We start from the raw sequence: 115,343 nt of genomic DNA on the forward strand, positions 1-115,343 counted from the left end.
AGTGGAGTAGATTTTACCCAAATTCCTGGTTTTGATGCCCTCACAGTACAAACCCTGCTCTCGGAAGTCGGATTAGATGCTGCTCGTTTTCCCACCGTTAAACACTTTTGTTCCTGGTTAGGGTTGTGTCCAGGTTCGAGGATTACCGGCGGTAAAGTCAAAAGTTCTCATACCCGTCAAGTAGTTAATCGGGCTGCCAATGCCTTCCGTTTAGCTGCTCAATCTTTATCTCGCTCTCAATCAGCTTTGGGGGCTTTTTATCGTCGGCTGCGCGCTCGATTGGGCGCCCCTGGGGCCAATACCGCTGCTGCCCACAAGCTAGCCCGCATCTTCTATCACCTTTGGAGTACAAAAACCGCTTATGCTGATGCAGGTGCTGACTATTACGAACAGAAATACCGACAACGGATCGTCTCTAAGCTTACGAAAACTGCGGAGTCTTTTGGGTTTGAGCTAGTTGCTAAAACTCCGCAGTTAGATTGAGTTTCTTAGGAGGACTTTAGCTTTGAGACAGGGAATTCATTCCCTGTCGGACTATTGAACTACTCGATTGTCCGACTACGGGACTAAACCTATGACTTTTATGAACATAATTAATGAATTTAATGAATTGACCTTAAAAGAAACCTGTTGAATAATTGTAATCAACAGTTGTCCCCTACAAATTATATGATAAATCAACGACTCCTCAAGAAAATACTTTATTTCTTAATGACCTCTTTGACCGTATTTGTGGTCACAGTCACTCATGCAGCAGCCCAACAACTACCGTTTTACTGGGATAATATTAACGTCACAATCGACGTTCAGACAAACGGAGATATGTTAGTCACCGAAACCCAAAAATATGTGTTTACAGCCGACTACAACACTGAACGATATCGCTATATTCCTTTAGATAAGGTCGATGAAATTAAAGATGTGACCGTCGCCGAAAATAATCAAATAATTCCGAGTAGCACGGGGATTGAAAACAATGAACTTTGGATTCGTTGGCAACATGAATTAAAACCGCCAGACTCACATACTTTTGTCATCAAATATCGCGTGGTAGGCGGATTGCAGGTAGATGGTGAGAAGACTCTAGTTTATTGGAAAGCCATTGCGGTAGGTCGCAAAGCGCCGATTAATACGGGAAAAGTTAGGGTGCAATTACCAGATGCTTTGTCAGGGAAAGTTCTCTCCTTTACGAATTTTGGTGCAGCAGCAGTTCCTCGTCAAGTAAATCCGAAAACATTTGAATTTGTTGCAAGTCAGCCTATTCCACCGGAACAAGAATTAGAAGTGCAGATTGCATTTCCCCAGGCGATTTTGAATATACCTCAACCTGGTTGGCAACAAACTGGCAACCAATCTCAATTTTTTTATATGACTTGGTACCTGTTTTTCCCCATTATAGCAATTGCCATATTCATTGCACAACGACGCTGCCCTGAGTGCAAAACATTCAAGCTCCAACGGACTCATCAAGTTTTGATTCCTGCAACTACTAGCAGTTTAGGAAAGCGGCAAGTTACCCACCACTGTCGAAACTGCTCTTACCATCGCGAGTACGAAGAAGTAATTTCAGTCATTAGCACTAGCAGCGATAGTGGTGGTGGTGGCGGTGGTGGCGGTGGTGGTGGCGGTGGCGGTGGTGGCGGTGGCGGTGGTGGTGGTTAATATCAACGGGAGTTACGCATCACAATCAAAGAAACCGGGTTTTTACAGAATCTGCGGGTTGTAACCAAGTATTCTCGCCAAAAACCCGGTTTCCGATCGCCCGCGCGTCCAGAAATATTGTTGATAATTCTCGTATTCTCGTTAGTTTAGCGGGCCGGATTTGAATAAGGGCGATCGCACTTCCTGCAACAGCTATTACAAATATGACTTTTATGAACTTAATTAATGAATTATATGAATTGACGTAAACAGTAATTGAATGAATAATAACAGTATCAAAATAAAGAGAAAAAATCATGTATCAAGATACTAACAAAAAAAACAGCCCACCGCCCATTGTTTTTATTATTGCCATCGGCTTAATTGGGTTTGGCGCATACAAGTTCCTTCCCGGTTTATTGAAAGCTAAAACTTCAAATACACCTACATCTACATCTACACCGACAACGATCGCACCCGGAGCGATCGCCAATCGCATCAGTTTGGGAAATCAGATATTGCTGACATCCTACGCAACACCTGACAAACAAGCAGGAGTTCAAGCTTTTGCTGAGGGAAATTACCAAGCTGCCGCCGAATCTTTTCAGAAATCGCTGCAACAACATCGCAACGACCCGGAAACCATTATCTATTTGAATAATGCCACCGCCAGCAATGGTTCTTCCTTGAAAATTGCTGTCAGCGTCCCCATTGGTAGCAACCCCAATGTTGCCCAAGAAATCCTCCGAGGTGTCGCCCAAGCTCAGGAGGAAATCAATAATAGCGGTGGCATCAACGGTGCCAAACTGCAAGTAGAAATTGTCAACGATGACAACAGTCCAGAAGTGGTCAGAGATGTTGCAAAAGCATTAACAAACGATCGGAATATACTAGCAGTAATTGGACACAATGCTAGCAACGCATCTCTCGAAGCTGCTCCGATCTATCAGCAAGAAAAACTGGTAATGGTGACACCGACGAGCTTTGCCAATAATCTATCAGGATTTGGCAGCTACATCTTTCGGACAGTACCCAATATTAGCTTAATGGCAGCTCCCTTAGCAGAATATGCAGTCAAAACAGCAGGCAAAACTAATATTGCCATTTGTTATGACTCCCAAGCACCGGATAACATATCATTTAAAGATGAATTTGTGGCATCTCTTACTGCTGCTGGCGGCAAATTAGTTCCCACTGTTTGCGACTTTTCCTTACCCTCTTTTAATCCCGAAAGTGCCCTAGCCGATGCTGTCAGCAAAGGTGCACAAGGATTGATGGTAGCACCCCACATCGATCGCATTGACCGTGCCATCTCTCTGGCTCGCATCAATCGAGGCAAATTGCCACTATACGGCAGCACTACGCTCTACACCTTTCAAACTTTAAAAGACGGACAAAAAGACGTTGACGGGCTTGTTTTGCCCGTTCCCTGGCATCCTGACACTAATCCCGGTAGCCGTTTCCCAGAAAATGCCCGCCAGCGTTGGGGAGGCATTGTGAATTGGCGAACAGCAACGAGTTTTGACGCGACTCAAGCTGTCATCGCTGGCTTGCGGCAAAGCAATACGCGGGAAGGATTGCAACAAGCACTCAGAAATGCGAGTTTTTCGACACCAGGATCGAGCGAGGATGTGAAGTTTTTGCCCACGGGCGATCGGGCTGGTAAGCCGATTTTAGTGCAAGTTAAACAAGGAGGAAGCACTGGCTATAACTTTGTCCCGCTGCGGTAAGTTTGTTAAGTGCGATCGCACGGGCGGGAAAGATGCCCAACCCCTACTCCCCCCAAGAAAATTCAATCTTTGTGGAACAGGCATCTTGCCTGTTCTTGATGCCAAACTCACGCCCTACAAAAAAATTCCCTCTTTGTGGAACAGGCATCTTGCCTGTTTCTTAGCATGATTAAATTCTCCTTTTCTGTTGAATTAGCAGAATTTTTAAGATAAACTGAAATGAGTAGATTAAAGGAGAGCGTTGTGTATGATCGCGCAAGTTGAAACCAAAACCTACACCGCTGAGGAATACCTAGAATTAGAAATCAATTCTCAGGATCGGCATGAATTTATCAATGGGGAGATTGTTCTGATGGCTGGCGGCACACCGGATCACAATGAAATTACGAGCATCTTAAATGCTATTTTGAGGGTGAGTCTTAAGGGTAAACCTTACAGTATTTTTGCATCGGATCAGCGGGTTTGGGTTCCACACCTTAATAATTATACTTACCCGGATGTGATGGTGGTAGCCCGCCCGATCGAGCTGCAATCTGGACGAACGGATACAATTACCAATCCGCTGCTAATTGCTGAGGTGCTGTCTAAAGGTACCAAAGCTTATGACCGCGATGAAAAGTTTGCTGCCTATCGCAGTATTCCTAGTTTTCAGGAGTATTTATTAATCGACCAATATCGGCTACAGGTCGAGCAATATTCTAAAACTGAAGCGAATAAGTGGATTTTTTCGGAATATAGCTGTATGGGCGATCGGCTGAGTTTAACATCTGTTGCTGTGGAAATTTCGCTGACCGATTTGTATGAAAATATTGAGTTGGGTGAATAGGCGGACGGTTTTTTGTCAAATATCCCAAATAGTGGTAATATTCCCGTAGATCGATCGGCTCTGATGAAAAACACACATCAGACGCAAGGGGGAAAGTTCGGTGCGAATCCGGCGCTGTCCCGCAACTGTAATGAGATCGTTGCATCTCTGAGTCAGGATGCCCGCCGATTTGTTTACAATCATGTTTTTCATCTGCGAGGTATGGGTGATGGTGAGTTTATTATTTTTTTAATTATTGCATTGGGCTTTTTTAACCGCAGATATCAGCAGATAAACACAGATGAACGCTGATGTAATTCGATCTGTGCTCTGAAGCTTATATTATTTTAATGGAAAAGAAATGCGAATTGAAGATAGTGTTTGGCAGGGTAGTTTTGGCTACTGGCAAAACTTGTTTATTCACCAGAATATTTTGCAGATCGGACATACTGCTTGGAATGGCTTTTTGCATCAAGGACGAGGCTTGGTTGCGTGCAAAATCAATACTCCCATTAACGGTTCTGTGAATTGGAGCGTAGATACTATAAAGTATGAGCTGCAATTTATTTCCGACTTGGAGGCAACCGTTTATTTGCAACAACGAGAAATAGAGGAAAACACTGTTTCAAATCTGCTCCAAATCATTGATAGCTACGAACCCAAGACAGCAATTATATTTTTGTCGATCGCCAACGGTCAGATTGATATCAATTTGTTGCAAAACTTGGCAATTTCTCCTGTTGAGTGCTATGAACAAGTATGCAAGCGCTGGGAAGAATTTCAACTCTGCCCGAAATCCTAAAACTTACTAAATTTTCCGAATGTCGCAGCCAAAATCCATCGAAATTTCCAAGGTGACTCGCTACCAAAATGCAGCGCTTAATTACTATTTGGGCCTGACAGATTCGCCCTACCTTCACTACGGCTATTGGGAAACTCTACCTGTGCCCGCTGATGAACTAACGATCGCACGATTGCGCCTCGCTCAGCAAGCTTATACTGTAAAACTGTTGGATGCTATCCCCAAGGGCACTCATACGATACTCGATGTGGGCTGCGGGATTGGCGGAAATGCGGCTTATTTGCTCGATCGAGGTTTTGCAGTCGAAGGGCTCGCACCCGATCCTTTCCAACAACAGCGCTTTCTTAAGTGTACGGGCGATCGGGCAATCTTCCACCTCACGAGGTTTGAAGACTTCAAAGCAACCCATTTCTACGATCTTATTCTCTTTAGCGAAAGTAGCCAGTATATGTCGGCTGTTGATATTGCTAACGGTGCCGCTAAAATCCTCAATCAGGGCGGTTACGTTTTGCTGGCTGATATGCTGCGATCTGATGCTAATTATAAAGAGGGAATGTTCTCTAATTGTCATGTTGTTACGGAACTTCATGCAGCCTTAAAGCAGGCTGGATTCACTTTAGTAAAAACAGAGGATATTTCCGCCCATATTTTGCCAACAATCGATTTGTATGTCGATACTTTCCGCCGATATGGACTAAATACAATGCTCTATGTTGCAGATTTAATTGCGATCGCAGTTCCGCCCGTCCACAAATTCCTGCGCTGGATATTTCGTCGCTGGTTCAAGAAGCTGGTGGTTGAAGGATTGGAGGCTGGCCAACTTTTTGAGAAACATCTCTGTTATGAAATGCAACTTTGGCAGTTGTCAAAATCCGATCGAGGCTGACACAAATACAAGGGAAATCGGTAATCGGTAATTGGTAATCATTCATCGCTAATCGGTAATTGGAGGCATAGCCTCCGGGTATTTATTCCCAGGCCGAGCCTGGGAACAAGGCTATAAAAAATAAAAAATAACGAATATGTCTGAATGGATTCTCGAATTCGCTGGCACTTCCTACTCCTATCCCTGCGGTTCGCGATCGGCAATTCATGATTTAAACCTCAAAGTCCCCGCTGGAAAACGCTGCGGGCTGATCGGTCAAAATGGCTGCGGCAAAACTACCTTTTTCCTGTTAGCAAATGGCTTATATCAACCGCAACAGGGAATCATTAGCTGGCAAGGTGAACCCTTTCGCTACGATCGCAAATCTTTGATGCAACTGCGCCAACAAATCGGACTCGTCTTTCAAAATCCCGAACATCAATTAGTAGCTTCGACGGTAGAAGAAGATATTTCCTATGGATTGTACAATTTAGGCTTGAGAGAATCCGAAATTGCTCAACAGGTGCAGCAGGCGATCGAGCAATTCGATCTAAGCGAACTCGCCCGCGAACCAATTCACAATCTCAGTTTGGGCCAGAAAAAGCGGGTTTCCATCGCCGATATCATGGTTCTGGAGCCCAAACTGCTGCTGTTAGATGAACCTACCGCCTATCTCGATCCGCGTCACACCCGACAACTGATCGGTTTACTTCAACAAATTCACAGCGCCGGAACCACTATCCTTTTAGCAAGTCACGACCTCGATTTCATCTACCGCTGGGCAGATTGGGTGTTTGTAATGGATCGAGGAAAATTGATTTTAGAAGGAACACCGGAAAGCGTTTTTGCTCAGCGGGATGTGTTGGAACAATTGCAGCTTGGCGTACCGCTGGCGATCGAGCTAATTGAGCAAATAAGGGCGATGTTTCCCACAGACGATCGCTCAAAAATCCCCGCTTTCGAGCAATGGCAACAACAAATTTTACAAGCACGTCGCCTGCTTTAACGGAACTTAGACAATTGATAATTGGCGTTGCTGATTCACTGTAGGAATTACCTTGTGGCTTGAAGTTACAAAACTCACCATACTTGGCTTATAGCAATTGCGAAATCTTGAATTCATACCTGTATCCAGCAACGCCGCCGGCGGGGGGGGGAAGTTCAGATTACACATTACCAATCATCAAAAATTGATTGAGGAAAAAGGCGATCGCCCCACTGCCAATGGGCACAGTCAGATTGTCAATTCCCAGCTTGGAAACCGACTCCAAAGTAGCAGCAGCCAAAGCTACAACAGCAGACACAGCCCAAGTTTGCCAAATATTGCCTTGAACCGCCAGCAAAATCAAACTGCTAACAGCAAAACTCACCAAATACATAGTTCCAGAACCTTCCCAACTCTTCTGCATTCCCCAAACTCGATAAATATGTTTGCCGTATTTCTGACCGATGACAGCAGCCAATCCGTCGCCCCAAGTCATCACTAAAATGCCCAAAGCAGCGTATTCCTGATGTTGCAGCGGCCAAAACCAAGCTACGAGAACGCTGATACTAACAGCATAGAAAAAAGTTCCCCAACTCTTCCGATTGATACTGTTAAGACTCGGCAAAATCGGAACTTGGTAAGAAATTAGGGCGATCGCGCCTGCTAAAATTCCCGCCGAAATCCCCACCCAACCGGGTATTTCCAGCCACCACGCCAGCAAAATCACATTTCCAGTACCCATGTGAACAACCTTCCGCGATACTTCAGGATCGACAGAAGTAAAGCGATTTAACCCCTCAGCTACCAGTAAAATCAAGCCCAGCCAGACTCCCACGAGGGAAATTTGCAGCCACACAGTCGGAATTTCAGAAAATATAGACACGATATTTAGGGAAAACTTAGTGGAATAGGCGGTTGAAACCGCGTCTTGTCAAACGAAGTCCGCCTGCGCGGACTAAAGAGAATCAATAATTATAACCCGCGTCAAACGTAATTTTAACCACCTATCTTGAACCCGCATCGGCGGGTTTTGTTTATGTAGACGGGGTTTCAACCGCCCGGTTTTCTATAAACACGATCTTAACCCGCGTCGGTTAGTTTTGTTGATATAGATAAGGTATAATTTAGTCGCTCTTCTTTAATCCTTTTTGAATAGAAGGTTATTTGGTCTGAGCAAATTAATTTTTTAAATTTTTGAAATTATCAGAGAATCTGACTGCTATGCAATATGTATTAATTATTCATGAAGTAGAAAAATATGAAGCTTGGAAAAAGGTATTTGATAATGCTGAAAGCATCCGAAAAGAAGCGGGCGAGCGTTCGTATCAAGTCTTGAAGTATGAAAATGAACCCAACAAAATTGTTCATTTCTCCGCGTGGACATCAATCGCAGATGCTAGGGCGTTTTTTGAGTCGCCTAGACTGGTTAAAATTAGAGAAGAAGCGGGAGTTAAAGCTCCTGAGTTTATCTATCTAGACCAATTAGAGTCAGGAGTATTGTGAAAGTAATCAGACTTGGCGGTTGAAACGGCCGGTTATTCTGTGGAAATCCTACGCCTTTACAACTCCCGTTTCAACAACTCCCGCACGAACTCAAACGCCCTTGGACGCAACTCGACGGGCAGCAACGACAATCCCAAACCCGCCCACATTTTCGCCGCAGAAACAGACTTTCCAGCCCGCACCATCAGGCGCCCTTTTGCAGTTTCACCCACCTCAATCAGCCGCAAACCTAGCGCTAATTGAGTTTCTGCAATCCTTTTGAGCCTGACTGTTTCCAACTTCTCCGACTCAAACTCGTAGCCCGTCAAATAGCGCAATTTATCACTTAAATACGGAATTGCCCGATCGACTCCTTGCTGTCCTGCATGAACTCGATACTCCATCAACAGCTCCGGCAAGTAATAGCACTTTTTGCCAGCAATCGCAAGTCTCACAAACAAATCGTTATCTTCGCAATTTTGCAAATTCGGCCGCAGAAATCCGACTTCTTCCAGGGCGCGGCGTCGAAACAAAGTCGCCCCTATTTGCAAACTTTGTCTGAGAAAAACAGCAGATAGCAAATCTTCCATAATTCCAGCCGATAACTCGGTGCGCCCCCACCGCTGCGAATTGAGTTTCGTCTGGTTTTCATCAATATAGTTGTTAATGTCGATCACCCAGTGATCGGTACTGACAAAATCGATGCTGGGGTCTTTATCTAAAATAGCAGATGTCCGCTCTAGAAATTGCGCGCTCAGGCGATCGTCATCGTCAAACTTGATAAAATATTTGCCCCTTGCTGCCGCAAAGCCCGATCGCATATTATTACTCTTGCCGATATTCTGCGGGTGGCGAATGTAGCGAATCCCGCGATGGCGTCCCGCCCCGCAAGCTACGACAAATTCCGACATCAATAGTGGAGTGCTGTCAGTGGAACCGTCATCACAGATAATTAATTCAAAATCTGTATAAGTTTGATCTAGCACGCTGGCGATCGCACTAGCTAGCAAATTGACTCGATTGCAAGTAGGAATGCAAACACTAATTTTCGGCACTAACTTAGACAATTTTAGATTTTAGATTTTAGATTTTAGATTTTAGATTGCTAAAAAGTGACTAAGCTGTTGTGCATCTAATTTGACAGTCATTTTTTCTACACTTATTGTGGAAAGGGCCCCAGAACCCTGATCTGGATTCAATTTAAATGCGTAGCAGCTTATAATTTGGCATTAACACTTTTCAGGCCAGGAAAATTAATTTTAACTCAAACGAGCCGTACATTCGAGAATTAACTTTTGATTCACCAAAGCAAACGGTTGAATTTCCAAAGCGCGACGAAAAGCTTGAATAGCATTTAGGTATTCTCCCAAGGCAGCGTAGCACAAACCCAGACCGTGCAACGCCCCAAAATGCACCGGGTTCAGTTTGAGGACAATTTCGCAGTCGTCGATCGACTTTTTATAATTTCCTTGGGTATAGTGAAGTACGGCGCGTCGGTTCCAAGCTTCCGCAAAATCCGGCGCTTCCGCAATCAATTTCGTCAGCAAATCCAAAGCGTGGTGAACATCGCCTGCATCCAGCGAAACTTGCGATCGCCTGAGAATTTGCATCCCATAGTCACCTTTCTGGTTAAACCAAGTGTGCCAGAGTTCAGTAGTTGCCCGATCGCGCACGCTTTCGTCGGACTTTTTCAAGTCTTCCAGCAGCGCCTTAACAGATAATTCGTCCATAGGTGCGAAGATTGTTAAAAAGATTTTATCAATCAATTTTATCGCGCAAGCGGCAACTTTATTTATTTCACATCCCATGAAGATTTTGATGCTTTCCTCGACTTTTCCCTATCCGCCCAGCCGCGGAGGAACTCAGGTAAGGACGTTTAATTTATTACAATACTTGAGCCGGCGACATGATGTAATTCTCGGCACTGTACGATCGCCCGATGTCACCGACGCACAAATCGACGCATTGCGCCAGCAAGTCACAGAATTAGCAGTTTTTCCCAACCCGCAAGTACCCCCCCAACCCCCCCTTGCTAAGGGGGGGCTAAGACTCCACCAGGAGACTGAGGAAGGATTCTTACCTCCCCCCCTTGTTAAGGGGGGGACTGAGGGGGGGTTATTTCCTGCCCTTAACCAGGGGCTTGAGGAGGGCTTCTTGCCTCCCCCCCTTAACAAAGGGGGGACTGAGGGGGGGTTCTCTGAAATAATAGGAAAATTCCACAGATTCGGTCGATTTTTGCAGTCGGGAACACCTCCCAACGTACTCTCAAGCTACTCCCAAGCAATGCAGAATTGGGCAGACGAATTGGTAACAGCAGGCAAATGCGATGTTGTCACCTGCGAACACAGCGTTAACGAGATTTACGTGCGTCCAGAATGGCGGCAAAAACTGCTGACAGTGGCAAACATTCACAGTTCCGTTTGGGGAACTTGCAGGGAAATGTTAGCAACCGGCACCTCGGAAAAACCCCTGCGCGATCGACTAAATTTACCGCTACTCGCCCGCTACGAAAAACGCTACTGTTCCAAATTCTCCCGCATTGTTGCGACAACCTCCACAGACAGAGAGCAACTCCTAGAATTGCTGTCGCCTCCGGTTCGAGGGCGAGGAAAACAAGATTTTTTTGTACCTCCCATAGATGTAATTCCTAACGGCGTGGATTTAACTCAATTTCCGTACCGGTCGATCGATCCGGGAGGACACACCTTAATTTTTGCAGGCGCAATGAACAATTTGCCGAATATTGACGCGGCGCGGTTTCTGAGTTTGCAAATACTGCCGCCTTTGCAGCAGCGCTATCGGGATGCTACCCTCACCCTAGTAGGGGCTTCGCCAGTCCCGGAAGTGCTCGCCTTGGGGGAACTTCCCGGAATTCAAGTAGTAGGTCGGGTGCAAAGGGTGGCAGAATATTTGCATCAAGCTGCTGTTTGTGTGGTGCCGATGCGGATTGGTTTTGGGATTAAAAATAAAACTTTGGAGGCGATGGCTGCGGGAACTCCCGTGGTTGCTAGCGATCGAGGTTTGGAGGGTTTAGCCGTCGATGGCGGCCCACAACCGAGAAGGGCCTTGCGGGCGAACAAAGTTCAGGAGTATGTTGAGGCGATCGCCAGTTTGTTTGAAAATCAGCAGCTAAGACGGGAGCTCTCTGTCAACGCGCGATCGCTCGTTGAAAGCCAATACACCTGGGATATCATAGGTCGGCAGTACGATCGGCTATTGCAATTTTAAACTCTAAATTCTAAAATCTAAATTCTAAAATGGCATGATGGAACACAAAATTAACCCCTCAAAAAATCGAGCCAAACCCCCAGAAAATCGAAAAGTTGCTCCTCCTCCGACAAGACGGCGGCGCCAAACCCGACGCCCCAAAAATCTTCAAGAGTCCCAGCTTCTAATAGCTACTCCCCGAACTCGCGCCAGATATCCCTGGAAAAGACTGATAACTAATTTGACAGCCCTCAGCGTCTTGTGTGGCTGTGCAGCTTTGATGGGAGGCGGCGCTTGGCTGAGTTATCAGCTAATTGTCGATCCCAATGGCAACAGGTTGATCTCTGAGTTTGTACCGGAATGGTCGCGCCTGCCTACAGGTAGCAGAGATTCGATCCAAACTCTCGATCAAATCAAAGCCAGCGTCCGCAAATTGGGATTCGTAACCGGAGAACCCCTGCCGCTTCCCGTCGATCGAGCCCGCGATAATTCTATTTCCGATTTGCTATTGCCGGTGATGGTAGAAAGAACTGTTAAGGCTTCTACTGTTTGCAAAAATCCTTGCCGTCAAATTGTCGAACTTCGGGTGTACAAGCGGGTGCAGCTTCCCGATCGCAGTTCCGATAAAGAGCAGTATTTTCAGTTAGCAAGTTCTGTGAATGTAGAAGGCCCTGCGGAATCTTTTGTCATTGCTTCTTTAGCTGACTCTACATCTGACAATCAAGCCTCGAATCAGTCGTTACCCCTAACAGAACTGCGCCGCTTTGACGGAAAGCCCCCCGCCTCCGGCATTTGGTTTAATGTCAGCGGTCAACTAATGCGGGGCGACAAGAAAATTCCCTACGGACAAGTCGTTCGCTACAACCCCAGCCAAAATCATTTAATGTCGCTGTTGGATTGGGCGAGTGCGGCCGGACAAGCGCCGAATTGGCAGCAAATTGTTAAGGGCGAAAACCCGCAGTTGGCGATCGACCAAACAGTTGGTTTAGAGCCGCAATTTACCCTTTATCAAATTGGCCCGCGCAAATTTTTGCCGAACCCAGTTCAGTTAACGGCGATTTCTTTAGAAGAATTTGCCTTCAATGACGAGACTTACAAAAATGGGCTGCGACTGGCGAAAAGCGGGCTGTGGTCTCCAGCATTAAATGTTATGCGTGTGGCGAAGGGGAAAGCTGGCAAAAATTGGCCTGCAGTCGCGCAAGCTCAGCTAGAAACGATCGAATTTCACGCTAAAATTACTCGGGCTCAGGCGATCGCATCTTGGGCCAGTCCCGGTCAACAAGTTCTCGCAGAATTGATCGACGGCCGCTGGACCGAAGCTTTGCAAGTATTTGAAGCCGATCCGAGTAACAGTCACGAAATAGCCACAACCCTCAAAAATGACAGCGGGCGGATCTGGAACCGCATAGACGCCGCCTTGAGAGTGAATGCCGCTGACGCCGATGTCAAGGCTTGGGGCGCCCTGATTGTAGCTTCTCAAGACGGAACTCGCGAGGCGATGAATTGGCTCGACCAGCAATCAGATACTGACAGCGAAACCAGAAGTCGAATTCGGAATTTGGTCAACAAACTTGAGGAAGCAGTTTCTCAGGCTGAAAATCTAGAAGACCACAAGAGTCAAATTATGGGTTCTGCTACTTTAATTAACAGTGTCAATCCCGCTGAGTGGCTGGAACCCGACCCAAAAAACGAGTTAAAATTGGCCGGAGAACAAGTTTGGTATCAGGTGCAGGTAGCGAGTTTTTACGACGGTAGCCGCTGGGTTAATTCGCCTTTTTCTGATGTAGAAGTGAGCTCTTTTCCTGCTACTCAAGTCAAGTGGCTGTGGGGGCGGCTGGGATTGCAGGCTGACCCCAAGATTAAGATTGAGGTAGCGATGGCTAACGGTCAACAAAGAGTTGCTGTGGGAACGGTGAAAGCAGTGCAGGTTCAAGACGGAAGTCTGCGCTTGCTGGCGGCGGTTGACAAGCGATCGTAATCTGACAGAAAGCCTTCGGCAGATAGAACAGTCCGGGAGGCACTCTTGATATTATGTCCGGTCGATTACCCATAATACGGTAGGGGCTCCCCTCACGAAAAATATCTGCCAATAATTGACAATCTCAAAAACCCGCCCTTTTAATCGCGGTCACTCGATCGGACATGATATGACACAAAGAAACCGGGGTTTTTTACCATTTCTGCCGATCGCAACAGAAGTATTCTCGTAAAAAAACCCGGCTTCCTTCCACCTGTACGTCCAAAACTAGGAAAAAGGAAAATTCTTTCTTTTGCCCCTCCCGCAACTACGAAAGCAGCGCAATCTCAAAACTCTTCCCCTTACTCCTCTCGAACTCGGACAACAATGCAGACAATAATTTTGTTAATTTAATTAATTAACACAACCTGTGCACAAAAAACCCAGAGATATCAAATCGCGCCCTTTTTAGAGAGTGCTGCAATCATCTGCCGTTTCACGGCCTTAGCCCAAAGCTCAAACTCCAAACTGTTGATATTCTGAATTTTCACTTCCTCAACAGGGTGAGTTGGGGCTTCTTTCTGTGCTGTAGTCTCCATTCTTTTTTCCTCGTCCAAGAATTGTTAGTAGTCGATCGCAAACGGTTAGGATCATACATCTATTTTATGAACTAACCGTTGGCAATTAATTACACTAAAGGCAGAGATTTTACCCATAAGATGCAGTAAATACATTGAGATAATGCAATTTACGAATTTAATGTAAAAAAACCTACAACCCTTGCTATATATAGGCTTTTCCTGACATTAAAATTTTACAATTTACATTGTATGGCACTATCAAACCAATAGTTATGTTAGTATTTTTTTTTTAATGAATGTATTGACATATACAGCAGAAAATAATTTTATTGAATTCACATAGTGCCGTAAAGTCGATCGCCCGCATCTCCCAGTCCAGGTACAATATAGCCGTGCTCGTCCAAACACTCGTCAACAGCAGCCGTATAAATCTGCACGTCAGGGTGTTGTTCGTGAAAGTGCCCCACTCCCTCCGGTGCCGCCAGCAAGCACAAAAACTTAATAGACTTCGGATTAACTTCTTTCAGCCTATCCACTGCCGCCACTGCTGAATTACCAGTAGCCAGCATCGGATCGACAATTAAAACATCTCGCTGTTCGATATCCTGGGGAACTTTGAAATAATATTCGATCGCCATCCGAGTTGTCGGATCGCGGTACAAACCAATATGTCCTACCCTCGCAGACGGAATCAGCTCTAAAATACTATCTAACAATCCCTGACCGGCGCGCATAATCGAAATAATAACAATTTTCTTTTCTGCAGCCAGCACCGGTGCATTCATTTTGGCGATCGGCGTTTCTATTTGTTCGTATTTTAGCGGCAAATCTCGCGTCACTTCATAGGCTAGCAGCATTCCAATCTCTTTCAGCAGTTGGCGAAATTTCGCCGTGCTCGTTTGAGTTTGCCGCATGAGAGTTAACTTATGCTGTATCAAAGGATGGTCGATGACAGTAACTTTAGCACTCATTTTTTTGAATAATTAATTTGCTTTATTCTAACTTATCAGCCATCGAGGCATTCTTGACGCAAAAAAACCCGGTTTCTGCGGCCCCTGCGTCCGGGACTACTTATATCAAACCCCTATTGAAAACACCAATATCGCCCGAATAAAATTGCTCCGACAATTGCCTTTCATCCGCCCAGAGCGACACTAAGGATCGCGAATTAAATAACTTACAATTTTAATTGTTATTGTGGGATGGGCGTCCCGCCCGTCCTTTTTGGACGGGCGGGACGCCCATCCCACAAACTTGTGGAAGTTATTTAATTCTCATTCCTAAGTATGCGAGGTTTGAAAATACACAAATATGTCATTCTCTCGTTTCCTCTTCCTAAGATCGCAGATCCGGGCCCAAAAGCCTCCCCACTGGTTTCGCTCTCTCGCGCTCCATCCCAGCCCAATAACACAGATCCGGAGTTTCGCACCGAAATCTTCCGGAACTTTTACCAACCGATATGAATCTTAAGAAGTATCAACATAAAACCTGTTTGTTCGGTTAATTCACTAATCGAAAAAACCTGACTAGGAACTGCTCATGAGGTCATAAGCTTGGCTTGACTTGCTTTTCATGTTTCAACATGAAGGCGGCAATATCCAAGTTTAAAACACATTATCTAAATTCAGTTCCCTTTTTTTAGGGTGCTCCTAACACACAACTGAACTTATTAAGAATAACCTCCATGAAGTTTGTAAAACTATTGCTAGCTACGGCATTAATGACTGCTTCTATCAGTCCCGCCTTGGCTAATCCTGCCGTTCAAATTTTAGGTGCAAGCTACGGCGGTAGCGGTTGCCCCGATCGCTCCGCCAGCGTCAGCGTCAGCCCCGACGGTCAAGAACTGACCATCCTATTTGATAAGTTTGCAGCCCAGGGAAATGTCTCAACAGAAAGCCGGAAAAGCTGCAACCTGAGCATTCCCATCAAAGTACCCCAAGGCTACCAAATTTCTATCTACGATGCTGATTATCGCGGCTACGTTGCTCCTAGAACCACAGGCAACCTGCGAGCAGAATACTTTTTCGCTGGAGCGCGCGGCCCAGTTTTTAATCGGAATTTCAGCGGCGAAACTAACTACAATGTTCGAGATAGCTTAGCCACTGTAGCTAATGTTTGGTCTCGCTGCGGCGACAGTGTAAATATGAGAGTAAATGCTGCGATGACCGCCCGCGGTGCCGGCATGGCCACCGTTGATTCTTTCGATTTGGCTCATCGCGGTTTAGTTTATCACGTCAAATATCGCACTTGCCGCTAAGCAGCTTGTTGGGAGTGTAGTGTGAGGTAGAGTTTTCAGGTTTGAATTTTGAATTTTAAGTTGGAAGAGGGAATAATTTTCCCTCTTCCTTCTTGCTTCTTCCCTCTTCCCTTTTTCAACTTCCTGACATCCGTTACCAAGAAATTGGGTCTAAAGCCCCGTCCTTCTAGGACGGCTTTAATTAATTATCAACTTTTGTTAATTGTTTTCTTGAACTTTCTTGCATTGTGTTCATTGTAGAGTATAATAACTATACTACAGGTAGAATAACCGCCGATACACATGAGACACCACGCTCAAACGACAGGTCGGAAAACAATAATGGTTAGTGGGTGGCGAAAACCACGAAAAACATAGCTGGGCTAACTAATGTAAGCCAAAATCAGAGACTAAACTTTTTATTTTTAAAATGTACTGTGGGGCACACAGAAACAAGAGAAGCAATTCTCGAAAGCTTGGGGAGACAAACCCTCGCGAGGCTATCTAAATTAAGCTCGATATTTGGTTCTTTTGAACGGATACCTGGTTTAAACACTGCCGCAAGGATAGATAGTTTTAAGGTAGGTCGCAGAACCAAGAATCCCCTCGCCTTGACTGCTGGGGAGTGTCAAATCTGATATCTTGCACCCTTGTCAGCAACAGGCAAGATGCCTGTTCCACAAGAAAATTTATATTTTGTGGAACAGGCATCTTGCCTGTTCATAAAAGGCTAATTGAGAATGGTGCAACATATGAGTTAAATCCGTTACATCCGTTACATCCGTTACAGAATCCGTTGCCGAACTTCCCTGTTCCCTCTAAAACACAGTGCCGTCACTTTCAATCTGAATTGGCGGCACTCCACCAGGCCTCAATTCGCCCGCAATTTTCCGCCCCGCCGCCCAAGTTCCTCCTTGCAAAATCTTCACCAGCGGCAATTGTTCCGCACTCAAATGCAGCTTTTCTCGAATAGCTGCGGCAATTTTATCTAAAAGATTCACAGTCAGCGATCGCCATTCTACTATAACTTCCGAATCCGGCAAGTAACTGTGTTCAAAAATAGCCGAATCTTTTGCCCGCAGCAGCCCAATATCCAAACACAAACCGCCGTTGCGGTACTCCGGCAATCCCGTTAACTCATCCAATCCCGCGACTTCTAAACCAAGTTCTTGCAGCGGTTCCAACAGCGAATAAGTCAACCACTGCGATAGTTTGTGAAACGGCACGAATTCATCTCCCAGATTTTCTCCTGTTAAAGCCGGATGCCGCCAAACATCGCCTAAATTAACACCACCGATTGCATATCTTCCCGGCCAAATTTCCCCAAAACCTGTCAAAACAGCGCTCAATACTTCAGAAGCATTCACAGTGTTGACTCCCGAAACCCGACTGTCGAGCAAGTATTTTGCCAAATTGCCGGGACGCGGGTTTTCGCTACCAAATAATAATGGATGCTGGCAAATGGCATTTCCCAAACGCTGCAATAATTCTAATCTGCCTGTTAAACCAACTAGGGGATTGTCTAGACTTACCTGAAATCCAGCAGCTAAGGTTTCTAGTTTTAATTGAGAAAGTCCCTGAGAATCAGCTTGCCAAGGAAAATCGGGATTGCTGGAAAAAACACCTTGACAAAACATCCGCAAGCTGGCTATGGCTAACCCTTCAGAACGGCGGTAAACCTGCCCGGTTTCTGGTTCGCAATACTGCCAATCTGCACCAGCACCGGCATCGAGCAAAACGCTGATAATTGCTAAATCAAATTTGATTTTAGCTTGCTCTATGAGTGAAAATTGTGCTAAATCTGCATTCAATTCAGCGATTCGCGACAGGTTGCCGGCTTCAAAATGTCGCCAGCGACTGTGAAAGGGAATGTTAAAATCGGGATATTGTTGGCACGTTGTGTCAATTACATAATTTGCTGCTTTGTCGAGTTGGGATAAATCGACGCGGAAGTAGCGAAGTTTGTCTAGGCGGGCTAAATCAAAAAGCCGATCGCACTTTTGACGAATAGCAGCCGGCGTTCTCAGATATTCTACAGTCTCAAGTTCAATATTGTGCAACTTCATACCACCAAACACCGGTAAACATCGTTTTCTTGAAAAAAGTCAAACTGACTGTAATCTAAAAGATTATCTAAAATCACATTTTTATCTAGTTTGATCAGCTTATATTCCCACTTCGAGCCGCTGACTTCGCGTTTTATTTGATCGGAAACTATCACAGAGTTTTTTTCTTTTTCCGGAGACACTATTTTACTTAAATCTTCCAGCCTGTCGGCTATGTGAATATCTTTTCCGTAAGTGCAAGACCTAAATATATATAAATTTCCCTTAGCCACTCCCACCGACAAGCCACAAGGTATTTGATTGGCGTTAATAAAAAGTTTCCAATTCTCGCACAAACTTTCCATTGCAGCTAAGGCTGAGTGAGCTTCCTGGAAAGTCAACAAATGCGAATCCCCAACAATACTCCGAATTGTGCCGCCGTATTCTTCGCAAATGGTTTTTTCAAAAGTCTCAAAGTTGGTGAGCAAATATTCCACCTCTTTGATAGAATTAGATTCTTGATAAGCTATAAAACCTCTCAAATCCGCTTTAATTATTGCTTGATTTTTGATGATTCGCGTTTTATAACTTTGGTCAACTTTGTATACTTTTTCAGGTTCGCTCATCCCTTTCAAAGAAAACTCGTTGACAAAAGATGTTTGCACTTCTGCTTTGTTGAGCGCCAGCCATGCTGCTTGGGACAAATATATTTCATCCGGCGGGGTTACTGATTCTATGCGCGCTGTTAAATTCACCGTATCGCCAAAGATATCTTTATCTTGATGCAAGACATCTCCTAATGTAATCGACACGCGAATAGCCAATCGTTCGTCGTTCGCCTTGCTAGATTGTTGCGATCTCAATTCTTGCTGCATTTCTATGGCTGCTACGGCCGCTGCTGTGACGCTGGGAAAAATTATCCAAAATGAATCTCCTTCCCCTTTAATCACGCTGCCTTCATTTCTGGCGCTAATATCTGAAACAAAAGTTTTATGCTCGTTTAACAAACTACTTAAGTCCGACTGAGATAATTTTTTAACTCTGGCGGTATATCCACAAATATCTGTTTTTACGATCACACTAGAACGCAAATTAGCCATAACCTACCCTGACTGATCAAAAACCAGCAATAAATTTCATTTAGCAAAGACGCGATTGTTCGCGTCCCATCGGTCGCGTCTTTGCCCTCTTAATCTCCTAAATCGCGTCCGATCGCTTCTGCAAGAATTGTAGCATCTGGCACAGGGTCAGGCGTGTAGTAGCCGGCGGCTTTTTTGGCGACGATTTCGACTTGTGCATCTGCGGGAATCCAATCTTCAGGAATGGGGATGCGATCGACCACCTGAATGCCAGAATTGATAATCGCATTGTATTTCATATCGCTCATAGAAACTAAACTGTCAATGCGAGAGATCCCCAACCAGTGCAGCACGTCTGGCATTAGTTCTTGAAACCGCATATCTTGAACTCCCGCCACGCATTCAGTGCGCGTAAAATAGGCATCAGCGCGATCGCCCCCTTCCTGCCGTTTTCTGGCATTGTACACCAAAAACTTAGTCACTTCTCCCAAAGCTCTCCCTTCCTTGCGGAAGTAAACTATTACCCCAGAACCGCCGGATTGGGCCGTTTGGATGCAAATTTCAATCCCGTGTACCAAATAAGGGCGACAAGTGCAGATATCTGAACTGAAGACATCAGAACCGTTGCATTCATCGTGTACCCGTACCGCCAACTGCTTATCCGGGTCAGAAATATTCGCGACATCGCCAATAATATAAACCGTTGTTCCGCCAATTGGCGGCAAGAAAACGTGCAAGTCCGGCCGCGTCACTAAATCCGAGAACATTCCGCCTGTTTGCTCGAACAGGACACGGCGGAGAACGCTTTCTTGGGCGCCGATCCGCCGAGCAATTCCCGGCAAATACCACACCGGATCGATCGCAATTTTAGTTACTGCTAAATTGCCGCCTGCTTTGACTATTTTGCCATCAATTTGCACCCGCCCCTTAGCGATTGCATCTTGCAATTCTGGCATATTAATGTGAGCTTTAGTGACAGCAATTGTCGGTCGAATATCGTATCCCTGCTGTAAAAATGAAGTATAAATTTCGCTGACGAGACCTCCAAACGGATCGAGAGAAACAATCAAATTGCGATCGCCCCAACTCGGGTGCGGCCCGATGTGTGCGGCCGGAGAGGTGTTGGTAAAATCCGGGCGGTGGTCTGCTTGGAGTGCGCCGGAAGCAACTGCTAGGGCGCGATAAACAGAGTAGGAACCCGAATGAGTGCCGATCGCATTCCGGTGAGACGATTTGGTCAGGCTACCAATCACAGGCCCCCGTTTCAGCGGATCGATTTCTCCCCAGTAAATGGGATGAGGTTTTGTGCCGGCTCTGTCGGGATGGGATGTTAAAACTATATGCTTTGGTTTTGACACAGTTGTTTTTGGCTCTTGCTATGGATGCTGCTGTTGGTTGAAAGTGAAATTGCAATTTGAAGCAGTGATTTATGATAGCAAAAGGATTCAGGCTCTGGAAGTATCCGGCATAGCCCAACTCGTGACGCTGATTTTCGCGCTGTCCTCAAAATATAAAAACTTTGCATCTGTGCTTCAGTGATTAGGGGTGGAGTCCCAACAGCAAAACTACCTATTTAATCCAAGTTTCTCTAGCAGTTATATTTTCTTTGTGCATGATATTTTTTAAACTAACCGCAGAGGGCGCAGAGGGCGCAGAGAATCTAGAAAAGAGAGAAAGAGGGGAAAAGAGATGTTCACAATTCCTGCAATGGTTGTTATAGTTACAACTGGTAGGCGGTAATTATCAAGAAAATACTAACTCACAAAATTAATGTTGCCAAGTACATCTAATTATTTGCTCAAAAATGGTCGCGTACCCGCGTCTCTTCTAGAGATGAAATCGATCGCGCCCTCAGCTTCTACTGTGGCGACAAGGGGGAGTGAGAACAATTTTTGTTTGGTGGATTTGGAAATTGCAGCAGGGGCGATCGCCCAAATTACTCCAGCAGGTACAAAACCGGTCTCCTCCTCTGGAGATATCCCAGTTATAGATTTGCAGGGCGGCTTAGTTTGGCCTTGTTTTGTGGATATGCACACCCATTTAGACAAAGGCCACATTTGGGAACGATCGCCCAATCCCGATGGAACTTTTGTCAGCGCGATCGAAGCGGTAGGCGCTGATGCCCAAAAAAACTGGAATGCAGAGGATGTTTACCGGCGAATGGAGTTCGGACTCAAGTGCAGCTATGCCCACGGAACCAAGGCTATCCGCACTCACATTGACAGCGCGGGCGAACAGGGAACCGTTAGTTTAGAAGTATTTGAAGCGCTGCAAGCCGATTGGGGCGATCGGCTGATATTGCAAGCAGTTTCCCTGGTTTCCCTCGACTATTTCCTGACACCCGCCGGCGAAAAATTAGCCGATCGCATAGCCCAAATCGGCGGCATTCTCGGCGGCTTCGCCTATATGAATCCCGACTTAGACAAACAACTCGATCGAGTTTTTGCCTTAGCCAAAGAACGAAATTTAAACCTCGACTTCCACACCGACGAAAACGACGATCCAGATTCAGTAACATTGCGGGAAGTCGCAAAAACCGCCATCCGCCATGAATTTGGGGGTCAAATAATCTGCGGACACTGCTGTAGTTTAGCCCGACAACCGTCAGATTTAGTAACAGAAACTCTGGAATTAGTCAAGCAAGCAAATATCGGCATTGTCAGCTTGCCGATGTGCAACCTTTACCTGCAAGACCGAGAATCTCAGCATACACCGCGCTGGCGGGGAGTGACACTGCTGCACGAACTCAAAGCAGCAGGAATTCCCGTTGCAGTTGCTAGCGACAATTGTCGCGATCCGTTTTACGGATTTGGCGATCATGATGTTTTGGAAGTCTTTAATATGGCAGTCCGCATCGCTCATTTAGATAGGCCCTATGGAGACTGGCCCTGTGCAGTGACAAAGACTCCAGCCGATTTAATGGGATTGCCGAATTTAGGACGAATTGCAGTTGGTTTACCAGCAGATTTGATTTTATTTAAAGCGCGGAATTTCAGCGAATTGTTATCTAGAGCGCAGGGCGATCGCACTGTTTTGCGGCAGGGCATTAAAATTGATACAACTTTGCCCGATTACCGCGAACTCGATGATTTATTAGCAACTGAAATCTGACATCCTGCATCAATCTCAAGAACAGGCAAGATGCCTGTTCCACAAAAGATGAATTTTCTTTCTACTCGTTACTAGGCAGAGGCTGGGAACCAGTTAATTGAGTTTTGTGGAACGGGCCGGAGAGCCCGTTCTTGACGCAGAGGCTGGGAACCAGTTAATTGAGTTTTGTGGAACGGGCCGGAGAGCCCGTTCTTGACGCAGAGGCTGGGAACCAGTTAATTGAGTTTTGTGGAACGGGCCGGAGAGCCCGTTCTTGACAATGGTGTAATATGTAGGTTTTAAAAAGCATTTAGCCTTGCTATCTTGTCAAATTGCAACTAATTTGATATAAATATAAAAGCTAATTTGATTGAGGATGTTTTAAGTGAAAGCAGTTATTTTATTGTCGGGAGGGCTGGATTCCTCAACTGTTTTGTATCAAGCCAAAGCCGACGGCTGCGAGTGTTACGCTATTTCCTTTGACTACAAGCAAAGACATCGGCGGGAGTTGGAATCAGCAAGGGCGATCGCACTTTCGGCAGCGGTTAAGGCACATCAGATAGTAAACTTTGACTTAACACTGTGGGGCGGTTCCGCTTTGACGGATAATGAGATGGAATTACCGATCGATCGCACTCTGGGAGAAATGTCTCAAAACATCCCCATTACCTACGTTCCAGCTAGAAATACAATCTTTCTCAGTTTTGCCCTCGCCTACGCAGAAACCCTAGAAGCCGATCGCATTTACATCGGCGTCAACGCTTTAGATTATTCCGGCTATCCCGACTGCCGCCTCGATTACATCCAAGCAATGCAGGAAGTATTTCGGTTAGGAACCAAGCAGGGAAGGGAAGGAGAAGCTATTAAAATTATAACACCTTTGATCGAACTTAAAAAAACAGAAATTATTCAATTGGGCAACAAATTAGGAGTGCCTTGGGAGCAAACTTGGTCTTGCTATGCAGGCGGGGAAAATGCCTGTGGCGTTTGCGATTCTTGTCGGTTGCGGCTGGCTGCTTTTGAGGAATTGGGATTAAAAGATCCGGTGCCTTATGCTTAAATATGACTTACGCACGACGGCCCAGAAACCGGGTTTTTTCGAGTCTCTTCGCTTCCGCCCGCCGAAACGGTAAAAAACCCGGTTTCTAAGCATCGCAGCGGGTGGTCAGAAACCGGGTTTTTTCGCAAGAATATGTTACAGATGGCAGAAGCTGCCAAAAACCCGGTTTCTTGGGTTTTGATGGGTAAGTCCTGCATGACTAAAATTTTTAAAATTGATTCTTAGTTAGTTTGGAATCATCCGAGTGCTTATTTACCTTCCGGCTCATCCTCAATTTCCGGTTGACCCTTGTTTTCCTGTTCATCCTTAATTTCATTTTGCAGCGCATTCAATGGGACTAAAAGCATATCAGCTATTTGCGATTGTCCTCTAGCCCTGTAGATATCTATAGCTTTCTGAAAATCTTCTGCTGCACCCTGTAGGTTTCCTAATAAAGTTTGAGCATCAGCGCGAACAATATGCGCTTCTGGAAAGCTAGGATTGAGATTAATTGCTTGAGTTAAAAGTTCAACTGATTCTTTATATTGTCCTTTGCGAGCAAGGTCGAATCCTTGTTGATAAAGTTCTTGAGCTTTCATAGCATTTCTTAATTTCTGCTGTTCATCGCGCTTGCATAAAGGATCGAGTCTATTTACTTGACCTGATGAATTTTGAATCAGCAGGCGGCTTATTTACCTTCCGGCTCATCCTCAACTTCCGGTTGACCCTGGTCTTCCTGGTCAAACCTAATTTCATTTTGCAGCGAATTCAATGGCACTAAAAGCAGATCAGCCATTTGCGATTGTCCTCTAGCCCTGTAGATATCTATAGCTTTCTGAAAATCTTCCACTCCACCCTGTTTTTCTCCAATTACAGCTCGCATACGAGCACGAACCATATAAGCTTCTACAAAGTCAGGATTGATATTAATTGCTTGAGTAAAAGCTTCAGCAGCTTCCTTGTACAACCTTCTGCGACCGAGGTCGAATCCTTGTTGATAAAGTTCTTGAGCTTTCATAGCATTTCTTAATTTCTGCTGTTCATCGCGCTTGCATAAAGGATCGAGTCTATTGACTTTACCTGATGAATCAAGTATAAAGCACCCTGGTTCTTCCTGGGCATTCGCTACAGTCTGAAAAAGAGGTAGACTAATTATTGATTGTTTTTCCCAAGTTAAAAGATATGTCTATTGAAGAGCGCCGAGGTATTGAAACAATTGACAGAAACCAAAATCTACTTCTCGTTCGCGCTCCTATTGAGTCAGTGGCGCAAAAGCTTAGTAGGGCGAGACGCGCGGATGTCTGGGAACGGGATATCTACGATCGCGAAATCGAAATTACGGCCGAAAGCTATATTGTATTTCAGTTCCGAGGACATCCTTGGACGATCGTTGAGCAACTGAATCATCATCCCGGTTCCCTTGTATTTGGAGAAGGAGATGCTATCACCCTTTCCTGGTTCCTATCCACTCGCGCCATCTACTACAAATGCAGCGACACTTGCGGTTATATTGGTTATAACTGCTACGACAGAGGTGCATTTGCGGAGATGCTGTACTTTGAGGAAGAAATGGATCTCCTATTCCTCTCTGACTTTCGTGAGGTTAAAGCTGAGGACATTGACGATGCCTTTAACTTTACTTTCGCTTTTATGCAGGAGCAAGATATCTATATTCCCTACGCATATTACGAAAATGTGAAGGTTGGCAATAGGTTGAATTTACGCCCCAAAGGGCCAACGTTAGATGATTTAGTACGCAGCGACTTCGAGCGAGTAGATTATCTAGGTATTCGCTAAAATATGCTCAACTAGAAAATTTTGCCACACTACTCACCCCGCTATTCTTTCGCCCTTTCCCCACAACTTCCTCATCCGCTGCTGCAATTCCATCTAAAGTTCGATCGCCCGCAGCCCCTTCCAACAAGTGAATTTGAAGTTGATCCAACCGCGGCCCGGAGACAGAAACAACCGTAAGTTCCACATTTTCGCCCCGCCAAACTTCCCCCACAGCCGGCATTCTTTGCAACTGATAACTCAGAAAACCTCCGATTGTCTGATATTCGTCAGTTACTGGCAAATCCAAATTCAATATTTGATTCACATCATCTAAATTTAACTGCGCTTGCACTAAATAAGTGCGATCGTCCAATACTTGCAAAGCAATTTCTTTGCTGTCGGGTGACTCGTAGCTGCGGCCGATAATTTCGGCTATCAAATCGCGCAGTGTCACTAACCCGGAAATGCCGCCAAATTCATCGACTACGATCGCAATTTCTTCCGACGAACTCTGCATCAAAGGCAGCAGTTCCCCCAGCAGCATCATCTCCGGCACAAACCTCACCGAACGCATCCAAGGTACAATTGGCGTGTCGGGAGATAGCAAACCTTCAGCTAGGGGTTTCGCAAGTTGTTTGAAGCCAATAATGCCGATAATGTCGTCTAAAGAATCTCCCGTCACGGGATAGCGAGAATGGTTAGAAATCGCCATTTCGTCGAGCAAAGTTTGAAAGGTGGCTGTCTTGGGAAGTGCGACAATGCTAGGCCTCGGCACCATTACTTCTTCTACCCAAACTTCGCCAAATTCAAAGACGTTGTTGAGCAATTCTCGCTTTTCTGCTTCCAAGCCGCTGGATTCGCTGGAAGTAGCTATAATCAATTGCAGTTCTTCGGGAGTAACCGGCCGATGCCTTAGATCGTATTCGATGCCCGCAAACCGCAAAAGCGATCGAGTAGATTGATTGAGAAACGACACAAAGGGATTGAACAAACGGGCAATCAATAAACTCGGAGGCCCTAAAGTTCTGGCTAGCTGTTCGGAATACAGTAACGCTACAGATTTGGGAAAGAGTTCGCCCAGTACGATTTGCAGGTAAGCTAGCAGGAAAAAAGTTACTATTGATATGCTAAAAGAATGGGCGATCGCCGACTTGATGTAAATTGGCAGTGGCAAATAGCCGATCGCAGCTTGGACTAGCACGGCGATCGTACTTTCCCCAATCCAGCCGAGAGCTAAACTAGAAAGAGTGATTCCCAACTGCATTGTCGAAAGCAATCGCTCAATACTTTGCTGCAAAGATTGCACAGTTAAAGCTGCAACGTCGCCAGCGTCCACTAACTGATTGATGCGCGATCGGCGTACCGTCACCATCGAAAACTCAGCCGCCACAAAAAAAGCATTGATCGCAATCAGCAACAGCACTGACAGCAACCGCGACAGCACCTCTGTCAAACTCATCGCGGGTAAATCAGATATCTCCTGCACTCTCGCCCCTAAAAGTGACACAATGCTTCCTAAAAAAACTTTATCGATCGAACCTGAGAATCCGTCTGCAGGTTTGGTCTTCTTTTATTTTACTTCGCCACTGGAATGCCAGATATTTGCAACTGAAGTTTTTGACCTGGATAATCTGTCAGCGTCAGCGAAACTTCCTTAGCATTTTCCAGCAAAGCTGTGGGAATACTCACCGTACCGTAAAACACCTGCCCGTTGGGGGGGAGTTCCGACGGCAAATCCTCGGCAGTCGCGCTTAGGGCCCGGCCACGATCGTCAGTGACGTTCAAGAAACTGTAGAGAAACCTCACAGCTTGGGAGCCCTCATTTTTCATGCTCACGTCTAGCAGCATGGAATTGTTGCGCTGACTGGCCGCGCTCACTTCCAGAGTTATTCCCCCGTCGCGACTGTTCAGGGGAAACTTGGCGCTGGCATTTTGTGCAGCCGGTTTTTTGGCGGCGGCTGGTTTAGAGCTTGCCTTCTCTGTTTTAGTATTTGCCCCGGCCGTTTTTTCGGGATCGCGACCTTCTACCCGTGCTTTGACGGTTGTGAGAATGTCTTTTTCTTTCAAAATGCTCACTTGGTCTTTGCTAGCCGTCGTTCCAGCCTTGCCGCTGCCAGCATTGTTGCTGGGACGAACATCGGGTTGAGTCGTTCCTTGTAAGGCTTCGCGACCTATAGTAAATCCCCAAACAGAACTCGTCACGCCTGCTCCAAACATGAGAGCGAGCAGAATTAGAGTCAGCACTACCGTCGAATTCACTGCCATTGCCTATAAGTTTATGCCGAGTCGTAGAAACTGCTTTGTCCGGTCGATCGGCTCCAGCACATTGGCGGAAAGGGCGATCGGGACTCAGCAGATCTAAAGATTTTGATTTTTGTTCTCTAGTTCTAGCACGGACTGAGAAATTATGTTATACTTCATTTTGAGTTAGGTCGAAGAAATCGATTTAACGGCAGTTGGCCGAGCGGTTTAGGCAGCGAACTCATAATTCGCCCCAGGCAGGTTCAACTCCTGCACTGCCGATTTTTAACAACATAGGACGCTCCGGGCGCGAAAAACCTGGTTTCTTCCTACTGAGATGTTGCACTATTCTCAAGAACAGGCAAGATGCCTGTTCCACAAAGAGTGAATTTTCTTGTGGAACAGGCATCTTGCCTGTTCATAAAAAGCTTATTGAGAATGATGCAACATCTCAGTTTAACCGATGCACGAGCTTTCATTTCTGATATAGTCGAAGTATTGAACGCGAGTGTGCGATCGTCTTTAAAAAAATGACTAAAAAAATCTGGATTGTCTACAAAACCGAAAGCATGAGTGCTCCCGGCTGGGAAAAACGTCAGCTTATGCCGAGGGGCGGTCTAACTAATATACTTTGGGAAAATTGGACTTGGGAGGAAAACCCAGAAATTCCTCAAGTAGGGGACAAAACCCGCGATTATGAAAATCTATCTGACCCCGGTAATGGAGTCACCCACGGGAAAGATGGAGATTGGGTAGTTACTCGCGTTCAGCAGTTTTCTGCTTCTGATACTGACGAGCGAATTGTGGTGTGTTACTGTTCTTACCAACCTGTTACATCTGATTGGGAAGCACTACAACGGGGTGAGTCTGTCAATCAGATGCTAGCAACTGTCGAGTAATATTGACTGGATAATTAGTTCGTAAAAGCGATCGCTCACTCCTGCACAATTTCCACCAAGTCTTCAATCATTACATCAAAGGTGCGAGCCAATTTGTGTATAGAAATAAAGTCAATGGTTGACACTCCCGGACAGCGGGCGTAGTGTCTGACGGTGCTGTAAATTACTCCCGATCGTTCTGAAACTTCTTTCAGCGTCCAGCCTTTCTCGCTAGCTAGTTCTCTGACTTTTAACCTGACTAAACCCATACTTGACAAATGATGGTGTACCATCATCGGATAGTTTTATCCCAAAAAGCGATCGACTACTCTTTGACGACCTCAACCAAATCTTCCACCATCACGTCAAAAGTACGTGCCAACTTCAGCAGACAAGTAAAATCAACCATTGCCATTCCCGGAGAACGTGAATAGGTGCTGAGGGTGCTGTAGTTGACTCCCGATCGGTCAGAAACCTCTTTGATCGTCCAGCCTTTCTCACCAGCAAATTCTCTAACCCGCAATCTAATTAAACCCATTGACAGACCACTAGATTTAGTATATTATAATTTTATCGAAAAAAGCGATCGCCCCAACGTCTGGAAAACTAAAAGACGATCGCCTATCAAAGTTCAAATCCCATCAACTGGGATTTATTAACCATCTGAAATTCCCATCAAGTGGGATGTATCAACCATTGAAAATTCCCATCAAGTGGGATGTATCAACCATGTTAGCAAGCTTTCGACCAAAATCAACCCCCAGACACAGATTGAGCCGGTTTGTGACAAAAGAGGCGATCGCGCGGCTGCTGAAAATCAAGGTAGAACAAATATATCGCTTCGAGTGCTGGGCACATATCCTGTACGTGCACGCCAAAGGGATGAGTCGGTTTGTCAGTTATGCCGACTTTCCGCCTGTTTTGGGAGTGGAATCGCCCTCTGGTTTAGATTTTGGTTATTGGAAGCGCCGTTGGGCGAGTCAGAAAGAGAGACACGCGCCGGATTTTTGGGTGGATTTCTATGCGGATAGATTTCAGAAAGCTGTTTGTGTTTCTGAATTGTTCGAGTGGGGAAATTTGGTGGGGGTGATTAAATTGATGTTGGGGGCGATCGGGCTGGAGTCGCTGCGAAAGGTTTATGCACAAGAGAAATCTCTGCTGGAACATTTCTAAATTAGTCCTAGACGCAGGGGTGGTTAGAAACCGGGTTTTTTGCCCAGAAGATGCCATGCAGCCTGCAGATACGGTAAAAAACCCGGTTTATGTGGTTGTGATCTGTCCAGGAATGTAAATGCTACTGTTTCTCCTACGCCAAACCCTGCGATACAAACCCCGCCCAATTATAGGGACTGACAAACGGCAATTCTTGGCGGCCAAGCAACTCTAATGGATAACGAAATCCAGCCTATCTATGTTTATAGTTTTTAACTATCGGGTCCGTTTTTTTGATGATTGTGAAACTAAACTACTCAAACCTTTTTTCCAGTGACACTGGAAAGTTTTATCTATTAAGTCTTTTAAGCAAACGACTTGAATATTAGAATTATGACATGAACCATATCTGTTTTGTATATTAATAATTTCACAGCCAATACCTTTTAAATCATTAGTAAATGAAATTTCTCCAACATAATCTCCATCATCCACAGGATTACCATCTTGCACAGATTCATCGAGTTTCCAACATACAATCTGATCGGTGACTACCAATGGATGGTTAAATAGCTCATCGCTTGAAAATGTATATTTATATTCCAAGCCTTTAAGTTCTTGTTTTAATGTATCATCATTAAATTCAGCGGCTAAACTATCAATTCCTTGACCGCAAAAATTTAAAGGTCTTAACCAAAACTTAGAATAGCAAGAATTGGCAGGAATCAGATGAGCTAACAATGTATATAATGCACCTACTCCATGTTCTTCTCCGACACTAGGAACAAAGAACTTTTTGTCTTTTAAAACTTCATGATCTAAAATATGAAAATAATCTCTTTGAATGATTTCTGTTTTAACTTTATTGAATTGCTTAACTTGAACTTCGGTCTTTGATTCACTAACTTCACTTCCGATTCTCTGTATCAACTCTCTAAAAACTTTGCTGTCATTCCAAGCTCGATCTAAAAAGCTCTTAATATGTTCTAAAAAATGTTCATTCCTTAGAGTTTTAATTGACGTTCCACTTAAAGAATTTCTGTCCGTTACTAGCTGAAAGGTACCGTTAATCATCAACACATAATGTGTCATAGCTTTACCATCACTTAAAACCATATAATCTTGTAATAAACTATGATTAAATATTTCATTATAAGAACATATTTTTAGGCCTTCCGAACAAATAAAGGTTCCTCTTTGTGAACTAAACCCAATACCTGACTTCTTTTTTCCTTGGCGATCTAACTCTTCATAATATTCTAAAGCTCTTCTGTTTCCATCAATAGCCAATACTAAACAGTAGGTAATGCCGTCAAATTTAAACGGCTGGGCGCTACGATAATAAAATCTACCTGAATTAAGCCTCTTTATCTCTGTTGGCGATTTCCTTGAATATTCTTCCAATCCGGGAATAATAAAGTCTTGTTTATCAATTTTATCAATATATGGATATCCCGAATTAATCTCTTCTAATTGACTTTCCCTGCAATTCCAAAGAAAAAGCTGGCATTTATCGTTATAGGTAGAAGATGAAGTTTTAAAAGTTTTAGCGTCTATTGCCCTAAACCCTGTTCTTTCGTGATCTAGGATTCTGACATCTCCATGTCGGGTATAAAATTTGATATAACTTTTGATATAGGGATACTTTTTATCGGTACCGTAATAGCTGGAAAAATTATCAATTTCTAAATTTTTCACAAGTATTAGGGAGCCAGTTGCAAGATGTGATTGGAAATATTTTTGGTCTAAATTATCTAGAATACCTACTGTTCGAGCATCAGGTTGCGGTAGTAGGCTCTTTAAAGTTAACCACGGTTCCATATCTTCTTGAATATCAATGTTGTCTTGTTCAGAATCTAAAGTATCTCTCGGATTATCTATAATTACGGAACTCCAGCAAGATTCATTATCCTCTTTACATCGGGTAATGAGTGCAAATTTTGCTGAAGCAAAGCAAAGTTTTGAGCCTTGGCATTTGTAACCTATAGATTTTCCAGGAGTTTTAGTTGAAAGACCTATTGAGAAGAAAGCATCTATTGGAGTTACTCCATTAACTTTTTTTTCAGAGCTTATACCAATCCCATTATCAATAAATATAAACCCGTCATATTGAAGTAAAGGATAGATTTCAATAACCGATGCTTTAGCATCATAGGAGTTTGAAATAAGTTCTCGAATTACTTCACAGGGATCTTTCCTATTAACAGATAATTCTAATAAAGTATGTTTGTAATTAATCCGGCAACGAATTTTACGATTGTTTTTAGTCATAAAAAATTAACTAGAGATTTTTTTATTACTTATGTTATTGTAATACTTAAGTTTATCATCGCTCAGTAGATTTGTCAAGCATGGCAAATAACAAATAAATCAGGAGTTGAGATACATGGTCAATGCTGAAAAACTGGTCTGAAGAAAGCCGTTATCAAAAACATAACCGAAAACTGCTTGATAGCTGAGGATGTGGAGTTGGTGATATTTGTCTTTTTTGTGGTCAAAGTGCGCTCGCCCTTGCCGATCGGTCATAATAGTAACAGCAGACTTCTTGCAAAAGTGCCATAATTCTTGAGACTCCTCAGTGCGCGATTCCAGGAGTCACTTACCAGGATTTAAGCCGCCAGACAAGATTTCGCTATACGTTTCTCAAGTGGCTTGGTTCATAAGGTGCGATGGTACCCAAATTTTAAATAACCAAAAATGGTGAATAACGGGACTAACCAAACCCCTAAGCAAAATTCGGCTAATTGTGGCAGTATTGATGAATCAGAAAGAGCTTTTGGTGCAACCGAAAGAGCGATCGCTGAATTTCTGGAAAGAGAGGGAAAAAATGTTAAAGCCTTGGTGGAAAAAACCGATGGAGGTAGAAATCCCGATGCTGAGGTAGATGGAAAATTCACTGAATTCAAAAGTCTAGATGCCGGTGCTACAAGCGCGACAGTAAAAAATCAGATCAACAACTCGATTAGACGAGGCGGACAGGCTAGGGATATAATTATAGATGCTAGGGTGTCTGGGTTGATAGAGGCTGAGGCTGAACGAGGTTTGCAGAGGGCAAAAAATATTACACGCGGGAAAATTGATAGCGTCCGAATTATTGGCGATATCTATGACATCACTTTTACTGAGTTTCAATAAAGGAGGTTTTTATGTCTCGCACACTAGATATTTTTGTAGACTTTCCACAGGACATCGAACATTTAATCAAAGAATTAGAGTTTATATTGGCTCTTAAATTAGAGCTGGTTTCTGATGGCATTGACCACTGGTATGAGTTTCGTAACTCAACAATCACTCTTACAGTAGGAAAGCATGATTTTGAAAATGATAAAGAGCTCAACTTTGAAGAATACCCTTACAACCTATCAATCAGAGCGCTGAACATCTCGAATGAACTTGATAGAAAAAAGTGGCGCGATGAGTTTGCTAGTTATGTTCTCCACAAGTTGAAAACTACCGAAAGGTATCGTTTAATGCTGGTGGATGACTTACAAGTGAAGTTAGAGGAGTTTGCGCCATTGGTGAAGGTTTGATCGAACATCATACAGGCAAGTTCTGAAACCGATTTGTAAAAACGAGGAAATGACTATGGTCACTGCTACTGCTGTACAGGATAATTTTACTTTAGAAGAGTTCATCACCGAGCCACCCGACAACATGGAATGGGTGGACGGACAACTCGTGGAGAAAAATGGAGCCACGCTCAAGCATGGTAAAATTCAATCAAGCCTGGGTTGTGCTTGGGCAAATTACATGATTTCCAGCGGACAAGGTGGAGAAGCTTATGTCGAGGTTCCTTGCCGCACTAACCGACAAATTCGCCGCCCAGATGTCGCTTATCTCACACCCGAATTAGTTGCACAATTTGGCAACCTTGCCACTTTACCCCAAAGTTTCCCCTTAATTGCCGAAATAGTTTCACCCACCGATATCGCTGAAGATGTTTTTCTCAAAGCACAGGAATATTTAGAATCTAGCTGTCAGGAAGTTTGGCTAGTTTTTCCCGAAAGTCATTTAGTATTTGTGATGACTCAAAATCAAATATTGACATTTAGATCCGGCGATACCGCCTGCACCCAACAAATCCTGATCGGTTTTAGCATCGAAGTCGATCGCTTACTAGCTTAAACTAAATTATGACCAAGAAATGGAGTCAAACAAAATGACAAGTATCCAATCAATAACAAATGCAATAACATCCCTTTATGAACGGGATTTTTATCTGTGGTTACAGACAACAATCAACTTATTAAAAGAGGGAAAGTTTTCTGAAATAGATTTAGAGAACTTACTAGAGGAACTGGAAAGTATGGGGAGAAGCGATAAAAATGCTTTAAAAAGTAATTTGAGGGTACTTTTAATGCACTTGCTTAAGTATAAATATCAGCCCGAAAAACGAACAAATAGTTGGGTGTACACCATTCGTGAACATCGTAAACGCATCCGAGATGCCTTCACAACCAGTCCTAGTTTATATCATTTTTTTGAAGAGATTTTTAATGAATCTTATCAAGATGCTAGGGAATTAGCCGCAGATGAAACTGGTTTATCTATTGTGATATTTACCCCAGAGTCTCCCTTTACTGAAGAAGAAGTTCTTAATCCTGATTTTTTACCGCCTGACAGCGAGCAGCCTGAAAATCCTGAAAATATTGAATAATTGAATCAGATATCCTTTCCACTGGTTCTGAAATCAAATTGCTACAATATATTTAATACTCCCCAGTCCGCCTTCGCGGACTTCGTTTGTAGAGCATCGGAATTCTATTCGGTGGTATTGAATTAATATCCCACCACTATCGGAGCAAACCGCCATGTCAGACGACTTTTCCTTAGACGAGCTTTTAAATAGAAGTTACTACGCCTTCAAAGACGCAGAAAACCAAGTGGGACAGTGCAATGTTTTAGTCATCGGCAAAACCGGCGTCGGCAAAAGTACCCTAATAAATTCCGTTTTTCGCCAACGCTTAGCAGAAACCGGAGTCGGCCGCCCCATAACTCAAGGCATTCGCCAATATACCAAACCGAATTGCCCAATTACAGTCTACGATACTCCCGGACTCGAACTCAACGCCGAACAAATTAAAGTTATTCAATTAAACGTTGCTAAACTAATTGAAGACCAAAGACTCCTGCACCCAAAAGAACACATTCACGTCATCTGGTACTGCATCAATCACAGCGCCAATAGAATAGAATCTGTCGAGGAAAGCTGGCTAAAAGAAATGGAAGTCAAAGATGTACCAGTTCTTTTAGTGCTGACTCAGACGACATCTAAAAAGCCGGGCGAGTTTTTCAAGCAACTGGAACACATGAATTTGCCAGTCAGTCAAATCATCCCTGTGATGGCTGAACCGGAAGAAATCGATGAGGATTATACAGTAAAATCTCACGGTTTAGACAAGTTGGTAGATGCAACTGTTCAACTGCTGCCGGAAGTAGCTAAAAAAGCTTTTATTAAAGAACAAATTGCCAATATTGCGCTCAAATCCGATATGGCATTTAAGTATCTAAGTGCTTATGTTGCAGGTTCTGCAATTGTCGGCGCGACTCCTGTACCGTTTGCTGATGCGCCGATTTTGATGACGATGCAAACGGCAATGATTGCTAATATTACTGTAATTTTTGGAATGCCCTTTGATAAGGGCTTTATTTCGGCGATGCTGTCTGCTATTAGCGGCGCTGGCGGGGTTACTGCTATCGGCAGAAGTATTGTTACTAATTTGATTAAAATGATTCCTGGTGCGGGTACTGTTGTCGGCGGTGCTATCTCCGGTGCAACCGCAGCAACTCTCACGCTGGCCCTCGGTTTGGCTTACATTGAAGTGCTTAAAGCTTATATGAAAGCTCAAATTAATGGCGAACAACTTTCTTTGCAGCAGTTGACAAAGATGTTTGTGGATTTTTATAAGGATTATGCTAGTTCGGGGCGTAAAACTTTGAAGGATGACAAACCGAATCAACCTAAGCCTCCCAATCAAATTAATATTGAGTAAATTGGGCATGGGGCATGGGGCATAGGGCATAGGGCATGGGTTATTTTTTTACTCCAACTGAGATATTGCACCATTCTCAATAAGCCTTTTATGAACAGGCAAGATGCCTGTTCCACAAGAAAATCAATATCTTTGTGGAACAGGCATCTTGCCTGTTGCTGAAAATGGTGCAATATCTCAGTTCCAATTCCCAATTCCCAATTCCCAATTCCCAATTCCCAATTACCCATTACCAATTGATTGCTATAATTTAGTGAATTCTGCAAAAGGGAGTAAATGGCAATGGCAATGGCTGCCGTTTTATCAGAAAATGTTTCTCTAGAAGACTTCATGGCTAATCCCCCCGACGATATGGAATGGGTGGACGGGCAAATCGCGGAGAAAAATGGCATGACAGTAAAACACAGTCTCATCCAATCTAGACTAGATCGTTATTGGGGAAATTACAAAGATTCTAGCGGACAAGGAGGCGAAGTTTATGTCGAAGTTCCTTGTCGTACTGACAGGCGTGTGCGCCGTGCTGATGTAGCTTATCTGACTCCTGAACTTGTGGCTCAATTTGGCGATGTTCCTGCTTTGCCTCAAAGTCCGCCGTTAATTGCTGAAATAGTTTCTCCTACTGATAGTGCGGAAGAGATTTTTCTGAAAGCACAAGAGTATTTAGATTCGGGTTGTTTGGAAGTTTGGATAGTTTTTCCAGAAAGTCGCTGGATATTGATCGTGACTAAAACTCAAAAGTTAACCTTTAACCAGGGTTCTACCATCAGCACTCAGTTAGTGCTGGCGGGTTTTAGTGTTGCTGTTGAGGAGTTGTTGGCTTGAAGGCAAAAATTAGTTAGGTATAAGTGCTTTCTGGCAGAGTTCGCCCGTGACGATCGTTATAATTTGTGAAAAAGTCATTGACAAAATGCCACTCGCTCGCCCCGCCATTTAATAAAAAAAATTATCAATAAAAAATGCAGTTGTAAAATTGCACAAAAGCACAAACAGCGGTAAAATACTGATTGCTTTGTTTCCAAATCTAGCGTAAATTCCAATTGGGGAATTAAAACCAATAATTGAAATATGTCTAAGACTTACACAGTTGAATTGATCCACCAAGGCACTACCTATACCGTAGAAGTACCCGAAGATAAACAAATTCTCCGCGCCGCCAACGCCGCCGGCATTGAGTTGCCGAGTTCTTGCAATGCGGGGGTTTGTACTACTTGCGCTGCTAAAATTATTGAGGGTGAAGTTGATCAAGTTGATGGCATGGGCGTTAGTCCCGAACTTCAGGCAGAAGGTTATGTGTTGCTGTGTGTTGCTTATCCCCGATCGAACTTGAAGATAGAAACAGAAAAAGAAGACATTGTGTACGATCGCCAATTCGGTAAATCCTAGGACTAAGCTAAAATTGACCTAAGTACCGTTAGCGGTAAAACACTATGGATCGCCCTATGACCACCCATTTCATTTCCGCAGAAGTTGACCTCCACGATACCGCCGAGCAACTGCACTCGGCTATTGAAATTGAACTGCAAAAGTACGGCGAACCCCTGCGGTGGGCAGTCACAGACGTGGATGTCGATCGGCAAAAGGCTGTGGTAGAAGGCTACGTGCTCGTGGAAGCATCCCCCGCAACATCGTGAACCCCCGCCCTTTGACAGTGGTTTTGATAGTCCCCACAGGCGTTGGAGCCTCGATTGGTGGGTTTGCAGGAGATGCGCTGCCCGTGGCTAGGGCGATCGCCCAAATTTCAGACACCCTAATCACTCACCCCAACGTCCTCAACGGCGCTCAACTTTATTGGCCGATACCTAACGCTCTCTACGTTGAAGGTTACGCCCTTGACAAATTTGCTGCCGGATGCTGGGGCCTGCAACCGGTACATCAAAATCGCATCGGCTTAATCCTCGATGCCGGCATTGAACCAGACTTGCAACTGCGCCAACTGCAAGCGGCTGATGCAGCGAGAGCTACATTGGGTTTGAATATAACCGATTGTGTTTTAACCGATCGCCCCCTGCAAGTAGAATTGCGTATTTCTGAATCAGGGGCATCCTGGGGGACGATCGGCAATCCCGACAGTTTATTGCGCGCGGCAGAAAAATTAATCAAACAAGCAAGAGTAGAGGCGATCGCAGTTGTAGCCAGATTTCCCGACGATGAAGGCAGCCTCGCCCTCGAAAACTACCGCCGCGGCAAAGGAGTTGACCCCCTCGCCGGCGCGGAAGCTGTAATCAGCCACCTCGTCGTCAGGACGTTTAAAATCCCCTGCGCCCACGCCCCCGCGCTGTCTGCGCTTCCCCTCGATCCGCACCTGTCCCCGCGATCGGCTGCTGAGGAAATCGGCTATACTTTCCTACCTTGCGTCCTTGCCGGCCTCAGCAAAGCTCCCCAATTTGTCACTCCTACTGTGGGACAGGCATCTGGCCTGTCACAGGTATTGGGCGGGCAAGATGCCCAACCCCTACTCCCCACAAGAGAGAAATTCTATGCAAACAGGAGAGATTTCGAGTCTCAGGGTTTGTGGGCAGATCGAGTCGATGCGGTGGTGATACCCGCCACAGCCTGCGGCGGCAGTGCTATTCTGAGTTTGAGTGGGCGATCGTCCGTACAAATCATCGCTGTCGGGGACAACAAAACCCAGATGCAGGCGACTCCAGAAAAACTCGGAATCAAAGCTTTGCAGGTAAACTCATATTTAGAGGCGATCGGAGTTTTGGTCGCTTTGCGAGCCGGCATCAGTCCAGCTTCCTTGGGTGCAGACATCTCCTCCCTGCGTTGTTTATCTAACTAATACCAATTTAATGTGAAGTTGCACATATCTCGATCCCCCTAAATCCCCCTGATTGTTGGGGAGTAGGGGTTGACTTTGATCCGGCTCTTGTCCCCCCCTTATTAAGGGGGGCTAGGGGGGATCGGATTCTACGGGGCCTCATAAAAAATTGGTATAAACCCAACAAATCTCAAATCTCAAACCTCAAATCTAAAAGTGATTAAGTGGCAGAAAAACTTCCCGGAAATCCTGAAATTGAACCCTTGACGCGCACCCAAGTTTTAGTAGCAATGGGCGTGACAGCAATTATGTTGCTGGCGGTAGCTAAATTGTGGTTGCTATTTGCATCGGTATCGCTTTTGCCAGTCAAATTGATAGGAATGGACTTGCTCAAAGGATGTACGCTCGGACTGGCAATTACAGGCGGTAGTGCGATCGTTTATCACCTCTGGCCTGGTTATCGCCGGAGTGCGGATGTTTACTTGGAAGTAGTGCTCAAACCTTTGTTTTGGCCGGATTTAATTTGGCTGGGACTGCTGCCGGGACTTAGCGAAGAATTGTTATTTCGAGGCGTGATGCTGTCTGCTTTGGGATTGAATGTTACCAGTTTAGTTTTATCGAGTTTTTGTTTCGGCATTCTGCACTTGGGAGCCCTGGATCAGTGGCCTTATGCTGTTTGGGCAACGGCTGTCGGATTGCTGTTGGGTTACAGCGTTTTAGTTACTGGGAATTTGTTAGTGCCAATTACGGCTCATATCTGCACTAATTTGATTTCTAGCTGTGTTTGGAAGTGGGAACACAATCTGGTGAAGCGTTAGCTCGATCGCGCTACAATATCGAGGTTGGGGCGGGTTTAATGAATCTCTCACTGGATTGGAGAGATTCATTAAACCCGCCCCTACGGGAATTATGTCTATTTAACATGATACCGAGTCAATAAACGTAAATTTTGTAGGGGCGGGTTCACCCGTATCTCTGCTTAGGAATGAGAATTAAATAACTTCCACAAGTTTGTGGGATGGGCGTCCCGCCCGTCCAAAAAGGACGGGCGGGACGCCCATCCCACAATAACAATTAAAATTGTAAGTTATTTAATTCGCTATCCTTAATAACTAAGGTATTTTTAAACCCGCCCCCACCCAGCGACAGGATTTTATGAGGGTCACACTTACCGGAAACGAGAGTTGAAAACTTTGTTAAGGCAGTTTGTAGCTGCTCGATCGCACGATCAATTCACCTTGACTGGGGTTGTGGCTGAAGATAAAAGCTCCTTCTTCAGTTTCACCGCTTGACAAAAAATCAATTTGTTGGTCGCCGGATTCCACGACTTCGCCATTGACGCGCAATTCGGCACTAATTTGAACTGATTCTGCCGTTTCGCCGCCCGTGTTTGTCACTGTAAACGGGACGTAAAATTGCCCTTGATTTTCGCGAATTGGTGTGTTCCGAGTGACAGAAATGATCGGAGGTTCGTCTTTTTTAGTCACCCAGTTGTAGAGTACGAGTCCGGTGATGGTACAAAGGATCAAGCAGGCGATCGCAAATGTCGCCCATTCAGCAGGAGTTCTTTTTTCTTGCTGTTCGTTATTACTTTCACTCATACCGCTAACCTCCCCGCCGCGCCCCCAACAGCCGCCGGCAATCCCAATACTAACGTATAGTTCAACCAAATCGACCACGGGTCGTCAAAACTGAGTTTGTGGAAGAAAAACATCATAAATGCAGAAGCCACCAGCGACACTAAATAGGCCATGACAGTTTCGCTGAGGGGACGCTGAAAAATCCCTTGCTGCTGCTGCCGTTTTGCTTGATAAGTAAAGCCTGCTACAAATACAATACCGTAGGAAATTAGCAGCGAAGCGGCGATAATTGCTAATTGCCTAGGTGGCGAAATACCGGCCGCTAGCATGGGAATTTCGTCAGTTGGGGCGATGTTGAAAGCAATGATCATCGCGCCGATTAAAGTAGCGCCGATATCTGCTACAGTTGGATTGATGGTAGCTTCTTTTTCGCTGTCTGAGCTTTGATAGCGATCGCCGCTCAAGAAACCGCTTGCCAGGGCAACTCCCAAGGCAAACGGCAGGCCTTCAAATATGATTTTCCCCAAAGTTTCTTGCAGCGGAGTTTCCGGCGTAATTTCCCTGAGCAAAAATAGGACAAAAGCCGCGCAGACAATGCCAATGGCGATCGCTTCTACGGTATCGATTGCAGCATCTAGCCAACGGATGTCCTTAGTTTTGCGAAAACCTTCAGTGCGAGTCAGCAAGAAAACGACGATAAAAGTAGTTGCGATCGCGATCGACATTTCCGCTGGTTTAGTATGGGAACCGATCCACCAAACCTCCATCGTATAAAGCAGGGGAATCCCGAACAAAAAGCCACCCGATGCACCTCGGATGATGTCGTTTAGTTCATTTTTCCACGGATTTTTGCGCTGTTTTTTTCTCTGGTTCATTTTTCAGTTAAAAGGTCCATTAAAAATTATACAAAATTTCCCGTGCTTATAAATCCCGTTGCCAAATCTTGATAGTTTTGTTATCACTTCCACTAACCAGAGTCTGCCCATCCGGGCTAAAAGCCACAGAGTAAACTCCCCATGAATGCCCCAAGAGACTGCAAATTTTATCTCTGGTATCGAGATTCCAAAGTTCGATAATACCAGGTTCCGTACTATCCTCTTCGCTGCCAGAATCCCACCCGCCACTTGCTAAAATTTTCCCATCAGGGCTAAAAGCTAAGCATAAGTCCCCCATTGAATTTTCCGCAAGAGTATAGATTTCTATTCCCGTGTAGAGATTCCACAGCTTAATAGTTCCCACACAGTGCAAAGTCGCAAAAGTTTCTCCATCGGGGCTAACAGCGATCGCATAAACAGAGTCCATACCCTCCTGCCAATGCTTTGTCCAGATTTCATCTCCAGTGGTTAAATTAAAAGCTACTGCACTTAGAGAAACATAATCATCTGCACTGCTACTAAGTAGAATCTTTCCGTCAGGGCTGAATAAAATAGCCAAACTATAAAATACTTCTACTGGCCACTTTAAAGTCCGAATTTCTTCTCCATTTCTAAGGTTCCAAAGTTTGATAGTTGTGTCTTCACTGGCACTTGCCAGACTCTTCCCGTCGGGGCTGATAACTACAGAAGTAATTATGTCTGAATGTCCGGTGATGGTGTAAATTTCCTCTTTAGTGCTGAGATTCCAAAGCTTGATAGTTTTGTCCTTACTGCCACTAGCAAGAGTTTGTCCATCAGGGGCGAGAGCAATGGATGTAACCCCTTGTGAATGTCCTGATAAAGTGTGAAGTTCTTGCCCTGTGTTGAGGTTCCACAGCTTAATTGTGCTATCAGAACTTCCGCTAACTACAGTCTGTCCGTCTGGAGTGATGACAACAGAAGTTACCGAACATGAATGTCCGTGAAGGGTGTGTACGCATTGCCAGTTAGTTTGAATCATTTGATATTACTCCTAGCATTCATCCAGCAACCACATTTTTACTGATTGTTTTCAATGCCATTAAAGTGCAAGCTGAATTTCGGAATATTCTCCTAAAGCTTCGTTGACAACAATCAGTTTTCCTTGACTATCTGCCCCTAATTGTTGATTGGCATTGAGTAATTCAATTCCATAAATAGTACCGTCGGGGGCAATGTCCACATTCATTTGATCGCTAACCTGGATAGTGTTTACCTGTGCGGTTTTTTCTTTCAGGTATATATAAGCTACGTTGTATCTTGGATCGTAAGTCAGTTTCACGGGAACCTCCTGCTCAAAAGAATTTGACAATTACAGTGATAATTATCCAGTCTTCGCCTTCTGGGGCTGCGATCGCCTCCACTTTCTTCATAGCATAAACTTTTCCCTGCCACTCAGCATTGAAGGAAAAGTTGCGCCTAAATCCGGTTCTGCCAAATTGAGCCGGAAAAGTTGTGCCACTTTCAACAGTAGCAATTACTTCTGCCTCAGTTGCACCTCGCTCAATCGTGCTTGAGCATGGGGATGTAATCTAACGCTCACGTTGCTATTACCTCCTTTTTGCCTCTTTCTTTTTGCACTAACTTAATTCACCACAGCCGCGCATAAGCATCAAAATAAAGGCATGAGTGTCCAACAACAGCCTTATTCCATGTACTCCTTAAACTCTTCTAGCGGTTCGTCAAAATCATCGGACATCCAAACCATTCCTTTGGCACTTCCTGCTTGTCGGTTGGGTTTAGCTTGTTTGGGAATTCCTACCAATTTTACAACAGGCTGGTTATCTTGAGTAATCGCCACTTATTCCCCTCTCATCGCCGCTGCGATTAATTCCAGAAGCTTTTATTTTGCCTCAATAATGTCTACTTGATACATAATTCGTGCCTCCGCATACAGTTGGAAATTTGAGATTTGAGATTTGCCGTGACTAATGAAGCTTGCGATCCTGTATTTTCATCCAATGAAAGACCAGATTTGTTTGACTCTATCTCGCACTTGCACCAAATCATCAGGGGTTAATATTCCCAGTCTCCTTTCAACTAAACTTTTTTGTAATGTGTTCAGTTTATGTAAGCGAACCGCTGAAGGTCGCTTTAATCCTGCTTTTTGCCATTCCTGAATTTCGACATCAAAGGTTGTACGAGGGATTTGACTGGTTATCTTGGCAACAATCATATCTTCATCTCCTGTGTCCAACAGTACCAAACCGGGACGGCGTTTAGTTTCGGCTGTACCCGCAAACAAGAATGCGACTATAACTAATTCTCCAAACTGATAATTAGTCATTGCTCAATCCTCAGCGTAAATTGCATCTTCTTCGCTGCAATCAGCAAAGAATTGTTCGGCGGCAAGACGATGCCAATCTGTTTTTTCCTCTACTTCATCGGCTTCTGAGTTTGTTTGTTCATTCACCAGAATTATCACTCTTACCTCTTGGTTGACTGCCAAGTATTTTAAAATGTCATCGGTCAAGTTGATTTTTCCTTCCGATGTAACTTTTGCTGGAAATTCGTAGGCTTTCATCATGTGAATTTTAGATTTGTGTTTACCCAGTTATTGCTACTTTAACATAATCTCAATTAGACAAATCATCCTCCAAATCAACAGACTGTAAATCCATATCACCAGACTGCAACTGACTCGGAGTAGCCGGAATCGCGGCAATTATTGCATCAATTACCTTCGCCACCGGAATAATCTCCATCCCCAACTCTGGCACCGGTTGATTCTTAGGAATAATCGCCCTTTTGAAACCCAATTTCGCCGCCTCCCTCAGCCGCAACTCTAATTGCGAAACCGGCCGCACCTGTCCCCCCAAACCAACTTCCCCAAGCAAAACTGTGCGCGCATCAACCACCCGATCGCGAAAACTGGCCACAACGGCGATCGCAACTGCCAAATCCGCCGCCGGTTCATCCACCTTCAACCCGCCCACCGTCGCCAAAATCACATCTAATTTAGATAAAGGAATCCCCACCCTTTTCTCCAAAACAGCTAAAATTTGCTGCAATCGAGCATTGTCCACACCAGTAGTAGTACGGCGCGGCGAACCAAAACTCGCAGGGCTGACTAACGCCTGAATTTCCACTAAAATCGGTCGAGTTCCTTCGCAAGTAACTGTCGTCGAAGTACCGGGAGAAAATTCATCTCTATTCCCTAAAAACAACTCCGACGGATTATCTACTTCTCGCAAACCGTTGGCTACCATTTCAAAAACACCGATTTCGTGAGTCGCGCCAAAACGGTTTTTCATCGATCGCAAAAGTCGATGAGAAGCAAAGCGATCGCCCTCAAAATACAGTACAGTATCTACCAAATGTTCCAAAACCCTCGGCCCGGCCAAAGCTCCATCTTTCGTAACGTGACCGACAATAAATAAAGTAATATTTTCCCTTTTCGCCACCTGCATCAAAGCCGACGTACATTCCCGCACCTGAGCCACCGAACCCGGAGCCGATGTTAAACTAGCAAAATAAATAGTTTGGATGCTGTCAATCACCGCCACATTCGGTTTCAGCGCTTCCAACTCCCGCAAAACAACTTCTAAATCCGTCTCTGGAAGCAAATAGAAATTCTCCGCTGAATTGTCCTCGGAATCCCTTTTAACTTCCCCGTTGCTGCCAGATTTATGCCCGCCGTTGCTTGACAATTCCACCGGATTAGCCACACCCAAACGCTGCGATCGCAACTTCACCTGCTGGCCCGACTCCTCCGCACTCACATACAGTATCCGATCCTTGCGGGCCAACATATTCGCCACCTGCAACAGCAGCGTCGATTTCCCGATTCCCGGTTCCCCCCCAATCAACACCAGCGAGCCCGGAACAATCCCGCCTCCCAAAACTCGATCGAGCTCGCCGTAACCAGAAGGCCAGCGAGACTGAGTTTGGTCGGAAATCTGCGATAATCTGAAAGATACCCTTGGTTGACCCTTCGACTTATCAGGGGGCGAACCGCCCACTGTCTTAGTTGTCACCCCAGTTAAACCAGCCCGCGGCACACCAGCAGTAGGTTGCTCTAACTGCTCGTCAAAAGAATCCCACTTCTGACAGCTAGGACATCTGCCAAAATATTGTGGTGAATCATAGCCGCATTCCCGACAAATATATTGTATTCGAGGCTTAGGCATTGTTTACTATGATAAATAGTCACCCTAACATTTAGAAAAGTCTGAGTTAAAGCAATTATCAAGCTTTCAGACCGATCCCCACACATGATTCAATTTGTGTCTTCTATGATAGGGTACAAAAAATTAACATTATCTGAAATGTAACTTAAGGAGTGCTCGGTAACTTGGAAAACCATAAAGAAAAAATTCTGGTAGTTGATGACGAAGCCAGTATCCGCCGCATTCTGGAGACTCGCCTTTCCATGATTGGCTACGATGTCGTCACCGCTGCTGACGGCGAAGAAGCTCTCGAAACCTTTCGCAACACCGAACCCGACTTAGTGGTTTTGGACGTGATGATGCCGAAGCTAGACGGTTACGGCGTCTGTCAGGAGTTGCGTAAAGAGTCAGACGTGCCTATCATCATGCTAACTGCTTTGGGAGACGTAGCCGATCGCATCACCGGTTTAGAATTGGGCGCCGACGATTACGTCGTCAAACCTTTCTCTCCCAAAGAACTTGAAGCCCGCATCCGTTCGGTACTGCGGAGGGTTGACAAAAACGGCGCATCGGGCATTCCCAGCTCTGGAGTCATCCACGTCACCAATATCAGGATTGACACCAACAAGCGCCAAGTTTACAAAGGCGACGAACGAATTCGCCTCACGGGCATGGAATTCAGCCTGTTAGAACTGCTTGTCAGCCGTTCTGGAGAGCCTTTTTCGCGATCGGAAATTTTGCAGGAAGTCTGGGGATACACGCCAGAACGCCACGTAGACACCCGCGTAGTGGACGTTCACATCTCGCGGCTTAGGGCAAAGTTGGAAGACGACCCCAGCAATCCCGAATTAATTCTCACCGCCCGTGGCACCGGCTATCTCTTCCAGCGAATTGTCGAAATAGGAGAAGTAGGATAAAGTCAGTTGGCAGTTGGCAGTTGGCAGTTGGCAGTTGGCATTAGTTAAATTACCAACTACCAATTACCAATGACTAATGACTAATGACTAATGACTGCTGACTAATGACTAATGACTGCTGACTAATGACTAATGACTGCTGACTAATGACTGCTGACTAATGACTAATGACTAATGACTAATGACTAATGACTAAATCTGATCCCAATAAAGTTTTGCGGCAATTGCCCTTAGTTGCAGGAGGGTTAGCAGGTACGCTGCTAATGGTAAACCGGTTGCTGACAGAGCAAATTACAGATTCTCAAGCTCGATCGGACGCTTTGGGAGTAATTATCAGCGCTTTGCTGATTTTAACAGGTTTGCTGTGGCAGCAGGTGCAAGCGCGATCGCCCGATTCCGTAAAACTTATCGGCGAAGAAGGTTTTGAATTTGCGCCGGATTTGCCGGAGGCTGTGAAAATAGAATTAGCCTGGGCGTCGCGTTTGCTGTTGACAAATACCGCCACAAGGTCGATCGTAATTGTGTATCAGGGAAAAGTTCTATTGCGGCGCGGTATTTTAGGCATCAATCCCGAAGTCAAACCGGGGCCGATTTTGCAGCGAGTGCTCGACAAAAATAAACCAGTTTATTTAGTAAATCTCAATATTTATCCCGGCAAAATTGAATTTGACTATTTGCCAGAAAATACCCAAGGAGTCATCTGTCAACCTATCGGCAGCCAAGGCGTTTTAATCTTAGGTGCTAACGCGCCCCGCAGCTACACCAAACAAGATGAAAACTGGGTGGAAGGCATTGCCGACAAACTAGAAAATACCATCAATCGATTTTAGATTTTAGATTTTAGATTTTAGATTGTGGATTGTGGATTGTGGATTTTAAATTTTAGATTGTGGATTTTAGATTGTGGATTGTGGATTTTAGATTTTAGATTTTAGATTGTGGATTAGGGATTGTGGATTTCACAATGCCAGCCCGCGTCTTGGTGCGATCCTCTTCGAGGGCTGCGCTAACGACGGATTTGCCTCATTCTCGGTGTTGGCTATCGGCAATAAACAAGATTTATTACCGATAATATCTTTTGAAAAGAAGAAGAGCCAGCGCTGCCCCCAACGAAATTTCTAGGGTTTGAGGGTCTTCTTAACCACCAAGACGCGGGCTGCGTGTACAGGGCGCATCTTAGTCCTCAACAAGACTCTCCGGGTGCGCTAGGCGCACCTTACTAGCTCAAAACTCGCAACTCAAAACTCAAAACTCAAAACTACTAGCGAGCCCAGTCAGTACCGCGCCACAGCGTAAAAAACAAAACACTAGAAATCAGCGCGCCCAGCAGCCACTTAACAGCATTTTTAAATAACCCCAAGCGCTGACTTTGCTGAACCGCAGCACTTTGCGTCTGTAACCGTTCCTTAGCCGGAGTAATTCTCGAAAGAATTTGCTCTTTCAATTGCTGTGGGTTTTGCGTATCCGCTTGTACCCCCAAACGAGTAAGTTCCCCCGCCAAATTCCTTAAATCTTCAGGACTACCCTTATTCAGCCGTTCTTCCACCTGCTGCAACTGAGCTAATTGTTGGTTTGCTTGAGTAGTAATTTGCTGGTTGTTTTGGTTGTTGACGTAGATAGTGCCAAAAATTCCCAAAGGCAGCATCAACAGAAAAACCAGACCTAGCAGCAGACAAACCCAAGACAAAACCTTCAAAAAAACTTCTTCCAAGCCTCTGCGATCGTACCCTTCTCCAAAAAATATCAGCGCCATTGCCAGTAAAGGAACTGGCACCCGTTCCACTACAGCCCCAATGGTTTGCAATTCCCAGAGGCGATTGCCAAAATTGGCTGGTATAAGAGTTGCGATCGTATCTAATACAGACAAAATTAATAGACCGTAGCCAATCCAACGCAGTCTGTAGATAGAAAAACCTTGTTCGCCTTGTATGTCATTCATAAAATAATCAGAGTTGTTGTTAAGAAAAATGTCTCTTGACCCCGCTCAAGAACGGATACAAGCCCCCGACAACAGTCGTGGAGAGTCAAAAATTTTAGACTCTTGTTCCAGCTTCCAGATTCACCTGTGGAGTAAATCTAAAAGCTAAAAGCTAAAAGCTAAAATCGACTGAATCGAGTCAAGGATCGGGGAATCGCGGCTGCCACCACCCATACCAAGAAACCCAAGCATTCTCTAGAATTTTTTTGGCATCTTCTGGAGTTGTTTTATCCAAAGGCACAGACATCTGAGTCCACAAACAGCGCCGGTCTTGAATATTTCCCCTACCCAACAACCAAAACAGAATACGGTTTGGGTGCCAATCGCGAGTATTTCGATTATATCTAAACTGTTGGGAAGTTACTGTAGCACTGCCACGAGGATTGATACACGAACTCAAATACAGTCGATTTGGCTGTTGCAAGATTCCGTGAAATCCCGCGCCTTGAGTGTTTACTAATGCTAGTTTACCAGGAGACGACTTGAGAACTGTATGTCCCCTCATCATACCTTCCACTGCCCCAATGGTGTCTACCGCATAGCGCATCTCTATTTCTAGAGCCATGCTATTTTTTTGATATTCATATTTCCTGGCCGCTTGGAATTCTGAATTGTCGCTAAGTTCGATCGGCGCGCTCTTGTTTAGTTTCCAATCGGCTAGAGGCACCGACTCGGGAAACTCAAACGGGGTGACCAGATGCTTGCCGTCCGATGGATATAAAACCACTTTTCCGGCAACCAACAAAACCCCTCCCAAAGTAACAGCCAACAGGGAAAGCCTAAGTGGTTTCCAAGAGGTAATAGCCATTAGCAATTCTGTCCTTCCTTATTTTGGGGTTGGTCTTTCAAAATAGCAAACCAGCAGAATAGCCCGAAAATAAATACAGCAATCATCGAAAATATTACCGAACCATTTCCTTCGTGCCAGTATTTAAATGCTTCGGGTTGAGATAGCGATACCAGCACTGCCAGGAGACCAACTCGCGCGGCATTAACTACAAATGCAGTAATTATTGCCACGAATGGCAATACAATTTTCTGAGCCGTAGTGGTAGGAAACATCAGTAAGAAAACCAGAGCTAGTCCTAACAATTGTAGCATCGCATTCACCCCGGAACAGCCGTGATTCACTTCCACGCTGCCCTTTTCCAGGATGAGAAAAACCCCTTTTCGCACCACGTCAAATCCTACATAGTGCAGGATGAAAGCTGAAAATTTAGCGGTTAATTGGGGGACATCAACCAATACTCCGATCAATCCTGGAGGAATAGCTGTATAGCCAAGAATTAGAAGTTCCTGCCAATATTGTTTCAGTCCTTTTGTGCCGGAAGCAAGCAAGGCGAGACTGATTCCCGACAAAAAAGGCGTTGCTCTGATAAAAAAGTCGTATCCCGATATCGAGGAACTTTTGAGCAATATTAAAGCAATTAACGATGTCCCAAAGAAGCTGGCGAAAATTCCGCTTTCAAAAGTTAAGGATTCGTGCCTTTCCCAAATGAGAAATGCTACGACTCCCCAAAACAGTAACATTGTACCGAACAGGTCAGTGTCGTTTGTTCTGGAAGTCAGAGTTAGGTGTAAGGCGATCAAACCGGAGGCGATGCCTAACAGCCAGTATTTAGGTTCTTGGACGTGCTTGAGCGAGTTTATTTCGGTCATTGCTGCTTTTTGTTTTTACTAAAAGCTTCTAAAATGCTTAATGTGTTGTAACTCTATTAAAATTATCAGCTACAAACACTTAAATTTATGCGTTTGGGGTGATTTTTCACTAAATCTTCACAAAGATTGACAAGGGCGAATGTGTGTGATAGTCACCTGCACCTAATTAAATCTGAAGTTAGGAGCAAAGACCAAAGAAAACAGGTTTTTTAACTCGGATCGATCGCACTCAACTAAAGATTTTCCTTTCTCTCACCCGGTTTCTGCGCCGGGAGTTTAAATGTAAAGCTTGAAGGCAAGACAGAAACCTTTGTGGACGCACTCTCGAGCTGGAAAACCAGTTTTTTACTGGTTCTGGTTTTTGGTAGCCCGTGCGTCCAGGAGGAGATTAGTTAGAGTAGACTTTCCGGTAGTAAGTTTGATATTCCTCCGAAAGCAGGGGTTCCCACCACTCCCGATGGGCTAAGTACCATTCTACAGTCTGTCGCAAACCTTCTTCAACTGTTACTGAGGGAGTCCAACCTAACTCTGTTTGAATTTTGGTGGCATCAATAGCATAACGCCGATCGTGCCCGGCTCTGTCTTTGACAAATGCGATCAATTGTTCGCAAGGACGGGCGGGTAAATCAGAAGCTAATTCGTCCATTAGCTGACACAGCATTTTTACTAAATCGAGATTTTTTACCTCGTTGTTGCCGCCAACATTGTAGGTTTCCCCAGGTTGACCGCGGTGAATAACGGCATCTAAAGCGCGGCAGTGGTCGAGAACGTAGAGCCAATCTCGCACGTTTTGACCGTCGCCGTATACTGGCAGCGGTTTGCCCAATAACATATTGATGCACATTAATGGAATGAGCTTTTCTGGGAAGTGATAGGGGCCGTAATTGTTTGAACAGTTGGTGATAATTGTCGGGACGCCGTAGGTGTGGAAATAGGCGCGGGCGAGGTGGTCGCTGCCAGCTTTGGAGGCTGAGTAGGGACTGTTGGGCGAGTAGGCAGTTGTTTCTGTGAAGGCTGGGTCATCGGGGCCGAGACTGCCGTAAACTTCGTCGGTAGAAACGTGGAGGAAGCGCATTTGTGCTTTGAGAGATGCCTCATCAATTGCTTCAAAATGCTTGCGGAAGGCTTCTAACAGTGTGAAGGTTCCGACAACGTTTGTTTGAACAAAGGCTGCGGGCCCGATAATTGACCTGTCAACGTGGGATTCTGCGGCAAAGTGCGCGACTGTGGTGATGTTTTCTTCTTTGAGCAAGGTATCGACTAAGGTACGATCGCAAATATCCCCCTGCACAAACCGAAAATTTTCGCCTCCTTCCAAAGTTGCCAGGGTTTGTCGGTTTCCGGCGTAGGTTAAAGCATCGAGTACCACTACTCGATCGCCCGGATAGCTGCTGCACCAGTGATGCACAAAATTCGAGCCGATAAATCCAGCCCCGCCCGTCACCAACAATCGGCGAGGGGATCGCTCAATGCCTTGATTCGCGTTGTCTGTCATAAAAATAAGAGTTTTTCCAATAACTAAGCCTTTACAAAAGTAGCCTTAAAAGTAGTTTGTCACCAAGTGTTTGCCGCTCTGTAATTAAAATTTCTACTGTCTCACCTCAGATTTTCTTATTTGGGCGCGATCCAAGTAGGGGTTCACAAAACTTGAACTTCTACCGCTCTGTTAGCCCAAACGCTTACATAGTAACCCTTCCAGTTTTTTAATCGGGCAATTTAAAATTTGAATTGCGTGAGGCTATAGCTGACTTTTGCGATCGATCCGCGATCTGGGCGGCGCGCAGAGTTGATAGATTTGTAAAGAGCTGTTACCATTAATTTTTTAATTATCCTTTACAATCTCCCAAGCCTCATGAAGAAGTTTCAAGTGTTAGCTGGCATTGCTTCCGTCGTCGCGATCGCAAGCAGCATCGCCATAGGTGACGCCGCATCTGCTTTCCCCTGTTCCTACAGCAAATCTAGCGCGTCTAAATCTGGTTCTGCGACAACGCTCCTAGGTTCCGGCGGCTCGGAGCGCATTAATCCGTGGAAATCCTACAAAACAGCAGCTCTCGGTTTCCTCGGTTTGGCTGGAGTTTTGGGTGGCGGAGCGGCCTACATGAGCTACCGCGCCGGCAAGCGTGCTTCTGCTGCTTGCGCTGCGATGACCGATAATTTTGAAGTTTTTGAAGAGCCGATCGCTCCGATCGCAGATGCAGGTGTTTCTGGACACTTGGAAGTTCCGGCGTTGCTCGATTTGGCGGCGGCGGGTGCTGTAGCTGAGTCAGCAGATGCGGTTGCAGTCGTTCGCGAACACCCAGAAGCTCCAGGCGGCGAGCTGGATTTGCCTGTTTCGCCAGTTGCTGAGTTGAGTTCTGAAATTGCGATCGAACAAGTCCAAAGCGCGAGCCTCAAATAGTTATCTCAAACCCAAGTATTCGCTTAGCGCACCTCCAATCTTGCAAGATTGGAGGTTTTTTGATTTGAAATTATCTACCCCTACAATTTCCTGTCATTGCGCTCGCGAAGCACTGCAAACAATAGACAGATGAATCGATAGCACACAATATCATATTCCGGCTAAGCAAACGAGCGCTGAATTAATATCAATTAAAAAAACTCTTGCTACCATCATCAATCTCATACCAATTATTAAAAGTCGCTGCTCCCAGTCAGGACAAGGCTGTGCGGTTTTCCTACTGTATTTGCACTGTATTTTATCCGATTGAAAACTGCTATAAAATTAGATGAGTCAAAGCGAGACAGTAGGCAGCCGAGGCGATCGCTAAAAATACTCTTCAGATCAATCTGAGGGTAGACGGCAAGACTTCAAACCCCCTGCTATGGTGGGAAATATAGCCCTACAGATTACAACTATTAGGTTATGAATGCTTGGCGCGATCGATTCAATCAATTTACAGGTAAAACTAGATTGGCAGTTTGCCGGGTGTTCGTTCACCTAACAGGCGAAGATGTTGCACCGCTGTTAGGAGTTCTCAACCGCACCGCCAGACAAGCAATTAATGCCGATGGCGACATAGCAGTTTTAGGAGAAGGTCTTGTAGAAATTTGCAATCACCTGTTGCAGTACGACAACTACTGGCAATCAGCCGCCAATGAAGGCGATGTTTTTTGGAATGAAGGCGAAGCGGGCGATTATGTGGATGAACTTTTCATTGATTCAGCCGATCGCTATCTCAGCGAGCCTCAATACAGCACATCTGTTTACGATAAAAATTCCCCCTTGTCTTTGCCGGTAACTAGAAATGTGGTGGTGATGCTGACAGTTGCGTATGAAGGCGAAGTTCCTGCCCTAGAAACTGACCTGGCTGACATCAGCGCGCTGAAAGTCGGTTTAAAAGCACTGATTAATTTACATTACCAAGAAAGGCTCCGAGCTGTGCAAGTTCACTTTTCTCCCGCACAGTTGGGAGACGAACTTACCAACGACCAAGTGTTGGTCAATTTCCCCGAACTTATTCCCCTTTAAGGAAGGAGTAATTAGTTGTTAGTTATTAGTTATTAGTTATTTGCGGTGCCCAGAGCGGAGTCGAAGGGTTATTTGCTACCAATGCGCGATGCCCGATGCCCGATGCCCAATGCCCAATGCCCAATTCCCAATTACTATTTATGATGCTGCGAAAACTGACAATTTATTTAATGGCTTTAAGTCTTTTAGGGACGGCAACCGCCTGCGGTTCTCCTACCCCACGACCTCCTGCAAATCCTGCTGGAAATCCAAATATTAACACGGTGCGTCCTGCACCAAACAATAACTTGGCTCAAGGTCAATATTCCGTACAGCAAGCTACCTACAACGATGCTGATGGCGAATACAGTTTAATGTTGCTGAATACTCCCCCCGGCAGTCCCCCAGTTTACCGCACTAGGGATTTGCAAATGGCTCGCTTAACAAATGAAGAAATATCGGCAGGCAAGAAAAGTTATCTAAATGTGGATAACAATCAAGCGGTTTTGCATTTGACAGAAGATTTTAAAATTGAGTACGTTCACAACGTTACCGAAACTGTTCCTAATCCTCAAACCGGTCAGCCACAAACCGTAGTAGTGCGGCAGCAATCTGGCTTCTGGGCACCGTTTGCTGGGGCTGTGGCCGGTCAGGCGATCGGCAGTTTGTTATTTAGACCGCAATATTATATGCCGCCAGTGTATCAGCCGGGGATTATGACAGGATATGGCGGGTATGGTAATACTTACGGCCAAGCTGTTCAGCAGTATCAAACTCGGTATCAAACTCCGCCTCCTGCTGTGAGAAACCGTCAAGTTTTAAGGACGACAGGCCGCTTGCGATCGCCCACATACAACCAGCCAGTAAGACCCTCAGTACGTCCAAATGGCAATCGATCGACCGGTTCGGGTTACGGTGGCAGCACTTTGAGGCGATCGCGGCAGCAACGTCAAAATCGATACCAGCGGCAGCCGAGTTTTGGTAGCGGCAGAAATTCTCGTCAACCGAGTCGGAGTCGCTCTTTCGGTAGCAGAAGGCGCTAAGAATGTATGGTGCGTCGCCCTCGAATATCTGCGCCTTAGTGGGAAGTTTCCCGCAGCGACGCACCATACAACTGGATTAAACAGTAACTCGATCTCTCGAAGGGCTTCCTGATAGTCAGTTTCATTTCTAATTGAGCGCAATTCCATACATTCACCTCTATTTAGACTATTTCTGCATCTACTTTGTCATACTCGGCATGAGTGCCAATAAATCTGATAAAAATAATACTAAGGTCATAGCGAAGGTAAGGTTTTCAATGTGGCGATCTCTTTTAAAATTTTCAACCGCAAAGGATGAAAAGTAAGAGATATAGCTATTATTTATGAGATGCGCCTGTACGTTTCAACTGCCACTCATGCGCCCTTCTTTTTGCAGCCTCGATACCACTTTTAGGTAGAAGTTCACCACGCCAGGGTTTCAGTGCTTCTGGATTTACCACAACCCAACATTCATCAGCCCCATACCCCTCTTTTTTTATAGCTTTCTTAGCGTTGAGCGATCCAATATGACCATTTACGGAGTGTTTACCGCGCTTTTGCAGAACTAACCCTCGCTGAATTTGATCGAGTTTAATTTTTGGCCAAATCTCTAAACATCGCTTAAGCATCAAATCCGTAGTGTAGTGCAGCCAAGGAGATTTACCAGAAGCCAAACCACAATCAAATTCATAATAATATTGAATACCCAGTTCAAACCTCCTGACAGAGCCTCCAAAACGAGCAAAACAAGACTCTATCAACTTATCTAAGATAGAAAATTCATACCAATCGATAGTTTGGTCAAATCTCTGCCATTCATTATTTTTAATGTAAAGGCAGCGAAAAATATATAGCGTGTCAATAACTTTTGCAGTAGGTTTTTGCTTCCTTAAACGTTCTGAAAATTCTAAGTAAGACCTAGATATATTAGGCATTTCGTAAGAGGTTTCATTGTTTGAATTTTCGTACCAATAACCTTCACGGAATCTATAGTAAATCCATTCGAGTTCAATCTTGACTTCCTTGAGCGTGGGCGGACAATTGCTCGTAATTGAGTACGAGGGCAAATCCAAACTTTGAGTGAGACCAATCGAGATTGGACTTGGTATTTGCAGCTTTGCCAAGCCACCAAATAACGTCAACTCCTGCATATAAGTAATCCTCTGTTCGTTTTTCAAGTTCTTCAACTGTTATTGAAGCTAGTTGGCACTCGTGAGCGACTATCCACCCGTTAGGAAACTTTGCTACAACATCAGCAATCCGCCTTACTTCAGGAATAGGAAACTCATATTCTATTTGGGCAAGGCTGTACTCTGGCAGTTCTGTCTTGAGAGTTTTTGCTATCAACTCTTTCCCTGCAAGATGTTCAGGACTTTCTGGATGGCTTTGGTAATCGCTTGTGCATTCTGCTTTGTGGGCAAAATGAGGTTTTTTGATCATCCCTTGCTTAATAATCATCGGACTACCACAAAGCTGACATACTAAGTCACCTGCTTGCAGTTGGGCACGAGGATTTTTCAATTTTGTAATGTCTACTCGTTCGTTAGTGCTTGCGATTTTGGCAATTAACGGCATGGTCACACCTCTAGTTAAACGATAGACAGAGAGCGTATTAAACAGTTTAAAGCCCTTCCATATAAAATGGCTATACTTAAATAAAGCATCTGTCATTTCACCATCGGATAGCTGACATGACCCAAAGCCTCAACCCCACAACCTTACCCCCCGCCTTTCCCGATCGCACCCAACTACCTGACTCCGACGGCACTTTTGTACATAACTTTCTAGCACATCCCCAGAGTATCCTACTCACCGACTCCCTGGAAACTACACTGCAAACCCTCCACCCGGACGGACAATATGCGATCGGGCAAGATTGTGGCATTTACTGGCGCGAAACCGACCCTCCCGAAAAGGGAGCCGAAGCGCCTGACTGGTTCTACGTTCCCAACGTTCCGCCCCTAATAGATGGGGAAATTCGCCGCTCTTACGTGATTTGGCGCGAGTATATTGTGCCATTGATTGCGATCGAATTTGCTAGTGGTAATGGCTCTGAAGAACGAAACAATACTCCCTTATCTCGCTTACCAGAAGGTGTCAACCAGAAACCCGGAAAGTTTTGGGTATACGAGCAGATTATTCACATTCCTTACTATGCGATATACATCATTAAAACGAGCGAATTGGAAGTCTATAACTGGGTGAATACTCGTTATCGCCGTTTGCAACCGAACGATCGCGGACATTATCCGATCGACCTGATGGGAGTAGAGTTAGGTGTGTGGGAAGGTAGCTATCAAAATCAGCATCAGCGATGGTTGCGTTGGTGGGATAATGAGGGTAATTTGTTGTTAACTGGTAGCGAACAAGCTAGACTCGAACGCCTCCATACCGAACAGGAACGCCAAAGGGCCGATCGCGCAGAACAAACCCAACGGGATGCGATTCCCCAACTGTTGGCGATGGGTTTAACCGTAGATCAAGTGGCTCAGGCGCTGTCGCTGTCGGTGGAAGATGTACAGAGATTGGGTTGACAGTTAACTTTCATGATTCAGAAGCCAAATCTCTTTTCTCGAATTGCTGGTATTTCTACGATCGCCCTTTGTGCAGTCGGCGGATTATTTGTACTTAAAAAACCCGTACAATCTGTTCCCGGAAAACCAGCACCAGAGGAAATTGTACTAGATGCCGAAGTGCGATCGCTCCCCGGAAAACTCGACAACATCCCCCTCTTCAACAGCAACAGTCCCGAATGGGTCAAAAAAGAAGGCATTTTGCTCTCAACCTTTCCCCCAGACGGCAAAAAAGTCCCCGCAGCTCACCTGAACTTTGCCTTTCAAGGGCAATTTAACCTGTTTGCTCACCACTTTTCTCACACTCCGGCAAATTTACGCACTTTGTATATCGCAGCTTTGCTCTACAACCCCAGTTCCGCGCCCGTGACGGTGGAAGTATTGCAGGCAGCCAGTTACCTGATGGAACCAGACGCACCGTTCAAACAGAAACCCGCACTAAGTGAGAATCCCGACGGCGAAGTATATTCCGGCCCTGGGATTAGGGCTGTCGATAGCGTTTTGCGGGGAATGCGGCAGCCGGCTTTTCCCGCAAAACTGCTCATTGCACCGGGAGAAACCGCATTGTTGATGAATCGCCCTATTCCCGTGCGGGGTCTGGAAAAGCCGATAAATGGTCGTTCTACCTTTGTGCGCCTTAACTGTAGGGGCGGTGCCCCCGTGCCCGCCCCGGCCAAGGTTTACGCCGCTACTTTGGCCATGTATGCACCTCAAAATGCTGATGGGGGCGAGCGCGCGCCAACTCTGGAAGAATGGCAGCAATTGCTGAATAATGGCGGTTTGGCAGGCCCCCGCGACAAAACCCCGACTCCCCCCGGCGCGACTTCGGGAAGCCTGATTTACGGCCGCGTGGCAGGGGTGCAGCAAGGTTCGGGATGGGAAGCGGAATTAGTCGATCGCGATGCTAAAAATCTGGCAATTCCCCAGACTGGAAAAGCGATATCCTATGGGATCTCTACCTTGCGCGGGGGCACTTTGGGAACCCAACAAGTGCAAGCCGGAAAAATGCTGGCGCGCTATCCCGACACCGCTTACGAAGCCCACGGCAATTACGGCGTACACTACAATCTGATTTTGCCCCTGCATAACACTGCCCAAAAACCGCAAACAATAGCGGTGAGTTTGGAAACGCCTTTAAAAGAAGATAAACTCTCAAAAAAGGGCTTGCGGTTTCGCCAACCTCCGCTGGATTTTCCTTATTTTCGAGGTACTGTGCGGCTGCGCTACCAAGATGATGGAGGTTACGATGTAACTCGCTACGTGCATTTATGGCAGCGTGTCGGTCAAGTTGTGGAACCGATGGTAAAGTTGAGGTTGGCTGTGGGAGAAACGCGATCGGTAAAAGTTGATTTTATTTATCCTCCCGATTCCACGCCGCCGCAAGTATTGACAGTGAGAACTTTGGAATAGTTGATTGAGCCTTCTCTGTTTCCCCCAGACCCAAAAAATATGTGATTTAATTTCTACATTAGTATGTAGGTGACAATATGTCTTCTTCACAACCCCCGTCAGGGGAAAGAAACCCTCTAGGATTGGATGAATTGATTGCTATCTTGGTTGCCTTCGGCACGATGGGAGCAATTTTATTTTGGGTAACAGGTAAAAATCCCGATCGATTGAATGCCAGAAATTGGCAATTTCCAGCCGTTTTTTCTCAGCCTGCGGTTACGCCCGCGACTCCGGGAATATTAACGCCAGAATCGCCAAATTCGGATTTGCGATCGCCCGCTGCAACCCCCGTTCCGTCAAAACGGGATGTCGCACCTGTTGCACCTTTAGGGCGGATTTTACCGGCAACTCCTCCGGTGGGTGTAATCGTTGTTCCTCGCAAGCCAATTGGGCGATCGACTCCCAATCCAGCAATTACCAAACCGAAAGCTGATAAACCCAAAGTTGGGCCCGTTAGATTCTCCGATGTTCCAGACAAATATTGGGCGCGTCCGTTCATTGTCGCTTTAGTCGATCGGAAAATTTTTGCTGATTCCACCGACAACAAATTTCGTCCCGACGAACCGATGACGCGAGCCGAACTAGCGCGCTTAATTCAGCGAATGTCCGACGACAAAGAACCGATCCGAAAACCAATTGATTTTAAAGACGTAAAAGACAAGAGTCCTGTCGCTCCGGCGATCGACCACACCGTCAAAACTGGATATCTTAAAGGATACCCAAACAATGAGTTCCGTCCCGACAAAAATATTCCCCGCGTCGAAGTCATCGCAGCTTTAGCGAGCGGTTTAAACTTGAAACGGTCAGCGAAAGCAAGCAAAACTTTGCAGATTTATACAGACAGGAAAAAAGTGCCGAAATGGGCAGTTGATAAGGTAGCAGCAGCCACGGAAGCTGGCATTGTTGTCAACCATCCGAAGCGCGCACTTTTGCAGCCTAATACAACAGCAACTCGCGCTGAAGTAGCAGCCATGATTTACCAAGCTATGGCCAAAAAAGGCCAAGTACCTGCTAAGTCTTCTGAGTATGTTGTGAAGCCTTTAAAGTTGTCCAAGTAATATTTTAGGGGCGTTGCTCTGAGCAACGCCCCACAATAACATTTAATCGCTCTTGTTTGTAGTCAGGACTGAAGTCCTCACTACGAAGCAGCTAAATTAATCTTGAAACACCATAATACTGCCCGAATAGCAAGCTACCCAAACCTGATTAGTTTCTGGATCGTAAGTAATCCCGATCGGACTTGAATTAACCTTCACTGTTTGCAGCACTTTCATATCGCTCGTCCTAACTTTGCTAACAGTATTCGAGAAATAGTTGACCACATAAAGCAGTTTTCCCTGATCGGAAATTGTCATGCTGCGAGGTGCTTTCCCTGTCGAAACTTTGTCCACCACTTTACCAGTTTTTAGGTCAATTTTTGCTACATTTCCTTCACCGTTCAAAGTGGCATAAAGATACTTTCCGTTGGGATCTATCGTCAAATGACGCGGCGCATTGCCAATATTTCTCAGCCATTCTACCGAAAAGTCTATGAGATTCACTTTCGCAATATTGGAAGAACCCATGATGGCAACATAGGCATTTTTTGAGTCGGGAGTGACAACAATACCGCGAGGATATGCACCCAGTTTTACTCGCTCGATTTCGATATTTTTATTGATATCAACTACGCTCAAATCCCAACTGCACCAATTGCTCGCGAGCGCGAAGCGATTGTCAGGCGAAACAGCATTGAATTTCGGCACTGCACCTACAGGAATTACCTTTTCTATTTTCAAAGTTTTGGTATTGATCCGGTACAGAAAACTTTGGTCGTGTTTGGCCGCTGGAGAGCACCTGTCGGTTCCCGGATTGCTAAACCCCGAACCGTACATTTTGTAGTTGGAGACGTAGGCATATTTGCCATCGGTTGAAAAAGCCGCTTCTACGGGAGAGCCTTTATAATTGCCTTTGAATTTAGAAAAGCCGAACTTCGACAAGTTTACTGTATCGGGAATAGTCTTGACTAATTTAAAGTTCCTGTCGTAAACTGTGATTGTGTGGCGGTACATCATGTTTTGAGCAAAAAACAAGCCATCTCCCGAATAAACTATTGATTTGGGCGAGATGTTGCCGTAAATTGTTTTTTTCAAGGTCATTTTTCCTTGAGTGTTGTCGGGAGGATTTACTAGCCTTGTGGTTGGTGATTCACTTTTTTTATCCTCGGAATTTTCTGTTTTAAAAGGTGGCAAAGATGGTTCTTGAAATAGAGGTTCTTGGGGCTGAGTTTTAGTTGGATCTTCGAGTTCGTTGGTGTTTTCTGTGGCGGTAGGAGATGGCGAAGATCGATCGACATTTGGCGCTATTTTTTCCGCAGCTTCACTACTCGCCTCTTCCGGCTTACCTTTCAGCGCTGACAAGGTTTTAGGGCCGACAATGCCGTCAACTTTCAGGTTGTTCTCTGCTTGAAACTTTTTCACAGCAGCCAGGGTGAGAGAACCGTAAAATCCTGTAGCCTTACCGCGAAAATAGCCTGCGTTTTGTAGAGTTTTCTGAAGTTGGGCTACTTCCGGGCCTGAATCACCTTTTTTGATGGCGAGTGCGGGATTGACTAAATTTAAAATTGTGAGAGCGATCGTAAAGAAAAGTAAAGGAGCAGAGGCTAAATTCCGGTGCATTTTTGAGTTTGTCGATCGAGTTTGACTCGCAGCCGTTTCCCAAGTTTCAGCTAAATGTAGGTAGGCCAGTCCGTCCATAGTTTTTACCGGGTATTTTTGGTGCTATGATACACCAGTTAATACCATTTTAGATTTTAGATTTTAGATTTTAGATTTTAGATGGCGAATGACTGATGCAATATGGGTTTGCAGCTTGCTGACCGTTGCATTCTTTTTTTAAAGTTGTATAACATTGATTAAATAAAAATCTTACAATCAAACTTAGGGTAAAATATCCTAGCATTTTTTACAGCAGTTTTTAATGGTGTAAGCAAGTAGGAGCGATCGACAATGTTGAGTTGGGAACAAACAGCCGCAGAATCACCGACAAAACAATCCCGCCAGACGTTGCTGGGGGACGGTTACGGGGGACTATGCCAGCGGGCTTGGGTAGAAATCGATTTAGCAGCTTTAACTCACAATGTAAAACAGCTTAAAAAGCTCTTATCTCCTCACACACAACTGATGGCAGTTGTGAAAGCGGATGCTTACGGGCATGGTGCTGTTGCAGTCAGTCAAACAGCATTGCAAGCAGGTGCTAGTTGGCTGGGAGTGGCAACAATTCCCGAAGGAATAGAATTGCGAGAAGCTGGGATAGAAGCGCCGATTTTGTTGTTGGGGGCAACCCATACAGCCCCACAGGTAAAGGCGATCGCCCATTGGCACTTGCAGCCCACTATTTGTACTGCCAAACAAGCCTTAATTTTTTCGGAAGTTCTCGCAGGCATTAACCAATCTTTGCCAGTTCACGCTAAGTTAGATACGGGAATGTCTCGCTTGGGTACGCCCTGGCAGGAAGCAACAGAATTTGTGCAATTAGTCAATCGGTTGCCCAATTTAAAATTAGCCAGTATTTACTCTCACTTGGCGACAGCAGACAGTCCCGACCCCACAGTTATGATAGAGCAACACCAGCGGTTTCAACAGGCGATCGAGCAAATTAAAATAGCAGGAATTAACCCTCCTCGCCTCCACTTGGCAAACTCTGCTGCCGCCCTCGCTGACCCGGATTTGCACTACGATTTAGTGCGAGTCGGTTTAGCTACCTACGGTCTATATCCCGCACCTCACTTGCAGTCGAGATCCAATTTGAAGCCCGCAATGCAGGTAAAAGCTAGGGTAACGCAGGTGAAAACAATTGAAGCAGGAACCGGCGTCAGTTACGGCTATCAATTTATAGCTGAGCGGCAGACACAGATTGCCGTAATTGGTATCGGCTATGCAGATGGTATTCCGCGCAATCTTTCTAATAAAATGCAGGTTTTAGTCAGGGGTCAATTCGTGCGGCAAGTGGGAGCCGTGACGATGGATCAATTAATGCTGGATGTAACTGATATTCCCGATTTAGAAGTTGGCGAAGTGGTGACTCTGTTGGGCAAAGATGGGGAATATCAAATTAGTGCTGACGATTGGGCCTCGACTTTAGGAACTATTTCGTGGGAGATTCTCTGCGGTTTTAAACACCGATTGCCCCGCGTAGCAGTAAACTGTTAACAGTAGTCCGGCAGGGGTTTAAACCCCTGCCTCATAGCAAAAGTCGGTTTAAACTCATATGTTGTACCATTCTCAATTAGCCTTTTATGAACAGGCTTTCCGGCCTGTTCCACAAGAAAATTTATATTTTGTGGAACAGGCCGGAAAGCCTGTTGCTGACAATGGTGCAAGAGATCAGTTTAAACCGACTCAAGAGTTTGAAGGATAAAATTATTGATTTTAGTCCTCTTTTAGAGGACTTTAGCTATGAGACAGGGGTTTTCAACCCCTGTCGGACTCTCGGAATAAGCGATAAGACTGAGACTGCAATTTTCAATTTTCCATTCCCAATTCCTAATTAACATGACAGTTATTCAGACGTTTTTCCCAATAGCCCAAACCTTCTATTCTCAGCTAAATGCAGAAAGAACACAAGCCTTGGAAGTAGCCCAAGAATTCTCTAAAAAATTCGTAGAATTGGGGTTTAAAATTGTACCTCAACTGCTGTGGGCGATCGGCATTTTGTTAATTACGCGATTTGCGATCGGCTTTGCGGGCCGCGTGACTCGCCGAGCACTGAGTCGCACCGAACCCACGCTGCGGAAATTCTTAGTTCAAGCTGCTGAAATTACGATTTTGGTAGTGGGAGTAGTCGCCGCTTTGAGTCAGTTGGGAATTCAAACTACCAGCGTGGTTGCGGTGGTGGGTGCCGCGGGTTTGGCGATAGGTTTGGCGTGGCAAAATACTTTGTCGCACTTTGCTGCTGGGGTAATGTTGATTAGTTTGCGCCCTTTTGAAGTCGGAGATGGGATTGAAGCTGGCGATGTTAAGGGAGTGGTGGACAGCATCGGGATTTTTTCAACAACCGTGGTGACAGACGATCGCATAAAAATTATTGTCCCGAACAATCAGTTGTTTAACGGTACACTGAAAAATACAACGGCAATGGGAACGAGGCGAGTAGACTTGAAGATTGATATTGGCGATCGGCCAATTCGTCCAACTGTAGCTGAGTTATTAGAAATTGCCCACTCTCACCCGCTGGTGTTGGAGAATCCGCCCCCGACTTGTTTGGTAGCCGAGATTACTCCCGATACAACTATTTTATCTCTCCGACCTTGGTGCGCGTCGGTGGCCTACGAACAAGTGCGATCGCAAGTTCAACAATACGTCAAAGAGGCAATGGATGCCGACAAAGATCAAGAACAATAGATAGAAATCTCAAATCTCAAATCTCAAATCTAGCCGAGGTATTTCCCATGAGCAAGTGGTATCCGCAGCAAATTTTGCAAGAACCCGGTGTCAGAATCACCGCCACCGAAAAACAAACAATTCTCAGCAAATTTCCGCCTCCCGACGAAAACGGTCAAATCTATGCCGACGGGGTTTTTGAAGGCGGCGGCGTGCGCGGAGTTGCGTTTTTAGGAGCACTCAGGTGCTGCAGCGATTTGGGCATCCAGTGGCGAAAATTGGCCGGCACTTCGGCAGGTGCAATTACTGCAGCAGTATTGGCAACCGACTTGTCAATTGATGATTTAGAGGAAATTTTAGGACAGCTCGATTACAGCATATTTTTAACTCAAAAAAACAGTCCTCTAATTTTAAACGGCGACCCCGCCGACGACTTGCAATCTCCGGCTTGGACGCTGCTTTTCCTAACAGTTAGCCGTCAGATGGGAGAATATTCGGCGCAACCGTTCCGGCAGTGGCTGGAAACAATGCTCGGTCGAGGTAAATTGCACACTTTTGCCGATGTCAAACAACTGGTAAAAGACCGGGAATTAAAAGTAGTAGTATCCAACCTCAGTCGCGGTGAAATGTTGGTGCTGCCCGACGACTTACACCGACGCGAATCGACGGATTCCGATCCTTTGTACGAGCAGTTGCGACTCAAAAGCGCTGAAGATTTTAGCGTGGCTGAAGCCGTTCGGTTGTCGATGAGTATTCCGCTATTTTTTGAACCGGGAAAACTCGGCGATGACTTAATTGTAGATGGCGGAATTTTGAGCAATTTCCCCCTGTGGATTTATGACAAACAATCCGTGGGTTCGACTCCTGCGACGCCCCGCTGGTTTACCTTTGGGTTTCGATTAGTCGATACCGGAATTGAGACTAAAGCTAAGATTGATACTCCCCTGTCGATGCTGGCGGCGATGTTCAGAACGATGATGAAAGCAAGAGACCGCTATCACCAGCGGGAAATGGATAAAGGCAGGGTGATTAATATTGATGTGACTGATGCTGGGGTGACGACGACGGACTTTAATCTCGATGGCGATCGCAAGGCTCACCTGTACCGCTTGGGGTATTTGTATACTAAGAGGTTCTTTTTGAGTTCCAATTTTAGTTGGCAAAAGCACTTGAAGGCTAGGGGCTTTGGGGAAGAGGCTGGCGGTTGAGGTGGCGAAAAGTATACAGAGTAAGGGATTGAGGAATTTTTTAATTAGGGGTTGGCAAGAATAAGATGTGTGTGCTATAGTTAGTTACTGTCATCTTGGAGAGGTGGCTGAGTGGTCGAAAGCGGCAGATTGCTAATCTGTTAAGGGTGTTAACATCCTTCGAGGGTTCAAATCCCTCCCTCTCCGTTCTATTTAATCGTTTATCGATAAAGGTTTGTGGATTCGTCATACCCTTAAAAGTTGCCTTTTCCGCTTTTTTTTTGCTCACTATTGGCGATTGGTCGCGCCACCTCAGTATGCCGCGATCGTCAATGAAGCTATCGCTGCGATCGCACTTTTCCCAACAACGATCGCAATATGGTACGCTCAAGAGCCGGATATTCATCTGTGTTAAGGTGTGAGTAAGTGATTCCAGAATTCGATGAAAACGGCAACTTACCCCCAGGAGTTCATTTTTGCGAATGGGAAGAATTTGTAGAACGATTTGGAAGCAACGAGCTGAGGTTGCGTTTAATGCGCGGACTGCGAATGGCAATGGAGCAACTCAAAGCAGGTGGTTGCCGGACAATTTATATCAACGGCAGCTTTGTTACCATTAAGCCAGACCCAGGAGATTTTGATGCTTGTTGGGATAGCGAGGATGTCGATTACGATTATCTCCGAAAAAATGCCCCTAGATTACTAAATCATTTGGATCGTAGCGCACAGAAATCCAAATATAAAGGTGAAATTTTTCGTTCAGATCAACCTGTAGGAGATTACGGCTTAAATTCTATAGAATTCTTTCAGCGTGACAGACAGTTAAATCCTAAAGGCATTATTGCTATAGATTTATTAAGGTGGAACCCATGATTAAAAATGAAAAAGAGTATGAATATAGTCAAGAATGCGCCCGAAAATTTGAATATTCTCTTAGGGCGTTAGAGCAAGATGAGGAACTGAAGAAAAAAGACCCCGAAGGGTGGCAACTTTCTGGGGATGTCAAACAATCTCACCTGATGGCTTTACAAGCAGAAATTGCTGAATATGACAGGCTTACCTCTCATGATAGCGACACCCCAATAGTATTAACACTTGATGATATTGATTATTTACCCCAAATCTTGATTAAAGCTCGCATGGCAGCCAAGCTAAGCCAAAAAGAATTGGCAGATTTAGCTGGACTGAAAGAAGAACAAATTAAACGTTATGAAGATAATGACTACGAAGATGCCAGTTTTTTGGAGGTAAGATTTGTAATTGATGCACTGGAAATCAAAATTCAAAAATGTGAGTTTCTAGTTCCTTTAGATACCCTAAGAAGAACGCCAGTTACCAAAGAAGAATTACTTTCCTCAACTCATCGTTTTCACAGCCAACAAGATCAACGAATGATGGAGCAAGTTCAATTAAAAAGTTAGGGTTGACAGTTGACGCTGTTAGAGTCCCAACTTTTTTCAGAAATCGGGAATCTGCGTGTATAGTTTTCAATTTGCCAACCTAAGTCTAATTAAGTGCTTTCATCGCTTCGACAAATTGCCGCGATATAAATGGCAAAATCTCTTCATTCTTGCTATTCTCTTTCCCCTCGGTAAATACAACCAACAAATACGGCCGCAAACCCGCTATTTCAATGTATGCCGCATCGTGACGCACTTGACTTGTCAGTCCCGCTTTTGACCACAATTTTGCTGATTCTGGCAATCCGCCACCTAAAAAACCTGTAACTTGATTTTCAGGATCTGCCTCTAATTCTGCTGGGTCTAAACTGCGTTTCATTAAACCCATCATTTCTTGCGATGCTTGGGCAGAAACAGCTACGCCGCCGATTATACTGTGCAGCAAACGCGCCGCTGCATTGGTGGTCAGCATATTTCTATTTTCCATTAATTCTCCCACAAATGCTCGCTCGCGACCGTAGGGGCCGTCACACCAGGTTTTTTGATTGGCGTTAATATTTTGTAATTCTGGCCAATCCAATGATTGAAAGTAACGGTTGACGATGTTTCGCTGCTGTTTCCAAGTTTCAAAGGGGCCTGGTGATAATTCTGGGCCGCTGGTGGTGCCGGTGAGCGCGTCTACTACTAAACTGGTGGCGTCGTTGCTGGAATCAACTATCATATCTCGGACGGCGCGTTCTAATTCTGGCGATGTTTGAATCATGCCTTTTTGCGCCCATTCCCAGATGGCAACGAGGTAGAATAATTTGACGATGCTGGCTGGATAAATTCGTTCGGAAGCCCTAGCGCTAAAACCTCGCGGTTGATATTTCCAAAATTCTTCTGCACTCAGGGCTCCGCCTGTATTGACTCGCACCGGCGGATCGTAGACTATCCAGGTAATGGCTGTACGATCGCCATTTAATCCTGTAAATTCTGACAATGTGGAGTCTATAATGCTACTGCCGAGGTTTTCTAATTGTTCGTCTTTGTGAAAAAATGTCATGGTTAATGGCTGACGGTTAACGGTTAACGGCTAGCAGCTAATGGCAATCTCTCGTTAAATGCGAACAATAAATGCGAACAATTAACAGCACACAATGAGCAATTAGCAATGGCCAATTATCAATTATCTGATGTTGTGGAGTACCGAGCCCGATCGCACATAAATATTTACGATTCCCCAAAGTGCGATCGATTGGCAACTCAAGCAGCGCTGGGGCGGCATTTGCGAGTAGTTGACCCCCCCCAGCTTAGGTCGGGGGGAAGAAATGGCATAGACTCGGTTGTTGAGGGGGATACAACGGCTGTGATGGTGCGGCTGTGCGAAGATGATTATCCGGGATGGCTGGATATTCGAGATGTTGAGTTGCTCGATGTGGCAGAAACAGTGTATCATCCTCTGGTGGTTTCTGAGGCCGAAATCAAGGAAAAATTACCAATTGTAATTACTTTCGCTCGCGAGGCTATGAACCAATCCAATTATTATCTTTGGGGCGGTACAGTCGGGCCGAATTATGATTGTTCGGGCTTGATGCAAGCTGCTTTTGTGGCTGCGGGCATCTGGCTGCCGAGGGATGCTTATCAGCAGGAAGCTTTTACTAAACCTATTAGTATCAGTGCTTTAGATACATCTTGCACCATTCTTAGCAACGGGCAAGATGCCCGTTCCACAACACATCAAGTTTCTTGTGGGGTGGGCATCTTGCCCGCCCATGAAAAACCTATTGACAATGGTGCAAAATGTCAGTTAGAACCGGGGGATTTAGTATTTTTTGGTACACCCGAAAAAGCAACTCATGTAGGATTGTATCTCGGAGATAATCGCTACATTCACAGTTCGGGACAAGCACAAGGTCGCAACGGTATCGGTATCGATGTTTTGTCTGAGGATGGCGATCGAGTTAGTCAAGCTTATTACCAGCAATTGCGGGGATATGGTAAAGTTGTGGCAAGTTATCAACCTAGTTAGTTGTTAACTAATGACTAATGACCAATGACTAATGATTACTGATGTTATCGAATAAATAAATGGACGCTGCATTATTTTTGGAAAAATTGGCTGCACAGCAGGCTGGCGCTGAGGTTGTTCTCGACGTTTCAGTGGTGGTGCCGGTGTATAATGAGGTGGAAAGTTTGCCTCATTTGATTGAGGCGATCGCCTCTTCTATCCAACCATCTGGACTCAGCTATCAAATTATTTGTGTAGATGACGGTTCTAAGGACGGTTCTGCTGAACTTCTCCAGCAGTTAGCCAGCACTCGCGATGACCTTTGTGCTGTAATTTTGCGCCGCAATTACGGGCAAACTGCGGCCATGTCTGCAGGTTTCGATCGCGCTCGCGGTCGTGCTATTGTTACCCTAGACGGCGATTTGCAAAATGATCCGGCTGATATTCCGCTATTGTTGGCAAAGTTAGATGAAGGCTACGATTTAGTGAGTGGCTGGCGGAAAAATAGGCAGGATAATACTATTAGTCGGTTGATTCCTTCTAAAATTGCGAACTGGTTAATTGGTCGCGTTACAGGCGTAACTTTGCACGACTACGGCTGTTCTTTGAAAGCTTATAAATCCGAGTTGGCAGCAGACTTGAATCTATACGGGGAATTGCACCGCTTTTTGCCTGCTTTAGCGTTTATTGAAGGGGCGAGAATTGCAGAACTTCCGGTGCGACATCACGCCCGCCGTTTCGGTCAAAGTAAGTACGGAATTTGGCGGACTTTTCGGGTCTTGATGGATTTGTTAACTATTTCTTTTATGAAAAAGTTCCTGACTCGACCGATGCACGTTTTTGGACTTTTGGGACTGAGTTCTATGACGTTGGGAACGGTTTTAGGGATTTATTTGACTTTCCTGAAATTTGCTTTTGGTCAAAGTATTGGGAACCGTCCTTTGCTGATTTTGGCTGTGGTTTTGCTGTTGACTGGCGTGCAGTTATTTTGTTTTGGTTTGTTGGCGGAAGTGATGATGCGGACTTATCACGAGTCGCAGGGAAAACCGATTTATCGGGTGCGCGAGGTGTTTGGTTCTAAGTAACTAAATGACTTTTTTTCATCTTCCAGATCCCCCCTAGCCCCCCTTAATAAGGGGGGGAAAAGAGTATGTTCATTAAGGGGGATTTAGGGGCATCGAGACTTTGATAAAAATGAGAGAGACAGTGGGTTTTAGGCTTAAGTTGACACCAATACTTTCTAACTCATCACTTTTTGAGCTTGTCGGAGAGATTGAATAGTTGCGATCGCGTGTTCGGCGACTGCATCTATTTCTGCTTCGGTATTGAATCGGCCAATACCGAACCGAATTGAAGCATAAGCTAATTTGTCCGATCGCCCGATCGCTGCTAAAACATGAGATGGAGATATTTTCGCGGAAGTGCAAGCAGAGCCCGAAGAAACTGCCGCCGCCGGTTGCAAACCCAACATCAACGCTTGACCGTCAACCCCGGCTACACTAATATTGAGATTCCCCGGCAATCTCTTAGTAGCATGACCGTTGAGAAAAACATCGCCCAATTCACTCAAGTTTTCCCACAAACGCTGCCGCAAATTAACCACTCGTTCTGTTTCCGACTCCATTTCCGCAATTGCCAATTCTACTGCTTTGGCAAACCCAACTATTTGCGGTGGGTAGAGAGTTCCCGATCGCATTCCCCTTTCGTGGCCTCCTCCGTGCATTTGCGGCGCTAGCTGCACTCTCGGTTTGTTGCGGCGCACGTAGAGAGCACCGATGCCTTTTGGCCCGTAGATTTTGTGGGCTGTCAAGGACATTAGATCGATATTCATCTCCTCTACGTCGAGGGGAATTTTGCCGATCGCCTGTGCCGCATCTGTGTGGAAAAGAATGTCATTTCCGCGACAAATTGCTGCAATTTCTGCGATCGGCTGAATGACGCCAATTTCGTTGTTAGCCGTCATCACTGAAACTAAAATTGTCTCGGCCCGAATCGCTTTGATCAAATCGCCTATATCAATCAGCCCGTCGCTTTTCACGGGTAAAACAGTAATGTCAAACCCCAATTTTTGCAAATAGGTACAGGGGTCGAGAATTGCATTGTGTTCGGTTTTTACTGTGATAATGTGCTTTCCTTTACTGAAATAAGCTTCGGCGATACCTTTGATCGCTAAGTTATTTGCTTCGCTTGCGCCACTGGTAAAAACAATTTCTTCGGGGGAAGCATTGATCGCTTCTGCTATGATTTGTCGTGACTGTTTTACCGCTGCTTCTGCTTCCCAGCCGTAGACGTGGTTGATACTGGCTGCGTTGCCGAACTGTTCCGTGAAATACGGCAGCATCGCATCAAGTACCCGTTTGTCTACGGGGGTTGTGGCGTGGTTGTCGAGGTATATAGGACGTGCGGACATAGTGCAGTTTTGGGTGAAAAAAGTGTTAGGTTTATTGTAGACGAGCCCCTTGTTCTACTACAAAACTTTATAATTAAGAAATATTTGTGAAGATTTATGCGAGCTGACATTCAGGGATTAGAAATTACTGTCGGTGAGCTCAAGCACCTCACAGGCGCGGGGCCCGATCGCGTATACCGGCCGCCGACAGCGACTAAGTTTGCCCGCGAAGCTTTGAAAACTGTCGGTTTAATTGTTTTGCTTCTAATCAGTTGTTGGCTAATGGTTGCGATATTTCCTAGAGCTTATTTGTTGTGGTTGGCCCTCCACTTGGTTGCGATACTCGGTTTAATCCTTGAGGATGCGTGGAAAATTCGGTGCAGCCGGCAAAACAAAGATTTAATCAATCTTTTTGATGATGTGGATCGCTATAATGGTATAATCGAAGCGATCGCCATTAACGATCGGATAGAAGATGCTGGCAATGCGGAAGTCAAAATCGGCGATCGGGCAAAAGTCATTCAAGCCTTGCAGCTAATCAGAGACGATTTAGTTAGAGCTTTGAAAACCGAAAGAATTCTCAGGGAAAACAAAAAATTTGTCGCTACTAACTCCGAATTGTTTGCCAATAATTTGAGAACTTTGAATGCCCTGCAAATTAGCGATCGAGCCAGCGAACAAGGAAGATTGCTCAACGAAGCTTTGCAGGTAGCCGTGGGAGTTCAAGCAGAAATGAAAAAGTTGCAAGATCGAAACGCTGCTAATTTTAAAAAGGGCAAAAGTTAGTAGCGTGCACGGCTGCGTGCGCCTCTTACCCAGTAGCACTATGCAGCTTACTGAACCGCAACAGGCAGGATGCCTGTTCCACTCGAACTCAAAGACATTTTTAAAATTATGAATTAGGAGAATTGTGAAAAAAATATCATAATTATTGTAAAGTTTTACCTGTTACGTAACAGGTAAGGATATCTTGGAAAGGTGACGTTAACAACCAGGTCAGTATGTCTTCTGCCAAACCCAAGATTATAGTTCTCGACGACGATCCGACAGGTTCTCAAACCGTGCACAGTTGCTTGCTGCTGACACGTTGGGACGAAGACACCCTGCGTTTGGGGCTGCGGGACAAGTGCCCGATTTTCTTCATACTGACAAATACTCGATCGCTAACTCCCGAAAAAGCAGCCTCCGTCACCCGCGAAGTGTGCCAAAATCTAAAAAGGGCGATCGCCAGCGAAAAAATCGAAGACTTCCTAATAGTTAGCCGTTCCGATTCTACCCTGCGCGGCCACTATCCCATCGAAACCGACGCGATCGCCGAAGAACTCGGCCCCTTCGACGCCCATTTTCTAATTCCCGCCTTTTTTGAAGGAGGGAGAATTACCCGCCACAGCGTACACTACCTAATAGTTAACAGTGTCCCGACACCAGTACACCAAACCGAATTTGCCAAAGATTCAGTCTTCGGCTACAGTCACAGTTACCTGCCAGACTATGTAGAAGAAAAAACCAAAGGTCGCATCCCCGCTGATGCAGTCGATCGCATTTTACTCGGAGACATTCGCTACGGAAGTTTAGATCGACTGATGGATATGACAGACAACCAATGTGCGGTTGTTGACGGCCAAAGCCAAGGCGATTTAGACACATTTGCCAAACACATTCTCAATGCAGTCAGTCAAGGCAAAAAGTTTTTATTCCGCAGCGCGGCGAGTATTTTAACATCCTTAGCTGACCTCGGCCCGCAGCCAGTAGCAGCCGACGAAATGGCAAAATACGTCAGGGGCGGCAAACCCGGTGCAGTCATAGTTGGTTCCCACGTTAAGAAAACTACTGAACAATTGGAGCGCTTGTTAAAAGAACCCAATATAGTTAGCATTGAAATAGATGTATCTCACTTGTTAGAAGATTCACCAGAGTATCGCACCCAAATGCTCGATGAAATTCTCGAAAAAGCCCGCAATTCTCATGCCGATGGTAAAACGCCTGTAATTTATACCAGCCGCAAGGAACTCGAATTTGAAAATGCAGAAATTAGGTTAAAATTTGGAGAGGCGGTTTCTGCTTTATTGATGGATATCGTGCGGGGACTGCCTGCAGATATCGGGTTTTTGATTAGCAAGGGCGGCATTACTTCTAATGATGTTTTGAGTACAGGTTTGTCGCTGAAAAGTGTCAGGCAAATCGGTCAAATTATCGCAGGTTGTTCGGTGGTGAAAACCGAGGCTAATCATCCTCTGTTTCCCAATTTACCAGTTGTTTTGTTTCCGGGAAATGTGGGGGATAGCCATGCTTTGGCTACGGTTTACAAGCGGCTGAGCAAGTAATCAGCAAACCAATCTAAAAAAACAGAACACCCAGAACCCCGACTTCTTAGAGAAGTCGGGGTTCTAACATCGATACCAAGCTGGAGGCTTCTATTATTTTTATGACCTCAAGCCCGGTACATATCATCTTGGACTTAGATACCACATTGGCGCACAAAGAGCAACTAACATCAAAGAACAGGTATTAGAAAAAGTCTGGACTGGTTGGATAGCTATGCCTTTTGTGGACTTACACCTAGTAAATTGATGCGGAAGCTGTACCGAAGGAAGTATCTTGGCGGAAGCAGAGAATGCTGCTGTGGTTTGGTACGATGCGACATATTTGGCGGAAGCATAAACAAGTTTAATAGGTGCTATTTATTAAATTAATCGATCGGAACGCATTATCAGTAAATATGCGGTTTTCAAATTAATATGAGAGTGCAATTTACTGGTTTTATTGGAGAGGGTCAGGAAACTATCATCTAAAAAAATCAGTATTTTTACCGTTTCAACTTTGATGGAGCAGTCCTAATATATAGTCTTATAGTTAATAAATCACTTTCAGAAAGCAAGGCAGTTTGATGTGATGAAGCACTTTTCCCTATTTTTATTGGTTTTAATTATTTCTGGCTTAGTGGCATTGAGTCATGTGCCTAGAGAAGTTATGGCGATCGAAGAGGTGGAAAGTGACAAGGGATATAACTTGACATCTGCAGAAGCGACTAACAAGAATTCAGTTGAAATTAATGGCATCCGCTTTGAAATTTTGGTTTCAAATAGAGTATGGTTAATCCCTGAGAATCGACCCGATGTAAATACCTTGATTCAGCTCGGTACTCGGATTACAAACAACTCGCCTTCTCCTATTCGCTTACCTTTTTTCGATCCCCTGCTTGTAATTCCCTTAGAAATAGTGGAAGCCGATGGTAAAGTATTACAAAGCAAAGGAGGTAGAGATAGACTCCTAAACTCTCCGCAACTCGCTTGTCCCTTAATTCAACCAGGAGAACACGCAACTTTTTTCCCGGACACCAAAGTTTTTTGGCAGAACAATAGTCTGCTAATCGGAGGCTCTGACGGATTGGGGGGGTCGTGGTATTTTGACAACATAAAGCCGGGTGATTATCAAATTAGATTCAGATATATCAGTTCCCGATCAGTAAGACCGTGCTATGACCCTAAAAAAGATGAAGAACACCTAATACGAGAGATTTGGACAGGTGAAGCAACAACGCCATTTGTCAAGGTTCACCTAGTTTACCCTGGCACATAAATAGCAATTGAGACACAATTTCATATCGATTTCATATCAAGAGAGATTTTTATTCGATACCTACCCTGTTAAGGAGTTGTTAAGAAGGCGATTACATCAATACCGGATAGTTTTATTAACGTCCCCTTTACTGTTTGTGCTAACAGGTAGGGCCTGTTTCGCTTTTTCTTTCACAATGCCATCGCAAAGACCAGATTCTCTCTGTACCCAAAGCTCTGTTTATTGTTCTTCAATATCTTATACCCAGCAAGGTATTGGCACCGTAACTACTTATACAACTACTGTGTCGCAACTACCAGTGGGCGGAACGGATGCTTTTTTTAACATGCTGACCTCATCCGTTTGGGCGCAAAACGGTTGGACATTTAACAAAGCGCCATCAGTAGAATCTTTAAAAGGTCGGTTTGATATTGGGGTGTACATTCCTTTTGTTACACCCAATGTGGGAGCAGAAATACAAGTTCTTTACAACCCGGTCGTTGGTCAAGATCCAGTAGGCACTAATGTTCATTTTATTCAAAGGGTAGTTAATAATCATGCCTATATATCTACCCTTCAAGGAGTCATTAAGCAACCTTACGGAACTCCCGATAACAAAATTGACACTGTAATAGAGCAGACACAACTAAGTTTTTTAGACCCTCAAAACCCGCAAAAGCAAACATTTAACCCTTTTTACGATACCTATGGTCAAACCGTAAGATATCCAAATCAAACAATTCTTTTTCGTGATTACCCTGTTCGAGATGATATCTATAATAACAAAGTTTGGGATGCAGAACTTTACTTGGCTGAGATAAAAGATCCCCTTAATAAACCCAATGAAGTCACGATATATGATGGTATCTCATGGGGTTGGAAAAGCATATTTACTCCCCCTAAAACCACTAAAAAGTTCTCCGACAGCCTCGCCTCCGGTTTTGAAGTAGACCGTTTTAACCTTTCTGACCTTACTCCTGGTTCAAAATATATAGCCTGGACAAACAACGACCTCCCCTCAAATCGCTGCAACCCCAACACATTCTTAAGCACTGACAATGACTCAGGTTTTCAGCTAGGATTTGACGACGACAGTAGCCGTGTAGGAAATGGCTTTGCCTCCGCACTAACTGGTACTGTGGGCAGCAGTGGCAATATCAACCTCAATGTCGGTGCTGCTGGTGGAGGTGCTCGCGGTCAAGACACAGGCAATTACGAGCTTTTTGTTGATGTTTACGACCCACAAGACTCGCCAGATTTTAGCTCTGCAGCTAGCGGCGGCGGCGGCTTCGGAAAAGAAATGCGCGGCCTCACACAGCAAAACCCCATCCTTCCCAATTCTATCCAAAATGGCTGGCAAGTTTTCAACAAAGTTCCCGGCTGTCGCTGGTTTGACCCTCCAACTACTTACGGCTTTGAATTCCAATCTCTTGAAGACACTTTATTTACTGAAATTCTCGATTTTCCTGTGGGCGATGACCAGGAATTTACTGTTGCAGTAGGAGATTCGATCCTCGGTAATTTCAGTCCGGGAGATAAATTAGACTTTGTTTCTTTGTTGGGTTATCCAGTAGACAAGTTTAGAATTACTGGGATTGATTCATTATTTGGTGAGACAGCAGAAACAGCATTTCCAATTCAATTAGCTTTTCAGGAACGGGAAGGAAGTTTCAAGATGCGGCAAATTTCCAAGCCAATTGATGCGGAAGCTGTACCGGAACCTGGAAGTATTTTGGCGGCTAAGGGAATGCTGTTATGGTTCGCTGGGATGCGGCATATTTTGCGAAAAAAGCGGCAGGCTGGATAATTTTTCTAGACCCTAATATCCAGACCGGGGCGGGTTTTTGAGATTGTCAATTATTAGCAGGTATTGTTGGTGAACCCGCCCCTACAGGAATCACTATCGAATGAGCCTAATATCCAGACCGGGGCGGGTTTTTGAGATTGTCAATTATTAGCAGATATTGTTGGTGAACCCGCCCCTACAGGAATCACTATCGAATGAACTGAAGATGCTGCGATTGCTTCGATTCGCTGGCACTGACACAAAGCTCGCAATTACACAACTATATTTCAGATGAAAAATCTTTACACTTTGCTATATGCTTTCAGTCTCATTCTCATCAACCCTTGGGGAGGCAGCCGCGGCGAAATTTGGACGCAGCCTAAAGTTTTTGTTGTCCTGCTGATTGTGCTTTCAAATTTATCATTTTTATGGGAAGAAAGGAAACTTTTAACTTTTTCCCGGTCGTGGAAAGTCTGCCTGATTTTGTGGGGATTTTTTTTGACGGTGGGAGCGATTTCTACCCTCAACAGTCCTTTCCCGGAGCGTTCTTTTTGGGGACAAGACCAAATGGGAGACGGCTGGCTGTACTGGCTGTTAATTTCTATTTTTAGCCTCACCAATAGGCTGCTGTTAAAACTGCATCCAGAATTGTTTGGCTGTCAAATACGGGGTTTGCTGATAGGAGGTGCGGTTGTAGCTATTAGCGTTTTTCCGCAAGTTTTCAACTGGCAAATTGATTATACAGCAACGAACGGTCAGTCGATCGCACATGATGTTTTGGCTAGCACGATTTTTCGGGGACAGCAGCCGATCGCACTTTTCTCGCACCGCGGCCACGCAGCTATAGTATTGGCTCTGACAGCCGTTATTTGTGCGGTAGCTTGGAAGCGGAAATTAATTAGCGATCGCACTGCCACTCTCGCTTTATTTCTCATTCTCCCCGCTTTGCTATTTACCAACACTCGCACAGCAGTTTTATCTTTAATAATAGCAATATTTTACTTATTGGGACGGCAATATTACAAACAATTAATTCCCGCTCTTGCGATCGGCTTTGTGGCCATTAGTGCGATGACTTTTACGCTAACCTCTGGACTGGAATCGAGTATCTGTTGCACAAGTAATGTCCAGCCGATCGCCTTTGTGGGAAATTGCTGTGCGCGGGATTCAAAAACGACCTCTCTTTGGCTGGGGTTTTAACGGATTTGGCATCGCATATCCTTTCGTCGCCACTCCCAATAAGGTTCCTGAAATTGTGAATTTAGGTCAGTTTTCTTATGATTATATGGCCCCAAACGGACAGGTTCGCACTGAAAAAATACCGAGTTATAAAGCTCACAATTGGATTTTAGATACTGCTATTTCTACAGGCATTCTGGGACTAATCGCTGCTGTTGCTTTGTGGGGATATTGCTTGAAATGCGCGATCGTGTCGCTAAATACCGATTTATCAGCAGTGGCGATCGGCTATTTAACTTTCATTCTGCCTTGGTTTGAGTGCGCTCAATACGCGCAGGTGCTTTGGTTAGCGCTAGATGGCTCCGAATCGAGTTTTCCGAGTCCAAAACTCTCAATCCTGCAATAATAGTCGGTTTTTCTCTTGCACCCACCGCTAACAAATGATATTATTATAAGTCTGCCTGCAATTAAAACCTCAGCCAAAAATTAAAAATCGTACCCGTAACAAAAACTCTTAAAAAAATTAGATTGCCAAAAAAGTCATGCTCGATACTCCACATCTAGGGCTGACCCCCCAAGTCCCACTCCTATCGGTAGCGTTTTGATACTTGTATCTGGCTGAGTCGGAAAACTCAGTACAAATTTTTGCCTCGTAATTTTTAGCTGAAAGGATTAACATATAAGGGTGACAGAACATTATCATCCCCTAAACTCATTAAAAGATGGCCATTGGTTCAAGCTGATCTGTGGGGCGAGCTTTCAGCACCTACCGGCTGTACGGAATCTCACCTTGGCTTACACCCTAGCAGGCGCTGACTGTATCGATGTCGCGGCAGATCCCGCCGCCGTCGCCGCAGCGAAAGAAGCCCTACAAGTGGCCAGCGACTTACAGGCAAGAACTCAACACCGCAGGCTTGGCGGCAAAGGGTTGCCGTTGCTGATGGTGAGTTTAAACGATGGGGAAGACCCGCATTTTCGCAAAGCCGAATTCAACCCAGCCGATTGTCCGGCGGACTGCTGGCGGCCGTGCGAAAAAATATGTCCAGCCGAAGCAATAGTTTTTCAGAGTGCTGGCAGTGGTTTTTCCGGGGTGATAGACCAGCAATGCTATGGCTGCGGTCGCTGTCTGCCGATTTGTCCGAGCCAACTGATTTATACTCGTTCTTACGTGTCTGCTCCCGCCGCGATCGCACCTTTAATCTTGCAATCCGGTGCGGATGCCCTAGAAATCCACACGCAAGTAGGCAGAGAGGCAGATTTTGCGCGACTTTGGTCGAGCATAGCTCCCTGGGTCGCTCAACTCAAGGTAATAGCAATTAGTTGCCCCGATGGAGACGGTTTGATTGATTATTTGCGGACACTCTATCAAATAATTTCCCCCCTTCCTTGTCCCCTAATTTGGCAAACGGACGGTAGGCCAATGAGCGGAGATATCGGAACAGGAACTACTAGAGCCGCGGTCAAACTCGGTCAAAAAGTTTTGGCTGCCCAGTTGCCGGGATACGTGCAACTTGCAGGCGGCACTAATGCTCACACTGTCAGCAAGCTGAGAGCCGAGGGACTGATGAAGGATGCCGGGAAAAATTTGTCAGTTCCCCCTGTCCCATACATTGCAGGTGTAGCTTACGGCAGCTATGCCAGGGTTTTGCTATCGCCAGTTTTAGAACAATTAGAAACAATGCAGACCGATCGAGCCTATGCCGTTCCGGTGGCAGTCGCGCGGCCAGCAGCCGAAGTTCAAACATCTCGGCTACCTCAGCTCGAAGCCGTCCCAGAACTTCTCTCACAGGCCGTGAGTTTAGCTTGTTCTCTAGTTTCCCAGCTCAAAGAATTTTAGTCAGTAGTCATTAGTCATTAGTCAGTAGTTAGTGGTTATATCGCTTCCGCTTTCATCAGAATCATAATTTTCCGAGTGCGAGCGTCCCGCTCGCGAGCGGGACGCTCGCACTGAGAGAGCGTTCGGATGTAATCGGATTTGATATTACAAGTAAAAAACAACTGGCAACTGACAACTGACAACTGGCAACTGACAACTGACTAAAAAGTTGAACACGTCACCGAACACATCGAGGCGAATGCAGATTACAGACGACCTCAACAGATTATTAGACATCGTGCCAGATGAGATCCGGCAGCCCTTAGAGCAGCACCCGCAGCGCAACAATCTCATTGAGATTGTCATGGATTTGGGCCGCCAACCAGAAGCTCGTTTTCCATCCTTGGCCGAACCTCTTTCCCAAACGCCGGTTTCCAAGGCACACATCAACTATTGCATCGAGCGAGTCGGCCACTTCGGCGGCGACAACCGAGCCGGTATCGAGCAAACCCTGCACCGAATTAGCGCCCTTCGCAACCGCAGCGGCGAGATTATCGGCTTGACTTTGAGGGTGGGCCGCGCTGTGTTCGGGACGATCGGCATTATCCGCGATTTGGTGGAAACCGGTCAGTCAATTTTGATGCTCGGCCGCCCCGGTGTTGGCAAAACCACGGCCCTGCGCGAAATTGCCCGCGTGCTCGCCGATGACTTGGAAAAACGGGTGGTAATCATCGACACCTCCAACGAAATTGCCGGAGATGGAGATATCCCACACCCAGCGATCGGCAGAGCTCGCAGAATGCAAGTTTCCCGCCCCGAACTCCAGCACCAAGTCATGATCGAAGCAGTGGAAAACCATATGCCGGAAGTGATCGTGATTGACGAAATCGGCACGGAGCTCGAAGCTTTGGCGGCTCGGACGATCGCCGAAAGGGGCGTGCAGTTGGTCGGTACAGCCCACGGGAACCGGCTCGAAAACTTGATGAAAAACCCGACTCTGGCCGATTTAATTGGGGGCATCCAAGCGGTGACGCTGGGAGATGACGAAGCAAGACGGCGCGGTTCTCAAAAGACGGTTTTGGAGCGCAAATCACCGCCAACTTTTGAAATAGCCGTCGAAATGCTGGAACGCCAGCGCTGGGTAATACACGAGCGAGTTGCAGATTCGATCGACACTCTGCTGCGGGGACGCGAACCGAGCCAGCAAATCAGAAGTGTCAGCGACAGAGGAGAAGTAATTATCGAGCGCGACTCAGCCGCTCCGCCCGCCCGGTTTCCGGGGATGCCAGCTTCCGGCGGCCCCGCTGCTGTATCGGCAATCCGGCCCGTCACACCGATCTCTGGGTGGCGGAGTGCTGGCAAAATGGTGCCGATGCCCGCTCCAGGCGAGAACTTCGCTGCTAAAAGCGCGCCGGTTTCTGAGACTCGGTATTTCGAGCAACTGCTCGAAGAATCCCTGTCCGTCGAACCAGTACCCACCCCCGGACGCTATTCCCATAATGTCGGCCCTAACGGCGAAGATTTGCCCCTCCACGTTTATCCTTACGGCATACCTCGACACCAGCTCGAACAGGTGATTTCGACGCTGAATCTGCCGGTGCTGCTGACGAAGGATATTGAGAGTGCTGACGTGGTTTTGGCTTTGCGATCGAACGTTCGGAACCAGTCGAAATTGAGGCACTTGGCCAAAACTCGCCAAGTTCCCCTGCACACAATTAAGGCCGCCACTATTCCCCACGTAGCGAGAGCTTTGCGGCGCCTGTTGGACATGGATGACCCAGGTACCCCGGAAGTGGCAGACCTCGCTTTATTCGCCCGCAGCGGTTCTTCTGACGAGCTCGAAGCTCTCGAAGAAACGCGCTTAGCAGTAGAGCAAATTGTCATTCCCAAGGGACAGCCGGTGGAACTCCTGCCCCGTTCTCCCAACGTCCGCAAAATGCAGCACGAACTTGTGGAACACTATCACCTGAAATCCCACAGTTTTGGGGAAGAACCCAATCGCCGCCTGCGGATATATCCAGCTTAAAGTGGGAGGTTGATGCCTGTGAAGGCAGAAGGTGGAAGGCAGAAGGGAGAATTTTTTCCTGGCTTCTGTCTTTTACCTTTTGCCTTTTTCCTTTAAGTAGCTGACCACTTTCTGATATGATGTTGTGTGATACTGTTCTTGTTAAGGCGATCGGCTAAATTCCCAATTTCTAATTTCCAATTCCCCAATTTCCAATTACCAATACTTCGACTGCACGAGCTTACAAGTTCCCCAATTCCCAATAGTTCAGCTACGCACTTCCCTTCGGCTCCCTTTGGCTTTGCGAACGGACGAGCCGCAGGCTAGCAGCTCTGCTCAGCACAAACTCAGCAACAGCTCAGTAAAAATTCCCAATTTCCCAATTATTAAAAGAATCTACCTGAGTTGAGATGAATGATTCAATAATTCAGCTATTTATTAACTTAATTACTACTCAGATTGGTTTGCGAATTCGGTCGCAAGATCGTTCGGGTTTGTCTCACAAAATTTTGACTCGGATGAGAGCCAAAAAAATCGCCGAACCCGAAAAATATTATAAACTTTTAACTGCCAAAACTTTGGAAAGTAAAAACGAATGGACAGAATTAGTATTGCTATTGACAACAATTGAAAGTTATTTTATGCGAGATAAAGGACAGTTTGCTCTGTTAAATAGAGTAATTTTTCCTGAATTGATAGAGCAGAAAAGAAAATTGCACCAGACCTTGGGAAAGCAGCCGACACTGCGAATCTGGAGTGCGGGCTGCTCCACTGGTGAAGAACCTTATTCTTTAGCTATTGTTTTAAAACAGTTGATTCCCGATTGGGAAGAATGGAAAATATTAATTTTAGGTACAGATATCAATGAAAAAGTAATCAAAAAAGCGCCCCAGGGAGTTTACAGTCATTGGTCGTTTCGCTTGGTTGAACCGCAGATACAAAAGGAGTATTTTCATCAGAGGGAAAATGATTGGGAAATTAATCTAGAATTGCGCCAAAGTGTCAACTTTAGCTGTGTAAATTTAATCACAGATGAGTTTCCTAATATTTACCAAAATCTTTATAACATAGACTTAATTTTGTGTAGAAATGTTTTTGTGTATTTTGAACATAAGTATATTTCACTGGTACTGAAAAAATTTTCCAATACCCTGAGACCTGGAGGATATTTAATGACCGGTCACGCTGAAGTTTACGGTCAAATTATGAACGAGTTTGAACCCAAGATTTTCCCGGAGTCGGTGGTGTATCAGCGTCGGGATGCCGTACCGGAGGAAGGCGGTCAAATAGAGTCTAGGGTTGCGACGGTAGGGGAAGCCAACTCGGCATTTCGGGAATTCCCGAAAGCAGATCCTGTGGGCGATGATAGTGGTGAGTTGCTAACATGGGAAACGATGCCACCTAGTGTTACTACTAACAGCAATTTTCCAGAAATGCCGCCCGTATTAAAAATAAGTAATCCCCTGGGAGCGCGCTCTCAGGAGGACGGCTTGGCGGGCAAGGCAGTGTCAGTCTCACAGACAATAATAGCAGAAAATGGTCAAAATAAAACGCCTCAAATGCTAATTTTAGAGGCTAAAAAATCATTTAAGAATAAAAATTATGCTGAGGCGCTCAACAAGGCACAAGAGGCAATAGATTTGCAGGGACATAATTTTGAGGCTTATTATTTGATGGCTCAAGTTCAGGCAAATTCCGGCAATTATTCTCAGGCCATAGAATACTGTAATCGAGCTAGAAAAGTCGATCCGGGTTCAGTATTTACTGATTATTTACAAGCTCAAATTGCTGAAGAACAGGGGCAATTGGAAACCGCCAAGAATTTATTAAAGAGGACTATTTATATGTGCCCATCTTTTGTGTCGGCTTATATAGAACTAGGGAATATATACAATAAAGAAGGTCAAGTAAAAAGAGCTCTTAAAATGTACAATTCATCTTGTGAAATCCTGAAAGCACTACCGCCCCACACTCCCATAGATTCCCAGGGTAAAATGACAGCTAGTCAAGTGCTGATGAATGTTAAAAAAAAATTGTTAAAATTATACAGTAAAGAAACTGTACACTAAAATATGGAAACTAAACCGTATCTTATCTTTGAACAGAACGGTTTTCTCTGCGGTATAGAAGCCTGCTACGTTCGGGAAATTTTCTTTCTGCCGGAGTTGACAGCAATTGCAGAAGCACCTCAAGATATTGTTGGGGCGATCGACCTTCGGGGCGAAATTCTGCCCGTGATGGATCTGAATCTCCGTTTTGGATACGTTTGGCAAGAGTATTCTCTGACAGATAGTACGATCGTCCTAGAGTGGCAAGAATCGCAACTCGGTATAATTGTCAATCAAGTTCGCGAAGTTAAGGAAATCTCAGAAGATGCGATCGCTCCGCAGCTATCTTACGGGCGAGATAATTCAGAAGCCTCTCATCATTTTGTAGCTGGATTGGCCCGCTGCGAAGCCGATATTATCATGCTGCTGAATCTCGATTCCCTAATTAGATATTCTCCCAAAAAGTCAGAGGAAAGCTGGTCTGTTTCTCCCAGCAATGCAGGTAGTGCAGAAACAGCAGGTGAGGCAGAGACGAAAAATTTAAAGTGGCAAATAAATGGAAAATGGTTAGGCGAAAATCCTAAAATTATGAGCAAGCGGGACGTTTTTTGCCCGCACGCTACCCCGCAAGAAAAAGCTATTTTTCAATCGCGGGCTAATAATTTAAGGCGGCAAGGCGAGGGGGAAAATGGTGCTGCAATTAATATGTCTTTGGCAGTGTTTGCTTTGAATGGCGAATACTTGGGTATTCCTTTAGAGCTAGTGCGCGAATTTACTGACATTGGTCAAGTAACTCCGGTTCCTTGCACTCCCGATCGCATAGTGGGAAATATAAATTTACGGGGAGAAATTGTGACGCTAATTGATATTCGCAGTGTTTTAAATATGTCTTTAAATATGTCGGATGCTGCAAATTATCTCTCTAAGGCGATCGTTGTTGAAGTTGGGGATTTTGTCACTGGTATAGTTGTTGACGAAATATTAGATATTATATACTTAAATGTGTCGGAAATTGCGGCTGTTCCGACTGCACTGTATTCTGTCAACCGCGAATATCTCCGGGGGACAGCTATTTACGGGGAAAAAATGATGGCTATTCTGAACTTGCAAAAACTGCTGACCAAAGGAGGACTGGTGGTTGATGAGGAGGTTTGAATCAACAAGTTATCTCAATTATATCAGTTCCGGTTGCACGATCGCGATGATTGTTGACGTTTCACGGTTGACACTGGACGATTGACAGTGAGTCGAAAAGCTGAAAATGGCGCTGATATATGGAAGATACATATGGTGAGCACTTGACTCGACTTTACCACGACGATGCTAGCAGATTTTATCTTATATAGTGCGTCTAAATGAGTTGTAAAATTAAGGTATGTCCACTCCCCCCGTGCTTAAGCGGGTCGGGGTAGGCAGTCTTGTCACTAACCCTACCAATCTGCATGAATGATTTAGACTTGCTATATAGCAACCGCCAATACGGTGAGGAAGTTGTTCGGGGCCCAAATCATTGATTTTATTGCTTCTTCCTTCTTTTTAACTTGCCATTCTACTACGCTCAGGAGAGGAACCGCGACTTGCCGATCGCGCCCCGATCGTAACCGAATGGCGATCGGCTTCGCCTCCCCTGAGCTTAGTCAAAGGGAAGCGAGCCGAAGCAGCTTCTTCCTTCTTCCTTCAACATACGCTATACCAAATCCCCTCGCTTTTCAAGCCATATTGGACTAAAATTAAGGAGAAAAATATGTTTGCTAACTTAATAAAATTAAATATTAGGAAGAGAATGCTGCTTGCATATGTAGCGCCCGCAACTATATACTTGGGTTTTCCCGTGCTAGTTTATACAACCACTAATCAGGTATTGAGTAATTTTCAAGAAGTAGAAAGGATCGAAAATGTGATCAGACACACAAATAATATGTCTGCAGGTGCCGAGCAAATGGTACGGGGGTTGCGCGGCTATTTAATTAATAATAAAAATACGGACTTTTTAAATGATTTTCAAACAGGTTTAGAATTAGCACGGCAGTCGGCTAATAGTGTTGAGTCAATGATCCAAAATCCTGCACAAAAAGAACGTTTAGAGAAGATGCTACAACTCTGCAACCAATATTATGAGAGTTCTAACGAAATGATGGGTTTTTTACAACAAAATAAGAGGGCGGAAGCCGTGGCTATATTTAACACCGGAAAACAGACAAAATTTGTGAATGAATTTGTGGAAGTGAATAAGCAATTTCGCGACATTGAAGTCAATGCGATTAAGCAAGCCACCGCAAAAACGAAGGAATCTTTAGTTTTCTTGCTCTGGGCTGTGGTATTTGCTTCCGTACTTTTATTGGTGTTAGGTACTATTATAGCTGGGTTGATTTCGTCAGGAATTGCACAAACTATCGATCGGGCCATTAGCTCGATCGCCACTTCTTCCACTGAGATCGCAGCCACCGTGGAAGAACAGGAACGCATGGCAAGTCAGCAAGCAGCTTCAGTAAATGAAACTACTACTACAATGGACGAATTGGGAGCATCTTCCAGGGCGACATCACAGCAGATAGAAACAGCCGTGGTTCAAGCAATGCAAGCTTTGAATTTAGCTGGAGGTGGCACAAAAGCTGTAGAACAAACTTTAGAAGCAATGGCCACTCTAAAAACTAAAGTTCAGGATATCCAAGGACAAATTATAGAGTTGAGCGAACAAACAGATCACATTGGTAATATCTCAACTGTAGTTAGCGATTTGGCCAATCAAACTAATATGTTAGCACTCAACGCTGCTGTTGAAGCAGTGCGGGCGGGGGAACACGGCAAGGGGTTTGGCGTGGTGGCGTCAGAAATTCGCAAACTGGCCGATCGCAGTAAAAAATCGGGAGCGCAAATTAATCTATTAGTGGCTGATATTCAAAGGGCGATTAACTCAACGGTAATGGTGACAGACGAAGGAACTAAAACTGTGGAATCGGGCGTGAATATTGCCTCAGAAACCGCAGTGGCATTTGCAGGAGTTGCCAATGCCATTAACAATGTGGTTTTGAGTTCTCAGCAAATTTCGCTGAATGCCAAACAGCAAGCGATCGCGATCGAACAGGTAGTGCAAGCTATGAACTCCCTCAATCAAGCGGCAGCCCAAACCGCTTGCGGTATCAGTCAAACTAAAGTCGGCACTCAAAAATTGAATGAAGCAGCCTTAGATTTGAAAGCAGTTTTGTAGGAGATCGATGAATTATGAGTAGTTCCGAAAAAATGCCCAATATATCCTTAAAAATTAAATCAATTGCTTTGGCGATCGGCATCGCTACAATTCCCGCGATCTTAACGGGAGTAATAACTTGTTTCTGGGCAAATCAGAACCTAATCTCAAATCAGCAGTGTAGTTAGTTGTGATTGGTGAGTTATTATTGGGGAGTTGTTATTTTTTATTTACTACCAATTCCCAATTCCCTATACTTCGGCTACGCTAGCGTACAATTTTCCAATTCCCTATACTTCGGCTACGCGAGCGTACAAGTTCCCAATTCCCTATACTTAGACTATGCGAGCGTACAAGTTCCCAGTAACCAATTCCCCGTAACCAATGATGAACAAATTTTTCCAAAAAATGCAGCACCGACTGCTCCTCCTCCTAATTTTAAGTACCTTGATTCCAGTATCTCTGGTTGGTTGGTATGGCATTTCTTCTTCAACAGAAGCACTACAAAATTTAGCATTAATAACCCTTAGTGACAGTGTTAATTCCACCGCCAATCAAATGATTAACCAATTTGACAATCTGAGAGCCGATATTTTGTTTCTCCGCAAAACTCCCCCAGTTCAGGGAATGATTAGAGCGAGAGAAGGAAAGGGAGTAGACAAACAAACTAATTCAACTTATAAAGATTGGGTTTATCGAATGCAACTCACATTTTTATCGTTGATGGAAGCCAAGCCATATTATATGCAATCGCGTTACATAGATAACAGCGGTAAGGAGATCGTGCGCGTAGATTCTGACGGCACAAATCTCCAAGTTATTCCCGATTCTCAACTACAAAATAAAGCAGACGAAGATTACTTTTCGGCAACTATGAAGCTAAAATCAGGAGAAGTCTATGTGTCTTCCTTAAATCTGAATGAGGAAAGGGGGAAAATAGAAATTCCTTACAAGCCAACCATTCGCTACGCCACTCCAATTTTTAATCCCAAAGGACAAAGACAAGGCTTTATTATTACGAATGCTCTGGGTAGCACTCTGCTCGATCTGGTTAAAAATTTTAACCCTGAACTATCAGACCAATCTTTTATCTTAAATCAAGATGGGTATTATCTGGCTCATCCCAATCCTCAAAAAGCCTGGGGATTTGAACTCAAAACTAAGGAAAATGTCAAAAATGATTATTCAGGAGACATTGTTGCTAAAATACTCTCAGGTGGCAAGGGAAATATTGACAAGACGGATCTAGTGATTAGCTATAATACAGTTTTTCCCAGCCAGGAAAATAAAAATAAATTTTTAGTAATTGTGGATACTTCACCCAAAAAGTTGCTATTTTCTTCTATTGATTCTCTTCAGAAAATAGCAGCGTTTATTGCTATTGTTTCCCTGGCTGTGGTGCTGGGATTGGGATGGTTTTTTTTGCAACAGATTGTTGCTCTCATTCGGGGGTTGATTTACCAAATATCGTCATTTTCACTGCAAATAGAATCTAATATGAACCGGCAAGAGCAAATAGCCGATCGGCAATTTGTCTCTGTCAATCAAACAACTATAACTCTCGAAAATTTGGGCAGATCTTCTCAGCAAACAGCCGAGCAAGCTGAGTCTGTTGCCGCTGCCGCTCGCCAAGCTTTAAATCTCGCCGAAGAAGGTACTAAAAAGGTAGATCAAACTCTCAATCAAATGCTGAATCTTAGAGAAGCTGTGGTGGCAATTTCTAAGCAAAATCATCGACTCGACGACAGCACGAGTCAGATTGGCAATATATCGACTCTCGCAAGTTTGGTTAGCGATTTAGCCAGCCAAACTAATATGCTGGCTCTCAACGCTGCTGTTGAAGCAGTCAGAGCCGGTGAGTACGGTAAAGGTTTTGCGGTGGTAGCAAGCGAAATTCGTAAGTTAGCAGATGAAAGCCAACAAGCAGCACAAAAAATTAATGGTATTGTTCCAGAAATTAAGGGCGCGATCGACTCTACGGTGAAAGCAACTGAAGATAGTCGCAAAACGGTTGCAGAAGGGGTGAAAACAGCACAAGATACGGCAGAAGCTTTTACGGGTGTGAGGGAAGCTTGCAATCTGGTGTTTGCTAGCAACCAGCAAATTTCATTTAATGTTAAACAGCAGGCGATCGCAATTCAGCAAGTAGGTGATGCCATGAGTTCTATGAAGGAATCCGCGTCTCAAACAGTCAGCGGCATTAATCAAGTTAAAATCGGTACTCAACAACTCACAGAAGCTGCATTTAATCTTAAAGAAGTAGTGTAGTCATTAGTCATTAGTCATTAGTCATTAGTCATTAGTCATTAGTCATTAGTCATTAGTCATTAGCAATCGACTGAGTAGTCAAGATAATTATCATTACCAATTACCCACGAGCCATGCTCAATTACCTATTACTCAAAAACATATATGATGATTGAAGATCAAGAACTTCGAGATGTATTTAAAGTCGCTAGTCAAGAACACTTACAGAAACTAGATGACGGATTGCTGTACTTAGAACAACATCCAGACGACTTAGCTAAGTTAGAACAATTGTTGCGGGAAACCCATTCTCTTAAAGGTGATGCTGGGATGCTGGGAGTAAAAAATGTAGCATCTTTAGCTCATCAAATGGAGCATATTTTGGGAGGTGTCAAGCGGGGAGAAACTCCACTAAATTCAGATATTAGCGATCGGCTTTTGCAAGGTTTAGACGCCATCCGCAAACTCGTTAACGAAGCCGTTACCGGCCAAGATTCCGGCATTAATACATTTTATATCCTCGCTAGCATGATGGGTGCTTCTAGTCAGTTACAGCCACAGGCTGCCGCCTCAATCGTAGAGCCATCATCTTCACCAGTACCAGAACAACCGTTCGTAGAACCGCAATTTACTGAGCCTCCTACCCAACAACCAGAAACAAAAGTTGAAAATTCAGAAGTCGTTAACTTAGAGAATAATTCCTCTTTTTTACCCCTACAATCCCAGCCAGAATTTCCACTGCAAGCTCAAAACTTGCCTGCACCTTCTGAACCCGCCCCTGCGTCGGCCTCGCAGTCGGCAGTTACTGCATCCTCTACCTCATCTTACCGCATTGAAACCATTCGCGTTGCTACCCAAAATTTAGACGATTTAATGACTCAAGCAGGGGAACTTACTGTCACAAAAACTCGACTAGGACACCGAGTTGCAGAGATCGAACAAATTACAACTTTGTGGGAAGAGTGGAGCCGAGAATTTTTTGTAACTAGCTTGACTGTCGATCGGATGCAAATAGATGAAAACGGTATTAAAGCCAACGGTAAATTTAGCCAATTGCAGGATTACTATCACCGTACAGAAGAACGTTTGGAGCGTCTCGGAACTTTAGTCAACCGCTTGAGAAATCGAGTTTATGAAGATACTGCCAGACTCGAATTAATCGCTGAGGCATTAGAATCAGGAATTCGCACTCTGAGACTGCTGCCTTTGTCTACTATTTTTAATTTATTTCCTCGAACTGTTCGAGACTTAGCTAAACGGGAAGGGAAAGAAGTTGCATTAGTGATTGAAGGAGGCGAAACTACAGCAGACAAACGCATTTTAGAGGAAATGAAAGACCCTTTAATGCACATGATTAGAAATGCGATCGACCACGGTATTGAAACTGTTGAGGAGCGGAAAAAACTAGGTAAACCTCCCGTGGCTACTCTCCGAATTAAAGGCTATAATATGGCTAGCAATATTATTATTGAAGTGGCTGATGATGGTCGGGGACTAAATCTAGAGAGCATTAAACAAACGGCTGTAAAACGTAATATTTGTACGCTTGAACAACTGGCAGAAATGACAGAAACTCAAGTACAATCTTTAATTTTTACTCCGGGTTTTTCGACCAAAAAATTTGTTACCGAAGTTTCGGGCCGCGGGGTGGGTTTAGATGTAGTTCGCACTAATGTTGAAGCCCTAAAAGGTAGTATTCAAGTAGAGTCTTTGCCGGGCAAAGGATGCACTTTGAGGCTGCAAATCAGCACGTCTTTAGCTACAGCCAATGTATTAATTGTCGTAGTTGAAGACATTCCTTATGCTCTGCCAGTCGAGTTTGTAGACACGGCACAACAGGTCTCGCCGTCTGAGATATTTGCTATAGAAGGTAAGGAAACTATACTTTCAAAGGGTCAGCCTCTGTCAGTTGCTCACCTGACAAATTTACTAGAATTAAACAATAGACAAGGCTGGCAAAAAAATCGGTATTTGAGACAGGAAACCGGGAGCGAATTTTTGATAAAAAATCAAAAACACTTCCTAAATTCAACTTCCAAAATGCCTTGTATTGTTTTGAAAGTAGGGGAGGAAAGATTGGGATTATTTGTAGATGGTTTGATTGACGAACAGGATGTGGTGATGAAACCTCAAAGTCAATTGCTGAAACGGGTGCGAAATGTTTCGGGTGCCACAATTCTCGCTACTGGGGAAGTTTGTATGGTACTCAATCCCCACGATTTGATAAAATCTGTACGCCAGCAAGTTTCGTCTCGTGGGGTTGGGAGTGCGCGATCGCAACTTGAGACTGCCACCCGGAAACAAGTTATACTATTAGCAGAAGACTCGATCGCCACGCGCACTCAAGAAAAACGCATCCTGGAAGCTGCGGGTTACGAAGTTGTGACTGCCGTAGACGGGTTGGATGCTTTCCATAAATTGAAAACTCGCGATTTTGATGCTGTGATTTCTGACATACAAATGCCCAATTTAGACGGTTTGGCCCTGACTATTAAGATTCGGGAGCAAAAAGAATACAGTGAGTTGCCGATAATTTTAGTAACATCTTTGGCATCGGATGAAGATAAAAAAAGAGGTGCTGATGCGGGAGCAAATGCTTATATTCCTAAAGGTACTTTCAATCAAGATGTGTTGGTAGAGACACTAAAAAGGTTAGTTTAGTCATAAATCATTACTCCTTGGTTATGAGGCATTTGTTATTTACTATCAATTAGCAAGGCCCAATATCCAGTGCCCAGTGCACAATTACCCGTGCATCGATGCTCATCAATGCCCAATACTTTGACTACCCGGTTACTGAGCGACTCGTGCTGAGCTAGCCACTCGCCCTGCGCGGTTTGCCCGCTCAGCTTCGCCGAAGGAAAGTAAGTCGAAGGGCAGCACAAGTGCCCTATTTCCCATTCCCCATTCCCCATTTCCCAGCAAACTGATGTTATCGCCCATTAAACTATTGTTAGTTGAAGATTCTCCAGTAGTTACGCTCGTCCTCAAACGAATTTTTGAGTCCTCGCCAGACATCCAAGTTGTAGGAACCGCTTGCAACGGATTAGAAGGACTAGAATTAATCCCCAAACTTCAGCCCCAAGTAATCTGTACGGATTTGAACATGGTACCAATGAACGGGTTAGAATTTACGGAAGAAGTAATGAAGAAATATCCGCTACCAATTTTAGTAATTAGTGCTTCAGTGCAAGCGAATGATACTCAGAATGTATTTCAACTGTTAAAGGCTGGTGCATTGGATGTTTTTCCGAAACCGATTGGCGGGTTGGTATCTGATTACGGTCGCCTCGCAAATCAATTAATAGCTAAAGTTAAAATCCTCTCAGGAGTTAAAGTATTTACACGGCATCAAAAAAAGATGTCAACAGAATATAATAATCAACTTGTAAAAATCAACCAAGCACCAGTTGCTAATTACAAATTCTCCCACGAAACTGTTAAATCTCCAACAATTAAAGTATTGGCTATAGGGGCTTCGACAGGGGGGCCGCAAGCACTGTACGCGATTATTTCTAAACTTCCGGCTAGCTTTCCCGTGCCTATAATTTGTGTCCAGCACATCAGTGAAGGTTTTTTGCAAGGATTAGTTAATTGGCTGGGTAATGAATCGAAACTGCCTGTTAAGATAGCTTCTTTTGGGGAGTTGCCACAAGCAGGTACTGTTTATTTCCCGCCCGAAAAACGTCATTTAGAATTGGACTCTCAAGGGCGATTTGTTTATTCAGAATCGGCTCATGCTGCGGGACACTGCCCTTCTGTAACGGTGACTTTTAAGTCGGTAGCTAATTTTTATAGTCGGGCAGCAGCGGGGGTTTTGCTGACAGGAATGGGTAGAGATGGTGCTGACGGAATGTTGGCTATCGCCAGACAAGGGGGGTTGACAATCGCCCAAGACGAAGCTAGCTGCATTGTCTTCGGAATGCCCAAGGAGGCGATCGCCCTCGGTGCCGCCCAATATGTTCTACCTGTCAGTGCGATCGCTCCCCTACTCCTGGCTAAATTAAAAATTTAGGACTTACCTCGCAAATTGTGCAGAATACCCCGCCCCCCGACTTGTTAAAGAAGTCGAGGATCACAGAGCGCGATCGCAACTTTTTAGTTCATTAATTACTCAAATTACTTCATTAATTACTCAAAAATGATTTTTTTTCCTAATTCCGATTATTTGATTTTGATAAACTTACCAATTACCTCGCGCAACTTATCAGCATCAAACGGCTTAGTTAAATACTCTGTTGCTCCCGCCAAACGCCCCTGTACCTTATCAAAGGCTCCATCTCGCGCTGTCAGCATTACGATCGGCAAATTCTGAAACTGAGGCAAGCTCCGCACCGTGCGGCAGAGTTCCAATCCGTCAATACCAGGCATCGAAACATCCAGCAACAAAACAGAAATTTGTTCGTGATAAATCGTTGACAAAGCATCCACTGCATTGTCGGTTACGAGAACTCGAAACTCTTTGCTTAAGGCCTGTTTAACAAGTCCTTGCATCACGACGCTATCATCAACTGCCAAAATAGTTGGTACTTGACTGCTACTTGCAGACATATTCTTCTCCCTGTTTATTTATAGTTGTTGAAAATACCAAACATAATTCCCGCCGTCATTTTTTGAGAGTTGTCTCTGTGCAATAATTGTCAACCCCGTTGGAGCGTTAGTTGAAACTTTAGCCCGGTTTTTTTTACCTCAAGCCCGAAAAAAGGGATTGGGAGAGTGGTCTATCGGCAATTACAACAGTTGCAAAATGTGCATCCGGGCCCATAAACCCTAAAAGGTCGAGTTTGAACAACTATTGTTACAAAGTTTAACATCTTACCAATCTTTTGTAATTCATCTCCTAACTGTAGTTGAACTACCGGCTAAGGCACAGCTCGGTAAAGGACACTGGTATTGTGGCACAAACCCCTCATTTAAATCTACCAGCAAGCCAGCTACCCACGATTAGACAAGTCTGTTAAAATACAATTAAACTGATTAAAAAATTATAGGTAAGCAATAGTCATATATTTTGGAAAGCGGCTTCCTCCCAACAGAGGCTCTTAGATTTAGAGAGCCGGAGGTATTCAAAAGCATAGTCAACTGGAAGTATAATTTATATAGTCTTAGATCTGGGGTGCTCTAACTCCCATAACCCAAAAGTTTCCAGATCGGTCAAGAGGTTAGTCTGAATTTGGCGCAAGCAGCCTGCGCCGAATTTGCGCCCACAGTCTCCCATTACACAATTCATAGCTTGTTTTTCTCGAAAGTATTGAGAAGGGCGGTTGCCAGCAACTAGACGGGCAGTTACACATGATGAAAGCACCCTTGCCTCTTGATAAAAAAGTGTTCAAGCTCCATAACATTGACTTGTATCAGCTTCTCGGCTCTGCTCCAGACGCTTGCTTGGACAATTTGGTAGGTTTGGCAGCTCAGATCGGCCGAACTCCTATTGCTTTCTTGAGCTTGATTGACGGTAATCGCCACTGGTTGAAGTCGCAGTTAGGTATCGATCGAACTTTGGCCCACCGTTACCTGAATTTTTGCGCTCGCGCCCTGGACCAAATTCCCGAAGAGTTCGCCGTTGGCTCAAACTCAAACTCGGAATTTGACCGGGTAATTTCCCTGCAACAACCGCCAGTTGCTCCCGAATTGGCGATCGAACTTCCTATAAATTCCTTTAAAGAACTGCCTGCCGCCATTGTTCGAGACGCTTCCACAGATGTGAGATTTGGCGAGCATCCCCTAACGGTTTTCTACCCCTTCGTGAAATTTTACGCCGGAATCCCAGTTGTGAGCTCAGAGGGGCAGATGCTGGGAGTGCTATCCGTCATGGACTCGGTGCCGCGAGACTTGACAAAAGAAACGATAGAAGCTCTCCAAGCTTTAAGTCGGCAAGTTGCGAGTTTGGTGGAGCTGCGCTGGCAATTAGTCAAAGCGCAGAAACAGTTGCCAGAGGTAGAAGATATCAGCTCGAACAGCCAGCAAATCTCGGAGTTAGTTCCTGGCTCGAACCGATCGAGCTGGTATGCGGTACATACGCCACAGAGTAGCAGGACAATATACGGAACAAAAAAGCTCCCGACGCTGGGGGAAACAGGCAAATCTCAATATGGGTGGGAAGCTTCAGCGGGCATCGGGCGCGCGGACGATACCCAACAAATCCGAGAAATTGTTGCCGCCCCCCGCGACACCTCCGATCGCCAACTAACGGCAGCATCCCTACAAGAGCGAGCTCGCTTGGGAGCCCTGCAAGCTAAAGTCGGTGCAGCCCTCGGACAAGGCGGGAAAATATCCGTCATCCTCAACCGCTGCACCGAGGCAATGGTAGAGTACCTAGACGCCACAGGGGTGAGCATCTGGACTTTCAACCCGCAGACAGAGCGGTTAGAATTGCAGGCCTATTCAGGACTTAGCAGCCAAGAGTTGGCACGGGAAATAGAAGATTGGGTGCCAACAGAAGCGGGAAACCTCCAAACGGCTCCTGTGTGCCTACTGTCGAACCCGTCTCTCTGTGCCATTGCCTATCCGCTGATTGTGGAGGAGCGGTTGGTGGGAGTGATGGCTCTGTGCAGTAGCGCTTTGGCAAGCGAGGGAGCGTTAGAAGTTCTGGGCTGCATGGCTAACGCCATCGCCGTGGCGATCGATCGCGTCACTGCCCGAGAAGAATTGTTGAGCCGCCGCGAAGCGCTGCTCTTCGGCCTCGCCAGCCAGATGCGGAATTCCCTCGACCTCGACAAAATTTTAGATACGGCTGTCAACGAAATTCGCAGCTTGTTGCAGGTTGACCAGTGCTACTTTTTGTGGTATTCCATCTCGCGAGACGGGCAGCCAAGCTTTGCAATCACCCACGAAGCGGCAAATCCCGAAGTCAAAGACCGACTTACAGAATACCCGATCGAACAAGTAACCCTGCTGGCCGAGAAAATTTGCCACCGCCAAACGCTCCGGATCGGCGACGCTGCAACAGCACTGTGCATCGAACCGGCCACGCGAGCTTTTTTGAGCAGTCTCGGTATTGTTTCTAACCTGCTGCTGCCGCTCAAGACTCGCTCCGGTCAAATGGGTGCTGTAGTTTGCAACCATTACAGCAGCCACCGTTCCTGGGCAACGAGCGAAGTGGAATTGCTGCAAGCGGTGGTGGATCAATTGGCGATCGCGATCGACCAAGCCGAACTCTACGCCCAAACCCGCGCGGCAGCCTTAGCCGCTCAAACTCAAGCCCGCCAACTGACGGAAACTTTGCAGCAGTTGCAGCAGAAAGAAGCTCAGCTCATCCAAAACGAAAAAATGTCCTCTCTTGGTCAAATGGTCGCCGGCGTCGCCCACGAAATTAACAATCCGGTTAATTTTATTTACGGCAACTTGACTTATTGCAAGCAGTACATGAAAAATCTGCTGGATTTGCTGCACTTGTATCAAAAGCACTACCCCGAGCCTTGCCCCGAAATTATCGACAAAAACGAAGAAATCGATGTTGAGTTCATAGTGCCGGATTTGCTGAAAATTCTGTCTTCAATAGAGATGGGAACTGAACGCATCCGCCAAATTGTTCTGTCTCTGCGGAACTTCGCGCGACACGACGAAGCAGAGATGAAGCCGGTGGACATTCACGAAGGGATTGACAGCACGCTGCTGATTTTGCAGAGTCGCTTGAAGTCAAACGGGCTAGTGCCGGGAATTGAGGTGATTAAAAACTACGGCGACTTGCCGAAGGTAGAGTGCTATCCCGGACAGCTCAACCAAGTATTTATGAATATTTTGGCGAATGCGATCGACTCTTTGGAAAATCAGCCTCCACCCAAGACGATCAAAATCTCGACGGCGGTGGTGAACCCAGACTCGGAGGCTGATGAGTCAGGAAAGTCGAGGGGTCAAGTTGTGGTGATTCGGATTCAAGACAGCGGGCCCGGATTGCCCGAAAAAGCTAAATGCCACTTGTTTGACCCTTTCTTTACCACTAAACCTGTAGGCAAGGGTACGGGGCTCGGCTTGTCTATCAGCTACCAGATAGTGGTGGAAAAACACGGAGGAAGTTTGAAGTGTATCTCGGAACCGGGACAGGGAGCGGATTTCAGGATTGAAATCCCGCTAGCTCGCCCCCCTGCGAGCAAAGAATAAACCTGCGGGCGATCGCTTCCAAAAACATTTTTTAAATTTTCTTGTCAAAATGCTTGACAGATTCCCGTGTCTGGGTGTTACTATATTAAATGTTGAGACGTTGGGGCGTCGCCAAGTGGTAAGGCAGCTGGTTTTGGTCCAGCCATTCAGAGGTTCGAATCCTTTCGCCCCAGTTAAATTGTGTCAGGTCAATCAATTGTTTAACTGATTGTTTATAGTTAGCGCTTGGCAGACGAGAGACAAACCACTTCATTACTACTCACATCTTTCACCATTCTCAGGAACGGGCAAGATGCCCGTTCCACAAAGACTAGATTTTCTTGTGGAACAGGCCGGAAAGCCTGTTCCTAAAAGACTAATTGAGAATGGTGCAAGATATAAGTTATATCAATTCCGGTTGCACCGGAATGATATAGCTTTGGTTGTAGGCCACCAATGGAAACAAGTAATATCAAATCCGGTTGCATTGGAATGATTAAACCGCTGTTGACGCCTAGAAAACAGAGGAAGAGAACAGAGAGACGAATAATTCCGATGCTACCCGATTGCATCTAACCATCATTCAGTTTTTCGACTAACAGTCAACCGTCAACAGTCAACACTCAACAGTCAACAGGCCCTACTCCATATTACTGCAAAGTGCTGGGGCCACGAGCGTTTAGCCGATCGAAAACGTATCGGGAAATTGCCGGAAATGCTGTTTCGTCCTTGGCATAAGCCGGATCGTCTGCGAAAACAACTAAGATATAAATCGCGCGATCGTCTAAAGTTCTGACAAATGCCGCTTCGCTGCGGGATTTGGAAGTATAGCCTACTTTGGAACCAAAATAAATATTAGGTGGTAAAGATTCGCCCAAAAATCCTTGTATCGAGTTGAGAGGGTCATTTTTCCACGCCTTGGGGTCTAAGTCTCTCGTTAGCAAGTAAGCCATTTTGCGGCTGGCGACGCTAGAAACCGCTTGTCTAGTATAGATTTCATATATTAATCTGGCGGCTTGGTCGGTAGTTACTTGATTGCGAATCGGCACAGAAGCATCGCCCCGCAATTGCAAGTCGCGACCGATTGGCCCTTCTTGTCTTAAATAGTATATGGGATAATTTTTGGTGCTTATACGAAGATCATTGTAGCCGGCAGACTGGAAAAATGTGTTAATTTGAGTGCGCTTTTTCAGCCAGGTTTGCAACTCTTCTCCTGCGAGCCTGCCGCCGGATTTTGTATCTGTGATTTTGTCTAAAAGTCTGCTAGCAGCATCGTTGTTGGAGACGCGCATCATTTGTTCGAGGTCGTTTTTAAAGGCAGATTCTCTTTGCGTAATGAGGCCTTTTTCTATGGCTGAGTAGAACGCTGCCATCCAAAATAACTTGGCCACGCTAGCGGGAAATCGGAGAGTTTGATTTTGATATCCGGCAAAGGTGTGACTTTGGGAATTGCTGACATCAAATAAGGTAATTGATAGCCGTTCTGCGGGCAGTCCTTTGCTGGTTGCAATTTTCACAGATTCATCAACAATCCCTTGCAATTCTTGAGAGTAAACTGGATTGGGAGGTGTTTTGATGTTGTAGCTAAAGGTAGGCTCGCTTTGACGATCGGCTAAATTTTCCGATGGTTCAATTGTCGGAGGCGAGAGTGTTTCTTGAGGCGAGACGGCCTGTTGAGGCAAGATGACTGGCGGTTCTGGGGCACGGCGAATTCTGAACGGTATTGTGACAATCCAACCGATCGCGATCGCCCCGGCAATTAAGCACAGGATGTTACGGTATTTTAAGCGAGAAAATTTCGTCCTGACTCGACGACGGGATTGGACAGGAGGCTGGCTGCTTTGGCGTCGTGGCCGGATTGGGCCGAGGGGCTCGATTGGGCGTCGGGCGGGAATTGGGCGCGGGCGGCGTCGGCGTTCTACTTGCATTACAGTTTTGTGCTATCAAACTCGCACGATCAGTTTATAATAGGGCGGCATCTAAATGACAAGTGTATCCATCTAGTCCGCTGTTGCCAATTTTATCGGTCTACTAGGCTGATTGAGACTTCTAGTAATTGTAAAATTTTCAGGATAGCACTGAGTTGAAGCAAAATCCTTTGAAAAACATGAGAAATTTTTGGAGTCTGGCTGTTTTGGGATTTGCGATCGTCGGCGCGAATAATTCTTTGATACCTGATGTTTGGGCATTTCAGTCTCAATCTGCTACGGGATATGTTGTCGATCGACAAACAGCAGGACAGGGCGCGGATGTAGCGTTTTCCTTGACGGGAGAAAGCGAAAATCGGGAAATAACAAACAAGCAAACTGTTTCCAGTTTTCCGAGTATGTTGTGGGACTTCAACAATTTAGCGGAAATTTCCTATTCCGAATTGCTGAAAGTGCTGGCGAGACGACCGGACTCAAATAATACCGAGAGAGAAACCGTTGCACAACCTGAAGACATAGCACGTTTTGAACAGGTTGTACAGTATGCAAAACAACAAAATTTGCACGATCGCTCGATCGGAGAAATCGTCCAGGCGATCGCCGATAAGTTCCAAGGATTGCCCTACGCCGCGGGTTTGCTGGACAAATCCGGCGAAGAAAAGTTGATCGTAACTTTGAATAAATTTGACTGCGTTTTATTTGTAGAAACCGTTTTGGCGATCGCCAGGGGCGTAGCAGTACAAGATTACGACTATCAAAATTTTGTAAATCGCATAGAAGAACAGCGGTATTTAAACGGTAAAATGAACGGTTATTGCAGCAGATTGCACTATTTTTCCGAATGGATTAACGACAATCAAAAACGGCAAACAGTGGAAAATATCACCGCTGAATTAGGGGGAGTACCCATGAATAAAACACTAAATTTCATGAGTCAGCACCGCAGCAGTTACCCGCAAATGGTCAAAGACTATGCAACTTATCAGTGCATAGTCAGCCAAGAAGCAGACTTAGCCAAAACTACTGTTAATTACATCCCGACAAATCAGATAAAAAGTCTTTATTCTCAGTTAAAACCAGGGGATATTGTAGCGGTAGCCACGGATGTTAAAGGATTGGATGTCACCCACACGGGTTTAGTCTACCGCAATGCTGACGGCAATATGGGTTTAATTCACGCTTCGCCGGCTGGGGAGGTGACAGTTGCTTACGACTTGCACAGATATATTAGCAGAGTCGAAAGTGCGATCGGCATTGTAGTCGCTAGGGCGAAAACACCTAATTAAATTAGTTTGGACTCCTAGGGTGCATCAACTTGCATTATTTTAGCTGCCAATTCACAATTTATGTACTGATATCAAATCCGGTAGCATCGGAATTATTCATCTCTGTATTCTCTCCCTCTGCGTTCTCTGCGCCCTCTGCGGTTAAATCATTCCGATGCAACCGGAAACGATATGACGCACCCTACCAAGTATAGAAACCGGGTTTTTTGCCGAATTTGCGGATGGCAACCCGTCTTTTTGTAAAAAAACCCGGTTTCTGGGCCCATGCGTCAGCCTCAAATCAATTGACAATTTCGCTGCGAGATACCTTACTCTTTCTAGCAGGATTTGGCGTTAATTCCGGCGGCGAAACTTGAACACTTCCCCACTCATTCACAAAGCTTTTCAGCAAAACCTCTTGCTGAGTGCGAAATGTCTCGACATTTGCCCCTCCATTCATAATCACAAACCACACAGTTTCTTGTTTTTGAGTTGGCAGCGCTCCGCCCAAAGCGCTAACATTATCCAACGTGCCAGATTTGACCACTGCTAATTTGGGAAGCGCCCGTTCTGCCAGTATTCCTTCATCTTTCCCAACTACAGTTAAGACATCCGCAACTGTCATGCTGTAAGGTTCTAGATAGCGTTCTAAAGCTATAAACAACGCGCAAGCAGCCCGGGGAGAAATGAGATTTTCTTCGCTCAATCCCGAACCGTTGACGAGTTGAATTTCGGCCGGAGGAACTCCGGTTGCTGCTGCTGCTTTTTGCGCGACTGTTTTGGCGCCGCCGACAGTATCCGCTAGCATATCTGCCATGAGATTGTTGCTGTACTGATTCATTTTTTTGATCAGTTCAGCAAGGGGCAAAGAATAATGTTTGACTAAAGGCTGCACCTCGTTGGGAGATGCGGGCAAAACTTTGACAGTACCCTCAATTGCTATTTGGGGTTTTGGCGTATTGGGAGGCAGGGTTTGATACTGGGCGGCGGCTTCACTGGGCCAGATTTGACTGTTCAATCCTTGTTTGAGCAATTCTCCCGATTTGAGGGGATCGAGTTCAAAGTTCATGTAAAACTTATCGACAATTATCAAATTGCCACTGACTCGCTTGATGCCTTTTTGATTTAAGGCGTTACCAAGGGCGATCGCCTCTTCCCAGACAAACAACGGATCTTCGCTTCCCTGAACAATTAAAGATCCTTTTAATACGCCGTTTTCAATTTTTCCCGTTGTACCAATTAAGGTGATAAATTGATGTTCCGGGCCGAATTGTTGCAGCGCTACGAGAGATGTTGCTACTTTGGTAATAGAAGCGGCGGACAGAGGAACGGTACCTTGATGATTGGCTAGCAAAGTATTGCCAGATTGCATCCAAACGCCTTGGTTTTCTTTGGCAAAACCTTGGGCTGCCAACCCGTTGAGATATTGCTGGATTTTGGTATTTGTGGGGGTTTCGGGATTGGTAGCAGAGACTATTAAGGGCTGAGGCTGACTTGGTTTAACTGGTGGCGGGGAGGATTCAGCTACAGGAGAGGGAGATGCAAGTTGAGGTGATTCAGTAGCTGCACATCCGGCAATAATTGTGAGAAGGGCGATCGAACTCGCGGCAGTCAAGTAGCGGTTTTTCAGCATTACTTTAATTTTTTTCATCAAATGTACGATCGTCTGTTCGGCACGCCCGATGGAAAGTTTAGCATTCTTCTCGCGCGTGGGGCGAGCCTCCGGATCTGCATTACCAAACTCCCGAACCGCTAAAATTGCCTATCTTCTTCCTTCTCCATCTTTCTTCGCGCACTTCGCGTCTTCGCGGTTCGTTAAATATATCTCCTTGAAATGCTTCGGAAACCCATCTTCAGCGCCTGGGTCCTTCACCCCAGGCCGATCGCTCTCACAAATTTAAGGGTAAACTGGTTTATCAAAAAACTGGGTTGAAAACCCCGTCCTTCTAGGACGGCTTTAATTGTAACTTTTCATTACGCCATACTCCGTTTTGTGCTGATTGCGGTAGCATAAGAGTGGAGGTAGAGCCATGCTCGTTTTTGAGTTTAAATCTTACGGAAAATCAAGTCAGTTCAAAGCAGTAGACGAAGCAATTCGTACCGCTCAATTTGTCCGCAATAGCTGTTTGCGCTATTGGATGGACAATCCCAAAAAGAACAAATACGACTTGAATAAATATTGTGCTGTACTGGCAGCTACGTTTCCGTTTGCTGACGAACTCAACTCAATGGCAAGACAATCAAGTGCTGAACGTGCTTGGGCAGCTATCTCCCGATTTTACGAAAACTGCAAGAAGAAGATTCCTGGTAAAAAAGGGTATCCAAAGTTCCAGCGAGACTGTCGCTCGGTAGAGTACAAGTCAACCGGATGGAAGGTTGCAGATGACAGAAAGTCGATAACTTTCACGGATAAAAAAGGAATTGGCAAACTCAAACTCAAAGGCACACGCGACCTGCATTTTTACCAAATCAACCAAATAAAACGGGTTAGATTGGTAAAACGTGCGGATGGTGTGTACGTCCAGTTCTGTATTGATGTTGACCGAAAGGAAAATACAGCGCCGACAGGTAATACTATTGGATTGGATGTCGGGCTAAAAGAATATTACACCGATTCAAACGGAATCAAGGTTGAAAATCCTAGGTTTCTGAGGAAAGGTGAACGTGTTCTCAAACGCAGTCAACGTCGGGTATCTAGAAAAGTCAAAGGTTCAAAGAATAGAGGCAAAGCTCGACAGATTCTTGGTAAGCGCCATCTCAAAATAAGCAGGCAACGTAAAGACCATGCCCTAAAGTTGGCAAGGTGCGTCACTCAGTCCAACGACTTGATAGCCTACGAAGATTTGAGAATCAAAAATATGGTGCAGAATCACTGTCTCGCCAAGTCTATTAACGACGCATCTTGGTATCAATTCCGTGTCTGGCTTGAATATTTTGGAAAAGTATTCGAGCGGGTAACGGTTGCGGTAAATCCGCAATATACCAGTCAAGAATGCTCTAGTTGTGGTGAAATCGTCAAAAAAACTCTATCTACTAGAACCCACGCTTGTAAATGTGGGTGCTTGTTAGATAGAGACGAGAACGCAGCTAGAATAATCCTAAGTCGGGGATTGAGTACGGTAGGGCATACCGGAACTCTTGCACTAGATGCAAATAACGCTTCGGGAGAATTGTCCTCTACTTTCGTTGGAGAAATCCAATTAGAGCAAGTCAGCTCGTAGATAGAAGAATCCTCATGCCTTCAGGCCCAGGAGTGTCAACCAGGCATACTCCCTATACTCAGCGGCACCATTTCGCCGTGCATCGTCAGGCCTAATAACATCGGGCCGCCCGGTCGGATCAACTCTCCTGTAAGCGCGCAGCGTTCCTCCTGCTGTGCTGTGGCATTAATGCTGGCTCGAATATCCGATCGAGAAAACATCTGCCGATACTCTCCAGACTTCTGCTGCACGTAATTCCAGAGCAAATCTCGAATCAAAGCTTGATAGCCTTGATTGCCCGCGAGCTCTTTAAGTCTCTCTTTGAGTTCTCTTTCGAGTCGAATGCTGGTCACTTCCATTTCGGTGGTTGAGGTTCTAGGTAGGGTATGCATAATTTTTTCTCCGTGACGGGTGGACATATGTGTAATATCAGTGTAGTATGTTTACAGCTAGATTGAAAGCCTCTTAACCACCTTCTGCCGACTTTGAAATTTCTCCCCACCTACTCCAGCTATCAACTGAAGTGCGATCGCCCCACGGGTCGCTCCGAGTCGTTATGGCACGTCTTTAGCACGGGTTTTGCGACTGTTGCAGCGACCTCGTGGGCGGGCTTGGGCCTAAATAAACACGGTTATAGTGGATTAGGAGAAATTGCAGAAATTAATTACAACGAGGTAGACCAGCACGGTCTGCAAGTGGCACAGCCAGATCGAGAGACGCGAAGCGGGAGGTACAGCTAAACAACTGTACCCAGACAGGATGAAAATTTGCATGAAAGCAGTTTTTCTAGCCCCCGCTTCTCTCGTAAGAGAAGCGGGGGCATTTGATTGGATATTTGAGAAATTCGATCCGCTTGGGGAACTGGGAAAAAACCAGATGTAGCCAATGTAGGCGTTGCACCGAAAATCCCAAATCCCAAATCTAAAATCTAAAATCTAAAATCTAAAATCCAAATGAGGAGGAGCAAGCCGTGACCGTAGTAACTGATGTATTGAGGCAATCTGTGGTGGTATTTTCTCAGAATTACCTACCGATGAGCCGTGTCAACATCAAACGGGCGATCGTACTGTTGGTAACAGGCAAGGCTGAACCTCTGGATTTTAGCATTGGCAACGGCTGGCTGGTGCGATCGCCCAGCACCAGCATCCACGTACCCGAACAAATCCGCTTGACTTTTGGTAACAGGGAACGCCTGTGGAAAGTGCCCCCGGTCAATCGCCGGGAAGTTCTGCGCCGCGACGCTCATTCTTGCCAATACTGCGGTAGCAATCGGCATTTGACGCTGGATCACGTCATGCCTCGATCGAAGGGCGGCCCGCATACTTGGGACAACGTGGTGACTGCTTGCGAACGGTGCAACTCTCGTAAGGGCGATCGAACTCCCGTAGAAGCTGGAATGACTCTGCGAACTAAGCCGAAGGCCCCCATACACCCCACTGTTGCTTTTGCCGAACTGTTTTGGCACGAATATCAAATAGGGGAATAGGTAATGGGAAGAATTTTAGATTTTAGATTTTAGATTTTAAATTGATGCGTAATTCTCATCTAAAATCTGCCCTAACTCCCAATTACCAATTCCCGATTACCAATTTTCAATTACCAATTTTTAACTTTCAATTCCAAATTTAGGGCTGTCAATATGCTGAAGTTGACTTACACTGAAACGGGCTTTAACCTAGAGCGTTTGGCTCAATCTCCCGAACAGTTAGTGGCGCTGCGAGTTGTGCTGGCTATGCGAGTTGGTCAAAGCATCAGCGTCGAACCGAGCACTGCGGCATTTTTGCTGCCCGCGAATTTGTCGGCGCTGCCTCTGTTGGAATCTGAGGCGCGCCGAAACGACAACGATGCGATCGCCCTTTGTGTTGCTGATGCTGACTTTGTAGAAGTGACTCTGCGCGGTACGTGGATTTCTGACGCATCTGAGGGGGCCCAGGGCGTGTTTGCGACTGTTTTGGGCGATCGGGCGGAGTTCTTGCTGCTCAAACTCTGGCTGGAAACTCAGGCTGCTGCGGAGGTTGTCGGGGAAGTCGGCGATTAATATCGGATGTGGAAGGAAGAGGGAAGAAGGAAGAAGGAAGAAGGAAATATTTCTTCATTTCCCACTCCCCCACTCTTCCCATCTCCCCTCTGCCATAACAGACAATTTATATGGGTAGCAGAGCCGGAAATCGCTCATTTTAGGGCGTATAAATTATGTTGAAGTAAATTCCCTTATCTTGCAGATTGTCGCCTTTATCGCTAATTCTCACCAAAGGAAAAGCGTAATCTACGCGCAGGTTCACCCGCTGTATCGGTTCCCAGATTACCCCTAAACCTAAACCTGCTAAAAAGGTCTGATTGGTTAATGTATTAGGATTGTTCGCAACGTTCCACACCGTACCCGCATCCAAAAATGGAGCTAATTGAAGTTGGGGATTTCCCGAAGCATCGCGCTGCAAAGTAATCCGATCCTCGATCGAAACTCTGAAGCCGTTATCCCCAGAACGGACATTTTGGCGGTAGCCGCGCAAAGATTGTCCGCCGCCAATTACAAATTGCTGTGAAGGCAACAAACTATTAGCTGACAACTGTAAGTCTGCCTGCAAAATTAATAAATGTTTGTCATTCAATCGCTGTACTCGCTGCACTTGACCCAGCCAACTCAAAAATTGTCCGTCGGGATCGGAACCTTCGTTTTGAGTAGCATCAAACAAGCTAGTGCCGATCGTAAATTGCGATCGCAAGGCCCAAGCACCCTGCGGGTCACGCCGAATGTAGTCCTGTCCCAGCTTAATTGCGCTCGTAGTGGTGACACCATTGGAGTCCGGGCCGATGCCAAAAGGAACCGGTTCGCCGGCGACAAAAGTTCTGCCTGTCTGATAAGTAAAACCAGCAGACAAGGCAAATTCTTCGATCGGCGTTCTCCGCAGCGGCTGGCGGTAACTAACTTCAAATAAATGCGATTTTCCCGAAATGTCAGCACGGTTAAAAGGTGGTTGTACGATACTGTTGCGGTTCGGTGCCGCCCTCAATTGCAAAGTGCCGTTCATCGCATTTAGCGGCACGCGATAGCTGAAATCAAACACGTCTGAATCGCCGAGCGATCTGTAATAAGCCGCTGCAAGTTCGTCGCCATTTCCTGTTATATTGCGGTGCCGCAAACTAACTCCCAATCTTTCGGAACCGACACTGGGAGGCGAGTAATTGTCAATGCTGAAACTAGGTTGAAACGGATTAGCTTCCGAGACTCGGACGATCAGAATGCTCTCGCCTTCATTATCCCCAGCCCGCAGACTGGCTTCTACATTGTCAAATAAAGGATCGACCCGCAACAGCCGGAGTTGGTCTTCTAAGGAAGCTGTGCTTAAAGGCATTCCAGCACCGAGTCGAATCCGGCTGCGGATGTAACTTGGATGCAATCTTTTAGTTCCTTCTACCTCTATTCGGGCTAGCTTGCCTTCAATAACTTGAATTTGGACTACCCCTGCGGTGATAGTTTGGGGCGGCAAGACTGCTCTCGAAGTGATGTAGCCACGATTGAGGTAAATTTCGGTAATTTTGTCGGCGATTTGTTTGAGCTGTTCTAGGGTGGTAGAACGGCCTTCTAACGGGTTGACTAAGGCATTAATTTCGTCTTGGCTTAAAATTGTGCTGCCAACTACTTGAATTTTCTGCACCTCAATTGGTGTATTCGGCAGCGTTGGGGGAACTGGCGACCGGGACGGCGGCGCTACTGTGGGCGGTACTTGGGGAGGTTCTGGGGAAGGCTGGGGGGCCGGTTGCAGAAATCGATCGCGATTTGGATCGGGCTGCGTCGGCGGCGGTGGCAGGTTTGGAGGCAGCGAGGGTTGGTTCTGGGCTAAAACATGATTGCAATCTAGCTGGTTCTGACATTGGGGCTGGTTGTCAACCAGATTTTTTGGTTCGGGCAAGATGCCCGTACCACAAGCAGTTTCATCGATGATTGTGGAACAGGCATCTTGCCTGTTCTCGGCGGGGTTCGATTGTGCTTCTGGTTCAGGGTTGGTCTCGATCGCATCGGGAAGCTGATTTAAGTTTGTTGCTGTTTCATCCTGCTTGATTTCCAGTTTTTGCAGGGCTAATACTTGATTGCCCGTATCTGCTGAGTTGTCAGCAGCGACGGGCAACTGAGAAATATCCTTTGTTTGGGATATAGCTTTATTGGCATAAAAGCAAGCCATCGGCAGCGCAGTTAGAAGTGAAATCCCCAACCGAAATAGTGCAATATTTGCATTCGGGCGCATAATTAATAATTTCTCTAAAATAAGTTTGTCGGCTGCTTGACTATGCCAGTTTATCATTAAGTATTAGGCGAAATTTGACCATCAAAATTTCCACCGCCCGCCTTTCAATATGCCAGAAGTCCGAACTGCCGATCGGTACAAAAATTTTAATTTATTTAGGACGATCGACCAAACAACCCGCAACAGCCAAAAATCATCTGGGGCGCTGCCAAATACCGCGCTCGAAACCGAGTTTTTCGTACTTGCTGCACCAGTCATACCATTTTAAATTTTAGATTTTAGGTTTTAGATTGGGCTATGACTGATGGCTATAACAGTTTGGGGCACGGGCCTACCGTTGCATTCTTTGCGTGAAACTGGAGTTGAATTATTTTCTTGTGATAGGTGTTAACTCACTTGCGACTAAGGGTTCTTGGGCTATTTTGCCGAGTTCGACTGAGTTGAGCACTGCTGACCACTCGATCGCTAAACTGGCATCGCTGGGAGACTCGATACGCAATTGAGCTAGAGTTGCCAGGTACTCGTACCAGAGATTTTGTTGGGCGAAGATGCTGAGCTTGGTGCGATCGGGCGATCGATCCAACTCTGTTTTCACGGTTGGGGCGAGTGCGGTGCGGTTGATCCACCCGGAAACGAGAACATCATCTGTTGTATTTTTTGGGTTGCATTTGATAGTAAAGTACCATTGATAGTTTTTGCCAACTTCTAGGGCTGGCGAGTTTTCATCGGAGCCGAGGCTGACGCTAACTACACCTGCACGGCTAGTTACCATGCGAAAACTTTTTTTGTATAGTGTTTTGTCCCTTTCGTCTGCTAACTCAAACTGAACTGTTTTGTCGATGGCTACGGGAAGGTAGTAGAAAAATGTCGGTTTTGCTGATATGGTTTGCCCCATAGTTGATTGGGGAATCAAGGCAGTTAAGGCAGTTGTGGCCGTGGGGCATTCTAAGCCGCGGGTTCCTCCCCCTTCCCGCCTTCCGGGTACTCCGTCCTCCGGCGGTTGAAAGCTATTCCACGCGGCTCCTAATTGCTGGCTGTTCGGTCTGCTTCCGCTTGCTTGGGCGGGTTGAACTGTTTGCCAGTTGAGGGGTAGCTGCGGTGGTGAGGCGCGCTGGACAATGTTTGCGGGGCTGTTGAGAGCCTCTGCTGGTATTAAAAAACTACCGGCGGCAACTGCCTCTAAAGACAGAATTAAGGAAAGAGCACCGATATTTAGAGCAGACTTCAAAGCCATGACGAACCTGCCTTCTGATGAACCTAGGAACTTTATCTCACGGTTTTATTCTATCCAAGGTTTTGACGGATATAGTAATCTCTTGTACTTAATTTATATCTTCAGGCAGATACGATTATTTGGGTCGCTCTGATCAACATAGAATTCTCTGTCGCGTTTGTCAGTGGTAGCTTAGTAGTTATACTTAATTCCATTCACGGCAGCAGGTTGGGTTGAGCTTGTTAAACCCAACTTTGACAAAGACTAATATTCCGGGTTTTTTAACTCAGACAAGAGGCTACAAGGGGTCTTTTCCTAACAACACCCAGTTAATGCGTCAGTCCTGGATATCAGGAAACTCGGCAATTTTGCTGGTGAACCTCAAGCGATCGGCTACAAGTTACAAATCAGTTTTTGTGTACAATACCGGCAAGAAATTTAGCATGAATCTCGATTCACCTGTTCTCTCGGACAAACAGCCTTCGGGGCTGCGGATGGTAAGACCCATCGGGGTTTTGGCACTGCACGGCATTGCTTTTTTAGGAAATAGGTTGTTCGCTGTCGATCGCGCCGAAGGGCTGCTATTGGAGATCGATCGAGAAACTGACAACACTACTGTTTTGAATCCTTATCACACGCCTAAGTTTGCCGGCGCAACGGGGCTGGCTATTTCGGAAGATACTCTCTGGTTTGCGCGGGATGAGGATATTTGTTGCTGTCGGGGCGCAATTCGGGACGGGGCGATAACTGAACTCAAGCCGGAACATTTTGTTTCGCTTTCTTATCCTGCTGACGGCATTGCTGTTTGGAAATCTACGCTTTATGTGACTTGCCAGAGATTAGCCGCGATTCTGGTTTTTGACCTGAAAACTGGTCGGGAAATTACTCGGTTTTATGCTCCCGGTATTGGGGTAGAAAATATCACTGTCCGGGATGAGGAACTTTGGGTTTGCGACAAGACTGAGCAAACTGTTTACTGTTTGGAACGGGGAACTGGGGAGATTAAATTTAGCGTTTTGACTCCCTTTGAGTCGCCTTCGGGTTTGGCTTTTCACAAGGATTCGGAAACCGGGGAAGATGTTCTGTACGTGGCTTATGCCGGGGATGAACTTTACATCCGGGATGACCCCAATTCGGAAGATCCTTTTCAGTTGACGAAGCGCGATCGCACTTTTATTCAGCCTTTGTCTTTTCACTACAATGAAGCCGAGCGCTACGCTTTGTCAAACGGTTTTTTGATGGAAATGTCTTATGTGGAGGAACTGTCTCCCCTCGATGAGGTAGAAATCGAAAATTTGGAGTGGCGGATTGCTTTGCCTTCGCAAACTCACCGACAAAAGGTCAGGAAAATTACGCCGATCGGAATGCCTTTTACTGAGGAAATTCAGGAAGGAGAACGGGTGGCGGTGTTTAAGTTCGATCGGCTGCACCCTGGGGAACGCCGAATTTTTGGCTGGAAGGCTTTGTTAGAAGTTCGATCGATTAAGTATCAGTTGTCGCCTCGGGATGTCGAAAAGAGTCCGAAGCTGTCGCCGGAGTTTGCAGCTAAGTATTTGGTTGATAATGACAATTTGGCGATGGATACGGAGATTGTGCGATCGGCTGCTGTGGCTGCCATTGGCTCGGAAACAAACATTCTCAGGCAATTGCTGAGCATTCGCAATTTTGTTTACGATCAACTTTCTTACGGAATTAGACCTCACATTGACACTCCCGATATTGTGCTGCGCCGCGGTATCGGTTCCTGCGGCGAATACGTGGGACTTTTGTTAGCTTTGGCTAGGTTAAACGGGATTGCTTGCCGCACGATCGGCCGCTACAAGTGTCCGGCTTTTGGTGACAGAAAAGGTGTGTCGCTGGAGCCGGATTTCAATCACGTTTGGCTGGAATTTTACATTCCAGGTTTTGGCTGGGTGCCAATGGAATCTAATCCTGATGATATTCAAGACAGAGGCCCTTATCCGTTGCGATTTTTTATGGGTTTGGCTTGGTATCACGTAGAAATTGGCAAGGGAATCCGGTTTCAAGGTCTCACCAGCGGCGGTCTTCCTTTAAACAAGGAGGAGGTTTCCGTGGGGAGTCTGGCAATTAATCATGTGAGGTTTACAATTTTGGAAGAGTTGCCAGCAGTTTGAAGGGAGTGTTAACTGTTAACAGTTAGCAGTCTATATTCAACTGTTAATTGTTAACATTTTTAATCTAAAATCGAAAGTAGAAAATGTAAAATCAGAGGAAGAGGGGTTGTGGAATTTTCGATTGCTAATTTTCTCGTTTTAGTGGCCTTTGTACTGCTGGTGACGGTGACTGGCGGGGTCGCTTATTTGACTTCTGTTGAGTGGCGCGATCGCAGGCGGTTAGATAAGGCTAAACGGAAAAAAAAGTAGCTTTTGGCTGTTGACAAATTGCATCTTTTATGATAAAGAACAAGGCGACCTGGTTGGGTCGCCTTGTTTTTTGATTTGAGGTATAGCAGAAGGAAGTTCGGCAACGGATTGTGTAACGGATGTAACGGATGTCAGGAAGAAGGAAGAAGGAAGTTCGGCAACGGATTCTGTAACGGATGTAACGGATGTCATGAAGAAAAAAGTTCGGCAACGGATTGTGTAACGGATGTAACGGATGTCAGGAAGAAGGAAGAAGCAACAATCGCAATGGTTTGAGCAATTGAAAATCTCCTAATTGGCTTGGCGGTTGCTATATTTTCACCGCAGATAAAAACAAGTTCGGTAACATAAACATTTTAGGTTTGTAGTGAGGACTTGAGTCCTAGTAGTTTTATGAGACTCAAGTCCTGACTACAAAACAATTGGATTGCATTCGTTCGATCGCACATAAGTTGACATCCGCCCCGACCGTCGCGGACGGGGATTCCCAAACCTCACGATTTGAATTTCTGCTTCTTCGCAACTGCCTCCACCCTACAAGAGATTTGGTCTTATGTTCGCTCTCGCGCACTAACCCCGCAAGAGAAAGCGGTTTTTACGTGTCGAATACCAAACGGAATTCTTCTCCTGTGTTGATTCTAGGGATGTTTACCATTGCCCTATCGTCTTTTCCCGGTCTACCGATTTTGCTTCGCCGCCAGCACCTCGGGCTGAACTTCGCTCGTATAGGCTGTTTGATCCATCGTCTCGGGTGGGTCGTTGACCAATTATATTGTAATATAAAGCCGTCCTAAAAGGACGAGGTTTCTACCCAATTTTCTGATGATTCACGGGCGAGACGCCCGCGCCACAATAAACACACCACAACGAACACACAGGAAAAAAGGGATTTTGGAGTTGATATTTTAAGTCCACTGTCGGAAAAATGTATTTTCTTCCCAAGCGGCGGCGGTGCGTTTTTCAAGTGCTGCCATTTCTGTTGTGTTTAGGGGTTTGAATGCTTGGGCGACTTTGAAGTTTTCTTCTAATTGCTTTACTGAGTCGGCGGCGATGACGCAGCAGTGCACGCCGGGAAGTGAAAGCGTGTAGCCCATTGCTTGGTGCATTCCATCTAAAACACCGTTCTGAAATAATTTGCCGTAAGCTGGTATTTTCATGGCTATGACGCCGATGTTTTTGGCTTTGGCCACTGGTAAAGCGCTGGTAACAAAGGAGCGCGGATGGTGTTTTTCGGCGGCGTTGAGGGAGATTAATGTTGTGTCGAAAGGATAGCGCTGCAAGCCTGTGGCAATGATGGCTGGTTCGTGGTGTCCGGTGATGCCGGAAAAACGAATTATTTTTTGCTGTTTGGCTTCTTCGATCGCCTTTATTGCTCCTTTGGCACTGAAAATTTGGTCTAATTCTGTTTGGAATGAGACGTGGTGGAGTTGCCACAAGTCTAGCCGATCGGTTTTCAATCTTTTGAGCGATCGCTCTAAGTCTCTCCACGCGCCGTCTCTGTCTCTGGCGGCGGTTTTTGTGGCTAGGAATAGGCGATCTCGATATGGTGGCAAAACTTTGCCTAAGTTTTCTTCGCTAGGCCCGTAGTCGGCGGCCGTGTCAAAATAGCGAATGCCTAGTTCGATCGCCCGTTCAATTTGCGCCGCCGCTTCTGCTTCTCTTCCCGGCTGCGACAGCGGTGTTTGTCCGGCCCCTCCCAAACCGAAAATCGGCACTTTCACCCCGGTGTTGCCTAACAGTCGTTCTGGCATTTTTACTGTGGCGGCCGCCTGGTTATTGGGTGTGGCTGCGATTTCCCAATCCTGCTGTTCGATCGCCTTAGCGCCTGCAATGCCGCTGGCAACAGCTATACTGGTCAATATAAAATTGCGGCGAGTCTTTTTGCGGGTCATTGTTTCCGTCTCCTCAGAATATGTGAGTAGAATTTAACCGCGTTTGTGAGAACACAATAAATAGATTGTTACTGCAAATCGGATAATTTTCCCCCTCTCCGAGGGAGGAGATGGCAGGGGAAAAATTATCTATGTGCCGATCGACTATTGGTCAATTATCCATGCGCGAATCAGTTCGTTTATCTGTTCTGGTACTTCGTCGTGGGGACAGTGACCAGCTTTGATAAAGTGTTCTGTCAACTGCGGATAGTGTTTGCGAAATTTAGCGCTTCTTTCTGTGGAATTCATCCACGGATCGCCTTCTCCCCACAGCATTAGCAACGGGCAGTTTAATTGACTAAGTAATACGTCAATTTTTTCGCCTTGGGGTGTTCGGAATACGGAGGCGAATACTTTGGGGGCACCGGGATCGCAGGAGGGAAGGTAAATCTCTTCTACTAATTGGTCTGTAACCGCGCTTTGGTCGAGATAAACTTTTTCTAGGGTTTTCCGAATTGTCGATCGCTGGCGCACGTACTGGAACAGCAGAAAACTTGCCCAATCTTGCTGAAATAAGGTTTTAGCTACTGCAGATATGGCTTTTTGCAAGGGCGGGGCTTCGGGTGCGGGCTGCGGTTCGCTGAAGGGGCCGGCGCTGTTGATTAATATGAGTCCGGCTGCTGATTCGGGGCGCTGGGCTGCTACACACAAGGCGGCGTAGCCTCCTAGGGAGTTACCGGCTAGTACGGCGGGCCGGCCGATGATGTTGGTGATAAAATCGTGGAGTTGGTCGCGCCAGAGGTCGCCGCTGTACTGCAATTCTGGTTTTGCCGATCGCCCGAATCCCAAAAGGTCGATCGCCCACACTTCAAAGTCTTTGCTCAGGCCGCTGATATTTTTGCGCCAGTGGTCTGTGGAGGCTCCAAAACCGTGAATTAACAGCAGGGGAGGGCGTTCTGGATGCCGATCGCTGGATCGAACGTAGTATACTGAATGCCCTCGCCACTGCCAGTAAGTGCCAGCTATGGGGGCTGCAGTTATGGCTGGGGTTGCTTGCATAATGTAAAGAAATAATTATTTACTTTAACTATTGTATCGCGACATTCAGATTTATATAGTTGGAACAACGCCCCGGAGTTTCGCCAGCAAAGGATAGGTCAATTTGGGCGAGTTGGGAGATCGCGCTCGCCCGCACTCAGGCTTAATAAGTTTTGTAACGAATATTGATTTTGTGAGGGGCGCAGCAATGGGAGATATTTGGCCCGATCGCATTTGGGGAAATAAATCGGGTTTGGGCTGCAACATACCTAGGTATGATGATTTGGCTGTTTGGCGGCCACATCAAGTTCTGGGCGATGGCGCTTACCCAGGGGCTGCGAGGGTCGAACCTGATGGGCGAGGGTGAAGGGATCGACTTTTTTATAGTTATTTCCGAGCTTTTCAAGGTGGGGATCGTTTGTTAGGTAGCTGTTGACGGCTTAGGGGATGCAGCTAGCCGTTTGGTTGCTAGTTGGCAAAAGTCAAACTCAAAAATTTCGCTGCTAGGAGAACTTATAAGTAAAATTACTGATGGTTCTCTGCAGAAGTTTCTCAGAATCGCTGAATATTTTGTGACGTTGTTTGCTGTTCTTAATTGCTTTGATACTCTAAGATAGAAGTAGAGCAGCGCAGCTCAATTAATTAGCATTTTGAATACTAGGGAGCCAACTATGCAGGGTGTGAACTTTATCCACCTGAAAGTTAGGGAGTTTTCTGAGTGATTGCTATTTCACCTCGTCCCGTCGGACGCAATTGGATTACGATTAGCTTCGCTTCTACTCTATACCTTTGTCCTATTTTGGATCTGCTCCTAGCAGAAGTGCCAGATTTCTGGCAAGCGGAATTGCGGTTGGGGCTTCAAGAAGCTTTGGTAAATGCTGCTAAGCATGGAAACAAATTAGATCCCGGTAAAACTGTGGGAGTCCGTTTTTCGATCGTCCAAAACCAATATTGGTGGGTGATATCGGATGAAGGTTCTGGCTTTAAGGCTCCTTGCAGTTGCAACCTTTATACCGATGATTGCGACAGTCTCCTCACAGAGGAGGTTGCAGATAACTCTGGACTACCCCATGTGGAACAGGAATGTGGTAGGGGGTTGTTTATTCTTTACCAAATATTCGATCGGGTAGAGTGGAATTCTGAAGGTACAGAGTTACGGCTGTGCAAAGCACTGGCCAGTCCCTACCGACTGCCTCGCTTGCGCTAGCACCGCTATGAAAGCAGCAGTTTTCACCTCCGCTAGACCGGGAAATTTTTTCGTTCTCGGGCTCAAGCTTGCAGTGAGAATTTGAACGCTATGGCTATTGATAGCTGATCGTAATGCAAAATGTGAGTTTTGAGTTAAAAAAGTATAAATCTTTTCAACTCACAATCGCGCTGCTCGATCTAGCGGCGCGATTGTCTAAATTTTGAGCGACTAATCAAGTCAAAACTCCCAACCGCCCAGCGTTACGAAAAACGAAGCAATCTAATTATTTGCCGTGGGTGGGGCAGGGAGGAGCAGATATCGATCGATCCAGCCATCCTGCTGCTTGGTTTAAGCGCGGGAGAGCTTCTTCGGGCTGTTTTTTGAGCAAAAAGACCAAAGCGGCCGCAGCTTGCTCGCAGGCCCGCGCGGAACGGTTGGCTTTGAGGCGGTGCCAATCTTTTTCGCCGATGGCGAGGCGCGCGGCGAGAGCTTGGGCTAGTTCTACCGTGCTCAGCTCGTTGAGGTTGACAGTTTGGGTTGTTTGTGTAGTTTCAAGCATAATTGGCAATTATACGGATTTGGCTGCCGTTTCTGAATTTAAAAAATATACTGCATATAATAACAACTTAATTGGAAATCGGTTTTTTTTATTATTATTGTCAGGTTTGCAGATCGAAATGCCTCAACAGCCGTCAGAGTTAAATCCCGAAGAGCAAGAAAGTGAGTTTGTTCAAGCGCTCGCAGCAGTTGAGCGATCGCTCGCAGCAGTCAAAGAACGGTACACTCAAATTCAGGTCGATCGACAGC

At 45.5% G+C, this 115,343-nt stretch carries 113 protein-coding genes, 3 tRNA genes, 1 pseudogene and 1 riboswitch (1 of these 118 running past the window's edge); of the genes and pseudogenes, 72 read left to right on the forward strand and 45 right to left on the reverse strand.

Annotated elements, in window-relative coordinates; translation table 11 throughout:
- The 7 genes from QT992_RS06490 to QT992_RS06520 form a co-directional block, all read left to right on the forward strand.
- Positions 1-483, forward strand: a 483-nt coding sequence (locus QT992_RS06490) for a transposase (RefSeq protein WP_333336827.1), incomplete at its 5' end; no start/stop codon positions are given.
- A gap of 186 nt (positions 484-669) precedes the next feature.
- Complete coding sequence (locus tag QT992_RS06495) at positions 670-1,662, forward strand: DUF2207 domain-containing protein (protein WP_333342301.1); 993 nt, start codon at positions 670-672, stop codon at positions 1,660-1,662.
- 296 nt (positions 1,663-1,958) lie between these two features.
- Positions 1,959-3,371: an ABC transporter substrate-binding protein gene (locus QT992_RS06500; RefSeq protein ID WP_333342303.1), complete on the forward strand. Its 1,413-nt coding sequence runs from the start codon at positions 1,959-1,961 to the stop codon at positions 3,369-3,371.
- Positions 3,372-3,618: 247 nt separating this feature from the next.
- Positions 3,619-4,197: a Uma2 family endonuclease gene (locus QT992_RS06505; RefSeq protein WP_333342305.1), complete on the forward strand. Its 579-nt coding sequence runs from the start codon at positions 3,619-3,621 to the stop codon at positions 4,195-4,197.
- Positions 4,198-4,235: 38 nt separating this feature from the next.
- Positions 4,236-4,380, forward strand: a riboswitch (cobalamin riboswitch).
- A gap of 157 nt (positions 4,381-4,537) precedes the next feature.
- Positions 4,538-4,978, forward strand: a complete 441-nt coding sequence (locus tag QT992_RS06510; RefSeq protein WP_333342307.1) for a hypothetical protein — start codon at positions 4,538-4,540, stop codon at positions 4,976-4,978.
- 19 nt (positions 4,979-4,997) lie between these two features.
- Positions 4,998-5,864 carry a methyltransferase domain-containing protein gene (locus QT992_RS06515; protein WP_333317853.1) on the forward strand — a complete coding sequence of 289 codons (867 nt, stop codon included), beginning with the start codon at positions 4,998-5,000 and terminating at the stop codon, positions 5,862-5,864.
- A 136-nt stretch (positions 5,865-6,000) separates the two neighbouring features.
- Positions 6,001-6,849, forward strand: coding sequence for an ABC transporter ATP-binding protein (locus QT992_RS06520; RefSeq protein WP_333317854.1), 849 nt, complete (start codon positions 6,001-6,003; stop codon positions 6,847-6,849).
- Positions 6,850-7,009: 160 nt separating this feature from the next.
- Here QT992_RS06520 and QT992_RS06525 read toward each other — a convergent pair whose 3' ends face one another.
- On the reverse strand, positions 7,010-7,711 hold the full coding sequence (locus tag QT992_RS06525) for a diacylglycerol/polyprenol kinase family protein (protein ID WP_333342309.1): 702 nt from the start codon (positions 7,709-7,711) through the stop codon (positions 7,010-7,012).
- A 338-nt stretch (positions 7,712-8,049) separates the two neighbouring features.
- Here QT992_RS06525 and QT992_RS06530 point away from each other — a divergent pair, with 338 nt between their 5' ends.
- Positions 8,050-8,331 (forward strand): antibiotic biosynthesis monooxygenase, encoded by a 282-nt coding sequence (locus tag QT992_RS06530; RefSeq protein WP_333317858.1) that lies wholly within the window; start codon positions 8,050-8,052, stop codon positions 8,329-8,331.
- A gap of 56 nt (positions 8,332-8,387) precedes the next feature.
- Here the strand turns inward: QT992_RS06530 and QT992_RS06535 are convergent, their stop codons facing one another.
- Both QT992_RS06535 and QT992_RS06540 read right to left on the reverse strand, forming a co-directional pair.
- Positions 8,388-9,365, reverse strand: a complete 978-nt coding sequence (locus QT992_RS06535; protein ID WP_333342314.1) for a glycosyltransferase family 2 protein — start codon at positions 9,363-9,365, stop codon at positions 8,388-8,390.
- 204 nt (positions 9,366-9,569) lie between these two features.
- The gene (locus QT992_RS06540; protein WP_333317860.1) at positions 9,570-10,040 is read right to left on the reverse strand and encodes a tetratricopeptide repeat protein; all 471 of its coding nucleotides are present in this window, start codon (positions 10,038-10,040) and stop codon (positions 9,570-9,572) included.
- Between the two features lie 76 nt (positions 10,041-10,116).
- On the opposite strand from QT992_RS06540, the gene QT992_RS06545 reads away from it, so the two are divergent.
- Positions 10,117-11,538, forward strand: coding sequence for a glycosyltransferase family 4 protein (locus QT992_RS06545; protein WP_333342312.1), 1,422 nt, complete (start codon positions 10,117-10,119; stop codon positions 11,536-11,538).
- Positions 11,539-11,572: 34 nt separating this feature from the next.
- Entirely contained in the window at positions 11,573-13,495 is a 1,923-nt protein-coding gene (locus tag QT992_RS06550; RefSeq protein ID WP_333317865.1) for a hypothetical protein, read from the forward strand.
- 431 nt (positions 13,496-13,926) lie between these two features.
- Here the strand turns inward: QT992_RS06550 and QT992_RS06555 are convergent, their stop codons facing one another.
- Both QT992_RS06555 and upp read right to left on the reverse strand, forming a co-directional pair.
- Positions 13,927-14,073, reverse strand: coding sequence for a hypothetical protein (locus tag QT992_RS06555; RefSeq protein WP_333317867.1), 147 nt, complete (start codon positions 14,071-14,073; stop codon positions 13,927-13,929).
- Between the two features lie 317 nt (positions 14,074-14,390).
- The gene (gene upp, locus QT992_RS06560) at positions 14,391-15,026 is read right to left on the reverse strand and encodes a uracil phosphoribosyltransferase (RefSeq protein WP_333291711.1); all 636 of its coding nucleotides are present in this window, start codon (positions 15,024-15,026) and stop codon (positions 14,391-14,393) included.
- Between the two features lie 713 nt (positions 15,027-15,739).
- Here upp and QT992_RS06565 point away from each other — a divergent pair.
- Positions 15,740-16,312 carry a DUF4360 domain-containing protein gene (locus tag QT992_RS06565; RefSeq protein WP_333321235.1) on the forward strand — a complete coding sequence of 191 codons (573 nt, stop codon included), beginning with the start codon at positions 15,740-15,742 and terminating at the stop codon, positions 16,310-16,312.
- Positions 16,313-16,867: 555 nt separating this feature from the next.
- Here QT992_RS06565 and QT992_RS06570 read toward each other — a convergent pair.
- The 4 genes from QT992_RS06570 to QT992_RS06585 form a co-directional block, all read right to left on the reverse strand.
- Positions 16,868-17,002: a hypothetical protein gene (locus tag QT992_RS06570; RefSeq protein WP_333376738.1), complete on the reverse strand. Its 135-nt coding sequence runs from the start codon at positions 17,000-17,002 to the stop codon at positions 16,868-16,870.
- 107 nt (positions 17,003-17,109) lie between these two features.
- Complete coding sequence (locus QT992_RS06575) at positions 17,110-18,357, reverse strand: URC4/urg3 family protein (RefSeq protein WP_333321233.1); 1,248 nt, start codon at positions 18,355-18,357, stop codon at positions 17,110-17,112.
- Positions 18,354-19,436: an adenylate/guanylate cyclase domain-containing protein gene (locus QT992_RS06580; protein ID WP_333342778.1), complete on the reverse strand. Its 1,083-nt coding sequence runs from the start codon at positions 19,434-19,436 to the stop codon at positions 18,354-18,356. The genes QT992_RS06575 and QT992_RS06580 overlap by 4 nt, the downstream gene beginning before the upstream one ends.
- Before the next feature lie 89 nt (positions 19,437-19,525).
- Entirely contained in the window at positions 19,526-20,773 is a 1,248-nt protein-coding gene (locus tag QT992_RS06585) for a GTP cyclohydrolase II (protein ID WP_333321229.1), read from the reverse strand.
- A gap of 412 nt (positions 20,774-21,185) precedes the next feature.
- Between QT992_RS06585 and QT992_RS06590 the strand changes: the two genes are divergently transcribed.
- Together QT992_RS06590 and queC are read left to right on the forward strand one after the other, a co-directional pair.
- A complete protein-coding gene (locus tag QT992_RS06590; protein WP_333342780.1) occupies positions 21,186-22,526 on the forward strand; it encodes a cytosine deaminase in 1,341 nt (446 codons plus the stop codon).
- 364 nt (positions 22,527-22,890) lie between these two features.
- On the forward strand, positions 22,891-23,565 hold the full coding sequence (gene queC / locus QT992_RS06595; RefSeq protein WP_333342784.1) for a 7-cyano-7-deazaguanine synthase QueC: 675 nt from the start codon (positions 22,891-22,893) through the stop codon (positions 23,563-23,565).
- Between the two features lie 248 nt (positions 23,566-23,813).
- Here the strand turns inward: queC and QT992_RS06600 are convergent, their stop codons facing one another.
- Both QT992_RS06600 and QT992_RS06605 read right to left on the reverse strand, forming a co-directional pair.
- The gene (locus QT992_RS06600) at positions 23,814-24,143 is read right to left on the reverse strand and encodes a tetratricopeptide repeat protein (protein ID WP_333342786.1); all 330 of its coding nucleotides are present in this window, start codon (positions 24,141-24,143) and stop codon (positions 23,814-23,816) included.
- A gap of 89 nt (positions 24,144-24,232) precedes the next feature.
- Positions 24,233-24,562, reverse strand: a complete 330-nt coding sequence (locus QT992_RS06605; RefSeq protein ID WP_333342788.1) for a hypothetical protein — start codon at positions 24,560-24,562, stop codon at positions 24,233-24,235.
- A gap of 164 nt (positions 24,563-24,726) precedes the next feature.
- Here QT992_RS06605 and QT992_RS06610 point away from each other — a divergent pair, with 164 nt between their 5' ends.
- The gene (locus tag QT992_RS06610; protein WP_333342790.1) at positions 24,727-25,341 is read left to right on the forward strand and encodes a hypothetical protein; all 615 of its coding nucleotides are present in this window, start codon (positions 24,727-24,729) and stop codon (positions 25,339-25,341) included.
- Between the two features lie 7 nt (positions 25,342-25,348).
- On the opposite strand, the gene QT992_RS06615 is transcribed toward QT992_RS06610, so the two are convergent.
- Both QT992_RS06615 and QT992_RS06620 read right to left on the reverse strand, forming a co-directional pair.
- The gene (locus QT992_RS06615; protein ID WP_333342792.1) at positions 25,349-26,827 is read right to left on the reverse strand and encodes a hemolysin family protein; all 1,479 of its coding nucleotides are present in this window, start codon (positions 26,825-26,827) and stop codon (positions 25,349-25,351) included.
- 68 nt (positions 26,828-26,895) lie between these two features.
- Positions 26,896-27,585, reverse strand: a complete 690-nt coding sequence (locus tag QT992_RS06620; RefSeq protein ID WP_333147048.1) for a hypothetical protein — start codon at positions 27,583-27,585, stop codon at positions 26,896-26,898.
- 185 nt (positions 27,586-27,770) lie between these two features.
- Between QT992_RS06620 and QT992_RS06625 the strand changes: the two genes are divergently transcribed.
- From QT992_RS06625 to QT992_RS06635, 3 genes are all read left to right on the forward strand, one after another.
- A tRNA-Ile gene (locus QT992_RS06625) sits at positions 27,771-27,843 on the forward strand.
- A gap of 84 nt (positions 27,844-27,927) precedes the next feature.
- On the forward strand, positions 27,928-28,095 hold the full coding sequence (locus QT992_RS06630) for a hypothetical protein (RefSeq protein ID WP_333339172.1): 168 nt from the start codon (positions 27,928-27,930) through the stop codon (positions 28,093-28,095).
- Positions 28,092-28,460 carry a hypothetical protein gene (locus tag QT992_RS06635; protein WP_333339177.1) on the forward strand — a complete coding sequence of 123 codons (369 nt, stop codon included), beginning with the start codon at positions 28,092-28,094 and terminating at the stop codon, positions 28,458-28,460. Before QT992_RS06630 ends, QT992_RS06635 begins: the two co-directional genes overlap by 4 nt.
- 35 nt (positions 28,461-28,495) lie before the next feature.
- Here the strand turns inward: QT992_RS06635 and QT992_RS06640 are convergent, their stop codons facing one another.
- Both QT992_RS06640 and QT992_RS06645 read right to left on the reverse strand, forming a co-directional pair.
- The gene (locus QT992_RS06640) at positions 28,496-28,708 is read right to left on the reverse strand and encodes a helix-turn-helix domain-containing protein (protein WP_190735550.1); all 213 of its coding nucleotides are present in this window, start codon (positions 28,706-28,708) and stop codon (positions 28,496-28,498) included.
- A gap of 56 nt (positions 28,709-28,764) precedes the next feature.
- Positions 28,765-28,977 (reverse strand): helix-turn-helix domain-containing protein, encoded by a 213-nt coding sequence (locus QT992_RS06645; protein ID WP_106149040.1) that lies wholly within the window; start codon positions 28,975-28,977, stop codon positions 28,765-28,767.
- A 146-nt stretch (positions 28,978-29,123) separates the two neighbouring features.
- Between QT992_RS06645 and QT992_RS06650 the strand changes: the two genes are divergently transcribed.
- Complete coding sequence (locus QT992_RS06650) at positions 29,124-29,612, forward strand: hypothetical protein (RefSeq protein ID WP_333339179.1); 489 nt, start codon at positions 29,124-29,126, stop codon at positions 29,610-29,612.
- A 255-nt stretch (positions 29,613-29,867) separates the two neighbouring features.
- On the opposite strand, the gene QT992_RS06655 is transcribed toward QT992_RS06650, so the two are convergent.
- Positions 29,868-31,862, reverse strand: a complete 1,995-nt coding sequence (locus QT992_RS06655) for a hypothetical protein (RefSeq protein ID WP_333339182.1) — start codon at positions 31,860-31,862, stop codon at positions 29,868-29,870.
- Positions 31,863-31,961: 99 nt separating this feature from the next.
- Positions 31,962-32,117, reverse strand: coding sequence for a hypothetical protein (locus QT992_RS06660; protein WP_333339185.1), 156 nt, complete (start codon positions 32,115-32,117; stop codon positions 31,962-31,964).
- A 171-nt stretch (positions 32,118-32,288) separates the two neighbouring features.
- Between QT992_RS06660 and QT992_RS06665 the strand changes: the two genes are divergently transcribed.
- From QT992_RS06665 to QT992_RS06715, 11 genes are all read left to right on the forward strand, one after another.
- Complete coding sequence (locus QT992_RS06665; protein WP_333318927.1) at positions 32,289-32,726, forward strand: CdiA C-terminal domain-containing protein; 438 nt, start codon at positions 32,289-32,291, stop codon at positions 32,724-32,726.
- A gap of 11 nt (positions 32,727-32,737) precedes the next feature.
- Positions 32,738-33,121, forward strand: coding sequence for a hypothetical protein (locus QT992_RS06670; RefSeq protein WP_333210166.1), 384 nt, complete (start codon positions 32,738-32,740; stop codon positions 33,119-33,121).
- 55 nt (positions 33,122-33,176) lie between these two features.
- A complete protein-coding gene (locus QT992_RS06675; RefSeq protein ID WP_333339189.1) occupies positions 33,177-33,716 on the forward strand; it encodes a Uma2 family endonuclease in 540 nt (179 codons plus the stop codon).
- Positions 33,717-33,750: 34 nt separating this feature from the next.
- On the forward strand, positions 33,751-34,248 hold the full coding sequence (locus tag QT992_RS06680; protein WP_333339192.1) for a DUF29 domain-containing protein: 498 nt from the start codon (positions 33,751-33,753) through the stop codon (positions 34,246-34,248).
- A gap of 154 nt (positions 34,249-34,402) precedes the next feature.
- A complete protein-coding gene (locus tag QT992_RS06685) occupies positions 34,403-35,584 on the forward strand; it encodes a GTPase (protein ID WP_333339195.1) in 1,182 nt (393 codons plus the stop codon).
- Between the two features lie 103 nt (positions 35,585-35,687).
- The gene (locus tag QT992_RS06690) at positions 35,688-35,906 is read left to right on the forward strand and encodes a hypothetical protein (RefSeq protein ID WP_333339198.1); all 219 of its coding nucleotides are present in this window, start codon (positions 35,688-35,690) and stop codon (positions 35,904-35,906) included.
- Positions 35,861-36,406, forward strand: a complete 546-nt coding sequence (locus QT992_RS06695; protein ID WP_445305351.1) for a Uma2 family endonuclease — start codon at positions 35,861-35,863, stop codon at positions 36,404-36,406. Before QT992_RS06690 ends, QT992_RS06695 begins: the two co-directional genes overlap by 46 nt.
- A gap of 243 nt (positions 36,407-36,649) precedes the next feature.
- Entirely contained in the window at positions 36,650-36,967 is a 318-nt protein-coding gene (locus QT992_RS06700) for a 2Fe-2S iron-sulfur cluster-binding protein (RefSeq protein ID WP_333318936.1), read from the forward strand.
- 56 nt (positions 36,968-37,023) lie between these two features.
- Positions 37,024-37,215: a hypothetical protein gene (locus QT992_RS06705; protein WP_333339201.1), complete on the forward strand. Its 192-nt coding sequence runs from the start codon at positions 37,024-37,026 to the stop codon at positions 37,213-37,215.
- On the forward strand, positions 37,212-38,366 hold the full coding sequence (locus QT992_RS06710; RefSeq protein ID WP_333318938.1) for a DUF3326 domain-containing protein: 1,155 nt from the start codon (positions 37,212-37,214) through the stop codon (positions 38,364-38,366). Before QT992_RS06705 ends, QT992_RS06710 begins: the two co-directional genes overlap by 4 nt.
- A gap of 203 nt (positions 38,367-38,569) precedes the next feature.
- Entirely contained in the window at positions 38,570-39,163 is a 594-nt protein-coding gene (locus QT992_RS06715) for a CPBP family intramembrane glutamic endopeptidase (RefSeq protein ID WP_333318940.1), read from the forward strand.
- Between the two features lie 378 nt (positions 39,164-39,541).
- On the opposite strand, the gene QT992_RS06720 is transcribed toward QT992_RS06715, so the two are convergent.
- From QT992_RS06720 to radA, 8 genes are all read right to left on the reverse strand, one after another.
- Positions 39,542-39,946 (reverse strand): TIGR02588 family protein, encoded by a 405-nt coding sequence (locus QT992_RS06720; protein ID WP_333336394.1) that lies wholly within the window; start codon positions 39,944-39,946, stop codon positions 39,542-39,544.
- Positions 39,943-40,800, reverse strand: coding sequence for a TIGR02587 family membrane protein (locus QT992_RS06725; protein ID WP_333336396.1), 858 nt, complete (start codon positions 40,798-40,800; stop codon positions 39,943-39,945). The genes QT992_RS06720 and QT992_RS06725 overlap by 4 nt, the downstream gene beginning before the upstream one ends.
- Before the next feature lie 46 nt (positions 40,801-40,846).
- On the reverse strand, positions 40,847-41,800 hold the full coding sequence (locus QT992_RS06730; protein WP_333336398.1) for a WD40 repeat domain-containing protein: 954 nt from the start codon (positions 41,798-41,800) through the stop codon (positions 40,847-40,849).
- A gap of 60 nt (positions 41,801-41,860) precedes the next feature.
- Positions 41,861-42,100, reverse strand: a complete 240-nt coding sequence (locus QT992_RS06735; RefSeq protein WP_333336400.1) for a DUF2283 domain-containing protein — start codon at positions 42,098-42,100, stop codon at positions 41,861-41,863.
- A 363-nt stretch (positions 42,101-42,463) separates the two neighbouring features.
- Positions 42,464-42,619 carry a DUF2281 domain-containing protein gene (locus QT992_RS06740; RefSeq protein ID WP_333336402.1) on the reverse strand — a complete coding sequence of 52 codons (156 nt, stop codon included), beginning with the start codon at positions 42,617-42,619 and terminating at the stop codon, positions 42,464-42,466.
- 153 nt (positions 42,620-42,772) lie between these two features.
- On the reverse strand, positions 42,773-43,105 hold the full coding sequence (locus tag QT992_RS06745; protein WP_333336404.1) for a type II toxin-antitoxin system PemK/MazF family toxin: 333 nt from the start codon (positions 43,103-43,105) through the stop codon (positions 42,773-42,775).
- A gap of 3 nt (positions 43,106-43,108) precedes the next feature.
- Positions 43,109-43,345, reverse strand: coding sequence for a hypothetical protein (locus QT992_RS06750; protein ID WP_333336406.1), 237 nt, complete (start codon positions 43,343-43,345; stop codon positions 43,109-43,111).
- A 49-nt stretch (positions 43,346-43,394) separates the two neighbouring features.
- Positions 43,395-44,948, reverse strand: a complete 1,554-nt coding sequence (radA, locus tag QT992_RS06755; protein ID WP_333336408.1) for a DNA repair protein RadA — start codon at positions 44,946-44,948, stop codon at positions 43,395-43,397.
- 164 nt (positions 44,949-45,112) lie between these two features.
- On the opposite strand from radA, the gene rpaB reads away from it, so the two are divergent.
- Both rpaB and QT992_RS06765 read left to right on the forward strand, forming a co-directional pair.
- Positions 45,113-45,844, forward strand: coding sequence for a response regulator transcription factor RpaB (rpaB, locus tag QT992_RS06760; protein ID WP_071587789.1), 732 nt, complete (start codon positions 45,113-45,115; stop codon positions 45,842-45,844).
- Between the two features lie 188 nt (positions 45,845-46,032).
- On the forward strand, positions 46,033-46,674 hold the full coding sequence (locus tag QT992_RS06765) for a cofactor assembly of complex C subunit B (protein ID WP_333314632.1): 642 nt from the start codon (positions 46,033-46,035) through the stop codon (positions 46,672-46,674).
- 431 nt (positions 46,675-47,105) lie between these two features.
- On the opposite strand, the gene hpsJ-A is transcribed toward QT992_RS06765, so the two are convergent.
- From hpsJ-A to rfbB, 4 genes are all read right to left on the reverse strand, one after another.
- Complete coding sequence (gene hpsJ-A / locus QT992_RS06770) at positions 47,106-47,783, reverse strand: HpsJ-like protein, cyanoexosortase A-associated (protein WP_333314636.1); 678 nt, start codon at positions 47,781-47,783, stop codon at positions 47,106-47,108.
- A gap of 178 nt (positions 47,784-47,961) precedes the next feature.
- Positions 47,962-48,630, reverse strand: coding sequence for a cyanoexosortase A system-associated protein (locus QT992_RS06775; protein ID WP_333314637.1), 669 nt, complete (start codon positions 48,628-48,630; stop codon positions 47,962-47,964).
- A complete protein-coding gene (gene crtA, locus QT992_RS06780; protein ID WP_333314640.1) occupies positions 48,630-49,481 on the reverse strand; it encodes a cyanoexosortase A in 852 nt (283 codons plus the stop codon). Before crtA ends, QT992_RS06775 begins: the two co-directional genes overlap by 1 nt.
- A gap of 388 nt (positions 49,482-49,869) precedes the next feature.
- The gene (gene rfbB, locus QT992_RS06785) at positions 49,870-50,976 is read right to left on the reverse strand and encodes a dTDP-glucose 4,6-dehydratase (RefSeq protein WP_333314643.1); all 1,107 of its coding nucleotides are present in this window, start codon (positions 50,974-50,976) and stop codon (positions 49,870-49,872) included.
- Positions 50,977-51,333: 357 nt separating this feature from the next.
- Between rfbB and QT992_RS06790 the strand changes: the two genes are divergently transcribed.
- The 3 genes from QT992_RS06790 to QT992_RS06800 all read left to right on the forward strand — a co-directional run bounded on the left by QT992_RS06790 (position 51,334) and on the right by QT992_RS06800 (position 53,972).
- Entirely contained in the window at positions 51,334-51,879 is a 546-nt protein-coding gene (locus QT992_RS06790; RefSeq protein ID WP_333314694.1) for a hypothetical protein, read from the forward strand.
- 465 nt (positions 51,880-52,344) lie between these two features.
- On the forward strand, positions 52,345-52,950 hold the full coding sequence (locus QT992_RS06795; protein ID WP_333314696.1) for a DUF1517 domain-containing protein: 606 nt from the start codon (positions 52,345-52,347) through the stop codon (positions 52,948-52,950).
- A 140-nt stretch (positions 52,951-53,090) separates the two neighbouring features.
- The gene (locus QT992_RS06800) at positions 53,091-53,972 is read left to right on the forward strand and encodes a hypothetical protein (RefSeq protein ID WP_333336478.1); all 882 of its coding nucleotides are present in this window, start codon (positions 53,091-53,093) and stop codon (positions 53,970-53,972) included.
- Positions 53,973-54,133: 161 nt separating this feature from the next.
- On the opposite strand, the pseudogene QT992_RS06805 reads toward QT992_RS06800, so the two are convergent.
- The 3 genes and pseudogenes from QT992_RS06805 to QT992_RS06815 all read right to left on the reverse strand — a co-directional run.
- Positions 54,134-54,211 (reverse strand): annotated as a pseudogene (locus tag QT992_RS06805) (type II toxin-antitoxin system HigB family toxin); the annotation flags it as partial.
- 78 nt (positions 54,212-54,289) lie between these two features.
- Positions 54,290-54,886, reverse strand: coding sequence for a hypothetical protein (locus QT992_RS06810; protein ID WP_333336411.1), 597 nt, complete (start codon positions 54,884-54,886; stop codon positions 54,290-54,292).
- Between the two features lie 73 nt (positions 54,887-54,959).
- Positions 54,960-55,526, reverse strand: a complete 567-nt coding sequence (locus QT992_RS06815; RefSeq protein WP_333336413.1) for a competence protein CoiA family protein — start codon at positions 55,524-55,526, stop codon at positions 54,960-54,962.
- 116 nt (positions 55,527-55,642) lie between these two features.
- On the opposite strand from QT992_RS06815, the gene QT992_RS06820 reads away from it, so the two are divergent.
- The 3 genes from QT992_RS06820 to QT992_RS06830 all read left to right on the forward strand — a co-directional run bounded on the left by QT992_RS06820 (position 55,643) and on the right by QT992_RS06830 (position 59,031).
- Positions 55,643-56,485, forward strand: coding sequence for a Uma2 family endonuclease (locus tag QT992_RS06820; protein ID WP_333336415.1), 843 nt, complete (start codon positions 55,643-55,645; stop codon positions 56,483-56,485).
- A gap of 12 nt (positions 56,486-56,497) precedes the next feature.
- Positions 56,498-57,934 (forward strand): DUF3370 domain-containing protein, encoded by a 1,437-nt coding sequence (locus tag QT992_RS06825; protein WP_333336417.1) that lies wholly within the window; start codon positions 56,498-56,500, stop codon positions 57,932-57,934.
- A gap of 77 nt (positions 57,935-58,011) precedes the next feature.
- The gene (locus tag QT992_RS06830; RefSeq protein ID WP_333336419.1) at positions 58,012-59,031 is read left to right on the forward strand and encodes an S-layer homology domain-containing protein; all 1,020 of its coding nucleotides are present in this window, start codon (positions 58,012-58,014) and stop codon (positions 59,029-59,031) included.
- Positions 59,032-59,127: 96 nt separating this feature from the next.
- Here QT992_RS06830 and QT992_RS06835 read toward each other — a convergent pair whose 3' ends face one another.
- Positions 59,128-60,708 (reverse strand): peptidoglycan-binding protein, encoded by a 1,581-nt coding sequence (locus QT992_RS06835; protein ID WP_333336422.1) that lies wholly within the window; start codon positions 60,706-60,708, stop codon positions 59,128-59,130.
- A 252-nt stretch (positions 60,709-60,960) separates the two neighbouring features.
- Here QT992_RS06835 and alr point away from each other — a divergent pair, with 252 nt between their 5' ends.
- The 7 genes from alr (at position 60,961) to QT992_RS06870 (ending at position 65,941) form a co-directional block, all read left to right on the forward strand.
- The gene (gene alr / locus QT992_RS06840; RefSeq protein ID WP_333336423.1) at positions 60,961-62,163 is read left to right on the forward strand and encodes an alanine racemase; all 1,203 of its coding nucleotides are present in this window, start codon (positions 60,961-60,963) and stop codon (positions 62,161-62,163) included.
- Positions 62,164-62,221: 58 nt separating this feature from the next.
- The gene (locus QT992_RS06845) at positions 62,222-62,371 is read left to right on the forward strand and encodes a hypothetical protein (RefSeq protein ID WP_333336425.1); all 150 of its coding nucleotides are present in this window, start codon (positions 62,222-62,224) and stop codon (positions 62,369-62,371) included.
- A gap of 134 nt (positions 62,372-62,505) precedes the next feature.
- Positions 62,506-63,354: a mechanosensitive ion channel family protein gene (locus QT992_RS06850; RefSeq protein ID WP_333336427.1), complete on the forward strand. Its 849-nt coding sequence runs from the start codon at positions 62,506-62,508 to the stop codon at positions 63,352-63,354.
- 47 nt (positions 63,355-63,401) lie between these two features.
- Positions 63,402-64,541, forward strand: a complete 1,140-nt coding sequence (locus QT992_RS06855; protein WP_333336429.1) for a patatin-like phospholipase family protein — start codon at positions 63,402-63,404, stop codon at positions 64,539-64,541.
- Positions 64,542-64,638: 97 nt separating this feature from the next.
- A tRNA-Ser gene (locus QT992_RS06860) sits at positions 64,639-64,727 on the forward strand.
- A gap of 219 nt (positions 64,728-64,946) precedes the next feature.
- A complete protein-coding gene (locus tag QT992_RS06865) occupies positions 64,947-65,393 on the forward strand; it encodes a DUF6932 family protein (RefSeq protein WP_333105416.1) in 447 nt (148 codons plus the stop codon).
- The gene (locus QT992_RS06870; RefSeq protein ID WP_333314717.1) at positions 65,390-65,941 is read left to right on the forward strand and encodes a helix-turn-helix transcriptional regulator; all 552 of its coding nucleotides are present in this window, start codon (positions 65,390-65,392) and stop codon (positions 65,939-65,941) included. The genes QT992_RS06865 and QT992_RS06870 overlap by 4 nt, the downstream gene beginning before the upstream one ends.
- A gap of 85 nt (positions 65,942-66,026) precedes the next feature.
- Here the strand turns inward: QT992_RS06870 and QT992_RS06875 are convergent, their stop codons facing one another.
- Positions 66,027-66,965 (reverse strand): serine hydrolase, encoded by a 939-nt coding sequence (locus tag QT992_RS06875; RefSeq protein WP_333314719.1) that lies wholly within the window; start codon positions 66,963-66,965, stop codon positions 66,027-66,029.
- 108 nt (positions 66,966-67,073) lie between these two features.
- Between QT992_RS06875 and QT992_RS06880 the strand changes: the two genes are divergently transcribed.
- Together QT992_RS06880 and QT992_RS06885 are read left to right on the forward strand one after the other, a co-directional pair.
- The gene (locus QT992_RS06880) at positions 67,074-67,931 is read left to right on the forward strand and encodes a C40 family peptidase (protein WP_333314720.1); all 858 of its coding nucleotides are present in this window, start codon (positions 67,074-67,076) and stop codon (positions 67,929-67,931) included.
- Positions 67,932-67,990: 59 nt separating this feature from the next.
- Entirely contained in the window at positions 67,991-68,995 is a 1,005-nt protein-coding gene (locus QT992_RS06885; protein WP_333336431.1) for a glycosyltransferase family 2 protein, read from the forward strand.
- A 155-nt stretch (positions 68,996-69,150) separates the two neighbouring features.
- Here QT992_RS06885 and QT992_RS06890 read toward each other — a convergent pair whose 3' ends face one another.
- Positions 69,151-70,320, reverse strand: coding sequence for an IscS subfamily cysteine desulfurase (locus QT992_RS06890; protein WP_333336433.1), 1,170 nt, complete (start codon positions 70,318-70,320; stop codon positions 69,151-69,153).
- Positions 70,321-70,416: 96 nt separating this feature from the next.
- On the opposite strand from QT992_RS06890, the gene QT992_RS06895 reads away from it, so the two are divergent.
- From QT992_RS06895 to cheB, 14 genes are all read left to right on the forward strand, one after another.
- Complete coding sequence (locus QT992_RS06895) at positions 70,417-71,085, forward strand: hypothetical protein (RefSeq protein ID WP_333314726.1); 669 nt, start codon at positions 70,417-70,419, stop codon at positions 71,083-71,085.
- Positions 71,086-71,300: 215 nt separating this feature from the next.
- Complete coding sequence (locus QT992_RS06900; protein WP_333336434.1) at positions 71,301-72,623, forward strand: four-carbon acid sugar kinase family protein; 1,323 nt, start codon at positions 71,301-71,303, stop codon at positions 72,621-72,623.
- Positions 72,624-73,191: 568 nt separating this feature from the next.
- Positions 73,192-73,878: a hypothetical protein gene (locus QT992_RS06905; RefSeq protein WP_333314730.1), complete on the forward strand. Its 687-nt coding sequence runs from the start codon at positions 73,192-73,194 to the stop codon at positions 73,876-73,878.
- Between the two features lie 325 nt (positions 73,879-74,203).
- Positions 74,204-75,664 (forward strand): hypothetical protein, encoded by a 1,461-nt coding sequence (locus QT992_RS06910; protein WP_333336436.1) that lies wholly within the window; start codon positions 74,204-74,206, stop codon positions 75,662-75,664.
- A gap of 270 nt (positions 75,665-75,934) precedes the next feature.
- Positions 75,935-76,843, forward strand: coding sequence for a hypothetical protein (locus tag QT992_RS06915; protein WP_333336439.1), 909 nt, complete (start codon positions 75,935-75,937; stop codon positions 76,841-76,843).
- The gene (locus QT992_RS06920) at positions 76,800-77,228 is read left to right on the forward strand and encodes a hypothetical protein (protein ID WP_333336441.1); all 429 of its coding nucleotides are present in this window, start codon (positions 76,800-76,802) and stop codon (positions 77,226-77,228) included. Before QT992_RS06915 ends, QT992_RS06920 begins: the two co-directional genes overlap by 44 nt.
- 279 nt (positions 77,229-77,507) lie before the next feature.
- Positions 77,508-78,659 carry a circadian clock protein LdpA gene (ldpA, locus tag QT992_RS06925; protein ID WP_333336442.1) on the forward strand — a complete coding sequence of 384 codons (1,152 nt, stop codon included), beginning with the start codon at positions 77,508-77,510 and terminating at the stop codon, positions 78,657-78,659.
- Positions 78,660-78,897: 238 nt separating this feature from the next.
- Complete coding sequence (locus tag QT992_RS06930) at positions 78,898-80,664, forward strand: R3H domain-containing nucleic acid-binding protein (protein ID WP_333336444.1); 1,767 nt, start codon at positions 78,898-78,900, stop codon at positions 80,662-80,664.
- 389 nt (positions 80,665-81,053) lie between these two features.
- Entirely contained in the window at positions 81,054-82,712 is a 1,659-nt protein-coding gene (locus QT992_RS06935) for a CheR family methyltransferase (RefSeq protein ID WP_333336446.1), read from the forward strand.
- A 3-nt stretch (positions 82,713-82,715) separates the two neighbouring features.
- Positions 82,716-83,846 (forward strand): chemotaxis protein CheW, encoded by a 1,131-nt coding sequence (locus tag QT992_RS06940; RefSeq protein ID WP_333336448.1) that lies wholly within the window; start codon positions 82,716-82,718, stop codon positions 83,844-83,846.
- 628 nt (positions 83,847-84,474) lie between these two features.
- The gene (locus QT992_RS06945; protein WP_333314751.1) at positions 84,475-85,899 is read left to right on the forward strand and encodes a methyl-accepting chemotaxis protein; all 1,425 of its coding nucleotides are present in this window, start codon (positions 84,475-84,477) and stop codon (positions 85,897-85,899) included.
- A 363-nt stretch (positions 85,900-86,262) separates the two neighbouring features.
- The gene (locus QT992_RS06950) at positions 86,263-88,146 is read left to right on the forward strand and encodes a methyl-accepting chemotaxis protein (protein WP_333314752.1); all 1,884 of its coding nucleotides are present in this window, start codon (positions 86,263-86,265) and stop codon (positions 88,144-88,146) included.
- 147 nt (positions 88,147-88,293) lie between these two features.
- Positions 88,294-90,786: a hybrid sensor histidine kinase/response regulator gene (locus tag QT992_RS06955; protein WP_333336480.1), complete on the forward strand. Its 2,493-nt coding sequence runs from the start codon at positions 88,294-88,296 to the stop codon at positions 90,784-90,786.
- A 268-nt stretch (positions 90,787-91,054) separates the two neighbouring features.
- Positions 91,055-92,140, forward strand: a complete 1,086-nt coding sequence (cheB, locus tag QT992_RS06960) for a chemotaxis-specific protein-glutamate methyltransferase CheB (RefSeq protein ID WP_333314754.1) — start codon at positions 91,055-91,057, stop codon at positions 92,138-92,140.
- 149 nt (positions 92,141-92,289) lie between these two features.
- Here the strand turns inward: cheB and QT992_RS06965 are convergent, their stop codons facing one another.
- Positions 92,290-92,676 carry a response regulator gene (locus tag QT992_RS06965; protein ID WP_015175702.1) on the reverse strand — a complete coding sequence of 129 codons (387 nt, stop codon included), beginning with the start codon at positions 92,674-92,676 and terminating at the stop codon, positions 92,290-92,292.
- A gap of 741 nt (positions 92,677-93,417) precedes the next feature.
- Here QT992_RS06965 and QT992_RS06970 point away from each other — a divergent pair.
- The 3 genes from QT992_RS06970 (at position 93,418) to QT992_RS06980 (ending at position 96,700) form a co-directional block, all read left to right on the forward strand.
- Positions 93,418-96,225, forward strand: a complete 2,808-nt coding sequence (locus tag QT992_RS06970; protein WP_333336451.1) for a GAF domain-containing protein — start codon at positions 93,418-93,420, stop codon at positions 96,223-96,225.
- Between the two features lie 101 nt (positions 96,226-96,326).
- Positions 96,327-96,398, forward strand: a tRNA-Gln gene (locus QT992_RS06975).
- A 119-nt stretch (positions 96,399-96,517) separates the two neighbouring features.
- Positions 96,518-96,700: a hypothetical protein gene (locus tag QT992_RS06980; protein WP_333314758.1), complete on the forward strand. Its 183-nt coding sequence runs from the start codon at positions 96,518-96,520 to the stop codon at positions 96,698-96,700.
- 154 nt (positions 96,701-96,854) lie between these two features.
- On the opposite strand, the gene QT992_RS06985 is transcribed toward QT992_RS06980, so the two are convergent.
- Entirely contained in the window at positions 96,855-98,132 is a 1,278-nt protein-coding gene (locus QT992_RS06985) for a serine hydrolase (RefSeq protein ID WP_333314759.1), read from the reverse strand.
- A 179-nt stretch (positions 98,133-98,311) separates the two neighbouring features.
- Here QT992_RS06985 and QT992_RS06990 point away from each other — a divergent pair, with 179 nt between their 5' ends.
- Positions 98,312-99,418: an N-acetylmuramoyl-L-alanine amidase-like domain-containing protein gene (locus tag QT992_RS06990; RefSeq protein ID WP_333376741.1), complete on the forward strand. Its 1,107-nt coding sequence runs from the start codon at positions 98,312-98,314 to the stop codon at positions 99,416-99,418.
- Positions 99,419-99,698: 280 nt separating this feature from the next.
- Here the strand turns inward: QT992_RS06990 and QT992_RS06995 are convergent, their stop codons facing one another.
- A complete protein-coding gene (locus QT992_RS06995) occupies positions 99,699-101,048 on the reverse strand; it encodes a D-alanyl-D-alanine carboxypeptidase (protein ID WP_333314762.1) in 1,350 nt (449 codons plus the stop codon).
- A gap of 379 nt (positions 101,049-101,427) precedes the next feature.
- Between QT992_RS06995 and QT992_RS07000 the strand changes: the two genes are divergently transcribed.
- Entirely contained in the window at positions 101,428-102,618 is a 1,191-nt protein-coding gene (locus QT992_RS07000; RefSeq protein WP_333143883.1) for a transposase, read from the forward strand.
- 35 nt (positions 102,619-102,653) lie between these two features.
- Here the strand turns inward: QT992_RS07000 and QT992_RS07005 are convergent, their stop codons facing one another.
- Complete coding sequence (locus QT992_RS07005) at positions 102,654-102,989, reverse strand: ribbon-helix-helix domain-containing protein (protein WP_333314765.1); 336 nt, start codon at positions 102,987-102,989, stop codon at positions 102,654-102,656.
- 578 nt (positions 102,990-103,567) lie between these two features.
- Here QT992_RS07005 and QT992_RS07010 point away from each other — a divergent pair.
- Together QT992_RS07010 and QT992_RS07015 are read left to right on the forward strand one after the other, a co-directional pair.
- Entirely contained in the window at positions 103,568-104,083 is a 516-nt protein-coding gene (locus tag QT992_RS07010; protein WP_333153410.1) for an HNH endonuclease, read from the forward strand.
- Between the two features lie 153 nt (positions 104,084-104,236).
- Positions 104,237-104,635, forward strand: a complete 399-nt coding sequence (locus tag QT992_RS07015; RefSeq protein ID WP_333314772.1) for an alr0857 family protein — start codon at positions 104,237-104,239, stop codon at positions 104,633-104,635.
- 139 nt (positions 104,636-104,774) lie between these two features.
- On the opposite strand, the gene QT992_RS07020 is transcribed toward QT992_RS07015, so the two are convergent.
- From QT992_RS07020 to QT992_RS07030, 3 genes are all read right to left on the reverse strand, one after another.
- Positions 104,775-106,898, reverse strand: coding sequence for a ShlB/FhaC/HecB family hemolysin secretion/activation protein (locus QT992_RS07020; protein WP_333336460.1), 2,124 nt, complete (start codon positions 106,896-106,898; stop codon positions 104,775-104,777).
- 24 nt (positions 106,899-106,922) lie between these two features.
- Positions 106,923-107,099 carry a hypothetical protein gene (locus QT992_RS07025; RefSeq protein ID WP_333314777.1) on the reverse strand — a complete coding sequence of 59 codons (177 nt, stop codon included), beginning with the start codon at positions 107,097-107,099 and terminating at the stop codon, positions 106,923-106,925.
- A 109-nt stretch (positions 107,100-107,208) separates the two neighbouring features.
- Entirely contained in the window at positions 107,209-108,075 is an 867-nt protein-coding gene (locus QT992_RS07030) for a DUF928 domain-containing protein (protein ID WP_333314780.1), read from the reverse strand.
- A gap of 422 nt (positions 108,076-108,497) precedes the next feature.
- Between QT992_RS07030 and QT992_RS07035 the strand changes: the two genes are divergently transcribed.
- Together QT992_RS07035 and QT992_RS07040 are read left to right on the forward strand one after the other, a co-directional pair.
- Positions 108,498-110,189 carry a transglutaminase domain-containing protein gene (locus QT992_RS07035; protein WP_333314863.1) on the forward strand — a complete coding sequence of 564 codons (1,692 nt, stop codon included), beginning with the start codon at positions 108,498-108,500 and terminating at the stop codon, positions 110,187-110,189.
- Positions 110,190-110,297: 108 nt separating this feature from the next.
- Positions 110,298-110,438 (forward strand): hypothetical protein, encoded by a 141-nt coding sequence (locus tag QT992_RS07040; RefSeq protein WP_190736053.1) that lies wholly within the window; start codon positions 110,298-110,300, stop codon positions 110,436-110,438.
- A gap of 905 nt (positions 110,439-111,343) precedes the next feature.
- Here QT992_RS07040 and QT992_RS07045 read toward each other — a convergent pair.
- Positions 111,344-112,330 (reverse strand): aldo/keto reductase, encoded by a 987-nt coding sequence (locus QT992_RS07045; protein ID WP_333336462.1) that lies wholly within the window; start codon positions 112,328-112,330, stop codon positions 111,344-111,346.
- 144 nt (positions 112,331-112,474) lie between these two features.
- A complete protein-coding gene (locus QT992_RS07050) occupies positions 112,475-113,368 on the reverse strand; it encodes an alpha/beta fold hydrolase (protein ID WP_333336464.1) in 894 nt (297 codons plus the stop codon).
- A gap of 187 nt (positions 113,369-113,555) precedes the next feature.
- Between QT992_RS07050 and QT992_RS07055 the strand changes: the two genes are divergently transcribed.
- Both QT992_RS07055 and QT992_RS07060 read left to right on the forward strand, forming a co-directional pair.
- A complete protein-coding gene (locus QT992_RS07055) occupies positions 113,556-113,714 on the forward strand; it encodes a hypothetical protein (protein WP_333314785.1) in 159 nt (52 codons plus the stop codon).
- A 351-nt stretch (positions 113,715-114,065) separates the two neighbouring features.
- A complete protein-coding gene (locus QT992_RS07060; protein ID WP_333314787.1) occupies positions 114,066-114,554 on the forward strand; it encodes an anti-sigma regulatory factor in 489 nt (162 codons plus the stop codon).
- 265 nt (positions 114,555-114,819) lie between these two features.
- Here QT992_RS07060 and QT992_RS07065 read toward each other — a convergent pair whose 3' ends face one another.
- Positions 114,820-115,095, reverse strand: a complete 276-nt coding sequence (locus QT992_RS07065) for a DUF6439 family protein (protein WP_333103061.1) — start codon at positions 115,093-115,095, stop codon at positions 114,820-114,822.
- A 118-nt stretch (positions 115,096-115,213) separates the two neighbouring features.
- On the opposite strand from QT992_RS07065, the gene QT992_RS07070 reads away from it, so the two are divergent.
- Positions 115,214-115,343, forward strand: the 5' portion of a protein-coding gene (locus QT992_RS07070; RefSeq protein WP_333314790.1) for a DUF2203 domain-containing protein. It continues 236 nt past the right edge of the window; the window shows 130 of its 366 coding nt (coding positions 1-130); it begins with the start codon at positions 115,214-115,216; its stop codon lies off the right edge, out of view.

This window comes from Microcoleus sp. T3_D1, from assembly GCF_036700405.1.
In the GTDB taxonomy this organism is placed as follows: domain Bacteria; phylum Cyanobacteriota; class Cyanobacteriia; order Cyanobacteriales; family Microcoleaceae; genus Microcoleus.

What these genes read in the sequence shown, in the direction of transcription:
- QT992_RS06495 (WP_333342301.1), top strand. Translation starts at nt 670, where the DNA reads ATGATAAATCAACGACTCCTCAAGAAAATACTTTATTTCTTAATGACC.
- QT992_RS06500 (WP_333342303.1), top strand. Translation starts at nt 1,959, where the DNA reads ATGTATCAAGATACTAACAAAAAAAACAGCCCACCGCCCATTGTTTTT.
- QT992_RS06505 (WP_333342305.1), top strand. Translation starts at nt 3,619, where the DNA reads ATGATCGCGCAAGTTGAAACCAAAACCTACACCGCTGAGGAATACCTA.
- QT992_RS06510 (WP_333342307.1), top strand. Translation starts at nt 4,538, where the DNA reads ATGCGAATTGAAGATAGTGTTTGGCAGGGTAGTTTTGGCTACTGGCAA.
- QT992_RS06515 (WP_333317853.1), top strand. Translation starts at nt 4,998, where the DNA reads ATGTCGCAGCCAAAATCCATCGAAATTTCCAAGGTGACTCGCTACCAA.
- QT992_RS06520 (WP_333317854.1), top strand. Translation starts at nt 6,001, where the DNA reads ATGTCTGAATGGATTCTCGAATTCGCTGGCACTTCCTACTCCTATCCC.
- QT992_RS06530 (WP_333317858.1), top strand. Translation starts at nt 8,050, where the DNA reads ATGCAATATGTATTAATTATTCATGAAGTAGAAAAATATGAAGCTTGG.
- QT992_RS06540 (WP_333317860.1), bottom strand. Translation starts at nt 10,040, where the DNA reads ATGGACGAATTATCTGTTAAGGCGCTGCTGGAAGACTTGAAAAAGTCC.
- QT992_RS06545 (WP_333342312.1), top strand. Translation starts at nt 10,117, where the DNA reads ATGAAGATTTTGATGCTTTCCTCGACTTTTCCCTATCCGCCCAGCCGC.
- QT992_RS06550 (WP_333317865.1), top strand. Translation starts at nt 11,573, where the DNA reads ATGATGGAACACAAAATTAACCCCTCAAAAAATCGAGCCAAACCCCCA.
- QT992_RS06555 (WP_333317867.1), bottom strand. Translation starts at nt 14,073, where the DNA reads ATGGAGACTACAGCACAGAAAGAAGCCCCAACTCACCCTGTTGAGGAA.
- upp (WP_333291711.1), bottom strand. Translation starts at nt 15,026, where the DNA reads ATGAGTGCTAAAGTTACTGTCATCGACCATCCTTTGATACAGCATAAG.
- QT992_RS06565 (WP_333321235.1), top strand. Translation starts at nt 15,740, where the DNA reads ATGAAGTTTGTAAAACTATTGCTAGCTACGGCATTAATGACTGCTTCT.
- QT992_RS06570 (WP_333376738.1), bottom strand. Translation starts at nt 17,002, where the DNA reads ATGCCTGTTCCACAAAATATAAATTTTCTTGTGGAACAGGCATCTTGC.
- QT992_RS06575 (WP_333321233.1), bottom strand. Translation starts at nt 18,357, where the DNA reads ATGAAGTTGCACAATATTGAACTTGAGACTGTAGAATATCTGAGAACG.
- QT992_RS06580 (WP_333342778.1), bottom strand. Translation starts at nt 19,436, where the DNA reads ATGGCTAATTTGCGTTCTAGTGTGATCGTAAAAACAGATATTTGTGGA.
- QT992_RS06590 (WP_333342780.1), top strand. Translation starts at nt 21,186, where the DNA reads ATGTTGCCAAGTACATCTAATTATTTGCTCAAAAATGGTCGCGTACCC.
- QT992_RS06600 (WP_333342786.1), bottom strand. Translation starts at nt 24,143, where the DNA reads ATGAAAGCTCAAGAACTTTATCAACAAGGATTCGACCTTGCTCGCAAA.
- QT992_RS06605 (WP_333342788.1), bottom strand. Translation starts at nt 24,562, where the DNA reads ATGAAAGCTCAAGAACTTTATCAACAAGGATTCGACCTCGGTCGCAGA.
- QT992_RS06610 (WP_333342790.1), top strand. Translation starts at nt 24,727, where the DNA reads ATGTCTATTGAAGAGCGCCGAGGTATTGAAACAATTGACAGAAACCAA.
- QT992_RS06620 (WP_333147048.1), bottom strand. Translation starts at nt 27,585, where the DNA reads ATGGCAGTGAATTCGACGGTAGTGCTGACTCTAATTCTGCTCGCTCTC.
- QT992_RS06630 (WP_333339172.1), top strand. Translation starts at nt 27,928, where the DNA reads ATGCCTGTTCCACAAAGAGTGAATTTTCTTGTGGAACAGGCATCTTGC.
- QT992_RS06635 (WP_333339177.1), top strand. Translation starts at nt 28,092, where the DNA reads ATGACTAAAAAAATCTGGATTGTCTACAAAACCGAAAGCATGAGTGCT.
- QT992_RS06640 (WP_190735550.1), bottom strand. Translation starts at nt 28,708, where the DNA reads ATGGGTTTAGTCAGGTTAAAAGTCAGAGAACTAGCTAGCGAGAAAGGC.
- QT992_RS06645 (WP_106149040.1), bottom strand. Translation starts at nt 28,977, where the DNA reads ATGGGTTTAATTAGATTGCGGGTTAGAGAATTTGCTGGTGAGAAAGGC.
- QT992_RS06650 (WP_333339179.1), top strand. Translation starts at nt 29,124, where the DNA reads ATGTATCAACCATTGAAAATTCCCATCAAGTGGGATGTATCAACCATG.
- QT992_RS06655 (WP_333339182.1), bottom strand. Translation starts at nt 31,862, where the DNA reads ATGACTAAAAACAATCGTAAAATTCGTTGCCGGATTAATTACAAACAT.
- QT992_RS06660 (WP_333339185.1), bottom strand. Translation starts at nt 32,117, where the DNA reads ATGACCGATCGGCAAGGGCGAGCGCACTTTGACCACAAAAAAGACAAA.
- QT992_RS06665 (WP_333318927.1), top strand. Translation starts at nt 32,289, where the DNA reads ATGGTGAATAACGGGACTAACCAAACCCCTAAGCAAAATTCGGCTAAT.
- QT992_RS06670 (WP_333210166.1), top strand. Translation starts at nt 32,738, where the DNA reads ATGTCTCGCACACTAGATATTTTTGTAGACTTTCCACAGGACATCGAA.
- QT992_RS06675 (WP_333339189.1), top strand. Translation starts at nt 33,177, where the DNA reads ATGGTCACTGCTACTGCTGTACAGGATAATTTTACTTTAGAAGAGTTC.
- QT992_RS06680 (WP_333339192.1), top strand. Translation starts at nt 33,751, where the DNA reads ATGACAAGTATCCAATCAATAACAAATGCAATAACATCCCTTTATGAA.
- QT992_RS06685 (WP_333339195.1), top strand. Translation starts at nt 34,403, where the DNA reads ATGTCAGACGACTTTTCCTTAGACGAGCTTTTAAATAGAAGTTACTAC.
- QT992_RS06690 (WP_333339198.1), top strand. Translation starts at nt 35,688, where the DNA reads ATGCCTGTTCCACAAGAAAATCAATATCTTTGTGGAACAGGCATCTTG.
- QT992_RS06695 (WP_445305351.1), top strand. Translation starts at nt 35,861, where the DNA reads ATGGCAATGGCAATGGCTGCCGTTTTATCAGAAAATGTTTCTCTAGAA.
- QT992_RS06700 (WP_333318936.1), top strand. Translation starts at nt 36,650, where the DNA reads ATGTCTAAGACTTACACAGTTGAATTGATCCACCAAGGCACTACCTAT.
- QT992_RS06705 (WP_333339201.1), top strand. Translation starts at nt 37,024, where the DNA reads ATGACCACCCATTTCATTTCCGCAGAAGTTGACCTCCACGATACCGCC.
- QT992_RS06720 (WP_333336394.1), bottom strand. Translation starts at nt 39,946, where the DNA reads ATGAGTGAAAGTAATAACGAACAGCAAGAAAAAAGAACTCCTGCTGAA.
- QT992_RS06725 (WP_333336396.1), bottom strand. Translation starts at nt 40,800, where the DNA reads ATGAACCAGAGAAAAAAACAGCGCAAAAATCCGTGGAAAAATGAACTA.
- QT992_RS06730 (WP_333336398.1), bottom strand. Translation starts at nt 41,800, where the DNA reads ATGATTCAAACTAACTGGCAATGCGTACACACCCTTCACGGACATTCA.
- QT992_RS06745 (WP_333336404.1), bottom strand. Translation starts at nt 43,105, where the DNA reads ATGACTAATTATCAGTTTGGAGAATTAGTTATAGTCGCATTCTTGTTT.
- QT992_RS06750 (WP_333336406.1), bottom strand. Translation starts at nt 43,345, where the DNA reads ATGATGAAAGCCTACGAATTTCCAGCAAAAGTTACATCGGAAGGAAAA.
- radA (WP_333336408.1), bottom strand. Translation starts at nt 44,948, where the DNA reads ATGCCTAAGCCTCGAATACAATATATTTGTCGGGAATGCGGCTATGAT.
- QT992_RS06765 (WP_333314632.1), top strand. Translation starts at nt 46,033, where the DNA reads ATGACTAAATCTGATCCCAATAAAGTTTTGCGGCAATTGCCCTTAGTT.
- hpsJ-A (WP_333314636.1), bottom strand. Translation starts at nt 47,783, where the DNA reads ATGAATGACATACAAGGCGAACAAGGTTTTTCTATCTACAGACTGCGT.
- QT992_RS06775 (WP_333314637.1), bottom strand. Translation starts at nt 48,630, where the DNA reads ATGGCTATTACCTCTTGGAAACCACTTAGGCTTTCCCTGTTGGCTGTT.
- crtA (WP_333314640.1), bottom strand. Translation starts at nt 49,481, where the DNA reads ATGACCGAAATAAACTCGCTCAAGCACGTCCAAGAACCTAAATACTGG.
- rfbB (WP_333314643.1), bottom strand. Translation starts at nt 50,976, where the DNA reads ATGACAGACAACGCGAATCAAGGCATTGAGCGATCCCCTCGCCGATTG.
- QT992_RS06790 (WP_333314694.1), top strand. Translation starts at nt 51,334, where the DNA reads ATGAAGAAGTTTCAAGTGTTAGCTGGCATTGCTTCCGTCGTCGCGATC.
- QT992_RS06795 (WP_333314696.1), top strand. Translation starts at nt 52,345, where the DNA reads ATGAATGCTTGGCGCGATCGATTCAATCAATTTACAGGTAAAACTAGA.
- QT992_RS06800 (WP_333336478.1), top strand. Translation starts at nt 53,091, where the DNA reads ATGATGCTGCGAAAACTGACAATTTATTTAATGGCTTTAAGTCTTTTA.
- QT992_RS06810 (WP_333336411.1), bottom strand. Translation starts at nt 54,886, where the DNA reads ATGCCTAATATATCTAGGTCTTACTTAGAATTTTCAGAACGTTTAAGG.
- QT992_RS06815 (WP_333336413.1), bottom strand. Translation starts at nt 55,526, where the DNA reads ATGCCGTTAATTGCCAAAATCGCAAGCACTAACGAACGAGTAGACATT.
- QT992_RS06820 (WP_333336415.1), top strand. Translation starts at nt 55,643, where the DNA reads ATGACCCAAAGCCTCAACCCCACAACCTTACCCCCCGCCTTTCCCGAT.
- QT992_RS06825 (WP_333336417.1), top strand. Translation starts at nt 56,498, where the DNA reads ATGATTCAGAAGCCAAATCTCTTTTCTCGAATTGCTGGTATTTCTACG.
- QT992_RS06830 (WP_333336419.1), top strand. Translation starts at nt 58,012, where the DNA reads ATGTCTTCTTCACAACCCCCGTCAGGGGAAAGAAACCCTCTAGGATTG.
- QT992_RS06835 (WP_333336422.1), bottom strand. Translation starts at nt 60,708, where the DNA reads ATGGACGGACTGGCCTACCTACATTTAGCTGAAACTTGGGAAACGGCT.
- alr (WP_333336423.1), top strand. Translation starts at nt 60,961, where the DNA reads ATGTTGAGTTGGGAACAAACAGCCGCAGAATCACCGACAAAACAATCC.
- QT992_RS06845 (WP_333336425.1), top strand. Translation starts at nt 62,222, where the DNA reads ATGTTGTACCATTCTCAATTAGCCTTTTATGAACAGGCTTTCCGGCCT.
- QT992_RS06850 (WP_333336427.1), top strand. Translation starts at nt 62,506, where the DNA reads ATGACAGTTATTCAGACGTTTTTCCCAATAGCCCAAACCTTCTATTCT.
- QT992_RS06855 (WP_333336429.1), top strand. Translation starts at nt 63,402, where the DNA reads ATGAGCAAGTGGTATCCGCAGCAAATTTTGCAAGAACCCGGTGTCAGA.
- QT992_RS06870 (WP_333314717.1), top strand. Translation starts at nt 65,390, where the DNA reads ATGATTAAAAATGAAAAAGAGTATGAATATAGTCAAGAATGCGCCCGA.
- QT992_RS06875 (WP_333314719.1), bottom strand. Translation starts at nt 66,965, where the DNA reads ATGACATTTTTTCACAAAGACGAACAATTAGAAAACCTCGGCAGTAGC.
- QT992_RS06880 (WP_333314720.1), top strand. Translation starts at nt 67,074, where the DNA reads ATGGCCAATTATCAATTATCTGATGTTGTGGAGTACCGAGCCCGATCG.
- QT992_RS06885 (WP_333336431.1), top strand. Translation starts at nt 67,991, where the DNA reads ATGGACGCTGCATTATTTTTGGAAAAATTGGCTGCACAGCAGGCTGGC.
- QT992_RS06890 (WP_333336433.1), bottom strand. Translation starts at nt 70,320, where the DNA reads ATGTCCGCACGTCCTATATACCTCGACAACCACGCCACAACCCCCGTA.
- QT992_RS06895 (WP_333314726.1), top strand. Translation starts at nt 70,417, where the DNA reads ATGCGAGCTGACATTCAGGGATTAGAAATTACTGTCGGTGAGCTCAAG.
- QT992_RS06900 (WP_333336434.1), top strand. Translation starts at nt 71,301, where the DNA reads ATGTCTTCTGCCAAACCCAAGATTATAGTTCTCGACGACGATCCGACA.
- QT992_RS06905 (WP_333314730.1), top strand. Translation starts at nt 73,192, where the DNA reads ATGAAGCACTTTTCCCTATTTTTATTGGTTTTAATTATTTCTGGCTTA.
- QT992_RS06910 (WP_333336436.1), top strand. Translation starts at nt 74,204, where the DNA reads ATGCTGACCTCATCCGTTTGGGCGCAAAACGGTTGGACATTTAACAAA.
- QT992_RS06915 (WP_333336439.1), top strand. Translation starts at nt 75,935, where the DNA reads ATGAAAAATCTTTACACTTTGCTATATGCTTTCAGTCTCATTCTCATC.
- QT992_RS06930 (WP_333336444.1), top strand. Translation starts at nt 78,898, where the DNA reads ATGCAGATTACAGACGACCTCAACAGATTATTAGACATCGTGCCAGAT.
- QT992_RS06935 (WP_333336446.1), top strand. Translation starts at nt 81,054, where the DNA reads ATGAATGATTCAATAATTCAGCTATTTATTAACTTAATTACTACTCAG.
- QT992_RS06940 (WP_333336448.1), top strand. Translation starts at nt 82,716, where the DNA reads ATGGAAACTAAACCGTATCTTATCTTTGAACAGAACGGTTTTCTCTGC.
- QT992_RS06945 (WP_333314751.1), top strand. Translation starts at nt 84,475, where the DNA reads ATGCTGCTTGCATATGTAGCGCCCGCAACTATATACTTGGGTTTTCCC.
- QT992_RS06950 (WP_333314752.1), top strand. Translation starts at nt 86,263, where the DNA reads ATGATGAACAAATTTTTCCAAAAAATGCAGCACCGACTGCTCCTCCTC.
- QT992_RS06955 (WP_333336480.1), top strand. Translation starts at nt 88,294, where the DNA reads ATGATTGAAGATCAAGAACTTCGAGATGTATTTAAAGTCGCTAGTCAA.
- cheB (WP_333314754.1), top strand. Translation starts at nt 91,055, where the DNA reads ATGTTATCGCCCATTAAACTATTGTTAGTTGAAGATTCTCCAGTAGTT.
- QT992_RS06965 (WP_015175702.1), bottom strand. Translation starts at nt 92,676, where the DNA reads ATGTCTGCAAGTAGCAGTCAAGTACCAACTATTTTGGCAGTTGATGAT.
- QT992_RS06970 (WP_333336451.1), top strand. Translation starts at nt 93,418, where the DNA reads ATGATGAAAGCACCCTTGCCTCTTGATAAAAAAGTGTTCAAGCTCCAT.
- QT992_RS06980 (WP_333314758.1), top strand. Translation starts at nt 96,518, where the DNA reads ATGCCCGTTCCACAAAGACTAGATTTTCTTGTGGAACAGGCCGGAAAG.
- QT992_RS06985 (WP_333314759.1), bottom strand. Translation starts at nt 98,132, where the DNA reads ATGCAAGTAGAACGCCGACGCCGCCCGCGCCCAATTCCCGCCCGACGC.
- QT992_RS06990 (WP_333376741.1), top strand. Translation starts at nt 98,312, where the DNA reads ATGAGAAATTTTTGGAGTCTGGCTGTTTTGGGATTTGCGATCGTCGGC.
- QT992_RS06995 (WP_333314762.1), bottom strand. Translation starts at nt 101,048, where the DNA reads ATGAAAAAAATTAAAGTAATGCTGAAAAACCGCTACTTGACTGCCGCG.
- QT992_RS07000 (WP_333143883.1), top strand. Translation starts at nt 101,428, where the DNA reads ATGCTCGTTTTTGAGTTTAAATCTTACGGAAAATCAAGTCAGTTCAAA.
- QT992_RS07005 (WP_333314765.1), bottom strand. Translation starts at nt 102,989, where the DNA reads ATGCATACCCTACCTAGAACCTCAACCACCGAAATGGAAGTGACCAGC.
- QT992_RS07015 (WP_333314772.1), top strand. Translation starts at nt 104,237, where the DNA reads ATGCTGAAGTTGACTTACACTGAAACGGGCTTTAACCTAGAGCGTTTG.
- QT992_RS07020 (WP_333336460.1), bottom strand. Translation starts at nt 106,898, where the DNA reads ATGATAAACTGGCATAGTCAAGCAGCCGACAAACTTATTTTAGAGAAA.
- QT992_RS07025 (WP_333314777.1), bottom strand. Translation starts at nt 107,099, where the DNA reads ATGACTGGTGCAGCAAGTACGAAAAACTCGGTTTCGAGCGCGGTATTT.
- QT992_RS07030 (WP_333314780.1), bottom strand. Translation starts at nt 108,075, where the DNA reads ATGGCTTTGAAGTCTGCTCTAAATATCGGTGCTCTTTCCTTAATTCTG.
- QT992_RS07035 (WP_333314863.1), top strand. Translation starts at nt 108,498, where the DNA reads ATGAATCTCGATTCACCTGTTCTCTCGGACAAACAGCCTTCGGGGCTG.
- QT992_RS07045 (WP_333336462.1), bottom strand. Translation starts at nt 112,330, where the DNA reads ATGACCCGCAAAAAGACTCGCCGCAATTTTATATTGACCAGTATAGCT.
- QT992_RS07050 (WP_333336464.1), bottom strand. Translation starts at nt 113,368, where the DNA reads ATGCAAGCAACCCCAGCCATAACTGCAGCCCCCATAGCTGGCACTTAC.
- QT992_RS07055 (WP_333314785.1), top strand. Translation starts at nt 113,556, where the DNA reads ATGGGAGATATTTGGCCCGATCGCATTTGGGGAAATAAATCGGGTTTG.
- QT992_RS07065 (WP_333103061.1), bottom strand. Translation starts at nt 115,095, where the DNA reads ATGCTTGAAACTACACAAACAACCCAAACTGTCAACCTCAACGAGCTG.